The 115343-nt window shown below is 71.6% G+C and carries 94 protein-coding genes (2 of these 94 only partly in view); 44 read left to right on the top strand and 50 right to left on the bottom strand.

Annotated features, from left to right (window positions below):
- Both OG344_RS10560 and OG344_RS10555 read left to right on the top strand, forming a co-directional pair.
- Window positions 1–264 carry the 3' portion of a ribokinase gene (locus OG344_RS10560; protein ID WP_405088056.1) on the top strand. Its footprint begins 675 nt before the window's first position, so 264 of the gene's 939 nt are visible here — the last part of the coding sequence; its start codon lies beyond the left edge, outside the window; it ends in the stop codon at window positions 262–264.
- 168 nt (window positions 265–432) lie between these two features.
- A complete protein-coding gene (locus OG344_RS10555) occupies window positions 433–846 on the top strand; it encodes a VOC family protein (protein ID WP_327049061.1) in 414 nt (137 codons plus the stop codon).
- A 250-nt stretch (window positions 847–1096) separates the two neighbouring features.
- On the opposite strand, the gene OG344_RS10550 is transcribed toward OG344_RS10555, so the two are convergent.
- From OG344_RS10550 to OG344_RS10540, 3 genes are all read right to left on the bottom strand, one after another.
- Window positions 1097–2587, bottom strand: a complete 1491-nt coding sequence (locus OG344_RS10550; protein WP_405088055.1) for a non-reducing end alpha-L-arabinofuranosidase family hydrolase — start codon at window positions 2585–2587, stop codon at window positions 1097–1099.
- 33 nt (window positions 2588–2620) lie between these two features.
- Entirely contained in the window at window positions 2621–4054 is a 1434-nt protein-coding gene (locus OG344_RS10545) for an endo-1,4-beta-xylanase (protein WP_405088054.1), read from the bottom strand.
- Window positions 4055–4620: 566 nt separating this feature from the next.
- Window positions 4621–5772 carry an acyl-CoA dehydrogenase family protein gene (locus OG344_RS10540; RefSeq protein ID WP_405088053.1) on the bottom strand — a complete coding sequence of 384 codons (1152 nt, stop codon included), beginning with the start codon at window positions 5770–5772 and terminating at the stop codon, window positions 4621–4623.
- A 129-nt stretch (window positions 5773–5901) separates the two neighbouring features.
- Between OG344_RS10540 and OG344_RS10535 the strand changes: the two genes are divergently transcribed.
- A complete protein-coding gene (locus OG344_RS10535) occupies window positions 5902–6540 on the top strand; it encodes a winged helix-turn-helix transcriptional regulator (RefSeq protein WP_405088052.1) in 639 nt (212 codons plus the stop codon).
- An 18-nt stretch (window positions 6541–6558) separates the two neighbouring features.
- Here OG344_RS10535 and OG344_RS10530 read toward each other — a convergent pair whose 3' ends face one another.
- Window positions 6559–7995, bottom strand: a complete 1437-nt coding sequence (locus tag OG344_RS10530; protein ID WP_405088051.1) for an MFS transporter — start codon at window positions 7993–7995, stop codon at window positions 6559–6561.
- Window positions 7996–8256: 261 nt separating this feature from the next.
- On the opposite strand from OG344_RS10530, the gene OG344_RS10525 reads away from it, so the two are divergent.
- Window positions 8257–10695: an ExeM/NucH family extracellular endonuclease gene (locus tag OG344_RS10525; protein WP_405088050.1), complete on the top strand. Its 2439-nt coding sequence runs from the start codon at window positions 8257–8259 to the stop codon at window positions 10693–10695.
- A gap of 128 nt (window positions 10696–10823) precedes the next feature.
- Here the strand turns inward: OG344_RS10525 and OG344_RS10520 are convergent, their stop codons facing one another.
- The 7 genes from OG344_RS10520 to OG344_RS10490 form a co-directional block, all read right to left on the bottom strand.
- Window positions 10824–12125 carry a sensor histidine kinase gene (locus OG344_RS10520; protein ID WP_405088049.1) on the bottom strand — a complete coding sequence of 434 codons (1302 nt, stop codon included), beginning with the start codon at window positions 12123–12125 and terminating at the stop codon, window positions 10824–10826.
- Window positions 12122–12811, bottom strand: coding sequence for a response regulator transcription factor (locus OG344_RS10515; protein WP_327049050.1), 690 nt, complete (start codon window positions 12809–12811; stop codon window positions 12122–12124). Before OG344_RS10515 ends, OG344_RS10520 begins: the two co-directional genes overlap by 4 nt.
- Window positions 12812–12951: 140 nt before the next feature.
- On the bottom strand, window positions 12952–14283 hold the full coding sequence (locus OG344_RS10510) for a cation:proton antiporter (protein ID WP_405088048.1): 1332 nt from the start codon (window positions 14281–14283) through the stop codon (window positions 12952–12954).
- Between the two features lie 18 nt (window positions 14284–14301).
- Window positions 14302–15696 (bottom strand): cytochrome P450, encoded by a 1395-nt coding sequence (locus OG344_RS10505; RefSeq protein ID WP_405088047.1) that lies wholly within the window; start codon window positions 15694–15696, stop codon window positions 14302–14304.
- Complete coding sequence (locus tag OG344_RS10500) at window positions 15690–16736, bottom strand: alpha-hydroxy acid oxidase (protein ID WP_327049047.1); 1047 nt, start codon at window positions 16734–16736, stop codon at window positions 15690–15692. The genes OG344_RS10505 and OG344_RS10500 overlap by 7 nt, the downstream gene beginning before the upstream one ends.
- A complete protein-coding gene (locus OG344_RS10495) occupies window positions 16733–18301 on the bottom strand; it encodes an NAD(P)-binding domain-containing protein (RefSeq protein WP_405088046.1) in 1569 nt (522 codons plus the stop codon). Before OG344_RS10495 ends, OG344_RS10500 begins: the two co-directional genes overlap by 4 nt.
- Window positions 18302–18366: 65 nt before the next feature.
- Window positions 18367–19980 (bottom strand): class I adenylate-forming enzyme family protein, encoded by a 1614-nt coding sequence (locus OG344_RS10490; RefSeq protein ID WP_405088045.1) that lies wholly within the window; start codon window positions 19978–19980, stop codon window positions 18367–18369.
- A gap of 266 nt (window positions 19981–20246) precedes the next feature.
- Between OG344_RS10490 and OG344_RS10485 the strand changes: the two genes are divergently transcribed.
- Complete coding sequence (locus OG344_RS10485; protein WP_405088044.1) at window positions 20247–20555, top strand: hypothetical protein; 309 nt, start codon at window positions 20247–20249, stop codon at window positions 20553–20555.
- Here the strand turns inward: OG344_RS10485 and OG344_RS10480 are convergent.
- From OG344_RS10480 to OG344_RS10460, 5 genes are all read right to left on the bottom strand, one after another.
- Window positions 20497–20958, bottom strand: coding sequence for a PPOX class F420-dependent oxidoreductase (locus OG344_RS10480; protein ID WP_405088043.1), 462 nt, complete (start codon window positions 20956–20958; stop codon window positions 20497–20499). The genes OG344_RS10485 and OG344_RS10480 overlap by 59 nt on opposite strands.
- Window positions 20959–21037: 79 nt before the next feature.
- Window positions 21038–22129, bottom strand: coding sequence for a hypothetical protein (locus tag OG344_RS10475; protein ID WP_405088042.1), 1092 nt, complete (start codon window positions 22127–22129; stop codon window positions 21038–21040).
- Window positions 22130–22330: 201 nt separating this feature from the next.
- Window positions 22331–24571, bottom strand: coding sequence for an ATP-binding protein (locus tag OG344_RS10470; protein ID WP_405088041.1), 2241 nt, complete (start codon window positions 24569–24571; stop codon window positions 22331–22333).
- Between the two features lie 90 nt (window positions 24572–24661).
- Window positions 24662–24889: a hypothetical protein gene (locus tag OG344_RS10465; RefSeq protein WP_327049040.1), complete on the bottom strand. Its 228-nt coding sequence runs from the start codon at window positions 24887–24889 to the stop codon at window positions 24662–24664.
- 91 nt (window positions 24890–24980) lie between these two features.
- Window positions 24981–25454, bottom strand: coding sequence for an NUDIX domain-containing protein (locus OG344_RS10460; protein WP_405088040.1), 474 nt, complete (start codon window positions 25452–25454; stop codon window positions 24981–24983).
- Between the two features lie 172 nt (window positions 25455–25626).
- On the opposite strand from OG344_RS10460, the gene OG344_RS10455 reads away from it, so the two are divergent.
- Window positions 25627–27879 (top strand): MMPL family transporter, encoded by a 2253-nt coding sequence (locus OG344_RS10455; protein WP_405088039.1) that lies wholly within the window; start codon window positions 25627–25629, stop codon window positions 27877–27879.
- Window positions 27880–27969: 90 nt separating this feature from the next.
- Here the strand turns inward: OG344_RS10455 and OG344_RS10450 are convergent, their stop codons facing one another.
- The 3 genes from OG344_RS10450 to OG344_RS10440 are packed head-to-tail and all read right to left on the bottom strand — an operon-like array spanning window position 27970 to window position 29634.
- A complete protein-coding gene (locus OG344_RS10450) occupies window positions 27970–28560 on the bottom strand; it encodes an N-acetyltransferase (protein ID WP_405088038.1) in 591 nt (196 codons plus the stop codon).
- Window positions 28557–28862 carry a DUF1778 domain-containing protein gene (locus OG344_RS10445; RefSeq protein WP_405088037.1) on the bottom strand — a complete coding sequence of 102 codons (306 nt, stop codon included), beginning with the start codon at window positions 28860–28862 and terminating at the stop codon, window positions 28557–28559. The genes OG344_RS10450 and OG344_RS10445 overlap by 4 nt, the downstream gene beginning before the upstream one ends.
- A gap of 40 nt (window positions 28863–28902) precedes the next feature.
- Entirely contained in the window at window positions 28903–29634 is a 732-nt protein-coding gene (locus tag OG344_RS10440; RefSeq protein WP_405088036.1) for an MBL fold metallo-hydrolase, read from the bottom strand.
- Window positions 29635–29688: 54 nt separating this feature from the next.
- On the opposite strand from OG344_RS10440, the gene OG344_RS10435 reads away from it, so the two are divergent.
- Window positions 29689–30504, top strand: a complete 816-nt coding sequence (locus OG344_RS10435) for a putative RNA methyltransferase (RefSeq protein ID WP_405089070.1) — start codon at window positions 29689–29691, stop codon at window positions 30502–30504.
- A gap of 111 nt (window positions 30505–30615) precedes the next feature.
- Window positions 30616–32394, top strand: a complete 1779-nt coding sequence (locus OG344_RS10430; protein ID WP_405088035.1) for a prolyl oligopeptidase family serine peptidase — start codon at window positions 30616–30618, stop codon at window positions 32392–32394.
- 18 nt (window positions 32395–32412) lie between these two features.
- On the opposite strand, the gene OG344_RS10425 is transcribed toward OG344_RS10430, so the two are convergent.
- Window positions 32413–33945: a PP2C family protein-serine/threonine phosphatase gene (locus OG344_RS10425; RefSeq protein WP_405088034.1), complete on the bottom strand. Its 1533-nt coding sequence runs from the start codon at window positions 33943–33945 to the stop codon at window positions 32413–32415.
- 159 nt (window positions 33946–34104) lie between these two features.
- Here OG344_RS10425 and OG344_RS10420 point away from each other — a divergent pair, with 159 nt between their 5' ends.
- The 3 genes from OG344_RS10420 to OG344_RS10410 all read left to right on the top strand — a co-directional run bounded on the left by OG344_RS10420 (window position 34105) and on the right by OG344_RS10410 (window position 40082).
- On the top strand, window positions 34105–38319 hold the full coding sequence (locus OG344_RS10420) for a HAMP domain-containing protein (protein WP_327049032.1): 4215 nt from the start codon (window positions 34105–34107) through the stop codon (window positions 38317–38319).
- 3 nt (window positions 38320–38322) lie between these two features.
- Entirely contained in the window at window positions 38323–38955 is a 633-nt protein-coding gene (locus OG344_RS10415) for a response regulator (RefSeq protein WP_327049031.1), read from the top strand.
- 83 nt (window positions 38956–39038) lie between these two features.
- Window positions 39039–40082, top strand: coding sequence for a MerR family transcriptional regulator (locus tag OG344_RS10410; protein ID WP_405088033.1), 1044 nt, complete (start codon window positions 39039–39041; stop codon window positions 40080–40082).
- 42 nt (window positions 40083–40124) lie between these two features.
- Here OG344_RS10410 and OG344_RS10405 read toward each other — a convergent pair whose 3' ends face one another.
- Window positions 40125–42260: an NYN domain-containing protein gene (locus OG344_RS10405; protein ID WP_405088032.1), complete on the bottom strand. Its 2136-nt coding sequence runs from the start codon at window positions 42258–42260 to the stop codon at window positions 40125–40127.
- Between the two features lie 229 nt (window positions 42261–42489).
- The gene (locus tag OG344_RS10400) at window positions 42490–45561 is read right to left on the bottom strand and encodes a hypothetical protein (protein ID WP_405088031.1); all 3072 of its coding nucleotides are present in this window, start codon (window positions 45559–45561) and stop codon (window positions 42490–42492) included.
- A 140-nt stretch (window positions 45562–45701) separates the two neighbouring features.
- Between OG344_RS10400 and OG344_RS10395 the strand changes: the two genes are divergently transcribed.
- Complete coding sequence (locus OG344_RS10395) at window positions 45702–46244, top strand: orotate phosphoribosyltransferase (protein ID WP_204284743.1); 543 nt, start codon at window positions 45702–45704, stop codon at window positions 46242–46244.
- On the opposite strand, the gene OG344_RS10390 is transcribed toward OG344_RS10395, so the two are convergent.
- A complete protein-coding gene (locus OG344_RS10390) occupies window positions 46216–46677 on the bottom strand; it encodes a hypothetical protein (protein ID WP_405088030.1) in 462 nt (153 codons plus the stop codon). The two genes, OG344_RS10395 and OG344_RS10390, sit on opposite strands and share 29 nt — an antisense overlap.
- Before the next feature lie 76 nt (window positions 46678–46753).
- Window positions 46754–47458 carry a DedA family protein gene (locus OG344_RS10385; protein WP_327049025.1) on the bottom strand — a complete coding sequence of 235 codons (705 nt, stop codon included), beginning with the start codon at window positions 47456–47458 and terminating at the stop codon, window positions 46754–46756.
- A 177-nt stretch (window positions 47459–47635) separates the two neighbouring features.
- Between OG344_RS10385 and fbaA the strand changes: the two genes are divergently transcribed.
- The 4 genes from fbaA (at window position 47636) to OG344_RS10365 (ending at window position 51652) form a co-directional block, all read left to right on the top strand.
- Window positions 47636–48658 (top strand): class II fructose-bisphosphate aldolase, encoded by a 1023-nt coding sequence (gene fbaA, locus OG344_RS10380; protein WP_327049024.1) that lies wholly within the window; start codon window positions 47636–47638, stop codon window positions 48656–48658.
- 102 nt (window positions 48659–48760) lie between these two features.
- Complete coding sequence (locus tag OG344_RS10375; protein WP_327049023.1) at window positions 48761–49183, top strand: DUF3151 domain-containing protein; 423 nt, start codon at window positions 48761–48763, stop codon at window positions 49181–49183.
- A 182-nt stretch (window positions 49184–49365) separates the two neighbouring features.
- Entirely contained in the window at window positions 49366–50649 is a 1284-nt protein-coding gene (locus OG344_RS10370; RefSeq protein ID WP_327049022.1) for an adenylosuccinate synthase, read from the top strand.
- A 73-nt stretch (window positions 50650–50722) separates the two neighbouring features.
- The gene (locus tag OG344_RS10365; RefSeq protein WP_405088029.1) at window positions 50723–51652 is read left to right on the top strand and encodes a glycerophosphodiester phosphodiesterase family protein; all 930 of its coding nucleotides are present in this window, start codon (window positions 50723–50725) and stop codon (window positions 51650–51652) included.
- Here OG344_RS10365 and OG344_RS10360 read toward each other — a convergent pair.
- From OG344_RS10360 to OG344_RS10350, 3 genes are all read right to left on the bottom strand, one after another.
- Entirely contained in the window at window positions 51621–51851 is a 231-nt protein-coding gene (locus tag OG344_RS10360) for a ferredoxin (RefSeq protein WP_405088028.1), read from the bottom strand. The two genes, OG344_RS10365 and OG344_RS10360, sit on opposite strands and share 32 nt — an antisense overlap.
- A 21-nt stretch (window positions 51852–51872) precedes the next feature.
- Complete coding sequence (locus OG344_RS10355) at window positions 51873–53069, bottom strand: cytochrome P450 (protein ID WP_405088027.1); 1197 nt, start codon at window positions 53067–53069, stop codon at window positions 51873–51875.
- 146 nt (window positions 53070–53215) lie between these two features.
- Window positions 53216–54334 carry a magnesium and cobalt transport protein CorA gene (locus tag OG344_RS10350; protein WP_405088026.1) on the bottom strand — a complete coding sequence of 373 codons (1119 nt, stop codon included), beginning with the start codon at window positions 54332–54334 and terminating at the stop codon, window positions 53216–53218.
- Between the two features lie 363 nt (window positions 54335–54697).
- Here OG344_RS10350 and purD point away from each other — a divergent pair, with 363 nt between their 5' ends.
- Window positions 54698–55939: a phosphoribosylamine--glycine ligase gene (purD, locus tag OG344_RS10345; protein WP_405088025.1), complete on the top strand. Its 1242-nt coding sequence runs from the start codon at window positions 54698–54700 to the stop codon at window positions 55937–55939.
- 49 nt (window positions 55940–55988) lie between these two features.
- Here purD and OG344_RS10340 read toward each other — a convergent pair whose 3' ends face one another.
- Window positions 55989–56720 carry a maleylpyruvate isomerase family mycothiol-dependent enzyme gene (locus OG344_RS10340; RefSeq protein ID WP_405088024.1) on the bottom strand — a complete coding sequence of 244 codons (732 nt, stop codon included), beginning with the start codon at window positions 56718–56720 and terminating at the stop codon, window positions 55989–55991.
- A 14-nt stretch (window positions 56721–56734) separates the two neighbouring features.
- Complete coding sequence (locus OG344_RS10335; RefSeq protein ID WP_327049015.1) at window positions 56735–57340, bottom strand: TetR/AcrR family transcriptional regulator; 606 nt, start codon at window positions 57338–57340, stop codon at window positions 56735–56737.
- Window positions 57341–57436: 96 nt separating this feature from the next.
- On the opposite strand from OG344_RS10335, the gene OG344_RS10330 reads away from it, so the two are divergent.
- The 3 genes from OG344_RS10330 (at window position 57437) to OG344_RS10320 (ending at window position 61257) form a co-directional block, all read left to right on the top strand.
- Window positions 57437–58288, top strand: a complete 852-nt coding sequence (locus OG344_RS10330) for a phosphoribosylaminoimidazolesuccinocarboxamide synthase (RefSeq protein WP_405088023.1) — start codon at window positions 57437–57439, stop codon at window positions 58286–58288.
- Between the two features lie 184 nt (window positions 58289–58472).
- On the top strand, window positions 58473–59750 hold the full coding sequence (murA, locus tag OG344_RS10325) for a UDP-N-acetylglucosamine 1-carboxyvinyltransferase (protein ID WP_405088022.1): 1278 nt from the start codon (window positions 58473–58475) through the stop codon (window positions 59748–59750).
- Between the two features lie 262 nt (window positions 59751–60012).
- On the top strand, window positions 60013–61257 hold the full coding sequence (locus OG344_RS10320) for a transcriptional regulator (protein WP_405089069.1): 1245 nt from the start codon (window positions 60013–60015) through the stop codon (window positions 61255–61257).
- A gap of 105 nt (window positions 61258–61362) precedes the next feature.
- Here OG344_RS10320 and hisC read toward each other — a convergent pair whose 3' ends face one another.
- Window positions 61363–62418 carry a histidinol-phosphate transaminase gene (hisC, locus tag OG344_RS10315; RefSeq protein WP_405088021.1) on the bottom strand — a complete coding sequence of 352 codons (1056 nt, stop codon included), beginning with the start codon at window positions 62416–62418 and terminating at the stop codon, window positions 61363–61365.
- A gap of 267 nt (window positions 62419–62685) precedes the next feature.
- On the opposite strand from hisC, the gene OG344_RS10310 reads away from it, so the two are divergent.
- Entirely contained in the window at window positions 62686–63951 is a 1266-nt protein-coding gene (locus OG344_RS10310; RefSeq protein WP_405088020.1) for an RNA-guided endonuclease InsQ/TnpB family protein, read from the top strand.
- Window positions 63952–63997: 46 nt separating this feature from the next.
- On the opposite strand, the gene OG344_RS10305 is transcribed toward OG344_RS10310, so the two are convergent.
- Complete coding sequence (locus OG344_RS10305) at window positions 63998–64504, bottom strand: hypothetical protein (RefSeq protein WP_405088019.1); 507 nt, start codon at window positions 64502–64504, stop codon at window positions 63998–64000.
- A 136-nt stretch (window positions 64505–64640) separates the two neighbouring features.
- On the opposite strand from OG344_RS10305, the gene OG344_RS10300 reads away from it, so the two are divergent.
- Together OG344_RS10300 and OG344_RS10295 are read left to right on the top strand one after the other, a co-directional pair.
- The gene (locus tag OG344_RS10300; protein WP_405088018.1) at window positions 64641–66821 is read left to right on the top strand and encodes a glycoside hydrolase family 6 protein; all 2181 of its coding nucleotides are present in this window, start codon (window positions 64641–64643) and stop codon (window positions 66819–66821) included.
- A gap of 49 nt (window positions 66822–66870) precedes the next feature.
- Complete coding sequence (locus OG344_RS10295; protein WP_405088017.1) at window positions 66871–67605, top strand: polysaccharide deacetylase family protein; 735 nt, start codon at window positions 66871–66873, stop codon at window positions 67603–67605.
- On the opposite strand, the gene OG344_RS10290 is transcribed toward OG344_RS10295, so the two are convergent.
- The 6 genes from OG344_RS10290 to OG344_RS10265 all read right to left on the bottom strand — a co-directional run bounded on the left by OG344_RS10290 (window position 67584) and on the right by OG344_RS10265 (window position 75586).
- Window positions 67584–68780, bottom strand: a complete 1197-nt coding sequence (locus tag OG344_RS10290; protein WP_405088016.1) for an acyltransferase family protein — start codon at window positions 68778–68780, stop codon at window positions 67584–67586. The two genes, OG344_RS10295 and OG344_RS10290, sit on opposite strands and share 22 nt — an antisense overlap.
- 38 nt (window positions 68781–68818) lie before the next feature.
- The gene (locus OG344_RS10285) at window positions 68819–69493 is read right to left on the bottom strand and encodes an NrtR DNA-binding winged helix domain-containing protein (RefSeq protein WP_111700359.1); all 675 of its coding nucleotides are present in this window, start codon (window positions 69491–69493) and stop codon (window positions 68819–68821) included.
- Between the two features lie 64 nt (window positions 69494–69557).
- Window positions 69558–71393 carry a DUF4434 domain-containing protein gene (locus OG344_RS10280; protein ID WP_405088015.1) on the bottom strand — a complete coding sequence of 612 codons (1836 nt, stop codon included), beginning with the start codon at window positions 71391–71393 and terminating at the stop codon, window positions 69558–69560.
- Window positions 71394–71455: 62 nt separating this feature from the next.
- On the bottom strand, window positions 71456–72544 hold the full coding sequence (locus OG344_RS10275; protein ID WP_327049006.1) for a glycosyltransferase: 1089 nt from the start codon (window positions 72542–72544) through the stop codon (window positions 71456–71458).
- 13 nt (window positions 72545–72557) lie between these two features.
- Window positions 72558–73820: a nucleotide sugar dehydrogenase gene (locus OG344_RS10270; protein WP_405089068.1), complete on the bottom strand. Its 1263-nt coding sequence runs from the start codon at window positions 73818–73820 to the stop codon at window positions 72558–72560.
- 98 nt (window positions 73821–73918) lie between these two features.
- Complete coding sequence (locus OG344_RS10265) at window positions 73919–75586, bottom strand: glycosyltransferase family 4 protein (protein ID WP_405088014.1); 1668 nt, start codon at window positions 75584–75586, stop codon at window positions 73919–73921.
- Window positions 75587–75642: 56 nt separating this feature from the next.
- On the opposite strand from OG344_RS10265, the gene wecB reads away from it, so the two are divergent.
- The 5 genes from wecB (at window position 75643) to OG344_RS10240 (ending at window position 83848) form a co-directional block, all read left to right on the top strand.
- The gene (wecB, locus tag OG344_RS10260; RefSeq protein WP_405088013.1) at window positions 75643–76770 is read left to right on the top strand and encodes a non-hydrolyzing UDP-N-acetylglucosamine 2-epimerase; all 1128 of its coding nucleotides are present in this window, start codon (window positions 75643–75645) and stop codon (window positions 76768–76770) included.
- Between the two features lie 89 nt (window positions 76771–76859).
- Window positions 76860–78929: a glycosyltransferase gene (locus OG344_RS10255; RefSeq protein ID WP_405088012.1), complete on the top strand. Its 2070-nt coding sequence runs from the start codon at window positions 76860–76862 to the stop codon at window positions 78927–78929.
- A 445-nt stretch (window positions 78930–79374) separates the two neighbouring features.
- Window positions 79375–81477, top strand: coding sequence for a DUF222 domain-containing protein (locus OG344_RS10250; RefSeq protein WP_405088011.1), 2103 nt, complete (start codon window positions 79375–79377; stop codon window positions 81475–81477).
- Between the two features lie 204 nt (window positions 81478–81681).
- Window positions 81682–82206 (top strand): DUF1697 domain-containing protein, encoded by a 525-nt coding sequence (locus OG344_RS10245; protein ID WP_405088010.1) that lies wholly within the window; start codon window positions 81682–81684, stop codon window positions 82204–82206.
- 13 nt (window positions 82207–82219) lie between these two features.
- On the top strand, window positions 82220–83848 hold the full coding sequence (locus OG344_RS10240) for an ABC-F family ATP-binding cassette domain-containing protein (RefSeq protein ID WP_405088009.1): 1629 nt from the start codon (window positions 82220–82222) through the stop codon (window positions 83846–83848).
- Window positions 83849–83853: 5 nt separating this feature from the next.
- Here the strand turns inward: OG344_RS10240 and OG344_RS10235 are convergent, their stop codons facing one another.
- On the bottom strand, window positions 83854–84366 hold the full coding sequence (locus OG344_RS10235; RefSeq protein ID WP_405088008.1) for an NUDIX domain-containing protein: 513 nt from the start codon (window positions 84364–84366) through the stop codon (window positions 83854–83856).
- Window positions 84367–84529: 163 nt separating this feature from the next.
- On the opposite strand from OG344_RS10235, the gene OG344_RS10230 reads away from it, so the two are divergent.
- Entirely contained in the window at window positions 84530–86059 is a 1530-nt protein-coding gene (locus OG344_RS10230) for an MDR family MFS transporter (protein WP_405088007.1), read from the top strand.
- 59 nt (window positions 86060–86118) lie between these two features.
- Here the strand turns inward: OG344_RS10230 and OG344_RS10225 are convergent, their stop codons facing one another.
- From OG344_RS10225 to OG344_RS10210, 4 genes are all read right to left on the bottom strand, one after another.
- Entirely contained in the window at window positions 86119–87621 is a 1503-nt protein-coding gene (locus tag OG344_RS10225; protein ID WP_405088006.1) for a flotillin family protein, read from the bottom strand.
- Between the two features lie 61 nt (window positions 87622–87682).
- On the bottom strand, window positions 87683–87883 hold the full coding sequence (locus OG344_RS10220; protein WP_327048997.1) for a hypothetical protein: 201 nt from the start codon (window positions 87881–87883) through the stop codon (window positions 87683–87685).
- A gap of 52 nt (window positions 87884–87935) precedes the next feature.
- Complete coding sequence (locus tag OG344_RS10215) at window positions 87936–89066, bottom strand: acyltransferase family protein (protein WP_405088005.1); 1131 nt, start codon at window positions 89064–89066, stop codon at window positions 87936–87938.
- 128 nt (window positions 89067–89194) lie between these two features.
- Window positions 89195–90007: an SDR family NAD(P)-dependent oxidoreductase gene (locus tag OG344_RS10210; protein WP_405088004.1), complete on the bottom strand. Its 813-nt coding sequence runs from the start codon at window positions 90005–90007 to the stop codon at window positions 89195–89197.
- Between the two features lie 187 nt (window positions 90008–90194).
- On the opposite strand from OG344_RS10210, the gene OG344_RS10205 reads away from it, so the two are divergent.
- The 4 genes from OG344_RS10205 to OG344_RS10190 are packed head-to-tail and all read left to right on the top strand — an operon-like array spanning window position 90195 to window position 93993.
- Window positions 90195–92654 (top strand): nitrate- and nitrite sensing domain-containing protein, encoded by a 2460-nt coding sequence (locus OG344_RS10205; RefSeq protein ID WP_405088003.1) that lies wholly within the window; start codon window positions 90195–90197, stop codon window positions 92652–92654.
- Window positions 92651–93058: a roadblock/LC7 domain-containing protein gene (locus OG344_RS10200; protein WP_030507694.1), complete on the top strand. Its 408-nt coding sequence runs from the start codon at window positions 92651–92653 to the stop codon at window positions 93056–93058. The genes OG344_RS10205 and OG344_RS10200 overlap by 4 nt, the downstream gene beginning before the upstream one ends.
- Before the next feature lie 31 nt (window positions 93059–93089).
- Complete coding sequence (locus OG344_RS10195) at window positions 93090–93437, top strand: DUF742 domain-containing protein (protein WP_405088002.1); 348 nt, start codon at window positions 93090–93092, stop codon at window positions 93435–93437.
- On the top strand, window positions 93418–93993 hold the full coding sequence (locus OG344_RS10190; RefSeq protein WP_327048992.1) for an ATP/GTP-binding protein: 576 nt from the start codon (window positions 93418–93420) through the stop codon (window positions 93991–93993). Before OG344_RS10195 ends, OG344_RS10190 begins: the two co-directional genes overlap by 20 nt.
- Here OG344_RS10190 and OG344_RS10185 read toward each other — a convergent pair.
- The 3 genes from OG344_RS10185 to xylA all read right to left on the bottom strand — a co-directional run bounded on the left by OG344_RS10185 (window position 93965) and on the right by xylA (window position 97357).
- Window positions 93965–94621, bottom strand: coding sequence for a DUF998 domain-containing protein (locus OG344_RS10185; protein ID WP_405088001.1), 657 nt, complete (start codon window positions 94619–94621; stop codon window positions 93965–93967). The genes OG344_RS10190 and OG344_RS10185 overlap by 29 nt on opposite strands.
- 141 nt (window positions 94622–94762) lie before the next feature.
- The gene (gene xylB, locus OG344_RS10180; protein WP_405088000.1) at window positions 94763–96157 is read right to left on the bottom strand and encodes a xylulokinase; all 1395 of its coding nucleotides are present in this window, start codon (window positions 96155–96157) and stop codon (window positions 94763–94765) included.
- Window positions 96158–96211: 54 nt separating this feature from the next.
- Window positions 96212–97357: a xylose isomerase gene (xylA, locus tag OG344_RS10175; RefSeq protein WP_327048989.1), complete on the bottom strand. Its 1146-nt coding sequence runs from the start codon at window positions 97355–97357 to the stop codon at window positions 96212–96214.
- 106 nt (window positions 97358–97463) lie between these two features.
- Here xylA and OG344_RS10170 point away from each other — a divergent pair, with 106 nt between their 5' ends.
- The 5 genes from OG344_RS10170 to OG344_RS10150 all read left to right on the top strand — a co-directional run bounded on the left by OG344_RS10170 (window position 97464) and on the right by OG344_RS10150 (window position 105359).
- Entirely contained in the window at window positions 97464–98636 is a 1173-nt protein-coding gene (locus OG344_RS10170; RefSeq protein ID WP_405087999.1) for an ROK family protein, read from the top strand.
- 51 nt (window positions 98637–98687) lie between these two features.
- Window positions 98688–99191, top strand: a complete 504-nt coding sequence (locus tag OG344_RS10165) for a VOC family protein (protein WP_150933968.1) — start codon at window positions 98688–98690, stop codon at window positions 99189–99191.
- Between the two features lie 175 nt (window positions 99192–99366).
- Entirely contained in the window at window positions 99367–100206 is an 840-nt protein-coding gene (locus tag OG344_RS10160; protein WP_405087998.1) for an SAM-dependent methyltransferase, read from the top strand.
- Window positions 100207–100420: 214 nt separating this feature from the next.
- Window positions 100421–100768, top strand: coding sequence for an STAS domain-containing protein (locus OG344_RS10155; protein WP_405087997.1), 348 nt, complete (start codon window positions 100421–100423; stop codon window positions 100766–100768).
- 151 nt (window positions 100769–100919) lie between these two features.
- Window positions 100920–105359, top strand: a complete 4440-nt coding sequence (locus OG344_RS10150) for an HAD-IC family P-type ATPase (RefSeq protein WP_405087996.1) — start codon at window positions 100920–100922, stop codon at window positions 105357–105359.
- Between the two features lie 18 nt (window positions 105360–105377).
- On the opposite strand, the gene OG344_RS10145 is transcribed toward OG344_RS10150, so the two are convergent.
- Complete coding sequence (locus OG344_RS10145; RefSeq protein ID WP_405087995.1) at window positions 105378–107477, bottom strand: MMPL family transporter; 2100 nt, start codon at window positions 107475–107477, stop codon at window positions 105378–105380.
- A 115-nt stretch (window positions 107478–107592) separates the two neighbouring features.
- Here OG344_RS10145 and OG344_RS10140 point away from each other — a divergent pair, with 115 nt between their 5' ends.
- A complete protein-coding gene (locus OG344_RS10140; RefSeq protein ID WP_405087994.1) occupies window positions 107593–108069 on the top strand; it encodes a MarR family winged helix-turn-helix transcriptional regulator in 477 nt (158 codons plus the stop codon).
- Window positions 108070–108117: 48 nt separating this feature from the next.
- Here the strand turns inward: OG344_RS10140 and OG344_RS10135 are convergent, their stop codons facing one another.
- From OG344_RS10135 to OG344_RS10120, 4 genes are all read right to left on the bottom strand, one after another.
- A complete protein-coding gene (locus tag OG344_RS10135) occupies window positions 108118–108735 on the bottom strand; it encodes a hypothetical protein (protein WP_405087993.1) in 618 nt (205 codons plus the stop codon).
- A 159-nt stretch (window positions 108736–108894) separates the two neighbouring features.
- The gene (locus OG344_RS10130) at window positions 108895–109578 is read right to left on the bottom strand and encodes a siderophore-interacting protein (protein ID WP_405087992.1); all 684 of its coding nucleotides are present in this window, start codon (window positions 109576–109578) and stop codon (window positions 108895–108897) included.
- 106 nt (window positions 109579–109684) lie between these two features.
- Window positions 109685–111115, bottom strand: a complete 1431-nt coding sequence (locus tag OG344_RS10125; protein WP_405087991.1) for an aldehyde dehydrogenase family protein — start codon at window positions 111113–111115, stop codon at window positions 109685–109687.
- Window positions 111116–111258: 143 nt separating this feature from the next.
- Window positions 111259–111873 carry a pentapeptide repeat-containing protein gene (locus OG344_RS10120; RefSeq protein WP_327048978.1) on the bottom strand — a complete coding sequence of 205 codons (615 nt, stop codon included), beginning with the start codon at window positions 111871–111873 and terminating at the stop codon, window positions 111259–111261.
- Between the two features lie 147 nt (window positions 111874–112020).
- Between OG344_RS10120 and OG344_RS10115 the strand changes: the two genes are divergently transcribed.
- The 5 genes from OG344_RS10115 to OG344_RS10095 all read left to right on the top strand — a co-directional run.
- Window positions 112021–113088: a L,D-transpeptidase gene (locus OG344_RS10115; RefSeq protein WP_405087990.1), complete on the top strand. Its 1068-nt coding sequence runs from the start codon at window positions 112021–112023 to the stop codon at window positions 113086–113088.
- Between the two features lie 60 nt (window positions 113089–113148).
- Entirely contained in the window at window positions 113149–113781 is a 633-nt protein-coding gene (locus OG344_RS10110; protein ID WP_405087989.1) for a trimeric intracellular cation channel family protein, read from the top strand.
- Between the two features lie 80 nt (window positions 113782–113861).
- Complete coding sequence (locus OG344_RS10105) at window positions 113862–114152, top strand: hypothetical protein (protein ID WP_405087988.1); 291 nt, start codon at window positions 113862–113864, stop codon at window positions 114150–114152.
- Window positions 114153–114214: 62 nt separating this feature from the next.
- Window positions 114215–115093, top strand: coding sequence for a CDP-alcohol phosphatidyltransferase family protein (locus OG344_RS10100; RefSeq protein ID WP_405087987.1), 879 nt, complete (start codon window positions 114215–114217; stop codon window positions 115091–115093).
- Between the two features lie 63 nt (window positions 115094–115156).
- Window positions 115157–115343: the 5' portion of a hypothetical protein gene (locus tag OG344_RS10095; RefSeq protein WP_405087986.1), read on the top strand. It continues 272 nt past the right edge of the window; the window shows 187 of its 459 coding nt (coding positions 1–187); the start codon lies at window positions 115157–115159; the stop codon falls past the right edge of the window.

The raw sequence follows: 115343 nt of genomic DNA, 5'->3' as shown, positions 1-115343 counted from the left end.
GCGGGCGCCCTGTCGGTCACCCCGGAACGCACACGGCACTTCCCCGCCTACCCGGTCACCCCCGTGGACACCACCGCCGCGGGCGACGCCTTCACCGGCTCCCTGGGCGCGGCCCTCGCGGCGGGCCTCGACACCGCCACCGCCATCCGCCGGGGAATGGCCGCAGGAGCCCTGGCGACCACGCTGCCCGGCGCGAGCCCCTCACTGCCCGACCGGAAGGCGGTGGACGAGCTGCTCGCCGTGGCTGAGGGAGCCGCTCGATAAGGCACGCCGACCTCGGCCTCTGGACTCGCTCGCGCGAAGCTGCGTTCCGATACTTCCCAGGGCCGATTTCCCGGCTGACATCGGTCACGAATCGAGAAGCGCCGGACCCGGAGCCGCTCGTAGCGTGGGCTTCACGAGCACGACCTCTGAAGTACAAGGAGCCAAGACATGAAAGCGCACGTCAGCTCGATCCTCCTCGGTGTCCGTGACATGGACCGGGCCAAGCGGTTCTACACCGAGGGGCTCGGCTGGAAGATCAAAAACGACTTCGGCGTCTCGGTGTTCTTCGAGTCGGACGGGGCTTCGCCAGTCGGCTTCTACGGCCGCGACGGCCTGGCCGACATGGTCGGAACGAGCAGGGACGGCAGCGGCTTCGGCGGGCTCGTCCTCACCTACGTCGTCCGCAGTGAGGCGCGGGTCGACGAGATCATGGCAGAGGCCGAGAAGGCCGGCGCCACGATCCTCAAGCCCGCCGGCGCGCTGCCGTGGGGCGGCTACGGCGGCACCTTCGCCGACCCGGACGGCTACATCTGGAGCCTCGGTTACAGCGCCCAGGGACAGGACCAGCCCTACGCCGAGTAGTCCCGGCGCCGCGCAGGTGCCTCGTCCTGCGGCGGCTCGTGGCGGCCGCCGAGGCGGACGGTTTCGAGTTCGACGACTGACTCGCCTGTCGCTGAGCAAGGCAGGCGCGCAGACAGTCCAGATCCGCTCGACCCGAACGGCGACAGACTGAGGCGGGCTCGGCGCGAAGCCGAACCCGCCTCTTTCGGGTCCACCCTCAGACGTCAGGACGTACGGGCGGGACCTGTGTCATGCCTTACCTGTGTCATGCCTAGCGCTGCAGGGTCAGGACGCCCGGGCGGTAGGGCAGGAGACCGTAGTCGCCGCCGGAGCTGGGGCTGCGGCCCTGGTAGAGCAGCTGCAGGTTGCAGGGGTCGACGGTCTTGGTCTGGTCGGGGTTGTTGCGGACCAGGTCACCGTGGCTGATGTCGTTGGTCCAGGTGGCGCCGCTGTTGGCCTTGCCGGCGAACGGGTTGCTCTCGCTGGCGGCGTTCGGCGTCCACGAACCGCTCAGGCTGTCGGCCGTGAACGAGCGGAAGTAGCGGCCCTGCGAGCCGATCGCCTCGACGAGCATGAGGTACTTGTTCTGGTTCTGCAGCTTGTAGACCTCGACGCCCTCGAACAGGTTGTTGGTCGAGTCGCTCATGATCTGGGTGTAGTTCGAGCCGAAGTTGCCCGGGAAGTTCCCGATGGGCATGCTCGACCGGTAGATCTTGCCGTTGTCCCCGGCGAAGAACAGGTACATGTTCTGGCCGTCACCGATCAGCGTCTGGTCGATCGGGCCGGTGCCGGAGCCGGAGATGCTCGCGGTGGACAGGGTCTGCTGCGACGACCAGCCGTTGGGGTTGGTGGGGTCGCTGGAGGTGCGGTAGGAGAAGGCGGTCCCGCCCCACTGGTAGGTGAGCACCCAGATGTTCTTCGGCGCGAAGTAGAACAGCGTCGGCGCGACCGTGGAGGAGTTCATCTTGGTCTGGGTGGCCGAGGCCATGTCGGACCAGTTCGTGAACGGGCTGAAGGCCATCGAGCCCCAGCTCGACCCGTTGTCGTGGGTCGTCGCGTAGACGATGTGCTTGCCGTTGTAGACGACGTTGGTGAAGTCCTTGAGCGCGACCCAGCCCGAAGCCGGATTCGCCAGTGAGCCCGTCGAGGTCCAGCGGTAGGACGACGGCAGGTTGCACGTGCCGGTCGGCGTCACCGTCGGGGTCGGCGACGGGGAGGGAGAACGCGTCGGTGTCGAGCTGGGCGACTGCGTCGGGGTGGAGCTGGGAGTGGCACTGGGCGTGCCCGGGCTGCCGGTGCAGGCCACGCCGTTCAGGGAGAACGAGGTGGGCACCGGGTTGCTGCTGTTCCAGGAGCCGTTGAACCCGAAGTTGGTGCTCCCGCCGGAGGGGATGGAGGCGTTGTAGGAGACGTTGGTGGCGGTCACCGACGAGCCGGACTGGGTGTTGGTCGCGTTCCAGATCTGGGTGATCTGCTGACCGGCGCCGAAGGACCAGGTCAGCTGCCAGCCGTTGACCGCGTCACCGAGGTTGTTGATGGTGACGCTGGCACCGAACCCGCCACCCCACTGCGAGGAGATGGCGTAGTCGACCCGGCAGGCCACGGCGGCCTGGGCGGGCTGTGTGGCCACCAGGCCGGCTCCGCCGCCCAGCAGGGCCGTGATGGCGCCGATCGCGAGGCCGCGGCGCGAGGTACGCCGGGCCGGAGCCGCGGTCGGGCCGGCGGAGAGGCGCGATGAACGCGCTCGCCAGGGCAGATGCATCTGAATTCTCCTAATCGTCATGTTCGGCCGCCGTCAGGGGCTGGTGCAGGTGGCGGTGGGGGTCGCCGCGTTGCCGTTGGCGGTGAAGCCGAAGGTCGTGGAGCCGCCCGCCGCGATCGAGCCGTTGTAGGACTCGTTGCGGACGGTCACCGAGGAACCGGACGTGCTCTGCTGGCCGTTCCACAGGCTGCTGATGCTCTGGCCGCTCGGCCAGGTCCACTTCACGGTCCAGCCGTTGACCGGCGCGCTGCCCGCGCGCACCGTGACCTCGGACTGGAAACCGCCCGGCCAGCTGCTGATGGTCGCGATCGTCGCCGAGCAGGCCCCGGACGGGGGCGGGGTGGGCGAGTTCGTGGGCGTGACGGTCGGGGTCACCGTCGGCGTCACCGTGGGGGTCACCGTCGGAGTGACGGTGGGAGTGTTGGTCGGGCCGGGGCCGGCGTTGTTCAGGGCGTTGAGGACCGCGTCGTAGGCGGGCTTCTTGTTGTTGCCGCTGAACAGCAGCGGGGTGTCGCCCGACCGCCAGGAGTCCTGGTCGCGCACGCCCCACGTGGTGAGGCCGGCGCAGCGCGACACTGCCAGGCAGTCGTTCACCACGGCGGCGTAGGTCGTGGCCGAGGCGCCCTGGATGTCCAGCTCCGTGATCTGCACGTCCACCCCGAGGGCGGCGAAGCTGGAGATCGTGGTGCGGTAGTTGCTGTTGTACGCGCTGCCGCTGTTGAAGTGCGACTGCAGGCCGACGCAGTCGATCGGCACGCCGCGCGACTTGAAGTCCTTGACCATGTTGTAGACGCCCTGCGTCTTGGCCCAGGTCCAGTTGTCGATGTTGTAGTCGTTGTAGCAGAGCTTGGCGGCCGGGTCGGCGGCCCGCGCGGTGCGGAAGGCCACCTCGATCCAGTCGTTGCCGGTCCGCTGCAGGTTGGAGTCACGACGGCCGCCGCTGTTGCCGTCGGCGAAGGCCTCGTTGACGACGTCCCAGGCGTAGATCTTGCCCTTGTAGTGGGCCATGACCCCGTTGATGTGGTCGATCATCGCCTGACGGAGCGAGCTGCCCGACAGCGACTGCATCCAGCCCGGCTGCTGGGAGTGCCAGGCCAGCGTGTGGCCCCGCACCCGCTTGCCGTTCTGCACCGCCCAGTTGTAGACCCGGTCGCCGTTGGTGAAGTTGAACTGACCGCGGTTCGGCTCGGTCGCGTCGGGCTTCATCTCGTTCTCGGGCGTGACCATGTTGAACTCGCGGTTCGCGATGGTCGTGTAGGCCGAGTCGCCGAGCCGGCCGGCGGCGATGGCGGTGCCGAAGTAACGGCCGCTCTGCGCGGCCGCCGCGCCCAGCGTGCTCGCCGCCGCGCCGGCCGGCGTGGTCGACACCGTCACCGCGGCGACCACGCCGAGTACGCCGACGGCGGCGGCGATCAGCGCTCGCGGGCTCCTGGAAGGCCGCGACGGAAGTAAGGCTTTGGTGCCCATGAGAGAGTGCTCCAGACTGAATCACGGAAAAGCGGACACGCGTGGTCTCCCACGCGATCGACGCCGCGTCCCGTGATCAGGGAACGCACACCACTAGGGCGTCGGGAACTGCGGTCCTCACCGCGCACCACCACATGGCAGGAGGAAACCGCCTCGGGACACAGTTTGGAAACCATGCCGAAACGTGTCAAGCCCTCCACGAAAGTTTCAGACCAATCCTCTCGCCGTCACGGGCGGCGCCCGCCGATAACGCCTGATGGAGCCGCACCCCGGTCCACCAAACCCCAGCGGGCGCGAGGTGCCGTCCTTGACGCCTCCTCTTCGTCTCGTATTGGCTCCGATCTGCCCACCACCACCACCGTCTGACAGAGAAGGAACCGCACACAGGTAGGACATGTGAGCGCTAACAGTCGACTCGGGGCCATCGCCCGGCGGCCATGGCGCGGGGCGGTCCGGGGACAGACACCACGTCCCCGCAGCCGCCCTCTCGGACAGTCACCTATGAGGAGGTTCACGACCGCAAAGACGAACATCCCGCACGGTCGCCTCGTGACGAGGTGACGTGATCACGGCACGCGTCTCGCCTCGGCCAGCGCGGCGGCGCCGGCCAGCGCCAGGGTCGCCTCGGGGGTGAGGGGGTGGAACGGGCCGCCGCGGACGTCCCGAAATGCCCGTTCCAACGGGGAGGTGCGGAAGAACGCGGCGCCCCCCACGGCGTCGAGGGCGAGATCCACGACGGCCTTCGCCTCGCACACGGCGTGCCGCTTGGCCGTCATCAACGTGACCAGCGTCGGCTCGTCCGCCGGCGGGTCTTCGCCGACATCCTCGACGGCGGCGAGCAGCGCCCACCGGGCCACCCGCAGGCGGGCGGCCATCTCCCCCAGCAGGCGCACCACCGCCGGAGCCGGGTCTCCGGCGCGCGCGGCGAGGACGCGGAGCGCCTCGTCGTACGCCCCCTGCGCGATGCCCAGGTAGACCGCGCCCGCGACGGGCGCGAAGTGGATCGCGGCGACCAGCAGCGGCCCCGCGAGCCTGCCGTACGGCCGCCGCCCGAGGAGCTTGTCGGCGGGGACGAACACGTCCTCGAACACCAGGTCGTGGCTGGCGGTGCCGCGCATGCCGAGGGTGTCCCAGGTCTCCACCAGGGAGACGCCGGGGCTCGACAGCGGCACGCCCGCGTGCAGCACCTCGGCGCCGGGCCCGGGCTCACCGAGCACCGCCGAGGTGGAGATGACGGTCGCGACCGGCGCCTGCGAGCAGAACGTCTTGCGTCCGGTGAACCGGAACCCCCCGTCGACCTCGACGGCCGTCGCCGTCGGGCACACCCAGTCGGATCCGCCGCTGGTCGCCATGATCAGCCCGTCCGCGGCGATCCGGCGCAGCGCGCCCTCGGCGTCCGGCGCGCCCCGGCGGTGCCGCCAGCACTGGACCAGGGTCAGGTAGAGATGCATGGCGGCGGCGAGCGCGGCCGATCCGGCGTGGCGGGCGAGCTCGCCCTCGGCCAGCACCACCTGACGCAGCCCGGCGCCCAGGCCGCCGAACTCGGCGGGTACGGCCAGCCACAGGTATCCGTGGTCCCGCATCGCCTGGTAGCCCTCGGCGACGAAGGTGGCGTCCAGGTCGTGCCGCGCCTCTGTCAGGGCGCATTTCCGTCCTACTTCGGCGGCCAGCGCGACGACGCCGGCATCGTGCAGGGGCTCGTTCATCGTGAGAGTCATGGCTCGACGCTAGAAAGGCCGGGAGCCCGTCTCTAGTACGAGATGTGTACCACCTGATGATTTCGTCCCGGGGTTACGCTGAGCGGCGTGGGTTCCTCGTACGGACAATTCTGTCCCGTCGCGAAGGCGATGGAGCTGCTTGACGAGCGTTGGACACTGCTCATCATCCGCGAGCTGGTCACCGGAGGCCGTTACTTCAACGAGCTACGCCGCGGGGTGCCGAGGATGTCCCCCTCGCTGCTGTCCAGGCGGCTCAACCGGCTGGAGCGGGCCGGCGTCCTGGAGCGCCGTCCCGACGGCAACCGCGTACGGTACCTGCTCACCCCGGCCGGGCAGGAGCTGCGACCAGTGGTCGAAGCCCTGGGCGCCTGGGGCATCCGGTGGATCCCCGAGCTGGGCGACGAGGACCTCGATCCGCAGCTGCTGCTGTGGGACATGCACCGCAACGTCGACCACGACGTCGTCCCGGGGCAGCGCACGGTGGTGCGGTTCAGCTTCACGGACGTGCCGGCGCACACCCGGGACTGGTGGCTGGTCATCACCCCCGGCGACGTGGACGTGTGCGACGACGACCCCGGCTATCCGCCGACGGTGAGCGTGATCGCCGGCCTGCGGCGGATGACCGAGATCTGGCGTGGCGACCTCACCTGGTCCGGCGCCCTCCGCTCCGGCGCCGTCGAGGTGCACGGCCCGGAGGCGGCCCGCCGCGCCCTGCCCCGGTGGTTCAAGCTGTCCACGTTCGCCCAGGTCCCCCGCCCCACCGGCTGAACTGAAGGGTGGCTCTCGTCACGCGAGGGGCCCGGGCCGACCGCGTTCGCCGCCCGCGACGGTGCCCGGCTGAGACGCACGACTCCTGGGCGGCAGCGCCGCGGTCAGCGCGGCTACCAGGGCCGCGAAGCCCAGGCCGGCCAGCGCGATCCGGGTCCCGGTGGTCGGGGATCGGGCGGTCGTGAACAGCGCGAGCGTGACGGCGGCGATGCCGAGCGCGGTCCCCATGCCGCGCGCCATGTTGATCAGTCCGCCGACGGTCGCCGACATACGGGCCGGGACCACGGCCATGACAGCGGCGTTGTTGGCGGGGACGAACAGGCCGAGACCCGCGCCGAGCAGCCCAAGGCAGGCCGCGAGCGGACCGGGGGTGACGGGAGCGATCGTTGCCGCCCCGGCCGCTGTGGCGGCGATCAGGGCACCGGCCAGGCAGCGCGGCCGATTGCCCCACCGGCGCGGCAGCAGGTGATCAGCCGTGAGAGCGGCCACCGCGAATCCGGCGGGCAGCGCGCTGAGCACCGCACCGGCGTGCGACTCGCTCAGGCCGGCGGCGACCAGCACCTGCGGGACGAGCACCAGCGGGCCGAACAGGACGAGATAGCCGCACAGGGCCCCCGCGAGCCCGGCCGCCACCGCGCCGCCGCCCACCACCGCCGCGTCGATCAGCGGGACGGCGGCCCGCCGCTCCCAGCGCCAGAGCCCGAGCGCGGATGCCGCGCCCGCGGCCAGCAGGACCGCGATCACCCACGATGGCCAGCCCAGGCCGGACACCGCCGAGACGGCCAGCAACAGAACGGTAGCGGCGCCGGCCAGCAGGACCAGCCCGATCACGTCGAACGCGCCGCCACGAACACGTGCGCGGGTGCGCGGCAGAAGGTACCGGCCCGCGACGATGGCCGCCAGCCCGACCGGCACATTGATCCAGAACACCCACCGCCAGCCGGCCAGGCCGACCACCAGCCCGCCTGCCAGCGGGCCGACGGCCAGGCCCAGCGACTGCGCCGCCGCCTGTGCTCCCAGCGCGGCCCGCGCCCGCCGTGGGGGAACGCTGGTGACCACCAGGGCCACGCTGTTGGCCTGCAACATGGCCGCTCCCACCGCCTGCGCCACCCGGCTGCCCACCAGGACGGGCAATGACGATGCGAACCCGCATGCCGCCGACGCCGCGGTGAACACGGCGAACCCCTGCAGGTAGACCAGCTTGCGTCCCGCGACGTCGGCCAGGCGGCCCGCGCCTGCCAGTAGAGCGATCACGGTGAGCAGGTAGGCCAGGGCCACCCACTGCACCGCCGCCAGCGGTGCGTGGAACCCACGCTGCAGCGAGGGAAAGATCAACGTGACGACACTCGCGTCCAGTTGCCCCATGAACGCGCCGACGCACACCGCCGCCACCGCGAACCACGGCGCGTGACGGTGCTTCCGCACGCGGGCGGGACGGGCTCGTTCACTCAGCACGCGCGGCATGTCACCACAGGTCCCTCACGCCGTGCACCGAACGTCATCTCCGCTGGTCAAGACCTCGCGCCCGGCCGGTCCGGCTACCGTCGGCCGCTTCGGCCCATCGCGATTCCGAGCCTACGCTCTCCCTGCCGGCTCAGGCTGACGCGCTCCAGCAGTCCCACGGCGATCCGGCCGTTCTCGCCGCCCGTCAGGCGTTCATTCTTCATACATAGAAAAGATGGTTTGTGCTGATTAAGGTGGCTTTACTCTCAGGCCATGCGCGCAATACCTCGGGCACTCGCGATCCTCGTCACCAGCGGCGTCGCCGCCGGCTCGATCGCCGCCCTCTCGTCCGCTCCCGCCGCCGCGGCGCCGGGAACAGTAGTGATCAGCCAGGTCTACGGGGGAGGCGGAAACTCCGGCGCCCCCCTCACCAACGACTACGTCGAACTCTTCAACCGCAGCGGCGCCTCCATTTCGCTGAACGGCTGGTCGGTGCAGTACACCAGTGCGACCGGAACCGGAAACTTCTCCGCCAACAAGACCGACCTCAGCGGCACCCTCGCCCCGGGGCAGTACCACCTGGTCCAGCTCGCGGCGGGCACCACCCCCAGCGGCTCCCTGCCGACGCCCGACGACGTCGGCGGCATCAACATGAGCGGCACGGCGGGCAAGCTCGCGCTGGTCAACTCCACCACCGGCCTGGCCTGCAACGGCTCCACCGTTCCCTGCGCCGACCAGCAACTCGCGCTGATCGCTGACCTGGTCGGCTACGGCAACGCGAACTTCTTCGAGGGCACCCCCGCGCCCGGGCTCACCAACGGCACCGCCGCGATCCGCAGGGGCGGCGGCTGCACCGACACCGACGACAACGGCGCCGACTTCGAGGCCGCCGCGCCCGCGCCGCGCAACAGCGCCGCCGCGGCGGCCCCCTGCGCCGGGCCGGATCCGTCCCCGTCTCCCTCGGCCACTCCGAGCGAGAGCCCGAGCCCGTCCGCCTCCCCGAGCGAGAGCCCGTCAGCCTCCCCCTCCCCCTCACCGAGCGCGAGCCCGTCGCCCTCCCCGAGCCCGTCGCCCAGCGCCACGTGCGACACGCCGATCACCCACCGCATCGCGCAGGTGCAGGGCAACGGCGACGTCAGCCCCGTCGACGGCCAGGACGTCCGGGTCGAGGGCGTCGTCACCGGCTCCTTCCAGGGCTCCGGCCAGCTCGGCGGCTTCTACGTCCAGGACCCCAAGCCGGACAAGGACGCGGCGACCTCCGAGGGCCTGTTCGTGTTCTCCTCCTCGCCGGTCAAGGCCGGTGACCGCGTCCTCGTCTCCGGGAAGGCGGTCGAGTACAACGGCCTCACGGAGATCTCGCCGACCACGGCGGTGAACGTGTGCGGCACCGGCACGATCAAGCCGACCGAGGTGAAGCTGCCGCTCAAGGAGGGTGTCACCTTCGAGCGGTACGAGAACATGCTCATCACCTTCAAGGACGGCATGGCCGCCTCGGAGATCTACAACCTCGGCCGGTACGGCGAGATCACCCTCGCCGAGGGCGGCCGCCTGTGGCAGCCGACCGACCGCAAGGGCGTCGACACCGGGAAGGACGCGCGGCGTTCGATCCTGCTCGACGACGGCTCCAACGCGCAGAACCCGCCGACCCTGCCCTACCACACCGAGGGATCCAACACGGTCCGGATCGGCGACGAGGTGAAGAACCTGACCGGAGTGCTCACCTACGGCTTCGGCGTCTACCGCGTCGAGCCGACCCAGCCGGTCGTGTTCCGGCCGGAGAACCCGCGGCCCGCGAAGCCGGAGAAGGTCGGCGGCAACGTCCGGGTGGCCAGCCTCAACACGCTCAACTGGTTCACCACCCTGAAGTCCCGGGGCGCGACCACCGCCGCCGAGCGGGACCGCCAGCTCGCGAAGCTGGTCGCCAACATCCTCGCTCTCGACCCCGACGTGGCCGGCCTGATGGAGATCGAGCGCAACAACAACGTCGCGCTGAACGCCCTGGTCGACGCGTTGAACGCCGCGGCGGGCGCGGGCACCTACAAGGCGATCACCCACCCGAACCCGGGTACCGACCTCATCCAGACCGCACTGATCTACAAGCCGGCCAAGGTCACTCCGATCGGCGGGCCGCAGTCCTCCGCCGATCCGATCTTCAACCGTCCGCCGCTGGTGCAGACCTTCGGCCGGGCGAACGGCAAGGGCGAGATCTTCACGATTCTCGTCAACCATTTCAAGTCCAAGGGCTGCACCGACGGACCCGACTCGGCTCCCGCCACCGGCGCCGACGCCGACCAGGGAGACGGCCAGAGCTGCTTCAACGCCAAGCGGGTCAAGCAGGCCCAGGCCGTGCTGGCCCTGATCGACAGCCTCAAGCTGCGGAACACGCTCGTCGTCGGCGACGTCAACGCCTATGGCGAGGAGGACCCCGTCCACACCTTCGAGGACGCCGGGCTGGTCAGCCTGAGCAAGAAGCACGTCACGAAGGAGGACCGCTACAGCTACGTCTTCGACGGCCTGTCGGGCGAGCTCGACCACGCCCTGGCCGACAAGAAGCTGAACAAGCTGGTGACCGGCGCCACCATCTGGCACGTCAACGCCGATGAGGGGAGGTTCATGGACTACAACACCGAGTTCAACCCGCCCTACCTGTACGCGCCGGACGCCTACCGCTCCTCCGACCACGATCCGCTGCTGATCGGGCTCAGCCTCTGACGGAGCACGTCCCCCTGCCGGGGGGCCGGGGCCATGGCGGGAAATATGGTGAGAAATCCCCGTCATGGCCCCACCGCCGTGCCGCACCCGCTGCCCGCCGAAGCCCTCGGCAGCGTCGCGGGCTGGGGTCACCGGCCGGCCGGCCCGTCCCGGGCGGGCAGGGAGGTCCCGCTCCGCGCCTGTTGCGGCAGCAGGAGCCGGGGCTCGCGCGGCACCGGTTCCGCCGCCGTGCGCGGCAGGCTGATGGTGAAGGCGGCCCCGGCCCCCGGCCGTCCGTCGACGTGCACGGTGCCGCCGTGGGCGTCCACCACCTCGCTCACGAGAGCCAGGCCGATGCCGAGGCCTCCGCTGTGGGGCGCGCCGGCGTGCCGGGCGAACAACCGCTCGCTCTCGCGCGGGTCCAGCCCCACCCCGTCGTCCCGCACGCTGAGCCGGACCAGATCGGGGCCCGAGCAGATCGTCACCCAGATGTGGCCGCCCGCGGAGGTGTGCCGGAGCGCGTTGTCCAGGAGCGCGGAGATCACCCGGCGGAGCGCGGACTGCGCTCCGCGCACGACGTGGTCGCCCGGCCCCCGCCGCACGTCGATCGTCACCCCGCGCTGGCCGGCGCGGGCCGCCTCGGCGCCGGCCGACTCCTCGGCGAGGGCGGCCAGGTCGACCGGCCCGGACGGGCGGTGCTGCCTGAGCTGGCTCGACAGCAGCAGGTCCTCGATCACCTCGCCGAGCTGCCCGATGCCCGTGACCAGCCGGTCGAGGTCGCCGGCGACGAGGCCGGGATCCGGTTCCCGGCCCAGCCGCCGGGCGGCGAGCTGGGCGCGGACGTGCAGGCGGGCCAGCGGGCTGCGCAGCTCGTGGCTGACGTCGGCGGTGAACCGGCGCTGCCGGTCGAGGGCCTCGCCCAGCGGCGCGATCGCCCGGCGGGCGAGGACCTGGCCGATCAGCAGCGCCGCCAGGAGAGACGCGATCTCGGCGGCGCCGAGGACCCGCAGCAGCCGCTGCCGCTCGGCGGTCTGGTAGCGCAGATCCTGCACCGCCTGCACCGGCACGTCTCCGCGAAGCTGGGTGTGGACCAGCAGGTCGCGCCCGGCGAGGTGGACGAGGCCGGTCCGCGTCCTCCCGTCGGCGGCGACCGCGTCCAGCGTCGCGCGGATCGGCAGGATCGACGGCGCCCCGGGCGAGCTCCGCATGGTGCCGCCGTGCAGTTCGAACAGCCAGACGCAGGGCGGGGGCTGGGAGATCGGGGCCATCTGCGCCGCGACGGCGAGGTCCCGCCGGGCGCCGACGTCCTGCCCGTGCGCCACCGCCCAGAAGACGACCGCCCCCATAACCCCTGTCACCAGGCAGAAGACGCCCGCGACCTGCAGGGTGATCCGGCGGCGGGCGCGGCTCAGCAGACGGCGCTCCGGGTCGAAGGGCCGTCGGGGCGTCACAGCTCGCCCAGGCGGTATCCGACGCCGCGCACGGTGCGTACGACGCCCGGGCCCAGCTTGTTGCGCAGGTAGTAGACGTAGGTGTCCACGATCGACTCGGTGCTGGCGCCGTCGAAGACCCGCTGCCGCAGCGAGGAGCGCGTGTGGACCTGCCGTGGGCGGGCCGCCAGCGCGTGGAGCAGCCAGTATTCCCGGCCGGACAGCGTCACCTGGTCGCCGGACGGCAGCCGTACGGTGAAGGACGCGGAGTCGAGCCAGCCGGCGCCGAGCGGCAGCAGCGCGGCCTGGTCCAGGTTCCTGCGGTGCAGGGCGCGGACCCTGGCCAGCAGCTCGTCGATCTCGAACGGCTTGACCAGGTAGTCCTCGGCGCCGGCGTCGAGCCCGGTGACCCGGTCGGCGACGGCGCCGAAGCCCGTGAGCATCAGCACCGGCACGGTGACCGCCTGGCGGCGTAGGCGTCTCAGCAGGTCGAGCCCGTCGACCACGGGAAGCCCGCGGTCGATGATCATGACGTCGTAACCGCGGCTCAGTCCCAGATGCAGGCCCCGCTGTCCCTCCAGCGCCAGGTCGACCGTGTATCCCTGGTCGGTGAGCACGTCGGCCAGCATGTCTCCCAGCTCGCGGTCGTCCTCCACGAGCAGCAGGCGACGGGAGCGCGGTTCGGATGTCCCCGATATCCGTGCCACTGCAATACCGTGGCACCAATATCGCGAAATATCCAGACTTTGGGATGGCGCTTCCGGCTCCCGTGCCCTGCGTTCTGCGGTTTCCGCGGGTTTCCCCGGGCCGTCTCGCGACCGAAACGTGAAAGTAGCTGAAACCGGTCTCAGGCGGCCGCCCTCTCGCGGCCGGCCACGCTCTCCGCCTCCACCGCGCGCGCCCGCTCCAGGCGCTCAGGAAGCGCCAGTTTGTAGAGCGGCATGGCGCCCGCGGTGGTGAGCACGGCCACGAGGACGAGCATCGCGAAGACCTCCTGCGTGATCATGCCCTGGGCCAGGCCGATGTTGATGAAGATGAGGATCATCAGTCCGCGGGCGTTCATCATCGCGCCCACCGCCCAGGACTCCCGCCAGCCGAAGCCCATCGCCCTCGTCGCGAGGGCGCAGCCGAAGTACTTCCCGCAGAAGGCCGCGACCAGGATCATCGCGAACGCCAGGAGCGCGGGTCCTCCGGCGATGCCCGCGAGATGGGTGTTCAGTCCCGAGAACGCGAAGAAGACGGGGAGCAGCAGGGTCGAGACGACGTCCATCATCCGGTTGTGCAGGGCGGCGCGGAACGCCGGCTCGCGCGGCATGGCCAGCCCGGCGATGAAGCCGCCGAACACCGAGTAGACGCCGATCGCGTCGGTGATGTACCCGGCGGTGAGCGGCACCAGGACGACCACGTAGACGGCGCCCGCGCCGAGCCGCCCGGTTCGCGCGACCTGACGGCCCAGAGGGCGCAGCAGCCGGGCCACCACCAGGAGCATCACCGCCGCGAACCCTCCCGCCAGGGCGATGGTGCGCAGCGTGTCGGCGGGGCCTCCGCCCAGGTGCACCGCCGACAGCGCCGCGAGCAGGCACCACGCCACGGCGTCGTCGATGGAGGCGGACAGCAGGGTGAGCCGCCCGACCCGGCTGTTCTGCAGCCCGCGCTCGTACAGGATCCGCGCGAGCATGGGGAACGCGGTCAGCGACAGCGCTCCCCCGAGGAACAGGGCGAACTCCAGCCGGCCGACGTCAGGGCGGGAGAGCCGGCTCCACAGGAGGAGCCCGGCGGCGACGCCGAGGACCATCGGGGAGCCGATCCCCGACGCGGCCAGCGCGCTCGCCTTGCGCAGCTCGCCCGGCGCCCGGGCGTCGTGGTCGATCCCGGCTCCGACGAGGAACATGTACAACGTCAGGCCGATGGTGCTGAGCACGTACAGGACCGGTCTGACCTCGGCGGGGAACAACGCCGCCTGGGCGCCGGGGAACAGCGCGCCGAGCAGCGTCGGCCCGAGCAGGACGCCGGCGACCATCTCGCCGACGACGCGCGGCTGCATGACCATGGTGGCCAGCCGGCCGCACACCGCCGCGGCCAGCAGGATGACGGCCAGGGCCGGCAGCACCTTGAGAGTCAGTTGGAGGTTGTGGTCGGTGGCGGGGGCGGCCGCCAGGGAAAGGGCCGGAACGAGCACGACATGCTCCTCAGCAGCTCATGATCGGATGGCGTCGCCGGGAAGATCGGCGAAGTGGCGCTCGCACAGTCGCAGCCTCCGCGCGTCCCAGACCATGTACGTGCCGAGGACGAGCTGCACGAGGCTGCGCCAGAGGTTCTCCCAGTCGTCTTTGAACCGCATGAACAGCAGCCTCAGGCGGTGTCCGGGCCCGCGCGGGACTCCGAGGGGAGTGAGGAGGCAGGGTCCCCGGTTGGGCAGGGACCGGGTGTGGGCGGCGGTGGAGTCGAGCCGGTACGCCCGGAGGGTCTCCCGCACCGCGACCCGCATCATCAGGGGGGCGAGCCGCCAGGCCGGGCAGGGACGGTTCGCCGGCATGCCGAACGGGATGTGGTTGAGCTCCCGGACCGGGGCGTGCCCGGGGGCGAAACGCTCGGGATCGAAGCGCTCCGGATCGGGGAAACCGGCGCGGTGGAAGGAGGGGTAGTCGAAGCACAGCACCGAACCGGCCGGGATCGCCGGCCCCTCCCCGAGGGGGATGTCACCCGTGGTGACGCGGTGCGCGATGCCGAAGAGCGGGTAGAGCCGCAGCGTCTCCGAGATCACCTGGTCGAGGTGACGGTCGTCGCCGCCACGCGCCCTGTCCTGAACGTCCGGGTGCCGCGCGAGGACCATCAGCACGTGCGCCGTGGCCTCCGACATCTGCACCACGGCGGTGTTGAAGAAGGCGCCCTGGAGATAAAGCGCCCGTTCCCGGTCCGTCAGGCCGGGCGGGAGTTCCTGCCTCACCCGTGGCAGCGACTCGACGAGATACGCGGTCAGCCGGTCGCGCCGGTCCATGTGCCGCAGGCCGCAGCACTTCAGGGCGGTCACGACGTCGTCGGCGTTGCCGACGATCAGGTCGCGGGCGTGCGGCGGGCACTCCTCGCCGAAGACGAGCTCGTAGGAGAACTCGGCCCACGCCGGCATCATCAGGTCGCGCAGCCGGACCACGCCGCTCCGCTCCCACCCCTGCCCATCTCTCTCCGGCCCGTCCCGCCCCCACCCGTCCCGCAGCGTACGGGTGACGCAGCGGCGGGTGAGCTCCTCGGCCCGCGTCCGCGGCACGGACAGGATCCGGCGGGTGGCCAGGGCGACGGCGTCGTAGCGCTCTCCCTCCTCCAGATGTTCCTGGTGCATCTCGGGCCCCGGCGACAGCCAGTACCAGAACAGGTCCGACAGGGCGGCGCCCCTGCTGCGGCCGGAGGCCGCCGGATGGGAGTAGACCTCCCTGAACCGATCGACGCCGACGAGGTCTCCGGGCACCGGGATGCTCTCGTCGCCGTTGATCCGGGTGAAGACCCACCCGCGCACCGCGACGACCCGCCCGGGGAGCCACCGGGGCAGGCTGATCACGACGAGGGCCGCCGCCACCGCCCACAGCGCCGTCAGCACGGCCGCACCAGGTCGGGCCCGAGGTCCCGTACGGAGGCGACGCCGCACAGGGCGAGCGCGTGCTCGATCTCGTCGCGGAGCAGCCCGAGCACGCGGGCCGCGCCGCGCTCGCCGTCCGCCGCGAGGCCCCACAACACCGGACGGCCCACCGCGACGGCGGACGCGCCGAGCGCCAGCGCCTTCACCACGTCGGTGCCGCGCCGGATCCCCCCGTCGACCAGCACGGGTACGGCTCCGCCGACGGCGGCGGCGATCGCCGGCAGCAGGTCGACGGCGGCCGGGACGGTGTCGAGCTGCCGTCCGCCGTGGTTCGACACGTACAGCGCCGACACGCCGTGGTCCAGGGCGAGACACGCGTCGGCGGGATGGGTGACGCCCTTGAGCACGATCGGCAGCCGGGTCATCCGCCGCAGCAGATCGACGTGCTCCCAGCCGATCTCCGGCGACATGACGATGGGCCGCACCCGGTCGCCGTCGCGCAGGTTCTCGCAGCACATGCCGTCGGGCAGGTCGTCGAAGCCGTTGCGGGCGTCCCGGTCCCGCCGCCCCCGGGCGGGGGAGTCGACGGTGACGACCAGCGCCGCGCAGCCGGCCGCCTCGGCCCGCCGGACGATCGTCTCGGTGAAGTTCATGTCCGGCTGGAGGTAGAGCTGGAACCACAGGGTGACGCCCGAGGCGGCGGACGCGACGTCCTCGACGGCCATGGTCGAGGCCATGCTCACGATCATGACGGTGCCCGCGGTGGCCGCCGCGCGGGCCGTGGCCCGCTCGCCCTCGGGATCGGCCAGCCGGTGGAACGCGGTCGGCGCCACCAGCACGGGCATGGCCAGGGAGCTGCCGAGCAGGGTGACCCCCGTCCTGGGGCTCCCCGCGCCGCGCAGGACGCGTGGCAGCAGCGCGAGCCGGGCGAACGCCGCCTCGTTGGCCCGCAGGGTGATCTCCTCGCCGGCCCCGCCGGCGAAGTAGTCGTAGTGGGCGGGGGCGAGGCGGTCGCGGGCCGCCGCCTCGTACTCCCCGATGGTCGCGAGCACGGTCGTCACACCGAGACCGGGATGCTGTGGTGCTGGAAGAAGTCCCGCAGCGGGTTGAGATGCACCTGCTCGGACGTCCAGTCGTTCTCCAGGTTCTCGGTGACGTGGTGGACCGCCTCCACCACGCCGTTCCGGAAGCGGCGCACCACGGGGTGGAGGTAGTGGCCCTCGTGTGCGCGCTCCGCGTCGCTCTGGGTGATCCGTCCCACGGCGACGTCGAAGGGGTCGATCTTGTCGTGGTGGGGGCCGTACTCCAGCGTGACGGCGAAGTGGTCCCCGTCGCCGACCGGCGGGCCCTGCAGGTCGAGCGGCACCTCCTCCAGGTAGCGCGCGCCGCCGCGGCCGTCGGGCACGATGACGTCGGCCAGCACCCCGAACTGCTGCCACAGCGCCGAACTGCGGTTGACCCGTTCGAGCACGGCCGCCGCGAGCGCGCCGGGCTCGGCGGGCAGGTCACGGCCCGCCCACGCGACGCCGTGGTGCCTGGCCTCCAGGGCGCGGTGCAGGGCGCGCACGCCGTACCGGAACCCGTGGATGAACCCGCTGGTCCCCCGCTTGAAGTCGCGCGACTGGGTGATCGTCCCGGCGAAGTGGAGATCCGGCACGTTGACCGACTCGAACGCCGGGGTCAGCGCCGGGAACCTGTCGTTGATCGCCAGCTCCGGCCGGCATTCGGGAGCGAAGATCGAGGGGTCGAACCGGAATCCGGTGCAGACGATCACCCGGTCGTACGGGATGTCCTTGGTGACCTCGTCGGCCCGGACGAAGGCCACGGTGACCAGGTAGGAGCCGTCGGCCAGGCGCTCGATGCGCCGGACGTCGCCGTCCAGCACGGCGTTCTGCAGTTTGAGCTGGTAGGTGTCGAGGAAGTTGTTGTTGTACGCGCGCAGGTGTCCGACGAAGTGGGTCCGCCAGGCCAGCTTGACCGAGTGCGGCCCGGCCACGTGGATGACCGCGGCCGTCTCGATGAGGTTGTCGGCGGTCTCGAAGGCCGAGTTGGCCTTGCCGATGATCAGCACCCGCTTGTTCGTGTAGTCGGCGGGATCGACGGAGACGTCGCCGTACTGCTCGGCGGTCTCGACGCCGGGGATCGGCGGGACGTTGGGCCGGGTGACCCCCGTCGCGACGATCACCCGCCGGGCCTGGTACGTCCGGCCGCGCTCGTCGGTCACCGTGAACGGGCCGCCGGCCTCCGGGCGCGCGACCTCGGCGACCCGCGCGTCGTACGTGATGTGCGACTCCTGGGTGGCGGCGAAGTCCTCCAGGTAGCGGACCATGTCGTCGGCGTCGGGGAAGTAGCGGTCGCTGTAGTGGGTGAACAGGAGCCGGGGGTCGTCGGACAGCAGCGAGTTCCAGTCCATCCGGAGGTTGAGCTCCGGGTCGTCCCAGCCGGTGTACTTCTTGTTGATGGAGATCAGCTTCCGGTGGCGGGGGAAGGTCCGGAAGAACGCGCCCGGCGCGGGCGTCGCCTCCAGGATCCGGTAGCTCCGCCCCGCCCGGTGCAGGAAGTGGCCCATCTGCAGGCCCGCCGGTCCGGCGCCGATCACCAGGTAGTCAAGGGTGTTGTCCGGCATTGCCGCCTCCCTCGCTTGGATGGTTGAAGTTTCACCAGTGTTGGCGGGTGATTCTCAGAAAACGCTCAGAGCGCGGCCGGCGGGTGCCGCTCCAGCAGTGCGCGCTTGTCTGGTTTTCCGCTGGCCGCGACCGGCACGCCGGGCACCGTCGTGATCGTCCGGGGCACGCTGTCCACGCCGAGTTCGGCGCGGACCAGGGCGGTCAGGACGGCGGGGTCCGGCGCGCGACCGGGCACGGGGACGACGAAGGCGTGGACGGCCTCCCCGGTCCGCTCGTCCGGCGCGCCGGTCACGTACGCCTCGGCCACGTCCGGGTGCCCGGCCAGCACCCGCTCGACGGGCCCGGCGTAGACGACGATCCCGTTGACGATGACGACGTCCCTGGTCCGGCCCGCCAGATAGAGCAGGCCCTCGTCGTCGAGGCGGCCGAGGTCGCGGGTGCGCAGCCAGCCGTCCCGCAGCACGTCACGGGTCTCCTCCGGCTGCCCCCAGTAGCCCGCCATCAGGAAGGGGCTGCGCACGTGGACCTCACCGGTGCGTCCCGTCTCCACCGGGCGGCCCTCCTCGTCACGCACGCTGATCTCGACGCTGGGGTGGGCACGGCCGACGGAGGCCGGCGCGCGGCCGAGGTCACCGGGGTTGAGGATGGTGATCATCCCGGCCTCGGTCGCGCCGTACCCCTGATAGACGACGGGGCCGAGCCGGTCCGCCGCCTCCCGCATCCGGTGCGGGCTGATGGGCGATCCGGCGACCATCATCATGCGCAGGCTGCCGACGTCGGCCCGCTCCTCGCGGAGCAGGTCGAGCATCCGGCACAGCCGTGGCGGGGTCACGATGGCGCTGGTGATGCGATGGCGCTCGACCGCGTACGGGAACAGCGGCCGGCCGTCGTCCTCCGGGATGACCACGGTGCCCCCGCCGAGCAGGCACGGCGCGAGGAAGTCCAGCACCACCTGGCTGGCCAGGGTGCCGAACAGCAGGTGCCGCCCGAACCTGTCGACGAAGCCGGGCTCGACCGACGACCATACGCGGGGCCAGGACCAGTGCGCGCCGAGCGCGCGGTAGGTGAGCGCGCAGCCCTTCGGCTCGCCGGTGCTGCCGCTGGTGAAGGTCAGCAGGGCCATGTCGTCCGGCCGCGCCGCGACGGCGGGGATCGGGCTGCCGCCTCCTCCGGGTGTGGTGAGGATGTCGACGGCGGCGGGCACACCGGCGACGGGACCGAGCGACAGCACCGTGGCCGCCCCGGCCGCGCCGAGCACCTCCGGGGTCGCGGACGCCGGGTCGACGATCACCGCGTCGACTCCCGTGTCAACTCCCGCGTCGACTCCCGCCCCGAGGACGTGCGCGAGCTGGCGGGGCGTGTATCCGGGCTTCACGGCCACGACGCGGCAGCCCAGCACGTGCGCGGCGATCTGGGCGGCGAACGCCTCCGGCGTCACCCCGGTCCGCACGGCGACGCCCCGGCCGGGGCGCAGACCCGCCTCGCGCATCGCCCCGGCCATGTGCCCGATCAGGTCCAGCAGCTCACCCCGGGAAACGGTCCTGTCCCCCTGTTCGAAGGCCGGGCCGGCGGGCGCGCTCCGCAGCGCCTCCAGGAGAACCCGCGGAAACGCCCCGCCCTCGGTCTCGGCGTACTCGGCGGGTGCGGCGGTCAGGGAGGGTGCGGCGAAATCGTGCACGTCCGGCTCCTTCGTCTCGCGGGCGCCCCGCCGCGGCGACGACGCCGTCGGCCGCGGCGCGGATGCCGGTGCGCCACCGGCCTTACGCCCGCCGACGGTAGGAGGCGCACATCAGAGCCGCATCAGAGCGGCACGAGAGCGGCACGAGAGCGGCACGAGAGCGCCTCGTTCCGGGTCCGCGGCAGTCGCGATCAGACAGAGTCCGAGGAAGGCCGTTCGTGGAAATCGGGGTGCGGCGAGGCGCGCGGTCTTGTCAGGATCGGCACATGCGACACTGGCCGCTCTTCGCGCTCAAGGTGACGACTCCCCGGCTGGAGCTACGGCTGCCGACCCTGAACGACCTCGACGCGCTCGCCGATCGCGCGGCGGAGGGCGTCCACGACCCGGCGGGGATGCCGTTCGGCGTGCCGTGGACGGACGCCCCGCCGGACGAGCGCGCCCGCTCGACCGTCCAGGTTCACTGGTTCGTCCGCCGCTACGGGATCAGCCCCGGGGACTACCGGGCGCCGGGGCCGGTCAGGCCAGGCGCGGCGGGAACCCGCCGGTGGCCACCGGGCCCCAGGAGATCGGGGTGACCCGCAGCAGCGACTTGCCCTGCCGGACCATCGCCGCGCGATACTCCTCCCAGTCGGGGTGCTCGCCCGAGATCGAACGGTAGTAATCCACCAGCGGCTCAAGCGCCTCGGGCAGGTCGAGCACCTCGGCCTCGCCGTCCACCTGCACCCACGGCCCGTCGAAGTCGTCCGACAGCACGACCACGCTGACGCGTGGGTCGCGGCGGGCGTTGCGGGTCTTGGCCCGCTCAGGGTACGTCGACACGACGACGCGCCCCTCGGGGTCGACGCCGCAGGACACCGGGGACGCCTGCGGCCCGCCGCCGCTTCTCGTCGTGATCAGGATGGCCTTGTGGCGGTCACGGACGAAGTCGAGCAGTTGTTCACGGGAGACGGTCTCGGCGGTCGCGATCCTGGGACTCATGGCGCAACTCTAGTAACCGGCCCCCGCCCCGACGGGACCTGCCCGAGCAGGGCTCGCCACGCCGAGGCGGGAACGCGGGCTACCGCCTGCCGGGCCGGAATCGGCGGCGCCGCACGGCGACCAGGAGTCCGGCGGCCAGTGCCAGCAGCCCGGCTCCCACCGCGGCCAGTGCCACCATCGGCGCACCCGTGAACGGCAGACCACCCCCACCCTGAGCGCCACCCTGAACCCCGGCCGGGGCAGCCGGAGCGCCCGCGGCCTCCGGAGCGTCAGGGGCCTCCGGGGTGTCCCCGTCGCCTGTGTCCCCTTCCTCCGAGGCGCAGTCGTCGCCCGAGCACGCGTGATCCTCGTGACCCGGCACGCCGGGTTCACCCACCGGCGCCCCTGCCTGCTCCCCGCCGGCACCTTCGTGCTCTCCGCTGACCGGAGGCGCCTGCCCGCCCCCGTCGTTCGTCGCGGGATTCACGGAGAGTCCTCCCGAGAAATCGGAGGTCTTGTTGGCCGAGTAACCCACGGAGTTGTTCGCGGCGAGATCGCTGAGGTTCCCCGTCTGGAAATCGTCCGCACCGCTGTTGTCCCTGCCGGATCCTGAGATCGCGGCCGACGCGGCGCGCTCGATGAAGCGTGCCAGTTTCGCCGCTCCACTGGCGATTTCGACGGCATCGGCGGCCACTCCGGCCGCCTTGGCAGCCGTTGTCGCCGTAATCGGAGAAACCCCGGTGAACAGGCGGGCGAGATTCCACGCCTCCGCCGCCGCCCTGGAGGCCTTGTCCGTAATCGCGTCCGCCTCGGCGGCGAGCTTGGCCGCCTCGGCCGCGATCTCCTCGCCATCCTCGCCGTTCACCAGCGGAGGCGAGGCCACGCGGGAGGCCTTCCTGGTGCCGGCGACTCGAAGGGGAATGCTGGTGCCGAAGTTCTCCGCGCAGTATTCGACGCCGAAAGCCCGGGCGCAGAGCCGGTCGACCCGGCGCCTGACGTCCCTCGCCGCTGCGTCGAGTTCGATCGCCAATCGGAGGAGCGCTTCGGCCCGTCCGAACTCCGGCGGCAGCGACGGCGGGGTCGGCGGATAGTCCTGGGTGGTCGAGGCGGTTACCGCTGCCGGAACGCACAGCGCCGGCCCGCATATCATCGCCACTGCCGCGACAGCGAGCAGCACGCCGTTCTTGAGCATTTCCCATCCCCGATGACGTTAACTAAGGGCAGTTCGGCCGCGAATTCCGCGAAAGACGGTGTTGTCCGGAACGGTATGCCGCGGAGTGGGGGAACACCCGCGCGGCAGGCGAGCCTTGCTGATTCCTAGTCGGCACATCTCCGGGTGTTGGCGGTCGCGACGAACCGGCCGCACGCCATTCGCGCTCCTTTGAATCCGCCCTCAGACGGTCGTCCTCCCGTTGATCCAGGCAGCGACCTGGACCCGTGAACTGAACCCCAGCTTGTCGAGGATGTGCTCGATGTGGCCCTCGGCGGTGCGCTGTGAGATGACCAGCCTGCCCGCGATGTCCTTGTTGCTCAGGCCTTCCGCCACCAGTCGCGCGATCTCGGTCTCCCTGCGGGTCAGCGGCCCGATCCTCCCGGGTGCCTGGGCGCCGGATGGCCTGTCCGTCAGGGCGTACGCGACCGCCTCGCCCGCCGGCATGGCCGCGCCCCGGGCGAGCGCGGCCCGGAAGGCGGCCTCGCCGAGCCCCGTACGGGTCGCCGCCACGCACGCGTCGCGGAAGCGGCTGAGATAGCCGAACTCCCCCATCCGCGACCCGGCGGCCGCCCAGACGGCATCGGCCGCGCCCAGCAGCCGGGCCGCCCGCTCGTGGTCGCGCGCTCCCGCCGCGAACCAGGCATGGACCTCCAGATTCACACCGAGGCCGAGCCGGTCGTCCAGCAGGGCGCTGTGCCGCAGGCTCTCGTCGCCGTGCTCCACGGCCGCCCGCGTGTCGTCCCGGCGCCAGGCGGAGATCGACAGCGCGAGCAGCGCGTACGCCCGGTGCCGGCCCTCGCCGTACAGGTCGCACAGGGCCACGCACTCCTCGGCGAGGCCGCGGGCCGCCGCGCGGCCGAGGGACGCGTTCGCCAGGGCGAGCCGGCTGAGGGCGAGGGCGAGGCCGACGGGGTCGCCGACGGCGCGGTGGGCCCGTACGGCCTCCTCGTACCCCCGCATGCCGGCGCGCAGGTCGCCGCCGATGACGGCGGCCATGCCGGTGAGGAACGCGACGTGGCCGCGGACCCCCCGCAGACCGAGCCGTCCGGCGATCGCCCCGGCCTCCTCCAGCCGTGCGGCCGCGGCGGCGCGATCCCCGGTGAGCAGGGAGATCCAGGCTCCCGCCCACAGGCCGTGGGCGCGCGCCTCACCCGGATCCGTCTGCGCGGCCAGGCCCCGGTCGAACCAGCCCGCCCCCTCCGCCAGGTGGTGGCCGCTCCAGTGGTACAGCAACTCCGCGATCATCGTCAGGGCCGTCCCGGCCTCTTCCGGCCCGCGCAGCGACCAGTCCAGCGCCGTACGCAGGTCGGCGTGCTCGCGCCGGAGGCGCTCGGTCCAGGACCGCTGCGCGGCGCCGGACGGCTCCGCCCACGCCCGCGAGGTGATCCTGCGGTAGTAGTCGCGGTGCCGCCGGCGCAGCGCCGCCTCCTCGCCGGACGCCGCCAGCAGCGCACGGCCGAACGCCCGCACCGTGTCCTGGAGGTGGTAACGGACCACCCCGTCATGCGCACGCCCGTCATGCGCACAAGGGTGCAGGACCGACGCGCCGGCCAGACCGGCGACCAGCGCGGGCACGTCCTCCCGGGCGACGCCGTCCCCGGCGCACACGTGCTCGGCCGCCTCCAGGTCCACGCCGCCGCTGAAGACGGAGACCCGCCGCCACAGCAGCCGTTCCCCGGGGGTGCACAGATCGTGGATCCACTCGAACAGCGCCCGCGGCACGCCCCGATGCCGGAGCCGGTCGTCCAGCCCCCGCAGCGCCTGCCGCGCCGGCAGGTCGCGCAGCCGTACGGCGGTCAGCTCGATCGCCAGCGGCAGCCCGCCCAGGCGGCGGCAGATCTCGGCCGTCTCGAAGCCGGCCCCCTCGAACCCGGCCGTCTCGGACCCCGGCGCGACGGCGGCGGCGCGATCCGCGAACAGCCGCACCGCGTCCGGCTCCGGGAGCGGGGCGAGTTCGACGACCCGCTCGCCCGGAAGGCCGAGCGGCCGTCTGCCGGTGACCAGGACCCGCAGCTCGGGAAGCGCGCGGACCAGCGTGTCCACGAACGACGCGCATCCGGGCAGGAGGTGCTCGCAGTTGTCGAGTACGACCAGGGCGGGCCCGCCGCGCAGCCCGTCGATCACCGCCTCCAGCGCCGGCCTGGCCGAGTGGCCCGCGACCGGCAGGGCGTCGCCCACGGCGTGCGCCAGCAGCGCGGGATCCTCCAAGGGGGCGAGCTCGGCCACCCGGACGCCGCCGGGGAAGCTCCCGACGACCTCCTCGGCCGCCCGCAGGGCGAGGCGGGTCTTGCCGACGCCGCCCATGCCCACCACGGTGACCACGCGGGCGGTCCCCAGCAGGCGGCCGATCCCGGCCAGTTCGGGCCCGCGCCCGACGAAGCTCGTGCCCCCCGCTCCTCCCGCCGGTCCCCCAGCGGTCATGACGCCCATGCCGCCCCCGTCGTCCGTACGCCAGTGGCCTCTACCAGCGTACTTTCCCCGCTCGGCCGGGGAGGTGGGCGCGGCCGGCGCTCAGGCGGAGCCCATCCGCCGCAGGATCTGCTCGCGCCTGACCTGCAGGTCGTCGACCAGCGCCTCCTGCTGTTCGACGTTGGTCAGCAGGGTGGCCCGCTCCGCCATGTCGGTCGGCGCGTCCCAGCTCTGCCCGATCTCCTGGCGCATCTGCACACTTTCCTGGCGCATGCGCTCGATCTGCGCGTCCAGCTCCTCAAGCTCCTTCTTGAGCTCCGGATCACCCATGCCGCACCGTCCCGCTTCCGTCACTCACACTCGTCGTTCCGTTCGCCCACCCCCCATTTCCACGGGGAGGAGACCTACACGCGGAGGAGAACTATTCGAGGACGGAGCCGCCGAGGTATTCGGTCGTGCCGCTCTCCCGCGCCCGCTCCGCGGCGGTCAGCCGGGCCAGCAGGTACGCCGGGAGGAGCGGGGCGGCCTGCTCGGCGGTGAAGAAGCCGTAGTCCTCCAGCTCCTCCTCCTGGAGCACCATGCCGGCGCCGTCCTCCACGACCCCGCAGTCGAACAGGAAGTGGACGAGCGGAACCGGCCGGTCGTCGATCGGCGGCACCCAGTGGACGACGAGCAGGCGGCCCACCGGCCGGACCAGGCTCAGCTCCTCGGCCAGCTCCCGGTGGCAGGCCTCCTCGGGCGACTCGCCCTCGTCGACGTGCCCGCCCGGCCAGCCCCAGTGGTCGCGGTAGCCCGGCTTGACGAGCAGGACCCGGCCCGAGGGATCGGTGACGAACCCGGCCGCCGCGGCGGCCACCTTGAACAGGCCTGCGTAGAAGGCCTCCGCCGGTATCACCGCAGTTCCGATCGCATGTCCCTGAGCCTAGTCGGGGACGTCCCCTAGACCGCGGGGATGAGGAACGTACGCCCCGGGCAGTACGCGCGATCTGGTCTGCGCGCCCGATGTATCGCCCTTGATCGACTTCTACCGTCGGGAGAGTCGTGGAAAGTCGTGAAAAGGGGAGGTCATGAGAGGCCGCAGGAACATCGCCGCCGCCATCGGTGGCTGGAGCGCGCGCCACCGCTGGGCGGCGCTGCTCATCTGGATCGCGTTCGTCGCCCTCGCGACGGTCGCGGGCAACGCCGCCGGCACGGTGGAGATGCGCGGCTACGAATCCGCGAACGGCGACTCCCGCCAGGCGGAGCGGGTCCTCGACGGCGCGGGGTTCGAGAACGTGGCCGGCGAGATCGTGCTGGTCCAGTCGCGCACGGGGACGCTGACCATCGCCGACCCGGCCTTCCGCCGGGCGGTCGAGGACGTCAGGAAGGCCGTCGAGGCCACCGGCCAGGTCGAGCACGTGCGCACGCCGTACGACAAGGAGCCCTCGCCGGTGACGCAGGACCGGCGGACGACGCTGGTGCAGTTCGACATGAAGGGCGACGGCGGCACGGCCGAGGAGCGGATCCAGCCGGTGCTCGACGCGGTGGCCCGGGTGCAGGGGGCGCATCCGGACCTGCGCGTGGAGGAGGCCGGATCGGCCAGCGCGGACAAGCTGATCGGTGAGGCGATCGACAAGGACTTCGTCCGCGCCGAGCAGCTCTCGCTGCCCATCACGATCGGGATCCTGCTCGCCGCGTTCGGCGCGCTGCTGGCGGCGATCGTGCCGGTCGCGCTCGCGATGACCGCGATCTTCGCCGCGACGGGCCTGCTGGCCTTCACCAGCCACCTCCTGCACGTCGACTCCGCCACGAGCAACGTCATGCTGCTCATCGGCCTCGCCGTCGGGGTGGATTACAGCCTCTTCTACATCATGCGCGAACGGGAGGAGCGGGCCAGGGGCCGGAGCAAGAAGCGGGCCATCGAGATCGCGGCGGCCACCTCGGGACGCGCCGTGCTGATCTCCGGCATCACCGTCATCGTCGCCATGGCGGGCATGTTCCTCACCGGCAACGGCGTCTTCATGGGCTTCGCCGAGGGCACGATCCTCGTCGTGCTCACGGCCGTCGTCGGCTCGCTGACGGTTCTGCCCGCCCTGCTCTCGCTGATCGGCGACAGGATCGACGCCCGGCTGGTCCACGGCGTCGTACGGGTCGTCACCGGCGGCCGCGTGACCTGGCGCCGGATTCTCGGCGTGCGCGGCGGCGAGAGCCGGGTCTGGGGGGCGGTCATGCGGCCGGTGCTGCGCCACCCGCTCGTCTCGGTGCTCCTCGCCGGCGGCCTGCTCGTGGGCCTCGCGATCCCCGCCTTCCAGCTCAAGACCGGCGCGCAGACCATCGACGACCTGCAGGGCGACTACCAGATCGCCGAGACGTTCAAGCGGATCGACAAGGCGTTCCCCGGCGGCAACGAGCCCGCGGTCGTCGTGGCCGAGGCCGCCGACGTGACGACGCCCGCGTTCACCGCCAAGATCGAGGACTTCAAACGGCGGGCCCTCGCCACCGGCGAGGCCAACGAGCCCTTCGCCGTCGCCGTCAACCCCGCGAAGACCGTGGCGAAGATCAGTATCGGCATCAAGGGCACCGGCGCCGACGAGGTGTCCGAGCACGCGATCCGCACGCTGCGCGACGAGGTCGTGCCGGCCGCCCTCCCCGGAGCGCACGTCACCGGCAACACCGCGGGCTCGATGGACTTCAACGCGCAACTCGGCCGCAGGATCCCGATGGTGTTCGCGTTCGTGCTGCTGCTGGCCTTCGTACTGCTGCTGGTGTCGTTCCGCTCGCTGGTCGTGGCGGTCAAGGCCATCGCGCTGAACCTGCTGTCCGTCGCCGCGGCGTACGGCGTGCTCGTGCTGATCTTCCAGAAGGGGTACGGCGAGAGCCTGCTGGGCTTCCACTCGACCGGGACGATCACCAACTGGCTGCCCCTGTTCCTGTTCGTGATCCTCTTCGGGCTGTCGATGGACTACCACGTGTTCATCCTCAGCCGGATCAGGGAGGCGTACGACCAGGGCATGAGCACCGAGGACGCCGTGGCGTTCGGGATCAGGAGCACGGCGGCCGTCGTGACGAGCGCCGCGCTCATCATGGTTGCGGTGTTCTCGACGTTCGCCACGCTGTCGCTGCTGACGTTCATGCAGATGGGCATCGGCCTCGCCGTGGCGGTCCTGATCGACGCGACGATCGTGCGGGCGGTGCTGCTGCCGGCCACGATGAAGCTGCTCGGCGACTGGAACTGGTATCTGCCGCGCTGGCTCGGCTGGCTCCCCCGGCTCTCGCACGGGGACGACACGGCCGAGGAGGCCCCGGAGACTCCCGAGGAGCGGGTCCCCGCTCTCGTCTGACCCACGCGAATCCTGCGCCGGGACGGCCTCGACCGTCCCGGCGCCGGCGTGTCCGGGGTCACACCAGGCCACACAAGGGCCCCGGCTCGATCATCGCAAGGTGTCGCGGCTGCTTTCCACGTCCACCGCTTCCGTGAAACCCGGGACCGTGCCGATCACGCCGTCCAACGCCCCGCCCGGAAGTGCCCGCCGCAGGTCCTTCATCAGCAGCAGGAGATGAAGCGGGTCGCTCGGGCTCTGCTCAAACGCGGCGAGCCGCAGGTAGAAGGCCCGGGCCGTCTCGCTCTCACAGTGGATGAGCATGGCTCGGACACCGATCTGGTCGGCCACCCGCGCCACCCTGCGGAAGGCGTCCACCACCAGCGCTCGTCCCAGTCCGATCCCCTGCGCGGCCAAGTCCACACCCAGCCGCGCCAGGATCACGACGGGCTGATCGTGACGACCCGCCCCCTTGAGCAGCCGTGCGGGAGCCCCTGCCGGACCGACGCTCCCGGCCGCGAGCGCGTAGTAACCCATCACTCTGCCGGACCCGGCGTCGCGGACGACGTACACGCGACACCCTCCACCCGCGTGCGCCTGCAGCGCATGACGCGTCAGCCACTCGCTCTGCGCGGGAGAGCCGCAATCGAAGCCGTCGAGGTCGTCATCGCGTGCGATGGACGACACCTGCGACAGCTTCACGGGTTCTCGTCCAGCAGCGTCGGGGTTCGCATGAGTTCGGCCAGCCCCGGCACGTCACGGGGCTCCCGGGACAGAGCCATGTCGAAGGCCCGCCACTGCTCCTCGCCGAGGCGGAAACCCGTGCGGTCCGCCAGCAGTTCGCGGGCGGCCGTGGTCGCGGCGCCGAGCACGAACGAGGAAACGGTGTCCCCCGCGACCTCGCTCGCGCTCTCCAGCAGCCGCTTGGTCTCCCCGTCCACGCGCAGGTTGATGCGCTCCTCCTTGACACCCACAACCAGAGCGTACGTACGTTGTGCAGCCATGGCCAAGAGCTTAGCAAGCAGATTGGCGATGGGTAATCGATTAATTACGCAGGGCGATGAAGGGCTGGGGGAAGTGGGCGGGGGCGAGGACGGCGGTGCGGGCGAGGAGGTCCCGGCGCGTCCGTACGGCGAGATCGGGATCCTCGTCGTACGCGTAGCGGATCGAGGGGTCGGCGAGTTGCGCCGGATGGTGCAGCATGTCGCCGCTGATCAGCACGTCTCCGACCGCCACGCACTGGTGGCCGGGCGTGTGCCCGGGAGCGTGCAGCACCCGGACGCCGGGAACGGGCTCGGCATCGCCGTCGACGACGTCCAGGTTCTCCCCCAGCGGCAGGATGATCCGCTCGCGCACCGGGCCGGACGCCCACTCGACCTCCGCCCGCTGCAGCACGTAGCGGGCGTTCGGGTAGGCGGGGGCCCCGTCCACGACGCACCCGCCGGCGTGGTCGCTGTGCAGGTGGGTCACCACCACGACGTCGACGTCGGCCGGGGCGACCCCGACGGCGGTGAGTTCCGCGCCGAGCCGTCCGGGCAGGGGCGCCCAGGTCGCGGGCGAGTCCGCGCCGCCGATGCCCGTGTCCACCAGGACCGTACGGCCCCCGGTCCGCAGCAGGAAGCAGTGGAAGTGGAGCACCCACTCCTCGTCTGGGCCGAACGACGAGCCGGGGAACAGCTCCGGCAGCGGTCTGCGGATGGGGGGTCCCATCGGGCCCACGGCGTCGCACAGGGGAGTGATCTCGGCACCGGCCACGGTTCTCGGCTCGTACGGCATCGGACCACGATACGGCGGGTGCGGCGACGCCCGGGCGGCCGGGATGATGGAGGGGTGCTCGCCGACGTCATCGACCTGCTCGTCTGCCCCCTCTGCACGGCGAAGATCCACCTGGACGGAGGATCGGTGCGGTGCGGGAGCGGCCATTCCTTCGACGTCGCGCGCCAGGGATACGTGAACATGCTCACCCGGCCCGCCGGCACGGCCGACACGCCCGCCATGGTCGCGGCGCGGACGCGCTTCCTCGACGCGGGCCACTACGCTCCGCTGGCCCGCCGCCTCACCCGGCTGTGCGCGGGCGCGGAGGTGGTCGCCGACGCCGGCGCGGGCACCGGCCACTACCTGGCGGCGGCGCTCGGCGGCGGCGCGGTGGGGATCGCGCTCGACGTGTCCAAGCACGCGCTGCGGCGGGCCGCCCGGGCCCATCCCCGCGTCGGCGCGGTCGTGGCGGACGTGTGGCGGCCCCTTCCGGTCGGCGACGACCGTGTCGACGTGCTGCTGAACGTCTTCGCGCCGCGCAACGCGCCGGAGTTCGCCCGGGTCCTGCGGCCGGGCGGGACACTGGTCGTCGTCACGCCGGGTCCCGGCCACCTGCGCCCGCTCGTGGAACGGCTCGGCCTGCTGTCGGTGGACGAGGACAAGGAACGCCGCCTGGAGGAGAGCCTCGGTGGCACGTTCACCCGGGAGGGCGAGGAGACCGAGGAGTTCACGCTCTCCCTCGGCCACGAGGAGGCCGGAGCGGTGGTCGGCATGGGCCCGAGCGCCTGGCACACGCGCCCGGAGGAACTGGCCGCGAGAATCGGCGACCTGCCCGACCCGGTCGAGGTGACCGCCTCGTTCCGCGTCTCCCGCTGGACGGCCCGCACCTGACCTTTCCTCTGTGGGCGGAATCCTCGCCCGACATCACCCATTTAGCGGTCATTGTCGCGCCTCACGGGACATACTGAACGCAGACCCCGCAGGTGCACAGGGGAGGGCGGCATGAAGGCCGAGGAACGCTGGCAGGCCAGGTTCCGGGCACCGCGCGTGACCCTGCCCACGTGGGCGCGGCAGGCACCGCATCGTGCCGTCTACCGCGGCAACGCCTCCGGCGCCTGGGAGATCTACGCGTGGGACCGGTCGAACGGGCGCACCCGCCAGGTCACCGACCGCCCCAACGGCACCCGGCACGGCGCGATCGACCCGACCGGCCGCTGGGTCTGGTGGTTCGGCGACGCCGGCGGCGACGGGCAGGGCGTCTGGTCGCGGCAGCCGTTCGACGGCGGTCCCGATGTGCCCCTGCCCATGCCTCCCGGTCATCCGGGCGGGCTCGCGCTCGCCTCCGACGGCACCGCGGCGGTCGGCCGCTCCTCCCGGGACGGTTTCGAGATCCTGCTGGCCCGCCAGGGGGACGAGCCGGTGCGGCTCTACCACCACGACGAGTACGCCGTGGTCGCGGACATGTCCCTCGACGGGGCGGTCGTCGCCGTCACCCACAGCGAGCACGGCGACCTGCTGCACCCGGCCGTGCGGGTGCTGAAGGCGAACGGATCGGTGGCCGCCGAGCTGGACGACGGGCCCGGCAAGGGGGTGATCGGGATCCGCTTCGCGCCCGTGCCCGGCGACCGGCGGCTGCTGGTCCTGCACGAGCGCCGGGGCCGCCGCGAGCCGCTCGTGTGGGACACGGTGACCGGCGAGCAACGGGAGATCTGGCTGCGGGGGCGCGGGGAGATCTCCGCCGACTGGTACGACGACGGCCGCGCCCTGCTGATCGTCCACAACCACCGGGGCCGCACCGAACTGCTGCGCTACGACCTGGCCGGTGGGGGCCTCACCCCCATCGACAGCCCGCACGGGGTGATCGAGGCGGCGGCGCCGCGGCCCGACGGGACCGTCGAGTACGCCTGGTCGAGCGCGGCCCACCCTCCGGTGATCAGGTCGAGCAACGGCCACGTGGTCTTCAGCCCCGGTCGTACGCCACCGCCGTCCGTGCCGCTGGAGGACATCGACGTGGAGGGCCCGGGCGGCCGCATCCACGCCCTCGTCTCCCGGCCGGAGCGGGCCGCCGCGCCATACCCGGCGGTGTTCCTGCTGCACAGCCAGCCGGCCGCGTTCGACGGCATGCCGGGCGGGCAGGACGACGACTCCTTCCAGCCGCAGGTGGCGGCGTGGGTGGACGGCGGCTTCGCGGTGATCCGGGTGAACCACCGCGGCTCGGCCGGGTACGGCTCGGCCTGGCGCGAGGCGCTGCGCGGAGACGTCGGCCACATCGAGCTCGCCGACGTGGCGGCGGTGCGCGACTGGGCCGTGGAACACGGCATCGCCGACCCCGACCGTCTCGTGCTCGCCGGGGCCGCGTGGGGCGGCTACCTGACCCTGCTCGCGCTCGGCACCCAGCCGAAGGCCTGGGCGGCGGGGATCGCGACCATGCCCATCCCCGACCACGCGGCGATGTACGAGCAGGAGGCCGAGTACCTGCGCGCGGCGCACCGGGCGCTGCTCGGCGGCTCTCCGTCCGAGGTGCCCGACCGGTACGCCGCGTCCTCCCCGATCACGTACGCCGACATGGTGGAGGCACCGCTGCTGATCATCGCGGGAGACGACGATCCACACTGCCCGATGGAGCAGGTGGAGCGCTACGCGCGGGCCCTCGCCGACCACGGCCGCGAGGCGTCCCTCTACCGGTACGCGGCCGGGCCGGGCACGCCCGCGGTCGAGGAGAGGGTCCGGCAGATGGCGGCGTCCATCGACTTCGCCTCACGCGCCCTGGGCCGGGCCTGACCTGCGCGAGGCAGCCGGTCAGGGGGCGCGCAGGACGAGGATGGCGAGGTCGTCGGCGCTCGGTTCGGGCGCGAAGTCCTGCACGGCGCGGCGGATACGCTCGGCGACGGCGCGGGCGGACAGGTCGGCGCACTCCGCCAGCAGCCTGGCGAGGCCGCCGTCGTCGTCCAGCAGCCGGGTGCCCGACCTCCGCTCGGTCACCCCGTCGGTCACCCCGAGCAGCACGTCACCGGGGGTGAGCCGCAGCTCGTCCTCCTGGAACCTCGTCTCCGGGAAGACCCCGAGCAGCGACTGCGGTGAGGCGACGACCTCGACGTCGCCGTTCGGCCGCAGCCGCATCGCCTCCGGGTGTCCGGCGGAGACGAGCCGGATGTCCAGCCCTTCGGGCACGACGTTGATCTGGCCGTGCAGCAGCGTCAGGAAGCGGGCGCGCTCCCCCTCCTCCAGGATCGCCTGGTTGAGGCGGCCCACCACGGCGGCCACGCCGTACCCCTCGCGGGCGAGCAGCCGGAGCGTGTGCCGGGCCAGCCCGGTCACGGCGGCGGCCTCGGGGCCGGTGCCGCACACGTCGCCGATCGCGAACCGCCAGACGCCCTGGGCGACCGGGAACAGGTCGTAGAAGTCGCCGCCGACCTCGTTGGTCTCCCCGGCCGGCTCGTAGATCACGTGGAAGTCGAGGCCGGGCGTGTCCGGCTCGTCGGGCGGCAGCAGGCTGCGCTGGAGCGCCCGGTTGGCCGCGGCCTGCTGCGCGTACAGGCGGGCGTTGTCGAGCGCCAGCGCCGCGCGCCGGCCGAGGTCCTCGGCGATCTGCATCGCCTCGTCGGGGAAGTGGTCGCGCCGGCCCAGGCACATCACGCCGAGCCGCCGCCCGCGCGCGGTCAGCGGGTACGCCAGCGCCTGCCACTCGCCCAGCGGCAGCACGGCGGGCCCGTCGTCCGCCGGCAGCGCGACGTCCACGAGTTCGTCGCGCATGACGTCGATCTGCGTCTCGTCCGCGTGCCACAGGTACGCGGGGCGCAGGTCGCCCGAGCCGCCCTGCGCGGTGTAGACGGCGCACCAGCTGGCCAGGCGCGGCACCACGATCTGCGCGATGATCGCCGGCACCATCTCGGGGTTGAGCGTGCCCGCCAGCAGGTCGCTCGCGTCGGCCAGGAAGCCGAGCCAGCCCGGGCCGTGCGCGGCCTCCAGCAGCCACTCGTCGCTCTGCACCGGCTCACCGCCGGGCAGGTCGAGCCGGGCCCACCGGGTGCGCAGGGACGAGGTGAACGTCACGCCCCAGGTCGCGGCGTCGGCCTGCGGCCCGAAGTCGGAGCCGTCCGCCTTCTCCCGCACCTCCACCTGGACGGTCTCCCCGTGGTGCAGCCAGGCGACCTCGAAGGGCCCTCCGGACGCCCCGGCGACGAGTTCGCCCACCAGGCGCTCGGCTTCCGGGCACACGGAAAGTGCCGCCCACGCCGTCATCACTTCGCGCGTGAACCGCTTCGCGTCGGGTACGGCCGTCTCGCCCGGCGTGAAGGACGCGGCGAGGACGGCACGAGGGGAAACAACCACCGCCTTCTTGCTTACCACACTTCGGGCTGACGCCGGGTCAGGCAAGGGGGCCCCGCACCCCACGGAACGTGACAGACTGGCATGGAGTCCACAGCTGGACGAGGCCGTACTGGCCGCTGCCCTGGTCGCGTCAGCCCCGATCGGGGTAAAGGAGGCTAGATGTCGCCCGCCAACGTCGAACTGGCCGGGACCGAACGGACCTACACCGAATCCGATCTCGTTCCCTTTCTGGAAACCCTCATCACCTGGCGGGACGGCGACTTCCGCCGGCGCGTCTCCCACGCCCCCGCGGGGATCCTCAGCGAGATCAGGCTGCTGCTCAACGAGGTGGCCGACCGGCGTGAGCACCTCGCCAACGAGCTGGCCCGGGTGCGCCGCGAGGTCGTCAAGGAGGGCCGGTTCACCGAGCGGCTGAGCCCGGGACCGGGCGTGGGCGCGTGGGCGGAGAGCGTGGGCTCGGTCAACGACCTGATCGACGCGATCGTCACCCCGGTCAGCGGCGCCGCCGACGTCATCGACGCGGTGGCCAAGGGCGACCTGTCCCGCCGGATCGACGTGGACCGCGCGGCCCGGGGCGAGGTGCGGCGGCTCGGCAAGGCCATCAACGGCATGGTCGACCAGCTCTCGCTGTTCACCTCGGAGGTGACCCGGGTCACCCGCGACCTCGGCACCGAGGGCCGGCTGGGCGGCCGGGCAAACCTGCGCGGCATGTCGGGAAGCTGGCGCGACCTCACCGAGGCCGTCAACACGATGTCCGACCGCGTCTCCGCGCAGGTGCGCGACATCGCCGAGGTGACGACCGCGGTGGCCAAGGGCGACCTGAGCCGCAAGGTCACCGTCGACGCCGTCGGCGAGATGCTGGAGCTCAAGCACACCGTCAACACGATGGTCGACCAGCTCTCGGCCTTCGCCGAGGAGGTCACCCGGGTCGCCCGCGAGGTCGGCACCGAGGGCAAGCTGGGCGGCCAGGCGCAGGTGCGCGGCGTCTCGGGGACGTGGAAGGACCTCACCGACAACGTCAACTTCATGGCGAACAACCTGACCTCGCAGGTCCGGCAGATCGCCGTGGTGTCCACCGCCGTCGCGAAGGGCGACCTGTCCAGGAAGATCACCGTGGACGCCCAGGGCGAGATCCTGGAGCTCAAGGAGACCCTCAACACGATGGTCGACCAGCTCTCGGCGTTCGCCGACGAGGTGACCCGGGTCGCCCGCGAGGTCGGCACCGAGGGCAAGCTGGGCGGCCGCGCCGAGGTGAAGGGCGTGTCGGGCGTCTGGAAGGACCTCACCGACAACGTCAACTCGATGGCCAGGAACCTCACCTACCAGGTGCGCAACATCGCCCAGGTGACCACGGCCGTCGCCAACGGCGACTTCACCCGCAAGATCGACGTCGACGCCCAGGGCGAGATGCTCGAACTCAAGAGCACCATGAACACCATGGTCGACCAGCTGTCGTCCTTCGCCTCCGAGGTGACCCGCGTCGCCCGCGAGGTCGGCACCGAGGGACGCCTCGGCGGCCAGGCGCAGGTGCGCGGCGTGTCGGGCAACTGGAAGGACCTCACCGACAACGTCAACTTCATGGCGAACAACCTGACGTCCCAGATCCGGCAGATCGCCGTCGTGTCCACCGCCGTCGCCCAGGGCAACCTGTCGAAGAAGATCACCGTGGACGCCCAGGGCGAGATCCTGGAGCTCAAGGACACGATGAACACGATGGTCGACCAGCTCTCGGCCTTCGCCGCGGAGGTGACCCGCGTCGCCCGCGAGGTCGGCACCGAGGGACGCCTCGGCGGCCAGGCCCGGGTGCCGGGCGTGTCGGGCGTCTGGAAGGACCTCACCGACAACGTCAACTCGATGGCCAACAACTTCACCTACCAGGTGCGCAACATCGCCCAGGTGACCACGGCCGTCGCCAACGGCGACCTGACCCGCAAGATCGACGTCGACGCCCAGGGCGAGATCCTCCAGCTCAAGAGCACCATGAACACCATGGTCGATCAGCTCTCGTCCTTCGCCTCCGAGGTGACCCGCGTCGCCCGCGAGGTGGGCTCGGAGGGCCAGCTCGGCGGCCAGGCCCGCGTCGAGGGCGTCGAGGGCACCTGGAAGCGGCTCACCGAGAGCGTGAACGAGCTGGCCGGCAACCTCACCACGCAGGTGCGCGCGATCGCCGAGGTGACCAGCGCCGTCGCCAGGGGCGACCTCACCCGGTCGATCACCGTGGAGGCCCCGGGCGAGCTGGCCCAGCTCAAGGACAACATCAACACGATGGTGTCCACCCTGCGCCAGACCACGAAGACGAACCAGGAGCAGGACTGGCTCAAGTCCAACCTGGCCCGGATCTCCCGCCTCATGCAGGGCCACCGCGACCTCATGGAGGTCGCGCGACTGATCATGAGCGAGCTCACCCCGCTCGTGTCGGCCGGTCACGGCGCCTGCTACCTCTACGACGGCGGCCGGCTCAACCTCATCGCCGGGTACGGCATCCAGCCGGGGTCGTCCCCCAAGCCGCGCTTCGAGCTGGGCGAGGGGATCATCGGCCAGGCCGCCCTGGAGGCCAAGCAGATCATCCTGGAGAACGTGCCGGCCGACTCGATCACGATCGAGACCGGGCTCAGCCGGTCGCACCCGGCGCAGATCGTCGTGCTGCCGATCCTGTTCGAGAACAAGGTGCTCGGCGTCCTGGAGATGGCCTCGTTCACCCAGTTCAGCCAGGTGCACGTGGCGTTCCTCACGCAGCTCGTCGAGACCATCGGCGTCACCATCAACACGATCATGGCGAACTCCCGGACCGAGGCGCTGCTGACCGAGTCGCAGCGGCTCGCCATCGAGCTGCAGGAGCGCTCCGACGAGCTGCAGCGCCAGCAGGAGGAGCTGCGCCGGTCCAACGCCGAGCTGGAGGACAAGGCGGCGCTGCTCGCCAAGCAGAACCGGGCCATCGAGATCCAGAACTTCCAGATCGAGCAGGCCCGGCGGACGCTGGAGGAGCGCGCCGAGCAGCTCGCGGTGTCGTCCCGCTACAAGTCCGAGTTCCTGGCGAACATGTCCCACGAGCTGCGCACCCCGCTGAACAGCCTGCTCGTGCTCGCCAAGCTGCTCACGGAGAACGCCGAGGGCAACCTGACGGCGCAGCAGGTCGAGTTCGCCCGCACCATCCACGACGCGGGCTCGGCGCTGCTCCAGCTCATCAACGACATCCTCGACCTGTCCAAGGTCGAGGCGGGCCGCATGGACATCCACCCGCAGGCCATGTCGGTGGCCGCGCTGGTCGAATACATGGAGGCGACGTTCGCCCCGCTCGCGCGGGACAAGGGGCTCTCCTTCACCGTCGACGTCGACCCCTCGGTGCCCGGCGACGTCAGCAGCGACGAGCAGCGCCTGCAGCAGGTGCTGCGCAACCTGCTGTCCAACGCGGTGAAGTTCACCCACAAGGGCGAGGTCAGACTGGAGGTGACCCGCGCGGCCTCCGACGTGCCGTACGTGGACGAGAAGCTGCAGGGCGCGCAGGACATGCTCGCCTTCAAGGTCGTCGACACCGGCATCGGCATCGCGCCGGACAAGCTCGAAGTGATCTTCGAGCAGTTCCGGCAGGCCGACGGCACGACCAGCCGCAAGTACGGCGGCACCGGCCTCGGCCTGTCGATCTGCCGGGAGATCGCCCGCCTCCTCGGCGGCGAGATCCACGTCCAGAGCACGCCCGGGGCGGGCAGCACCTTCACGCTCTATCTGCCGCCGAGCTACTCCGGGCCGCTCGCCGCGTCCGACGGCGGTGCGATCACCTCGCTGGCGTCCTCGGACGGGCCCGAGGTGGACGTGCCCGAGCTGCACATCAAGGAGATCCTCCCGGAGATCCCGCTGCCGATCGACCCGCCCATGGCGCAGCTCGCGCCGATCCCCGACGGCCATGTCCACGACTGGCAGGGCGACGACCCGCTGTCCGGAGCCAAGATCCTCATCGTGGACGACGACATCCGCAACGTCTTCGCGCTGACCAGCGTGCTGGAACGGCACGGCTCGACCGTCGTCTACGGCGAGAACGGCCGCGAGGGCATCGAACAGCTCGAACGCAACGAGGACGTCGCGCTCGTCCTGATGGACATCATGATGCCCGAGATGGACGGCTGGGCGACGACCTCGGCGATCAGGAAGATGCCGCAGTTCGCCGATCTCCCGATCATCGCGCTGACGGCGAAGGTCATGCATGGCGACCGGGAGAAGAGCATCGCGTCGGGCGCGTCCGACTACGTGCCGAAGCCGGTCGACGTGGACCGGCTGCTCGAACGGCTGCGCGGATGGCTCATGCGCGGGCGGAACGTGGGCACAGAACGGACGAGGGGCGTGCCGGCCCCCGAGTCCCGCGACTCCCAGGAGGCATGATCGATGCCTGACCGCGCCAGGGTCCTGCTGGTCGACGACCGCGAGGAGAACCTGATCGCCCTTGAGGCGATCCTGAGTTCGCTGGACGTCGTGCCCGTACGGGCACGCTCCGGCGAGGAGGCGCTGAAGGCTCTCCTGTCGAGCGACTTCGCCCTCATCCTGCTCGACGTGCGCATGCCGGGCATGGACGGCTTCGAGACGGCCGCGCATATCAAGCGCAGAGAGCGCACCAGGAACATCCCGATCATCTTCCTGACCGTGGTCGACAGCGCGCCCGACTACGCCTTCCGCGGGTACGCCGCCGGAGCGGTCGACTATCTCACCAAGCCGTTCGACCCCTGGGTGCTGCGCGCGAAGGTGTCCGTGTTCGTGGAGCTCTACGCCATGAACCGGCGGCTCACCGAGCAGGCGGCGTTGCTCCGCGAGCGGCTGGCCGGTGAACTGCCCGGAGGCGGCGGCACCGACCTGACGTCCGTCCTGGCCGAGCTGGCCAAGCGGCTGGCCGCCGTCGAGGACGACCTGCGCCGGGTGCGGGAACTGGCCGGCGAGCCGGACGACCCGCCACTGAACGGCGCGATCTCCGACCTGGGCGAGCGGGTCGCCCACCTGCGGTCCGGCTTCGACGCCCTCGGCTGAGGCGCGGCACCCTTTCACCCCCGCCGGACGGCCGCCCTCCGCCGGGTTGCGTCTCCCGTAGGGGGAGACGCAAGGGTGGAGGCATGGACGGCGACACGTTGTGTTCGATCGGCGAACTGGCGGCGCGAACCGGGCTGACGATCAAGGCGATCCGGTTCTACTCCGACCGCGGCATCGTGCCGCCCACCGACCGAAGCCCGGCCGGCCACCGCCGCTACGGCCCTGACGCCGTGGCCCGCCTGGACCTCGTACGCACACTGCGCGACCTGGGGATCGACCTGCCCACGATCAGGAAGGTCCTGGACCGGGACGCGACGCTGGCCGAGGTCGCGGCGGCGCACGCCGAGGCGCTGGCGGTGCAGATCCGGGTGCTGCGGTCGCGGCACGCGGTGGCCCTGGCAGTGGCGAGGCGCGGCTCCACCCCTGAGGAGTTGGATCTGATGCACGGACTCGCCCGGCTCACCGAAGACGAACGACGGCGGCTGATCGACGACTTCCTCGACGCCGCCTTCGGCGACCTCGACGCCGACCTGACCGGGATCAGGCGCACGATGACCCCCGAACTCCCCGACGACCCCGAACCCGAGCAGGTCGAGGCATGGGTCGAACTCGCCGAACTGTCCGGCGACCCGGCCTTCCGGGCCGCGCTCAGGCGCGTCGCCGAGCAGCACGTGGCCGACCGCGCGGACGCCGCCGCCCCACGTCCGGACACCGTCCCACGTCCGGACACCGTCCCACGTCCGGACACCGTCCCACGTCCGGGCACCGCCGCCCCACGTCCGGGCACCGCCGCCCCACGTCCGGGCACCGCCGTCCCACGTCCGGACGCCGTCGCGATCGTCCGCGACCAGGTCGCCCCCGCACTGGCGGCGGGCGTCGACCCCGCCTCGTCCGGCGCCGGACCGTACCTCGCCGCGGTCACCGCACGGTATGCCGCGACCCTGCGCCGCCCGGACGACGCGGCCCTGCGACGCCGGTTGCTCACCCTGCTGGAAACCGCGAACGACCCGCGCCGCCAGACCTACTCCCGCCTGCTCGCGGTGGTCAACGGCTGGCCGCCCCCGGACGACCCGGCACCCGCCCTCACCTGGTGCGTCCGGGCCCTGCGCACCCGGACCCCGAAGTAGTGGAGTGTCCGCGAACCTTGGCCGGGCCGGTCACGGTGCCGGCTAGCGGCGGGCCCGCTCCAGGGCGTCCCAGAAGCCGCGCCGCAGCGCGTGCCGGACCTCGTCGTGGAGGAGGAAGTCGATCGGGAGCGACGACCCCTGCAGAAGCCTGGCCTCCAGGTCGGACGGCATGCGGGGCTTCCGGGCCAGCACCGCCTCCAACCAGAGCGCGGGAGCGTCCCTGGCCACGGACTCGCCGAAGTCGTGGCCCTCCTTGTGCGCGGCCTGCACCGCCTCGGCCAGCGTCGTGGTGCCTCCGGGCTGCATCGGCACCGGCGCGGGCTGCGGACCGGTGTACGGCCCGAGCTGGGAGGGCGAGTAACCGCCGGAGCCGGAGGCGTACTGGGTGTGCAGCGGTGTCGTCGGTGGCGCCTGACCTGCGGGTGGCGACGGCGGAAGGGGCGCCGGTGGAGCCGGCAGCGGCATGGACGGGGGCGGCATCGATGGGGGCGGCTGAGCCGGGCGCTGCTGCGACTGGCCGGGCGGCTGATGGGCTTCCGGCGGATATCCGTTGTAGACCGGTGGGGACGGCTGCGCCGGAAGCGCCGGGCGGGCGTGCCCGGAAGATCGGCCGCCGCTGTGAACCCCGGAATGGGCCCCAGAATGGGTCCCGGAGTGAGCCCCGGAGCCATGCCCGCTCGAACCCTGGGTTCCCAAATTGTGGGTCTCCGAGCTGTGGGGACCCGAACCGTAGGTCTCAGAACTGTGAGTCTCAGAACCCCGCGCGCCCGAACCGTGAGCACCGGAACCATGAGCACCGGAGCCGTGAGCGCTGGAGTCATGAGCGCTGGAGTCATGAGCGCTGGAACTGAACGCACTCGCGTCATGCACACCGGATCCGAGACTGCCCGACGCGTGACCGCCGGATGAGTGACCGCCGGATGAGTGACCGCCCGGCGCGTGACCGCCGGATGAGTGACCGCCCGACCCCGTGGTGCCGGACGCGTGAGCGCCGGACACATGACTGCCGGACGCATGGCTGCCGGACGAGTGGGCCCCCGTGCTGTGTGCCCCGCCGCCGAGCGACCCGCCTGGTGACGATCCCCCATGCGACGCCGAACCGAGCGATCCCAGATCATGCGAACCGGCACCATGAGAACCGGCGCCATGAGAACCGGCACCATGAGAACCGGCACCATGAGAACCGGCGCCATGAGAACCGGCACCATGAGAACCGGCACCATGCGAGCCAGAGGCGTGCGACCCACCGCTCTGTGCCAGCCCACCGCTCTGTGCCAGCCCATCGGGTGCCGGCGTAGCTGATGCAGGAAGACCCGGCGTCGAAACGTCTGATGACGACGTGCCGGGCGTCGAGGCGTCGTGCGCGCCCGGATCACGTGAGCTGGAGCCGTGTGAATCCGGACCGCTCAGGCCCGAGCCGTACGAGGCGCTGTCATGCCCGCCGGAGACGGGAAGGCCTGCGGTCTGCGAGCCGAGGATGTAGCCGGCCTGCGGCTGCGACCCCTGCGACCGGGGTCCGTTCGGCGGCGAACCGTGCGGGTGGGAGCCGTTGACGTGGGCGACGACGCCGTTGCCGTGGTGCTGGCCGTTGCCCGCCGTCAGCTGGTGCTGCCCGGTGCCGACGTTCTGGCCCGCGTCCGCCGTGGTCGAGAGCGTGACGTACGGCCGCAGGTGCGCGCCCGCCATCTCCACGAGGTCGTCGCACTCCTGGCGCAGGGTGCGCGCGGCGGACCAGGTGCCGTCCGCGGCCAGTTGCATGACCGTCACGCGGATGCCGAGGTCCTGCGCGTCGCTCACCACCTGGGTGAGATCCTCGTCGCCGCTGACCACGACCGCGTCGCAGACGGCGTTGTTGCGGGCCAGGGTCATCAGGTCCCGGTGGACCTGGGCGTCCACGCCCTCGCGGCGGCCCGGACGGATGCGTCCGAGGCGGAGCTTGAGACCGGGAATGTCGGCCAGCACGTCGTGCTCGGGCGTCCGGCGGCCCTCGACGGTCGCCTCGTACCAGTAACAGCGCAGCAACGGCAGGCCGGTGCGCTCGCGCGACAGGTTCGTCAGGAACCGCAACAGCCCGGGATAGTCCCAGGAGACGGCCTCGCGATGGCGGGTCCCATGGACGGCCATCGCGCCGTCTGCCAGCAAGTAGCCGGCGTCAACGAACAGCGCGCAGCGATCCACGCGACACCGCCCTTCCTACGTGGCTCTCTCAGGGTAGTCAAGCGTGTGTTCCCGCGAGGGTGATTCCCGGCGATTCAGCCCTCGCCCCCCACTGGGAGATCGGGACGTCCGCGGCCCCTGGAATCGGAAGCGTTCATGCCGACCGTACCAGTTTGTCCAGGTATTACCTGCCACTCATTCGTTATCGGTCACCTTTGGAAAAACATCCCCTCGGGGGGGGCGGAATATGTCAGGACCACGTCCTCGCGCTCACCACCGCGACCCCGAAGAAGGCCGGTTCCCGCCTGGTGGCGAGACGCAGCGTGGGGCGGCGCCCCAGCAGCGTGTGGAGTGAGTCCACCGCGACGCCGCCGGTGGCGCCCGCGGCGAGGACACCCGCGTCCCGCCCGTCCTCGCCGCGACCCCGGCCGCCGCCGGTGCCCAGCCCAGCCCTCACCCCCTCGGCGTTCCACACCATCAGGTCGATCCGCGCCGGGGCGCCACCCGGAGCCAGGCCGTCGAGAGGGATCCGCAGCGCCTCCTCCTCGGCCCCGACGACGGCCGCGGCGTCCAGGACCACCACCCTCGTGTACGGCTGCCGCTCGTCCACGGCCAGCACCACCAGGCCCCAGGCGGCATGCCGGACCGTCCCCGTACGCGCCGGGGCCGCCCCGGCGACCCACCAGCGGCCCCCGCCCGCGGCGCGGACCAGGGACGTGACGTCGGCGAACGCCTGGTAGCCGGGACCCGCCGGCAGATTCCGCCGCGCGATCTCGGCCGCGCGCACGGTGACGTACGCCGGGCTGCCCGGCGCCCGCACCCGGACGTCGCCGGTGGGACTCGCCCGCCTGCCGTCCGCCGACCAGTAGAGCCCGGCCCACAGCACCCGGCCGGCCCCGGGCAGAGCGAGATCGGCGCAACTCGACGTCGGCGTCGAGTCGTCCGCGTCGAGGTCGACGGGCACGCTGACGCCCGGGCCACGACCGGGAGCGGCGGATGCGGCGGCGCCGCAGGGCACGGGCGGCGCGGCGGTGCTCACGAGCGCGTTGCCGACGACCCGCGTCACGAGATGGCCGTCGGCGGCGAACCGGGCCGCCACACCCGACCCGCGTACTCCCGCCGTCGATCGCGCGGTGGCCTCCGTCCGCCCCGAGCGGACCCGGACCGTGAACGCCCTCCCCGTGGGCGCGTCCGCGGCCACGGCCACCTTCAGGAAGATCGCGGTCACCTCCCCGGCCGCCAGCGGCCCTCGGGCGCACCGCACGACCCGGCCCTCCGCCGTGCAGGTCCATCCGTCCCCCGTACCGCCGTCCTTCGCATCCCCGCCTTTCGCATCCCCGCCTTTCACGCGCCCGTCCTTCGCATGCCCGTCCTTCGCGTGCCCGTCCTGGTGCGCGCCGGAAGGTGCGCCGCCCTGCCCGTAACGGCTCCGCGCCACGAATCTGACTCCCGGCGGGAGCGTCACGGTCGCGACGACCTCGCCCTCCCCTTGCGCCTCCTCCCGTCCCGCGTTCTCCTCGTCCGCGTTCTCCCCCTCCGGTTTCTCCCCCTCTGATTTCTCCCCGTCCGCGTTCTGCCCCTCCGTGGCTGCGCCGCCCGCGTTGCGCAGCCGTACGGCGACGAGCCCCGGCTGCCCGCGCAGCAGGGCGCCGAGCGGGTCGATGGCGACGACCGGCCCGGCCGCGCCGGGGTGCGGTATCCGCGCGACGTGCCGCTTCCCCGTCTTCTCGCCGCCCGTCTCGTCGCCGCCCGGCCGGATGCGCCGTCCGGCGCGATCCCGCATGTCGTGGTTCCGCACGTCGTGCTCCCGCACGGCGGCGCGGGCCTGCCCGGGAACCCGCTGCCGCACCTCCTGGCGGGTGGGGAACTGCTCGTGCGCCTCCCAGTGGCCCTGTTCACGGTTCGTCTCGTACGGCGCACGAGGAACCTGCCGGCGCACCCGCTGCCGTTCCGGGACCGAGGAGCGGCCCTCCTGTGCGGGAGCGTGCCCCGCGTTCACCCGGGCATCGGAGGAGTGGCGGGAAGGCGGAGGCCACCCGGCGTGCCCTCGGCCGTCTCGCGGCGGCAGGACCGGGCCGTCCGGCCGGGCCGGCTCCGGCATCGCCACCGTCCCGGCCGGTGTCGCGCGACTGACCGGCTCGTCCGGCGCCGCTCCCTGTGCGAGAGCCGTGCCGGGAGTGTCATGTGTGCCGGGAATGCCCGCAGTGCCAGATGTGCCGGTGGCGGGTCCCTGCCGGTCCGGGGCTCCGCCCGGCTCGCCCGTCCGGCCCGGCGACGCTGAGATGTTCACCGGAAGCACGCCCGCCGGTTCGGCGACGAGCAGGAAGGCCACCGTCGCCAGGCCGGCCACGGCGATGCCGCCCAGCACCGCGCGGTACGGCGCCGGCACGCTTCGCACGAGGGCCGGCATTCGTGCGAGGTGCGTCCGCACCCGGTCGCCGGTGGCCCCGAGCGCCGCGACCGCGCCCGTCCAGGCGCTCTGCACGGAGACCCCGGCTCTGTCGTAGGCGGCCCGCAGGCCGGCCAGGGCGCCCGCCCTGCCCTCCCCGCCGGGCGCCTGGTCGTGCCGCGTGTGCGCGGCGAGGTCCGCGAGGTAGTCGTCCACCGCCGGCCCCGCGACAAGCTGGCCGACGACGTCCCGCAGCCCCTGCGTGAGGTCCACCATCTCCAGGAAGACCGACCGGCAGTCGATGCACTCGGCGACGTGCCCGTCGACGTCGGCGGCCTCCTGCTTCGGCAGGCCGTTCTCCATGTAACGCAGGATCGTGATGAGGATCGGCCGGCACTCCTCGCGCGGGCCGCCGTCCAGGCGCAGCCGCACGTACGCCTCCCGCAGCGCCCGGCGGGCCCTCCCGGTGAGCTCGACGGCCGCCCGTCCCGAGAGCCCGAGCAGCGGGCCCGCCTCCCCGGGGTCGGCGCCCTCGACCTCCACGTGCCACAGCACCATGCGCCAGCGCTCCGGCAGCGAGAGATAGGCGCGGGCGAGCGGCGCGCGTTCGAGCCCCTTCAGCTCGAGGTCCACGTACAGGGAGTCGCCGTCGGCGAGGTCGACCACCCCGGTGGCGGCGTAGCGGCGCAGCGACGCCAGCAGGTAGGGCCGGAAGGCGGAGGCGGGGCCGCCGCCACACCGCACCAGTTCCAGCAGCCTCGCGAAGATCTCGACGAGGAGGTTCTCGGCCGCCTCCTCACTCTGCGTGAGCTGCCGGGCCAGGGACCGGGCGGCGGCGGAGTGACGCCGGTAGAGCGTTCCGTACGCCGCCGTGTCGCCTCCCCGGACGGCTTCGAGCAGCTCCACGTCGGTAAGCCGGACTTGTCTACGCATTGCGACCTCGCGATTACGATGAGTTGCATCGCCAATCATTCCGCAGTCCACGTCCTGGCTAAACCGCAGCCCGGCCTTTACTCTCCGTAGCCGTCGGCCCCTGCGAACCGTCCCACCGGGCCGGCCGTACGCTGAGGCCCATGAGTGACCGCGAGAAGCTGCTGGACGAGATCAAGAACAAGGGCATCGTGCACGGGCGGGTCGTGCTGTCCTCGGGCAAGGAGGCCGACTGGTACGTCGACCTGCGCCGCATCACCCTCGACGGCGTGGCGGCGCCCCTGGTGGGGCGGGTCATGCTCGACCTCACCGAGGATCTCGGCTACGAGGCGGTCGGCGGCCTGACGCTGGGCGCGGACCCCGTGGCGACGGCGATGCTGCACGCGGCGGCGGCCCGGGGCCGCGCGCTCGACGCCTTCGTCGTCCGCAAGGCGGGCAAGGCCCACGGCCTGCAGCGCAGGATCGAGGGCCCCGACGTCGCCGGACGCCGGGTGCTCGCGGTGGAGGACACCACCACGACCGGCGGGTCGGTGCTCACCGCCGTGGAGGCGCTGCGCGAGGCGGGCGCGGAGGTCGTGGGCATCGCGACGATCGTGCACCGGGGCGGCGACGAGGCGCTGGCGGCGACCGGGGTGCCCTACCGCTCCGCCTACACGCTCACGGACCTGGGGATCGCGTCACACTGAACGCCCGCCGCTCGCCGGGCGGCCCGGGGGACCTGGCGGTCCCGTTCGCGAAGACCTCGACCGTGCTCGCATCGTCCAGGACGACGTCGAGCTCGGGATCGAAGTAGGACGCCTGCTCGCCCCGGGCCAGGTCCCGGTCGACCAGCACGTCGCCGCCCGGCACCCGGACGAACACCGGACACCGGTCGGCCTGGCACACCACCCGTACTGTGGGCACGCGGGGCGGGGACGTCGCCGCGGAGGGCCGGGCCGCCGGGGACGAGGACGCCACGGCCGCGGGCTCCCCGGAGGCTCCTGATCCGAACTCTCCTGATCCGAACGTGGAGAACAGCGCCCTGCCGCCGATGACGATCACGGCGAGCAGCAGCACGACCGCCAGGCCGACGAGTGCCAGCCTCGCGATTCCGAGGGGATCAGACCTGTGGCGTCCCACATCCCGGAGAGTAGCGGTTGTGCGGGAAATTCAGTGCTGTGTCATTTATCGTCGGGCGCACATCGTCGGGCGCGCGTCAGACGCCGGGGTGGTTCCGCTGCTCCGCGCCGGCGTGGTGGCGGCCCTTCGGCACGACGACGGCGGCCCGGCGGCTCTTGATCACTTCACGCACGATGGGGATGATCGACAGGAGGATGACGACGAAGACGCCGGGAAGGATGTACCTGTCGATGCCGTCGACCCTCTTGCCGAGGAAGTAGCCGAGCAGCAGCAGCGCCTCGACCCAGGCGACGCCGCCGACGACGTTCCAGACGAAGAACCGGCGCGCGTCCATCTCCAGGACGCCGGCCACGGGATTCATGAAGGTGCGGACGATCGGCATGAACCGCGCGACGACCACGGCCTTCGCCGGGCCGAACTTCTCGAAGTAGTGCTCCGCCTTCTCGACGTGCTCTCTCTTGAACAGCCGGGAATCGGGCTTGTCGAACATCCTCCGGCCGACCTTCACGCCCAGGAAGTGACCCAGCTGCGCTCCCGCGATCGCGGCCAGCGGCGCGCCGATCAGCAGGGTCGGCAGCGACAGCGGCGCGATCCCGAAGCCCTGGGCCGCCGCGGCCGTACTGAAAATTCCAGCGGTCACGAGCAGCGAGTCGCCGGGCAGGAAGAACCCGACGAGCAGCCCCGTCTCCGCGAACACGATGGCGATGACGCCGATCGTGGCGAAGGCGCCGAGCATCCCCAGCCACCACTTCGGGTCAAGAAGGTCCAAGAGCACGTCCACGGGGCGAGCCTACCTGTCCGTGATGAGATGAGACTGAGAAGCGACAACGGCTGTGGAAAACCCGAGTCGCGGAATGACCGCGGCTTTCGGCGGCCTCGACCCGGCCCGGCTTTCCGGATCGGCGCGGCCTTCGGGATACTGGCCACGCCGCATACCGTCAGAAGGAGATGACTTCGCATGCCTATCGCGACTCCAGAGGTCTACGCCGAGATGTTCGACCGCGCCAAAGCGGGCGGCTTCGCGTACCCGGCGATCAACGTGACCTCGTCGCAGACCCTGCACGCCGCGCTGCGTGGCTTCGCGGAGGCGGAGAGCGACGGGATCATCCAGGTGTCGACCGGAGGGGCTGAGTTCCTGTCCGGCACCACCGTGAAGGACATGGTCACCGGGTCGGTGGCGTTCGCCGAGTTCGCCCGTGTGGTCGCCGAGAAGTACCCGGTGACGGTCGGCCTGCACACCGACCACTGCCCCAAGGACAAGCTGGGCTCTTTCGTCCGCCCGCTGCTGGACATCTCCGCCGAGCGCGTCGCGCGCGGCCAGGACCCGCTGTTCCAGTCGCACATGTGGGACGGCTCCGCCGTGCCGCTGGACGAGAACCTCCAGATCGCCAGCGAGCTGCTGGACAAGACCGCCGCCGCCAAGGTGATCCTCGAGATCGAGATCGGCGTCGTCGGCGGCGAGGAGGACGGCGTCGTCGGCGAGATCAACGAGAAGCTCTACACGACGCCCGAGGACGCACTGGCCGTCGCCGAGACCCTCGGCCTGGGCGAGCGGGGCCGCTACATCGTGGCCGCCACCTTCGGCAACGTGCACGGCGTCTACAAGCCGGGCCACGTCAAGCTCCGCCCGAGCGTGCTCAAGGAGATCCAGGAGGCCGTCGGCGCGAAGTACGGCAAGGAGAAGCCGTTCGCCCTCGTCTTCCACGGCGGCTCCGGCTCGGCCATGGAGGAGATCCACGAGTCGATCTCGTACGGCGTGGTGAAGATGAACATCGACACCGACACGCAGTACGCCTTCACCCGCCCGATCGTGGACCACATGTTCCGCAACTACGACGGCGTGCTGAAGATCGACGGCGAGGTCGGCAACAAGAAGGCCTACGACCCGCGCGCGTACGGCAAGGCCGCCGAGGGCGGCATGGCGCAGCGCATCGTCGAGGCCTGCCAGCACCTCAAGTCCGCGGGCACCAAGCTCAAGTAGCGGGCGGACCCGGTGGGATCGGAAGATCATTCTCGTATCGATCTTCCGTTCCCACCGGCGGGACCATACCCCTCGGGGTGTTCGGCAGGTAGAACTGTCCCCATGGAAACGCACGAGAACCTCCTCGCCGGCCCGCCGCCCGCCCTGCTGCCCGACAACGCCGAGGCGCGGCAGATGCTCGAGTCGGGCGCCAAGGCGGCCGACGTGGCCGCGCGCTTCCCCGCCTACCCGGCGGCCTGGGGCGCGCTCGCCGACGACTACTTCGCCTCCGGCCACGCCGTCACCTCGTACGCGTTCGCCCGCACCGGCTACCACCGTGGTCTCGACCAGCTTCGCCGCGCGGGCTGGAAGGGCCACGGCCCGATCCCGTGGGAGCACGAGCCGAACCAGGGGTTCCTGCGCTGCCTGAACGCCCTGGCCAGGGCCGCCCAGGCGATCGGCGAGAAGGACGAGGCCGAGCGCTGCGCCCAGTTCCTGCGCGACAGCAGCACGGCCGCCGCGGAGGCGCTCGCGACCGCCTCCTGACGAGTTCCCGCACGACTCGGGCGCGACTCGGGAACGCAGCGGCATCCGAGGGCCGACGAGGCTCCGTCTCGCGAGTTAAGACGCCGTTCACCGCTGGTGCGGCCCTCGGGTAGTCTCTGTGTGCAAGAGGCCCCTGCCGCGCTTGCGTCAGGGGCTTTCGTCGTGGTTCGGGAGATTTGACCATGCCGGCTGTCGTTCTCGTTGGTGCCCAGTGGGGCGATGAGGGCAAGGGGAAGGCCACCGACCTGCTCGGTGGTGACGTCGATTACGTCGTCCGTTACCAGGGCGGCAACAACGCGGGTCACACCGTGGTCATCGGCGACCAGAAGTACGCCCTGCACCTGCTGCCGACCGGGGTGCTCTCGCCGGACGTCGTACCGGTGATCGGCAACGGGGTGGTCGTCGACCCGGGCGTCCTGCTCTCCGAGATCGACGGGCTGGCCGAGCGCGGCATCTCCTGCGAGCGGCTGCTGATCTCCGCGAGCGCGCACCTGATCATGCCCCAGCACAAGGCGATCGACAAGGTCAGCGAGCGGTTCCTCGGCAAGTCCAAGATCGGCACGACCGGCCGCGGCATCGGCCCGGCGTACGGCGACAAGATCTACCGCATGGGCATCCGGGTGCAGGACCTGCTCGACCCGGGCATCCTCGGCAAGAAGATCGAGGCCGCGGTGGGCGAGAAGAACCAGATCCTCACCAAGATCTACAACCGCAGGGGCCTCGACCCGGCGAAGGTGCTGGAGGAGTACCTCGGCTACGCCGAGCGGCTTCGCCCGCACATCGCCGACACCTCGCTGGTGCTCTCGCGAGCGCTCGACGAGGGCAAGGTAGTGCTGCTCGAAGGCGGGCAGGGCACGCTGCTCGACATCGACCACGGCACCTATCCCTTCGTGACCTCCAGCTCCCCCACCTCCGGTGGCGCCTGCGCCGGCTCCGGCATCCCGCCGACCCGGCTGACCAGGATCATCGGCATCCTCAAGGCGTACACCACACGGGTGGGCTCCGGGCCGTTCCCGACCGAGCTGCTGGACGAGCAGGGCGAGTGGCTGCGCCAGACGGGCGGCGAGTACGGCGTGACCACCGGCCGCGACCGCCGCTGCGGCTGGTTCGACGCGGTCATCGCGCGGTACGCCACCCGGATCAACGGCGTGACCGACTTCTTCCTGACCAAGCTCGACGTGCTGTCCGGGCTGGAGCGCATCCCGGTGTGCGTCGGGTACGACGTCGACGGCACGCGCCACGACGAGATCCCCATGACGCAGACCGAGTTCCACCACGCCACGCCGGTCTACGAGGAACTGCCCGGCTGGCAGGAGGACATCACCGGCGCCAAGACGTTCGAGGACCTGCCGCCGAACGCGCAGGCGTACGTCGGAGCGCTGGAGGAGATGAGCGGCGCCCCGATCTCGGCCATCGGCGTGGGCCCCGGCCGCACCCAGACCATCCAGATTCGCCCGCTTATCTGATTGTTCGTGGCGTACGCGCCCGAAACCGGGGGATCACCCGCGTCACCCCGGCGGGCCGGTAGGGTACGCCGCTGTGCACGGATACGTTGAGCTGCACGGGCACCGTGGAGCGCGGGGGCTGCGGCCCGAGAACACGCTGCCCGGCCTGGCCTTCGCGCTGGAGCTCGGGGTCGACGCCCTCGAGTTCGACGTCGCCATGTCGGCCGACGGGCAGCTCGTGCTCACCCACGATCTGCACGTCTCCCCGGTGACCAGCGCGGACACCGGCATGGCCACGCCGGGGGACGAGATGTTCCCGTACGTGGGCAGGCCGGTCGTCGCGCTCACGCTGCCGCAGCTGCGGACCCTCGACGTCGGCGTACGGCTGCCGCAGCGGCCGGACGACCGCTTCGCGCTCACGCAGGTGCCGCTGCCGGACACCCGGATGCCCACGCTCGGCGCGGTGCTCGGCCTGATCGGCGCTCTCGGCGCGGACGACGTGCGGCTGAACGTGGAGCTCAAGTCCGATCCCACCCGTCCCGATCTGTGCCCGGACCCGCGGCGGTTCGTGACGCGGGTCGTCGACGAGCTCGACCGGCACGACCGGCTCTCCAGGTCGGCCCTGCTCAGCTTCGACTGGCGGCTCCTGGAGATCGCCCGGCCGCTGGTCGAGCGGCGGTACGCCCTCGTGGAGCGCGACACGATGACGCCGGAGTGGATGAACGGCATCCGACTCGGCGAGGTGGGCGGCGACCTCGCGGCGGCCGCCGCCGCGGTGGGCGCGACGACCCTGTCCCCCGACCGGGTGCTCGTCGACGAGACGCTGATGGCCGGGGCGGCGCGGCACGGCCTGCCCGTCGTGGTGTGGACGGTGAACGAGCCAGACGAGGCTGCCCGGCTCATGGACCTGGGCGTGGCCGGCGTCGTCACCGACTACCCCGACCGCATGCGCCGGTTGTGGAAGGCACGCGGGCTGCCGCTGCCCCGGCCGGTCAGCCCGTTGCGCCCGGTCGGAGCCCCCTGACCTCTGTCGTGTCGAGTGAGAGGGCGCCGGACGGGCAGAGCTGGACGGCCCTGCGCACCCCCGCCGCCAGTTCGGCCGGCGGCTCGGGGTCGAGGACCTCGACCGTTCCGTCGTCCTCGCTCTGGTCGAAGACCTCGGGCAGCGTGAGCGCGCACATCCCCGCCCCGACGCACCGTCCGACGTCAGCCTTGATCTTCATCGTTTCCTCCCGCGCATCGCCTCACCAGAGCACCGGCAGGCGGCGTACCCCGTAGACCGCCGAGGTGGCCCGCATCGGCACCTCCTCCGGCGGCACGGCCAGGCGCAGGCCGGGGAACCGGCGCAGCAGGGCCGGATAGGCGATCCGCATCTCGGCGCGGGCGAGCTGCTGGCCCAGGCACTGATGGATGCCGTGGCCGAAGCTCAGGTGGCCCTGGGCCGACCGGGTGACGTCGAGCGTGTCGCCGCCCTCGAACCGCCCGGGGTCCCGGTTGGCCGCGCCCAGGGACAGGGTCACCGTCTCCCCTGCCCTGACCAGGGTGCCGCCGATCTCCACGTCCTCCAGAGCCGTCCGGGTGGGCCCGAGGTGCAGGATGCTGAGGTAGCGCAGCAGCTCCTCCACCGCGTTCTCCACCGCACCCGGGTCGTCCCGTACGACGGCGAGCTGCCGGGGGTTCGTCAGCAGCGCGAAGGTGCCGAGGCCGAGCATGTTCGCCGTCGTCTCGTGGCCCGCGATGAGCAGCAGCAGGCCCATGCCGGCGATCTCGGCGTCCGTCAGCTCCCCGGAGGCGGCCAGGCCGCTCAGCATTTCGTCGCCGGGGTCCTTCCTCTTGGCGGCGACGAGGGCGCCCAGGTAGGCGAGCAGGTCGTACATCGCCGTGCGGATCTGGTCGCTCGATGCCTCGAGATCGAGGATCACCGACGAGTCGTGCTGGAACTTCTCCCTGTCCTCGTACGGCACGCCGAGCATCTCGCAGATGACCAGCGACGGGATGGGCAGCGCGAAGGACCGGACGAGGTCGGCGGGAGCGCCCTCGCGCTCCATGGCGTCGAGGCGGCTCTCGGTGATGTCGTGGATGCGGGGTTCCAGCTGCTTCATCCGCCGTACGGTGAACTGGCCCGTCAGCAGCCTCCGGTAACGGGTGTGATCGGGAGGATCCATCTGCAGGAAGAACCCCGGCGGCAGGGGATCCCGCCGGATCTCGGCCCGCTGGGGAAGCACCGAGTGCATCAGTTCGGGCCGGGTGCTGAAGCGGGCGTCGGCGAGGATGGCGCGGGACTCGGCATGACCGGTCGCCAGCCAGCCCTCGTGCCCGTCCCCGTACGTCATCCGCTGGAGCGGCGCCTCCGTGCGGCGGCGCGTCAGCTCGTCCGGCGGGTCGAAAGTACGCTCACGCGCGAGGGGAAAGGTGGACAACCGGGGTGTCGCCTCTGTCATGACACGCTCCTGCGGAAGTGGAAACGGTCGATGTGCGCGAGCGGCCCGCTCTCCCCCCACTCAACAACATCATCTGACATATCGCAATGACTCAGGCTCACGGTTAGAGTCACCCAGCCCAACCGTGACAAAACACGGAATGACCGTCAGAGCCAGCCGTTACGGCGGAAGGCGCGGTGCAGGAGTGTGCAGGCGACGACCATGACTCCCAGCACGACCGGGTAGCCGTACACCGCCCTCACCTCGGGCATGTGCTGGAAGTTCATGCCGTAGATGCCCGCGATCATCGTGGGCACCGAGATGATCGCGACCCAGGACGAGATCTTGCGCATGTCCTCGTTGGCGAGCGCGTTCGAGCGCGCCAGCGCGGCCTGCAAAATCGAGTCCGACAGCTCGTTGGACGCCTGCACCTGCTCGCACACCCGGGAGAGGTGGTCGCCGACGTCGCGGAAGTACTCGCGCATCTCCGACGGGATGCTGCGCCGCTGGGGAAGGGCGTTGAAGGGGGTCTGAAGCGGTCCCACGGCCCGCTTGAGCTCCAGCATCTCCCGCTTGAGCTGGTAGATCCGGTTGATGTCCCGGGAGCTGACCTCGGCGAAGACCGCCGCCTCGACCTCTTCGAGCTCCGCCTGCATCAGGTCGGCGACCTGGAGATACTTGTCCACCACGTGGTCGGCGATGGCGTGCAGCACGCCCGCCGGGCCACGGCTGATCAGCTTCGCCTTCGACTCCAGCTTCTCGCGGACGTCGCCGAGCGGGCAGTAGCGGCCGTGCCGTACGGTCACCACGAAGTCGGGGCCGACGAAGACCATGATCTCGCCGGTGCCGATGATCTCGCCGCTCGCCGTCGGCACCACGCCGTCGAGGAACGCGACGGTCTTGAGCACCATGAAAAGCGAGTCGCCGTACCGCTCGACCTTGGGCCGCTGGTGGGCTTTGATGGCGTCCTCGACGGCGAGGGGGTGCAGGCCGAACACCTCGGCGAGCCACTCCACCTCGGGCGCGGCGGGCTCGTGCAGGCCGACCCAGACGTACGCGCCGGGCACCTCGTTGGCCTCGTTGTGCTCGCGGACCATCCGGACGGCCTCGGGGATGCCGTTGGCGTCGACCTTCTCGCCGCCGATGTACGCGCCGAACTCGACGAGGGAGCTGGCCGGCGGCACACAGCGGACGACGGGGTCCGCGTTCACCGGCGCGGTGCCGAGGTGCGTGGGCAGGACCCGGGTGTGCCTGTTGATGCGGGGAAAGAGCAGAGTGGAGCGCATGGCGGTCCCTTCCCGCCCGAGCCGGCACGCTCTACGCGCGACGTGACGTCACCCCTTCATGCAGGCGTGAGCTGCCTCTCGGGACTCAGTGTCGAAGTGGTCGGGAGTGCGCACGACGTACGTGCGCGAGCACGTACTGACGGGATCACCAGAATTCATCCCAGACCACCTCCAATCACTACGAGACAGCGCGAAGCCTGTCCAACCTAGCACATCACTGCCTGACGCCTGTTCCAGGGTACCGGCGTCAAGAGCCTCCGATCATGCACTTCTTGCCAAAAAGGGGTCGGACAACCTGGTCACCCCTGTGTATCCGGGAGGCCGGGCGGCGGAGGACGCGGAGAAGACTGCGAGAATGAGCGGGTGCGCGTTCTTGTCATCGGTTCCGGGGGTCGCGAGCACGCTCTGTGCCGGGCCCTGGGGCTGGACCCCTCCGTCGTCGAAGTCCACTGCGCCCCCGGCAACGCCGGCATCGCCGATGTGGCCACCCTGCACCAGGTCACGCCCACGGACGGCGCGGCGGTCACCGCCCTCGCCGAGCGCCTGGGCGCCGACCTCGTGGTGATCGGCCCGGAGGCGCCGCTGGTCGCCGGCGTGGCCGACGCGGTCAGGGCCGCGGGCATCCCCTGCTTCGGGCCGTCGGCGCGGGCCGCGGCGGTCGAGGGTTCCAAGGCGTTCGCCAAGGACGTCATGACGGCCGCGGGCGTGCCGACCGCGCGGGCGTACACGTGCGTGACCGAGGAGGAGGCCGCGGCGGCGCTGGACGCCTTCGGCCCTCCGTACGTCGTGAAGGACGACGGCCTGGCCGCGGGCAAGGGCGTGGTCGTGACCGACAGCCGCGAGGAGGCCCTGGAGCACGCGCGGTCGTGCGAGCGGGTGGTGATCGAGGAGTTCCTCGACGGCCCGGAGGTGTCGCTGTTCGCCCTGTGCGACGGGACGAGCGCGGTGGCGCTGCAGCCGGCCCAGGACTTCAAGCGGGCCTACGACGGCGACAAGGGTCCCAACACCGGTGGCATGGGGGCGTACACCCCGCTCCCCTGGGCCCCGGAGGGCCTGTCGGAGCGGGTCATGGCCGAGATCGTCCGGCCGACGGTCGCCGAGATGGCCCGGCGCGGCACGCCGTACACGGGCGTGCTGTACGCGGGGCTGGCCCTGACCACCGAAGGTCCCCGCGTGATCGAGTTCAACGCGCGGTTCGGCGACCCGGAGACCCAGGTCGTGCTCGACCGGCTGGAGACCCCGCTCGGAGGGCTGCTGCTCGCGTGCGCGACCGGCACCCTCGCGGACCATCCGCCGCTGCGGTGGCGCGACGGCGCCGCCGTGACCGTGGTGCTCGCCGCCGAGAACTACCCGGCCGACCCGGTGAAGGGCGACCCCGTCGCGGGACTCCCCCCGACGACCGAGGGGGCGTACGCGCTGCACGCCGGGACGACCCTGGACCCGGAGAACCGGCTGGTGTCGAACGGCGGGCGGGTGCTCAACGTGGTCGGCACCGGCGCCGACCTGGCCGAGGCGAGGACGCGGGCCTACGAGGCGCTGGAGCGGATCACCCTGCGCGGTTCCCACCACCGCTCCGACATCGCCCTGACCGCCGCCTCGTCCTGACCTCATGCCCGCCGGCGAGTGGCGGCGCCGGTCCGGCGTTGCGACCGTGTCAGAACGGCACGGGCTGGGCGAGCAGCCCGGTTCCGCTGCCCCGTCCGGAGAGGATCCGGCAGAACTCGACGGCGTCCAGGGTGATCTCCTCGCCGTCGCCGGCGACATAGGTGCCTCCCGCGGGCCCCGTGAGGCGGAGCCGGAACGGCCGGCCGTGCCGCCGCGCCCATTCGGCGGCCACATCCGCCACGACCCGGCCGTCATGGTCCGCCGTGAGCACGAGGGGGCGCCCCGTCGCCCGGGCGATGTCGGTGCGGTGCATCCACGTGTCGCGCGTGTAGATGACGTCGTACAGGTAGCCCATCGTCCAGGTTTCCATCACGCCCCCGACGTCCTGCTTGAGCGGTATCCGGCGCAGCGGCGCCGGAAGCCTGCGCCGGGCACGGGCGGCGCGAGGCGCCGTCGCGGTGAGCCGTTCGACGAGCCGGGACGTGCTGAGATGGGCGCGCTCGGCGACCTGCACCTCGGTGATGCCGTCGATGAGCGGACGGTCGCCCGCCGCCCGGCCGCCCGCACGGAGCTGGTGGACCAGCTCACGCGGGGAGACGTGAGACTCCATCGCACCCAGGACGTGCGCGACCATCGCACGCACGTCCCAGGCCGGGCAGTCGGTCCGTCTGGTCCAGTCGTCGTCCAGTGACCGGACCAGGTCGGCGAATCGCTCGTACTCGGCCTCCGCCAGCACGGCGGCCCGTGCTCGATCGAGTAACGGCACGGACTCGATCGCCATAGCGGTGTCAGGCATCATCGGACCTGCTTTCGCATGCGGTCGCCCATGTGGGCGAGGAACATCTCCATGGCCTCGTCGATCAACCTGAGCCAGCGATCACCGCCGGGGTCGTTGGAGATCTGCTGGTCGGCCAGCCCGGTGTTGAGCGCGGTGAGCATGTCGAGCGCTTCGGGGGAGGTTACGCCGATCCTCATCAGTGCTACCCGCGTCGACTCCAGCGCCTGGAGAGCCAGGGCATAGGACTCGGCGGACGGCTCGAACCCCGGAACCGTCCGCTGGAACATCAGTTGGTAGCGAGCCGGGTCCTCGACGCAGAACTCGATGAAGACCCGGGCGCCGGTGGTCAGATCGCGCAAGGGATCGCCGGTGACGTCCAGCCGCGACATCCGCCGGAGGAACTCCCGGCAGCCCTGGGCGTACATGGCGTCATAGATGGCGTTCTTGGACGCGAAATAGGAGTACACCGACGGCGGGCGCATCCCGACCTTGCGAGCCACGTCCCGCAGCGTCAGCCCGGCCAGACCGTTGGCACGGGCGATCTCCCACGCCGCGTCGAGGATCTCCGCCTTCGTTCCCTCATGACGTTCGGTTCTTCTATCTCTGGTCGGCTCTCCTAACATGATTAGGACTATCACATGGCGTTAGGAAAGCGTCAAGACACGCGGCCGCGACACTTTCCCGCTGGTCGACGCGCGATGAAGAGCTGGGAAGATGGAATGGTGAAGCACCTGCACTCCGGCAAGGTACGCGACCTCTACGAGACCCCCGAGGGGTTGCTGCTGATGGTCGCGTCCGACCGCATCTCGGCCTTCGACCACGTGCTCGAACCCGGCATCCCCGATAAGGGAGAGATTCTCACCCGGCTGTCGCTGTGGTGGTTCGAGCAGCTCAAGGACGTCGTGCCCAACCACGTCGTCTCGGCCGACGTGCCAGCGGAGTTCGCCGGGCGCGGGGTGCTGTGCCGGAAGCTGCGGATGGTGCCGGTGGAGTGCGTGGCCCGCGGCTACCTCACGGGCTCGGGGCTGACCGACTATCGCAGGGAGGGCGTCGTCTCCGGCGTGCGGCTGCCGGACGGGCTCACCGACGGGTCGCGGCTGCCCGAGCCGATCTTCACGCCGTCGACGAAGGCGCCGATGGGCGAGCACGACGAGCCGATGACGTTCGAGCAGGTCGTGGCCGAGGTGGGCGCGGACGTGGCCGGGCGGCTGCGTGACATCACCCTCGGCGTCTACCGCCGGGGGGCGGAGATCGCCCTGGAGCGCGGCATCATCCTGGCCGACACCAAGATCGAGCTGGGCTGGGACTCCGACGGCGCGCTGACCCTGGGCGACGAGGTGCTGACGCCCGACTCGTCGCGCTTCTGGCCGCTGGACCAGTGGGAGCCGGGCCGCTCCCAGACGTCGTTCGACAAGCAGTTCGTCCGCGACTGGCTGCTGTCGCCCGCGTCGGGCTGGGACAGGGCCTCCGGCGAGGCCCCTCCGCCGTTGCCGGACGAGATCGTCGAGCGCACGCGCGGCCGCTACGTCGAGGCGTACGAGCGCCTCACCGGAGAGCGCTTCCGCGCCTGAGTCACAAGCGTCACACATGTCCTCTCGCGTGATCCGTTCCCCCATGCGTTCTTGGGGTAGTTCCTCCCTGAAACGCCCGGGACAGCGGCTACACAGCGGCTACTCTAAGCCGACGTCTTCGCCGACGACGTGGCTGCCGGCCGACGCGAGTCCCCATCTTTCCCCCAACATAGGAGTCGAATTAATGGTCAGTTACCGCGTGCGCGGTGGCAACGTACTGCGTGGAACCGCCTTCATCCAGGGCGCGAAGAACGCCGTACTGCCCATGATCGGGGCGGCGCTGCTCGCGGCCGAAGGCCGTACGGTGCTCCGCAACGTGCCCGTCATCGAGGACGTGCGCCGGGCGGTGGAGCTCGCCGAGGCAATCGGGGCGAAGGTGGAGTTCCACGAGAGCGAGCGGACGCTCGTCATCGACGCCTCCCGGCTGACCAGCCCGGTCCTTCCCGCCGAGATCGCCCGCCGGTTCCGGGGATCGGTACTGTTCGTCCCGGCCCTGCTCCACCGCCTCGGTGAGGCGATCATCGAGGGCATCGGCGGCTGCAACCTCGGCAGCCGCAACCTCGACTTCCACTACCTCGGCTACAAGCGCCTCGGCGCGATGGTGGACGAGGGCGAGTCCGTCATCCACATCAAGGCCGGCGGCCTGCTCGGCGCTCCGCTCTATCTCGACACCCCCTCCCACACCGGCACCGAGAACCTGATCATGGCCGCCTCGCTCGCCCGGGGCACCACCGTGATCGAGAACGCGGCGCTCGAACCCGAGGTGCTCGACGTCATCACGATGCTGAGCCGGATGGGGGCGCGCATCCGCGGCGGCGGGACCGGCTTCATCACGGTCGAGGGCGTCGACGAGCTGACCGCGGTCGAGCACACGGTGATGCCGGACCGGCTCGACGCGGGCGTGTTCGCGATGGCCGCGGCGATCACCGGGGGCGAGGTGAGCCTGGTCGGCGCCTCGCTGGAGCACCTCGGCGTGGTCCGGTGGAAGCTGGAGCAGATGGGCGTCGAGTTCGAGGAGCACGGCGCGGTCCTGCAGGTGCGCCGCGACCGGCCGCTGCGCCCGATCAACGTGATCACCGACACCTACCCCGGCTTCGCGACCGACCTGCAGTCGCCCCTGATGACGGTGGCCTGCCTCGCCGAGGGCTCCAGCTACATCCACGAGCGAATCTTCGACGGCCGTTTCGCGCTCGCGGGCGAGCTCAACAAGATGGGCGCGAACGTCGAGGTGGAGGGGAGCCGGGCGGTGGTGCACGGTCCGACGCCGCTGCGCGGCGCCGGCGTGACGGCCCACGACCTCAGGTCCGGAATCGCACTCGTGCTCGCCGGTCTCGCCGCCGAGGGAGAGACGTCGATCGGGACGGGTTATCTCATCGACCGCGGCCACGGCGCGCTCGCGCAGCGCATGCAGGCGCTTGGCGCTGATGTGGTGCGTGAAATTTCCACTTCGGACGGCGACTGAGTCCGAAAACCTTTACTAACGCCCTGACCAGGGGGTATCCGGGATATTACGGATGCGGCTCGACCACCCAGAATGGTATTCCGGAAAATCTGGGCGTGACATTACGGCCTTAACCAGCGATCGTTCCAAAGAGAAGCCACAACAACAGGGGCGACGTGGGATGGGACGAACATTGGTCGAGCGCACGGAAGACACTCCGCGCGGGTCACGTCTGGGGACGGTGACACCCGACCTCACCATCGGCGTGGTGGGGTCACATGATTTGGTCGAACGCGTGATGCTCATGGGGCACTCGGCGGCCCCGGTGCCCTGTCGGCTGGTCGCCGCCGCGTACAGGGACGAGCAGGAGGCCGCGGACAAGGTGACCCGGCTCGGGCCGGGTGTGGACGCCTGCCTGTTCGCGAGCCCGGTGCCCTTCGAGCTCGCCCGGCGGGCCGGAGTGCTGACGATGCCCGCGACACACGTGCAGCTCGGCGGAGCGGCACTGGTGGCGGCGGTCGCACGGGCCTCGCTGGACGAGCGGACCGATCCGCGCCGGGTGAGCGTGGACGTGCTCGCGCGGCCGGACATCGACGAGGCGTACGCGGACCTCAACCTCCCCTCCGGGGAGGTGCACAGCCGCGACGAACCGGGCCCGATCGGCACGGTCACGGCCTTCCACGAGCGGTTGTTCCGCCAGGGGGCCACCACGGGCGCGCTCACGTGCGTCCAGGGGGTGGCCGACCGGCTGACCTCAGCCGGAGTGCCGGTCGTGCCGATCCGGCCGACGTCCGCCGCCGTAAGGACGGCACTGCACACGGCGGCGCTGCTCGGCGCCAGGCACCGGCTGGAGGAGTCGCAGCTCACGGTCGTGCTGGTGGAGGTGCCGACGCTGCGCGAGCCGGTGCGCCGGGCCGCCCCGCGCTACTGGCGGGACGAGCTGCGGCTGTCGCTGCACCGCCTGCTCGTGCAGGAGGCCAACCGGATCAACGCGAGCGTGTGGCCGATCGACGACCACAGCTACCTGGTCGTGGCGACCAAGGGCTCGATCGCGGCCGCCACCGACGGGTTCCGGGTGCTGCCCTTCGCCGCCAGGATCCGCGAGGAGCTGGGGCTCGCCGTCGAGGTGGGCGTGGGGATGGGCCGCACGACGCACGAGGCCGAGACGCACGCCAGGGGCGCGCTCGCCCGCACCCAGGGCGGCAAACAGCCCCAGGGCTTCGCGGTGGACCGGGAGGGCCGGGCCCTGGTGCCGCCGCCCCGGATGCCTCCCCAGCCGGGCGGGCCGATCAAGCCCAAGGGCGTCGAGGTGCTGGCGCGCCTGGCGGCCAAGCTGGAAGGCGGAGACACGGTCGTGGACGCGGAGGGGGCCGGGCGCATGCTCGGGGTCACCCCGCGTACGGCTCGCCGGTTGCTGCGCACGCTGGTTGACGAGGGACTCGCGTGGCCGCTTCCGCCGAACCGCACTCCGCAGCCGGGCCGGCCGCGCCAGCTCTACCGGCTGATCGTGGAGAAGCTCAGCCGGTGACCGGGCGATCGTGAACGAAAGGTGTGGACGGCGCTCGGCGCCGGGCCGACGGCGTGGGGCCGGCGTGCCCCGGCAGCGCGGTCGCCGTCCGCACCCTCCCAAAGCTCAGATGAAGTCCTGGGCGACGGCCAGGAAGACGTCGTTGGCCTCGATGTCGCCGATGGACACCCTGGCCCCCTCGCCGTCGAACGGGCGCACGGCGACGCCCACGGCCGCGCACTTCGCGGCGAACTCCGTCGTGCGCTCGCCGAGACGCAGCCACACGAAGTTGGCCTCGGTGGGCGGGACCGTCCAGCCCTGCGACAGCAGGGCCTCCCGCACGCGCGTGCGCTCCTTGATGACGGTCTCGACCCGCTCCAGCAACTCGTCCTCCGCGTGGAGGGACGCGATGGCGGCGGCCTGCGCGAGGTGGTTGACCGCGAAGGGCAGCAGCGTCTTGCGGACGGCCGCGGCCACCGGCTCGTGCCCGATCAGGTAGCCGACCCGCAGGCCCGCCAGGCCGTACGCCTTGGAGAACGTGCGCAGGACGGCGACGTTCGGGTGCTCGCGGTAGAGCGCGAGGCCGTCCGGCACGTCGGCGTCCCGCACGTACTCCCGGTACGCCTCGTCGAGGACGACCGTGACGTCGCCGGGCACCCGGCCGAGGAACCGCCTGAGCTCCTCGGTCCGGTTCACGGTGCCGGTCGGGTTGTTGGGGTTGCACACGAAGACCAGGCGGGTCTCCGGCGTGAGGGCGCCGGCCATCGCGTCGAGGTCGTGCGTCTCGTCGCGCAGCGGCACCTGAATGGATCGGGCACCCGAGAGGTCCGCGAGCAGCGGGTAGGCCTCGAAGGAGCGCCAGGCGTACATGACGTCCGCGCCGGGCTCGCCCACCGCCGCCAGGATCTGCTGAGCCACCGACACCGACCCGGCGCCGAGTGCGACGTGCCCGGCGGGCACGTCGTACCGCTCGGCGAGCGCCTCGGTGAGCCGGACGGCGCCCGGGTCGGGGTAGCGGTGGACCTCGGCGGCCGCCCGCGCGACCGCCTCGACCACCGACGGCAGCGGCCCGTACGGGCTCTCGTTGGAGGACAGCTTGTACGACCGGCCCTCCGGGGAGACCACGGCCTTACCGGGCTTGTACGGCGGCATGCTGTCGAGGATCGAGCGGAATCGCGGCATACCGTCACCTTAGAAGATGGCCCCCGGAGGCTCTACTGGCAGCTCTACCGATCTGTGGGCCAGTGCTCCGGCGTTCTACGCCGGGGGCGAAGGCCCACGCGGGAGGGCCCGCTCCACGGGTACCAGCGGACGGGAGCGCTGTATATCTCGCTGGGGATCCGCCCGAGACGCCCCTTCATGCGGTTGGCCGCCCGCGCCGCAGATCGAGGGGTGACTCACGGTGTGGATTCCGTCACGGTGGCGTAAACCCGGGGGTACGATCAGGGCGTGGAGGTGGCCGGGCAGGCGCGGGCGCATGTGGCGCGGCTCGACCTCAGTGCCGCCCAGGTGGCGGTGCTGGACGGTCAGGCGCACACCGCCCGCGCGTTGTGGAACGTGCTGCATGAGTTCTGCACCTTCCGGCAGGGCCGGTTGGCGACGGTGAAGGACTGCGACGCGGCGATCCGGGCGGCCCGCCGGGAGATCGACTGGATGGGGCGGTTGCCCGCCCAGGCGGCGCAAGCGGTGCTGAAAACCTACCGGCAGGCGTGGTCGAACTTCTTCAACCCCGCCCATCCCGCCGGACGGCCCACGTTCAAGAGCCGGTTGCGAACCCGGCCGGCCGTGGATGTGCCGCAGGCCCGCGACCTGAACATCACGCGGCTGAATCGGCGGTGGGGCGCGGTCAGTCTCCCCAAGGTCGGGCGGGTGCGGTTCCGGTGGACCAGGGATCTGCCCGGCGTCACCAGGGGCGGCCCGGCCGGGCGGATCACCGGAGCTCGGCTGGTCAAGGACGCCTTCGGGTGGCAGATCGTGTTCCGGGCCGAACGCCAGGTGCCTGCCCCGGTCGCCCACCGGGGCGAGCGGGTCGGGATCGACCGGGGAATCACCGTCGCCCTGGCCCTGTCGGACGGCACCACGCGCGAGCACGGGCCCTGGCTGCGCGACGGCGAGAAACAACGCCTGCGCCGGCTTGAGAAGAAGTCGGCCCGCCAGCGCCGCACCCGTACTCCCGGCCGGCCTGCGTCCAGACGGCTGGCCCGCACCTATGACCGGATCGCCCGGCTCCGCGCGACAGCCAAGCGCCGAGCCTTGAACTGGCAGCACCAGACCACCACCGAACTCGCGCGCGCCTTCGGCGTGGTCGTGGTGGAAGACCTGACGATCACGAACATGGTCCGCTCCGCCAAGGGCACGGTCGACCAACCTGGCCGGAACGTGCGGCAGAAGGCGGGGCTGAACCGCGCCATCGTCGGGCAGGCGTGGGGCCGGACGGTCACCTTGCTGGAGTACAAAACCCGTGATCGCGGCGGTCTGGTGGTGAAGGTTCCCGCCGCGGGAACGTCGCAGACCTGCCACCGGTGCGGTCACCGCGATCCGGCGGCCCGGGACGGCACCCGGTTCTCATGCGTGAATCCCGCGTGCGGGTGGGCCGGGCATGCCGACACCAACGCCGCGATCAACATACGCAACGCCGCAGGAACTGCGGTGTCAGGACGTGGAGACCTCGGGGCTGCCCGGTCCGCGAAGCGTCAACCCCCGCGCGCCGCCTGACCGCGACGTGACGGGAGAATCTCCGGCCTTCAGGCCGGGGAGGAGTTCACTTGTAGTAGGCGTACAGCGTCTTCCAGGTGCCGGCGTACTGGCAGTTGAGCGACGGCTTGGCGGCCTTGCCCTCGGAGCAGACCTTGAGCTCGACCTCCCCGACGTTCTTCATCGTGAAGGCGAAGTTCTTCTTCACGTTGTAGGAGCAGGTGCGGTAGTTGCGGTGGGCCAGGTGCGGCGTGTTGGAGGAGTCGAACCAGCTGACGCGGAAGAGCGCCCAGCCGCAGGCGGACGAGGAGCGGGTCCGGTCGACGACGCTGCCGGAGACCTTGACCCACGGCGCGGCCGCGCTGGGGTCGTCCTTGGCCGCGGCCGTCAGGGAACCGCTCACCTTGGCCTTCGAGCCCGCCGCGAAGTACGGCCCGAAGGGCTTGAACGCGGCCTGGGTGGCGGCGGCCTCGGTGGCCTCAGTGGCGGAGGCGGCGGTGACGGTGGCCAGCGGGGCGAGCGCGAAGATGCCGGCCGCCAGCGTGATGCCGGCCAGAGAGCGGGTGAGCGCCATTGCGGGGTTCCTTTCCTCTGTTTGTTGGGCTCACTTTGTCGCAGGCCGCTTTCAATGTGCTTGACGCCCGCTGTACGCCGCTTTCGGACGCCGATTTTGGTTAGGATCGCGCCTGAACCGGCGATCGGGGAAAAACATGACAAGCGGCGCTGAGGGTGACGGACCGCGATACGGCGAGCCCCGGCGCATCGGGCCTTTCCACATTCTCGGGCGGCTCGGCCAGGGCGGCATGGGCACGGTGTATCTCGGCCGGGACGACGACGGCCGGGAGGCCGCCGTCAAGGTGATCCACCCGCAGTGGGCGGCCGACCCCGCCTTCCGGCGCCGGTTCCAGCGGGAGGTGGCCGCCGCACAGCGGGTCGCCCGCTTCTGCACCGCCGCCGTCCTCGGCGCCGGGCTGGACGGCGAGGTCGCCTACCTCGCGACCGAGTACGTCCCCGGCCCCACCCTCCAGGAGGTCGTACGGGACCGCGGGCCGTTGTCGGGATCGAGCCTTGAGGCGGTCGCGGTCAACGTGGCCGTGGCCCTGCAGGCGATCCACAGCGCGGGGGTGATCCACCGCGACCTCAAACCGTCGAACGTGCTGCTGTCGCCGGTCGGCCCCAAGGTCATCGACTTCGGCATCGCCCAGGTCACCGACAACACCGCGGACATGAGCGGCATCGTCGCCGGGACGCCGTCGTTCATGTCGCCCGAACAGGCGAAGGGCGACCGCCTGACCCCGGCGTCCGACATCTTCGGCTGGGGCGCCCTGGTGGCGTACACCGCCTCCGGGCACGCGCCGTTCAGCGGCGGGTCGATCCCGAGCATCCTCTACCGGGTGCTCCACGATCCTCCGCGGATCTCGGGGCTCGATCCCCGGCTGCGGTCGATCGTCGACCTGGCGCTGGCGAAGGAACCGGCCCAGCGCCCCACGGCGCAGCGCCTCGTCGAGATGCTGACCGGCCACGAGCCGATCGCACCGATCGCACCGGCCGCCCCCGCTGCCCCGGCGGCGACGGTCAACGGGCTGCCGACGGTCGCGGGGAGCACAGGGAACACGGGGAACACGGGGAACACGGTGGACCGCCGGTCCCGGCCCGGGCCCGGCGTCCTGCTCGGGATCGCGGGCGTCGTCGCGGCCCTCCTGGTGACGGCGGGAGTCGTCATCGCCGTCCGGACGGCATCGTCGGAGAGTCCGTCGTCCGGGAACCCCGCCGAGCGCGCCACCCCGGCCGCGACCGGCACGACCCCGACCACCCCTGCCCCGACCGGCACGACCCCGACCGGTACGACAGGGGGCGGCGCGGGCTCGGGCAACCCGCTGCGCGGGCGGGACGTACGGCTCTACGCCGACCCGGCGGGCGACGAGGCACGCCAGGCGGAGGCCTGGGCGGCGGCGGGGCGGGGTGACGACGCCGAGACGATGCGGAAGCTCGCCGCGGTGCCGAGGGCCGTGTGGCTGAGCGGAGCGAACGCCGCCCAGGCGGGCCGTACGGTGAGCGCCACGCTGGAGGCCGCCGCGCGGCAGGACGCCGTGCCGGTCTTCGTCACCGACGACATCCCGCTGCACCAGTGCAACGAGGGCGGCGCGGCCGGCTCGGCGCAGTACCTCGCCTGGATCGACGCCGTCGCCGCGGCCGTCGGCGACCGCAGGGCGGTGTTCGTGCTGGAGCCCAACAGCCTCACGCAACTGCCGGGCTCCCCGGAGTGCTCGCTCGGGGACGCCGCCGACCAGCGGGCCAGGCTGCGGATGCTCACCTCGGCCGTGAAACGCCTCGGCGCGCTGCCGAACACCGCCGTCTATCTCGACGGCAGCCTGGAGGGCTGGCCGTCGCCGGAGGTCATGGCGACGCGACTGGTCGAGGCGGGCGTCGCCCAGGCCGACGGCTTCTATCTCAACGCCACCGGATTCCAGGAGACCGGCTCGCTCGTCGCGTACGGCACCCGCCTCGCCGCCTGCGTCAAAACCAGGGCGTCGGGGAGCGGGACGTGCGCGGATACGGGTACGGACGCGGCCGGGCTGCCGCACTTCGTCGTCGACACGGGCCGGAACGGCCGGGGCGCGTGGACTCCGCCGGAGGGCAAGTACAAGGACCCCCAGGAATGGTGCAACCCGCCGGGACGCGGCGCCGGGGCGCGGCCGACCACCGACACCGGTGACGCGCTCGTGGACGCGTATCTGTGGCTGCGCCCGGCCGGGATCTCCGACGCCCGGTGCACCCGCGGCGAGAGCGGCTCCACCGACCCGGTGTACGGCGTGGTCACGCCGTACGGCGGCCAGTGGTGGGCCGAGCTCGCCCTCCAGCGGGCCAAGGACGCCGTTCCGCCACTCTGACGAGCGCTCTGATTACCCTCTCCGCCGATATTCACTAAGATCGCGCGACATGTGGCGGAAAGTCAGGATCGCGATGGCCGGCGTCTGCGTGGCCGGTGTGTGCACCATTCCCACCCCGGTCGCATCGGCGCCGGTTCCGGCGGTGAAAACGGTGAAGGCGGCGAAGCCGTACTGCGCCCTGTACAAGTGCATCGCGCTCACCTTCGACGACGGCCCGTGGCCCTACACGCCGGCGCTGCTCGACACGCTGAAGAAGCACAAGGCGAAAGCCACGTTCTTCCTGCTCGGCCGGAAGGTGGCCAACCGCCCCGAGCTCACGCAGCGGATCGAGCGCGAGGGCCACGAGATCGGCAACCACACCTGGAACCATCCCGACCTGACCAAGCTGCCCGACGAGGAGGTGCTCAGCGAGCTCACCAGCACCTCCGACGTCATCTACGAGACGATCGGCAGGAAGCCGGAGATCATGCGTCCGCCGAACGGCGCGACGAACGCCCGCATCTCCGGCCTCACGGCGCAGCTCGGCCTGCCCCAGATCCTCTGGACGGGATCCACGCTCGACTGGCAGGCCAGGAACACGAAGGTCATCGCCGCGCGGACGTTGAAGCTCGCCAAGCGCGACGGCGTCATCCTGCTGCACGACATCGTCCCCGAGACGGTCAAGGCGATGCCGGGCGTGCTGACCAAGCTGGAGAAACAGCACTACAAGTTCGTCACCCTGACGACCCTGCTGCAGGGCCGCACGCTGCGCGGCGGCGAGATCTACCCGCCCCGGGGCAAGTAGGCGGCCGGCGCCTCCGCGAGCGGCGCCGGCGTCGGCGGGACGGGAACCGCTGCCGTGACATCCACCGTGACATCCACCCTGGCGTCCACCGTGACATCCATCGTGAGCGACCGCTCCAGGGCCGCCCGCAGGCGGGGCTGCAGGGGCCGTTCCACCACGCGGTGCACGGCGTACGCGACGGCGAGCGCGGCGGCCGTCGCGACGGGCAGGGCGAGCCGGTTGCCGAGCGGCTCGTGCAACACCTGGATGAGCAGGAACCCCACGTGGTGGTGGAAGAGGTACAGGGGGTAGGTCAGCGCGCCGAGCGCGGTCAGCCACCGCCAGTCGAGCCGGTCGAGCGCGCCGACGGCGACCGCGACCATCACCAGGAAGATCAGTGAGATCACGCCGACGACGAGCGCGGACCCCAGCGCCGGGCCGAACCGGCCGACCGCCGGGAGCTTCTCCCCCAGCACCGACACGATCGCGAGCGCCCACCCCGCCCCGACGAACAGCCAGGGGAACGTCGATCCGCCGAAGCGGTGGATCAGGAACAACGCCATGCCCGCGATGAAGTACGGTGCGCTGAACGGCAGCAGCACGGCCTGGAGGAGGTCGGCGTCCACCCGCTCGGCGACGACGAGCAGGAAGACCCAGCCGCCGAGGAACGCCAGGCAGCGGCGGTAGGTGATGCCGATCGCGGCGAAGCACGCGACGAGCACGTAGAAGACGAGCTCCTGCCAGAGCGTCCAGTAGACGATCTCCAGGTCCCGCACGCGCAGGCCGTGCTGGAGCATGGTCAGGTTGGCCAGCAGCTCGGCGAACGTCGGCCGGTGGTCCGTGATGAGCCCGCCGACGGCCAGCGCGCCGAGGACGAGCACGCTCGCCCAGTACGCCGGGTAGAGCCGGGCGATCCGCGACGCCGCGAAGTGCCCGGCCGTACGGCCCCACGCGCTCATCAGGATCACGAACCCGCTGATGAGGAAGAACAACCGCACGCCGTAGACCCCGAACATGGTCACCGCGCTCAGGGCCGGGAAGGCGTTCGGGGTGCCCCACGCGCGGGTCTCGCCGAAGTGGAACAGGACGACGCCGAGAGCCGCGCAGAACCGGAGGAGGTCGAGAACGCGCAGCCGCGACGGTCCGCGGAGGATGGCCGGCGCGTCGGGGCCGACGCGTGGGGCCGCAGCGAGCATAGGCCGGAATATATCCTGAAAGATCCCTGTGAGGCGGATTACTGTGGGGCGGCTGCGCCGGCGCGGAGCATCGGGGGATGCAGCAGCACGGCCGGGCCTCGGCGGTGCAGCATCGCGGGCCGGCCACCGTCCCGGGTCGTCGTGCGTCCGGTGGGCACCAGGAAGCCCTCGGTCTTGGTGACCTTCCGGTGGAAGTTGCGGGGGTCGAGCGGGCGGCCCCAGACGATCTCGTACACGCGGCGGAGCTCCGCGACGGTGAACTCCGGCGGGCAGAACGCGGCGCCGAGCGAGGTGTACTCCAGCTTGCTCCGCGCCCGCTCCACGCCGTCGAGCATGATCCTGCGGTGGTCGAAGGCCATCTCGGTCAGCTCCGCCACCGGCTGCCAGCTCATGTGCGCCTCGGTGGACGCGGGCAGGTCGGGGGCGAGGCCGAGGTAGGCGACGCTGACGACCCGCTGGCGGGGGTCGCGGTCCGGGTAGCCGTAGGTCTGCAACTGCTCCAGATGCACCGGGGCGCCGGGCAGGCCCGCCCGCTCGGCGAGCACCCGGGCGGCGGCGGCCGGCAGGTCCTCCTCCAGCTTGATGAAGCCGCCGGAAAGCGCCCACCTGCCCTCGTAGGGCGGCCGGTCGCGCCGCCAGACGAGCGCGCTCAGCTGCTGGGACCTGACGGTGAGCACGACGAGATCCACGCTGACCGGGATGCGCGGGATCATGAGCGAACGCTATCAGTACGCGGCCGGTCGCCCGGTGTCCCAACCGGTGTCCTCAGCCGGTGTCTCAACCGGTGTTGTGGTAGTAGACGGGCTCCGCCGACTTACGGCCGTCGGCGGAGGTGACCTCCACCCGCACCCACACGTCGCCGGGCACCGTCGCCCAGTCCACCGGGATCCAGATCGTCTCGATGCCCGCGGGAAGCCCCGGGATCGGCGTGCCGTCGTGCCAGCCGACCGTCGCCGAGTCGACGACGCGGGGGGTGTCCAGCCCGGGCCAGCTCAGCGTGACCTTCGCGTCGCCGAGGTGGTAGCCGCGGATCTCCAGGCCGTCCTGGATCTGGCGTTCGCGCCGCTGCGCCTCCACCGGGATCGGCCGGTCCCAGTCCTCGGCGATCTGCTCCGACAGCGACGGCGAGCCGCAGGTGAAGAAGTCACTCCACATGTACGAGATGACCTTCGAGACGTACGGCCCGGCCAGCGTGACCTGGGTGTCGAGCCGGGGCTTGTCGGTCCTGCCCCGGGTGCCCTGACGGCCGCAGTTCTCGGTCGAGGACGGCTCGAAGGCCTCCACGTTGGCCCACAGCTCCACCTCCACGCCCTCCTCGGCAAGCTGCGCCCGCGCCTTGGACATCTCGCGGTAGTAGTCCCGGGTGCCGCCGTAGTAGGCCGTGGCGTAGGTGCTCTCGCCGACGACCGGCTTGAGCCGGTCGTCCACCGGCTTGTTCTTCCAGTTGGGCCAGAACAGGCCGACCTTGCCCGTGCCCCGGCCGTCCTGCGGGGCGATGATCTCCACCCCGGTCCGGGCGAGGGCCTTGAAGCCCGCGGCGACCTGCGCCGGCGTGGAGGTGTACTTCAGCCGCCTGCGGCTGTCGATGTACGGGCTGACCAGGATGGGCTTGCCGGGCAGTTCCTGCTCGACGATCCGGTGCTGCTCGGCGTACACCTGGAGCGTCTGGACCTTGGCGGGGTCGGGCCAGTCCCTGAGCTGCAGCTCGAACGGCTGGTAGACGCCGCCCAGCGACTGGCGGTCGCCGAAGCGGTTGCCGTAGTCCTGCAGGATCCGCCGGGTCAGGGTGGTGAGCGTGCCGATGTGCCGCGGGTCGGCGCGGGTGGACTCGGCCGGGTCGCGCGGCGCGAGGGGCAGCGCGGGGAAGACCCGGATGCCGAACCGGTCGCCGAGGTCGAGCAGCTCGCTGAGGCTGTCCTGCTCGCCCGCCGAGACGAGGATCAGGTGGTAGGCCCGCCCCTTGGTGGTGAAGTCGCAGGTGGGGTCGTCGGAGCCGTCCTCCGGCGCGATGAGCCGGTAGAAGACGGCGCCGTTCACGACGATCTTCCGTTCCACCTGCGGGCAGCGGAAGATGCCGGGCCCGAACTGCTCGTCGGTGCGGTAGACGTACGTCCAGCTGATGCGGTTGCCGGGGTTGGCGGCCCGGAGCTCCTGCTCCGCCGCCTTCATGCAGCTGCGCCCGCTCTCCACGCAGACGGCGTACCGCTTGTCGGCCGGCGGGGTCTTCTCCGTCTCCTTGCCGTCCGCCGGCTGGAGCACCTGCCCGTCCTCGTCCGTCTGGCGCGGCGACAGGCCGAAGCCGAGGCGTACGACGGTGTCCCCGCCGAGGCGGTGGATGGCCTGGAGCTGGCGCCGCCAGGTGCACGGGTCCGAGGTCGGGATGAGCCAGTACCCCATCACGGCGTACGGCGTGGCCGCGGCGGTGTCGAAGGTGCCGCAGGGATCGGTGAACTCGCTGTGCGCGGGGGACGGGCTGGGGCTCTCGGTCGCCCCGGAGAGGGCCTGCCCGGCCCCGGCGGCGCCCGGATCGGAGCTCCCGTCCCGCAGGACGATCACGACGGACGCGACACCCGCGAGGATCGCCACACCCAGGATGAAGGTGAGCCAGCGCACTTTCAGGACACTACCCGCCCGTCGTTCGTCGAACTTGTCACGCCGAAGTGTTCACCGGGGCTTCAGCTCTTGACGCCGGCCCACGCTTCCAGCTGGTCGACGAAACGACGTGCCGAGTTGGGCCAGTGGTGGTGCGCCCGCGCGGCGGCGTAACCGCGCCCGCCGGTGCCGCGCCGTTCGAACGGGTTGTCCCTGAGCTGGAGCACCGCGCGCGCCACGGCCTGCGGGTCCCGCCACGGGACGACCATGCCGCACTCGTAACGCTCCACGAGCTCGACGGCCCGCGGCGAGGGGGTGGTGATGACCGGGATGCCGTGGGCCATGTACTCCACGATCTTCGTGGGCATGGAGTGGCGGTAGTTGGGCTCGTCGTGCAGCAGCGACAGCCCCGCGAGCGCGCCGTCGAGCCGCTTGAGCGCCTCGTCGTTCGGCATGAAGTCGCGCCACTCCAGCACGCCCTGCGCGACGGCCTCGTTCAGCAGCGGCCTGCTCTGCGGGTCGGCGTACCCGATCAGCTCCACGGCCACCCGGTGCGGCTGGAGCACGCGGGCCACCTCGACGGCCTCCCGCACGCCCCGGGCCTCCGACAGCCAGCCCAGGTAGACCACCCGGTCGTCGCCGGGCGGGCTGACACTGTCGGGCACCCAGGTCTCGTTCGGCACCACCAGGTGCCGCTGCCGGAACCGGCCCGCGTACGCCGCCTCGGCCAGCAGCAGGTGCATCCGGCGCTCGGCGGTGCCCTCCAGGAGCCGGGCGAGGTACCGCGTCGGCGGGCGCAGGAACGCCGGCAGCCACGGCTTGAGCGACAGCGTCGCGGGGGTGTCCTCGTGCACGTCCCAGACCACCGGCGGGCTCTTGCGCACCCCGGCGACGGCGAACAGCAGCTCGGGGTCGTGGATGAGCGCCAGGTCGACCTTCCCGCGCATGCTCTTGAAGAGCTTGCGGGCCGCCCGCACCGCCGACAGGCGCCGCCGCTCGGCGGCCCTCGGCAGGTCGACTCCGGTCACCCACGAGCGCGGCACGACTCCCCGCGCGGTGTACGGCGCGGCGTACGTGACCTCATGACCGGCATCGACGAGCGCCCGGATCTGCCGGTGCAGGATCCGGGCGTCCTCGGGGTGATGCACCACCGTCATGACGAGCACGTGCACGGCGCGACCCTTCCTACAGCCGCTCGACGCGTTCGCTCGTGGCCAGCACGCCACGAGTGTCCAGGACGAGAAGGGCGTGGTCCTCCACCACGTCCAGGTCGAACGCCGCGTGCTGCTGCAACAGGACCACCACGTCCGCGGCGGCCACGGCCGGCCGCAGGTCCTCCTCGCGGGGGATCGCCCTGCCCTCGACCGACCATTCCTTCACGTACGGGTCGCAGAACGACAGCTCCGCGCCCAGCTCCAGCAGCGCCTCGGCCACCGGGATCGCGGGCGTCTCCCGCTCGTCGGCGATGTCCGGTTTGTACGTCACGCCGAGGAGCAGCACGCGCGACCCGTTCACCGGCTTGCGGGCCCGGTTGAGCAGCCGCTGCACCCGGGCCACCACGTACGACGGCATCCGCTCGTTGATCTCCTGGGCGAGCTCGACGAAGCGGAAGGGATAGCCGAGCTTGCGCACGGTGTACGACAGGTACGAGGGGTCGACGGGGATGCAGTGCCCGCCGACGCCGGGGCCGGGCAGGAACTTCTGGTACCCGAACGGCTTGGTGGAGGCCGCCTCGATGGCCTCCCAGAGGTTCACCCCGAGCTCGTCGCAGAAGATCGCCATCTCGTTGACGAGGGCGATGTTGACGTGCCGGTAGGTGTTCTCCAGCAGCTTTGCCATCTCCGCCTCGCGGGTGCCGCTGACCGGCACGACCCGCTCGACGAACTGGGCGTAGAAGGCGACCGCCCGCTCCTTGCAGGCCGCGGTGTAGCCGCCGACGACCTTGGGAGTGTTGCGCAGGCCGAACTTCGGGTTGCCCGGGTCGATCCGCTCCGGCGAGAACGCCAGGTGGAAGTCGCCGCCCGCGGTGAGCCCGGACTCCTCCAGGATCGGCCGTACGAGCTCGTCGGTGGTGCCGGGCCACGTGGTGGACTCCAGCACGACGAGCGTGCCCGCCTGAAGGCGCTCGGCAACGGCCCGGCTGGCGCCCTCGACGGCCGACAGGTCGGGACGGTGGTCCTCGTCCAGCGGCGTCGGGACGCAGATGACGATCACGTTCGACCGCGACAGCACCGACGCGTCCAGCGTGGCGGTGAAACCCGCCGCGAGCATCGCGTCGAGGTCGGCGTCCGTCAGGTCGTCGATGTAGGAGCGGCCGGCGTTGAGCGCGTCCACCTTGCGGGGGTCGACGTCCAGACCGGCCACCCGCAGACCGGCCGCCGTGGCCTCCTTGGCCAGCGGCATGCCGACGTATCCCAGCCCGATGATCGTGAGATCGAAGGCGGTCACGATGCGGCCTGAGGGCGGGAACAACACTTCATGGTGGCAAAGGTTATCTCAACTCGGCACCATGCACGCCTGATGCAACACATCGGACTTCGTGCGTTCTATCGGTTTTCGGTCAGTGACTGGTAGATCGCCCGGTAGGTCCGGGCCAGGCTGCTCCAGGTCCGGTGCGCGGCGACCTCGGCCCGGCCGGCCTCACCCATGACCCGGCGGCGCTCCGGATCGTCGCGCAGCGCGGCCAGCCCCTTGGCGAGCGCGGCCGGATCGCCGGGCGGCACCAGCAGACCGGCGCCCTCGCCACCGACGAGCTCCGACAGCGCGGGCAGGTCGCTGAGCACGACCGGCTTGCCCAGCGCCATCGCCTCGACCGGCTTCAGCGGCGTGACCAGGCGGCACACGCGCAGATCCGCGCGCGGGCAGACGAAGACGTCGATGGCCGCCTGGGCCTGCAGCGCCTCGTCCGGGCCGACCCGGCCGGGCAGGATCGCGTCCCTCAGGCCGAGCCGCTCGACCTGTTCGAGCAGGGCGGGCCGCTCCGCGCCGTCGCCGACGAGGAGCACCCGCACCGGCGTCCCGGCGTCGCGCAGCAGCGCGGCGGCGTCCAGCAGGGTGGCGAAGCCCTCGTAGCCCACGATGCTCGACACCGAGCCCACGACGATCTCGCCGCGGCCGACGCCGTAGCGCTCGCGGAACGTCTCGCCGTCGTAGTCGGCGGTCAGCAGGGAGTCGTCCACCGCGTTGGGCGCGAGGAAGATGCGCTCCCGGGGGACGCCGCGCTCCATGATCTCGACGGCCATGGTCTCGGCGAGCGTGACGACCGCGTCGGCCTCGCGCATGATGCGCGCCTCACGCTCGCGCTGCAGGACGTGCCGCTCGCTGCCGACCCGGGCCGGGTCCCGGGAGACCCAGGTCTCCTCCAGGAAGCCGCGCACCTCGTACACGAAGGGCGTGTTCGTCCGCTCGCGAACGGCGAGCGCGACCGAGCCGTTGCGGTGGTCGGTGGCCGCGTGCAGGACCTGCGGGCGGAGCGTGCGGACCAGCTCCGACACGTCCGCGGCGCCGCGGATCATCCGGCCCTGCGTCTCGAACGGCACGTCGTCCTTGGGCAGCAGCCGGTAGTAGGGGACCCCGTCGATCTCCTCGTACGGCTCGGCGTCGGTGTGCCCCTGGAGCATCGGCCAGCCCCAGCTCGTCACGACGTGCGGGTCGAGCCCGGCCGCCCGCTGCGCGGTGACGATGCGGTGGGTGCGCACCGTGTATCCCGCCTGCGTGTACGGCAGCGCGTTGGTGACCATGTGCAGCACCCGGCCGGGCACGCGCTCGCCCATGATGACTTTGGGCTTCGGCGGGATCGGGTCCGGGCCCAGCGCGGCGAGCTCGCCCTCGTAGTAGGCGATCCTGCGGCGGACGAACGGCCACCGCGACTGCGCCTGGAGCACCCTGACCGACTCGGACATCCGCCCGGCGTCGAAGTGCGCCTTCGCCTCCTGCAGCGGGCCCTTGGCGGCACGCTGCAGGATCCTGCGCGTACGGACCTTGACGAAGCGGGCGGCGGGCCAGGCGACGCGGCCGACGAACGGGCGCACACCGGCCGGCATCGCGTCGGCGGCCGCCTGGGCGACCCGCATCGGGTCGGATTTGACCTTGCCGGCGATGATCCGGGAGACGATGACGGGGTTCTTCGCGAACCCCCGGAGGAAGCCGCCGAGGCCGGCCTTCGCGGAAGCGGCGGACACGACCTTTACCGGCTTGTTGGCCTCGGTTTCCACGGCGCGACCGTACCATAGGCAACGTTTGTCCAAAGGTTAAGTGAAAGGCGAGGTAGATGAGAGACCACCCCCTCGTCCTGCACGTTTTGGGCGCCCGGCCCAACTTCGTCAAGGCGGCCCCCGTCGTCAAAGGACTGGCCGCGCTCGGCGTGCGGCAGGGCATCATCCACACAGGCCAGCACTACGACGCGCTGATGTCGGATGTGTTCTTCGCCGACCTCGGGCTGCCCGAGCCGATCGCGAACCTCGGCGTCGGCAGCGGCACCCACGCGCGGCAGACGGCGGCCCTCCTCACGGGGCTGGAGGACGTCGTCCTGGAGCACCGCCCGGCGCTCGTGGTCGTCTACGGCGACGTGAACTCCACGCTCGCGGCGATCCTGGTCTGCGCCAAGCTGGGCGTGCCGACCGCGCACGTCGAGGCGGGCCTGCGCTCCTTCGACCGGGGGATGCCGGAGGAGGTCAACCGGATCGTCACCGACGCGCTGTCGGACCTGCTGTTCGCCACCTCGCCGGACGCGCTGGCGCACCTCGCCAACGAGGGCGTGGACCCGGCGAAGGTGCACCTCGTCGGCAACCCGATGATCGACAGCCTGTTCGCCGCACTGCCCTCGCTCGACCCGGCGCCGGTGCGGGAGCGCCTCGGGATCACCGGGCGGTACGCCGTGGCGACGCTGCACCGCCCGGCGAACGTGGACGACCCCGAGACCGCCCGCGAACTGGTCGACGCGGTGCTCGGGGTGGCCGAGCAGGTGCCGGTGATCGTGCCGCTGCATCCCCGCGGCCGGCAGCGCCTCGCGGAGGCCGGCCTGGTCGACCGCGACGGGCTGCGGATCGTGGACCCGCTGGGTTACGTGGACTTCCTGTCGCTGGTCCGGGGCGCCGCCCTGGTGGTGACCGACTCCGGCGGCGTGCAGGAGGAGACGACCATGCTGGGCGTCCCGTGCCTGACCGTACGGCCGAACACCGAGCGGCCGATCACCGTGACCCACGGGACGAACCGGCTCGTGACCCCGGCGGCGCTGCCCGCCGCCGCGTCGAAGGCGCTCGCGGACGGCGCGGCCACCCCGAGCGGTGAACTGCCGCCGCTCTGGGACGGCGCCGCCGGGCCGAGAATCGCCCGCGTCATCGACGCCTGGCTGCGCGGCGACAACCTCTCCCCCGCCGCCAAGGGCCAGGCGCGCTAGCGCCCGGCGAATGACCCGCTAAATCCCCTATTTCGGCATAAAGGCGGCGGCGACAGCCGTACGATGACTCTTCCTTCGAGGGGGGAAGCATGGCTGAGACCGACGAGACTCCTGAAGAGCTGCGTTTCCAGCGGCTGGGGCCGGTGAACTGGCTGCCCGAGGAGCGCAAGCACGTCGAGCAGTACGAGGCGCGCATCCGCGACCTGGAGAACCGGCTCGCCTACCAGGAGGCCCGCGCCGACTACGCGCTCTGGCGGCTCCAGGCCACCCAGACCCAGAAGCCGTACCGGGTCGCGCAGGTGCTGACGAACGCGGCCAGGCCCAAGAAGATCGTCCGGCTGCCGCGCGACCTCAGCAAGGCGATGAAGGACGGCAGGAAGGCGCCGAAGGCGCCGCCGTCCGCGATCGAGGTCGCCGCCGCGGCCGAGGCGCGGGGTCCCGAGGTCAAGATCCCGACCCTCCAGTGGCCCGACGGCCCGGTCGTACGCCCCGGCATGCGCGTCGCGGTGATCCTCGACGACTTCTCCCGCATGGCGTTCACGTACGAATGGGACCAGATCGAGTTCGGGCTGCAGGACTGGCGCGAGATCTTCGCGGAGCGGCGTCCCGAGATGCTGTTCTGCGAGTCGGCCTGGCACGGCAACCAGGGCCGCTGGCGTTACCAGATGACCGGGACCAACGCGCCCAAGCAGGAGTTGCGCGACCTGATCGCCTGGTGCCGGGAGGAGGGCATCCCCACGGTCTTCTGGAACAAGGAGGACCCGCCCAACTTCGACTTCTTCATCGAGACGGCCAAGCTGTTCGACCACGTGTACACGTGCGACGGCGACATGATCCCGAAATATCGCGAGACGCTGGGTCATGACCGTGTCGGCGCGCTGCAGTTCGCCGCCCAGCCGCGGATCCACAACCCGATCCAGACCAAGCAGGGCCGGCCGTACGACGTCGTCTTCGCCGGCATGTACTTCCGCGACAAGCACCCCGAGCGGCGCGAGCAGATGGAGACGATCCTCGCGCCCGTACGCCCCCTCGGCCTGCACATCTTCGCCAGGAACGGCACGGTCGCCGACAAGTACGCCTGGCCGGAGGAGTACCGCCCCCACATCGCCGGCGAACTGCCGTACGAGCAGATGCTGGCGGCGTACAAGATGTACAAGGTCTTCCTGAACGTGAACTCGGTGATCGACTCGCCGACCATGTGCGCCCGGCGCGTCTTCGAGCTGTCGGCCTGCTCGACCACCGTGCTGTCGGGGTGGTCGCGGGCCATCGAGGAGACGTTCGGCCCGCTGATCCCGGTCGCGCACTCGCAGGAGGAGGCGTACAACCGGGCGATCTACTTCATCAACAGCCCGGAGCTGCGGGCCCGGCAGGGACACCTGGCGATGCGCGAGGTGTTCGACAAGCACCTGTTCTCCCACCGGGTCGACCAGATCCTCACCGACCTCGGCCTGCCGGTCGTGTCGCGCTCGCGGTCGATCTCCGTCGTGCTGCCGACCAACCGGGCCGGCCAGCTCGAACACGCGATCACCCAGGTGGCCCGGCAGCGGCACCGCGACCTTGAGCTCGTGCTGGTCATGCACGGCCTGTCGGAGGACCCTGCGGTCGTGCGCGACAAGGCGCTCGCGGCGGGCATCCCGGCCGTGAAGGTGCTCACCGCCGACCCGTCCTGGACGCTCGGCGAGGTGCTCAACCACGGCATCGCCCACGCCGACGGCGAGCTGATCTCGAAGATGGACGACGACAACATCTACGGCGAGCACTACCTGTCCGACCTGGTGCGGTCCTTCGACTACGCCGACGCCGAGATGGTCGGCAAGGGCGCCCACTACACCTACTTCCCCGACCAGGACGTCACGATCTTCCGCCTGCCCGGGCTGGAGCACCGTTACGCCCATCTCATCCAGGGGGCGACGATCCTGGCCAGGACCGACCTGCTGCGGGCGTTCCCGTTCGAGGCGGTCAACGCCGGCGAGGACACCCGGCTCGTACGGCGGTGCAAGGAAGAGGGCGTCCGGATCTACTCGGCCGACCGCTACAACTTCATCTACATGCGCGGCTCCGACGCCACCGCCCACACCTGGCAGGCCGCGGACTACAAGCTGACCCGCAACGCCCAGTTCTGCTTCGCCGGCAACCCCGAGCCCCACGTGCTCATCTGAACCGGCTCGTCGCCCCGGCTCGTCCGCCCCGGCTCGTCCGACCCAGATCTACACCGGCGCGGGATCTGTCGGCGCGGGCGGTTCCGGGCGCGCCGCCGCCCCGTCCGTACGCGCCGCGACCGTGCCGGACGGGACCGGCCACCACTGGACGGCGGACTCGGCGGCACGTTCGTCACGTCGGCGCACGTCCGCCACTGGCACGCCTCCGTCACAGGCACGCATGAGTCACAGGCACGCATGAGTCACAGGCACGCATGCGTCCATCACACCGGCACGTCCCGCGGCCCTCGCACTGCGCGCGCCGTGCCCAGCCCCGATCGGCCCTCGGCTCTGACCCCGGTAGGCAGCTCACCTGTGACGCCAACAAATCACCAGCTCAGAGGTGTCTACCGCAGGCAGGCATGGGAGAATTCATACATGCTTTCGAATCGACGGAGGAGGTGGGATGGACTTGTTCGATGGCGGTTCTGACCGCCCTCGTCGTTCGATTGGCAAGGACGCCGACTGGTGGGATCGGCTCACGGCCGGCTCGCCGCTGTGGTCTTCCGAGGGTTCGGCCGCCCATGAATATGTCCCGATCGTCGTTCGCGAGCCGCGCGAGTACGCGAGCCGTAGCGAGGGCCAGGTGAAGGCGAATGCTCTCGCCGACGCTCCGGGTAGCGCTTGCGGCGGTGCTCCTGCCGGCGCTTCCGCCGGTGCGCCTGACGGCGCCACCGGCGCCGGCCCGGGTGAGGCGAGCCGGGATCGGGACGCAGGGTGTGATCGGGATGGCGGCAGCGCGCCTGGTGGTGCGCCAGGTGGCGCGTCTGATGGTGCCTTCGGTGGTGCTTCTGGTGGTGCTTTGGGCGATGTTTCTGGTGCGGGGTCGTCGTCGTGGGTGGCGGTGGCGGCTCTTGTCGAGGCGGCGCGGGCGGTGGCGTTGGTGCCGGTGCCTGAGGACGCGGGTGTGTGTCTGGCTGAGGCCGAGGAGTTGCTTGCGGCCCGTGACCGGATCACTTCGGCGTTGGCGGCCCGGGTCGGGCGTGTTCACCGGGCCGGGGAGGCGAAGCACCACGGGCATGCGTCCACCAAGTTGTGGTTGCGCTCTGCTGGCGGGATGACCCCTGCGGGGGCAGGGCGCCTGCTGACGATGAGCATGGAGCTGCCCCGTCTTTCTGAGGTGCGCCGCCTGTTCGCGGATGGCGGTCTGGCGGAGGGGGTGGTGGAGGCGATCTGCACGGCCACCGCCGGGTTGACCGATGAGCAGGCGGCGACGGCTGAGCGGATTTTGCTGGAGTTGGCCGCTGCGGCGGGTGCGGCGGAGGTGGCGAAGGCGGGGCGGTATCTGCGGGCGGTGCTGGACCCCGACGGGCATGAGAGGGACGAGCAGGCGGATTTCGATCGCCGGTTCTTCCGGGTGCGCCGGCGCCGGGGTGGTGGGCTGGAGGGGGAGTTCTATCTGCCGGTGGAGGTGGCGGCGAGGTTGCAGCACATGCTGGACGTCTACGCGAAACCGAAGGCCGAGGGTGATGACCGCACGCTGAGCGTGCGGAACGCCGATGCGTTGATCGCGTTCCTGGAGAACCGGATCGTGACTGAGCTTCTGGTGCTGGTCAACGCCGAGTCCCTCCCCGACGACCCCCCAAGCGGCACTCCCTGCGACGACGGAGAGCCCACCATCGAGGAGCCCACCATTGACGACGGCGAGCCCACCAATGAGGAGCCCGCCGGAGAAGAGTCAGAGGATGCGGAGCCTGGTAGTCGGTCATCGACCGTCAGCCCTGAACACGACCCCGCCGACGACCCCGGCGCTCAACAAGAGGGGATCGATCGAGGACACCACAGAAACCGAGCGCGGCGGTCGCAGCAGGCACGCCCGCAGCAGGCGCATGCCCCTGATCCCCCACCGGAGCACGACGTTCCGCCGAATGCGGAACACGGCAGCGACACCTGGCCGGGAGGTGAGCCCTGGCTGGGGGGCGGCTCCTGGGCGGGGGCGGGCCCAGATGCTCCGCCGTGGCCGGGAGGCGAGGCGCGGGCGGAGAGTGATGCCCGGGCGGGGGCGGAAGCCGATGTGCCGCCGGGAGTGGGAGGGGATGCTCCGCCGGGGGTGGGGGTGAACTGTCCGCCGGGGGTGTGGTTGCGGGGGTTGCCGGGGCTGATCCTGGCGACCGGGCACCTGCTGCCCGCCTCCAGCGTGCACCGGCTGGCCCGCACCAGCACCCTGGTGAGGATCGTGATGAACGCCGCCGGGCAGGTCCTGGACATGGGCCGCAAGGTCAGGTTGGCCACCCCGGCCCAGCGCCGGGCCATCTACGCCCGCTACGCCACCTGCTGGGTCGACGGCTGCCCCCTGCCCGCCACCATGTGCCAGATCGACCATTCCGACGACTGGTGCAGCGGCGGGCTGACCGACCTCAAGCTGCTCGGGCCGGCCTGCCAGTTCCACAACCGCGACCGCTACCGCCACCCCACCCGCTACACCCGCCGCAAGATCGGCGACGACCGCTGGGCCTTCACCTACCGCAACCCCCGCACCACCCGAACCCCCGCACCACCCGGCGGGTGAGGACATGACGCGCGCACGGTCCGGGCCCTATGCCGATCCGATGGGTGCATGCGCCGTCCGGTGCCCACCGAGCTGCCACGGTCCGGCAGGGATTCGAGACGGTCGCGAGGTCAGAGCCCGAGCCGTCGGCCGACATCGCAGCCCGATACCTGAAGCTTTCTGACATGGTCGGGCGATAGTCTCCCGCCGGAAGGAGGCGATGCGATGCGTTACGTGGCGCTGTTGCGCGGCATCAACGTCAACCCCGCCACCGCGGTGGCGATGGCCGATCTCAAGGCGCTGCTCGAAGGCCTCGGGCACGGGAATGTGCGCACGCACCTGCGCAGCGGAAACGCCCTGTTCACGGCGGATGGTGACAGCGAGCCTATCGCCGACGCGATCGAGCGCGGGCTCCAGGAGGAGCTCGGCCTGTCCACAACGGTGATCCTCCGTACGGCTGAGCAGCTTCGCGGTGTGGTGGAGCGCAATCCCCTGGAGGTCAGGGACCCGGCCCGGTTCGCCGTGGTCTTCCTGGCCCGGCCGCCGGACCGTGAGGGGCTGACGAGCATCGACCCGGCGGCGTACGCACCGGAGGAGATGCTGGTCGGCGAGCGGGAGCTCTACGTCTACTTCCCCGACGGGCTGCGGCGCCCCAAGCTGCCACCGCTGCTGGAGAAGCACTCGGCCGGCCCGGCGACCATGCGCAACTGGAACACCGTCACCCGCCTGCTCACGCTCGCCACCCAGTAGGGTCGATGTCCTGATGAGCACCACTCTTGTCGCGAAGGAACTCGCCGCCGGGCACGGCGACCGCGTCCTGTTCACGGATCTCGATCTGGTCGTCGCGTCCGGGGACGTCGTCGGGCTGGTGGGAGTGAACGGCGCGGGCAAGTCGACGCTGCTTCGCCTGCTGGCCGGCCTCGACGCCCCCGAGCACGGCAGCGTACGGCTCAGCCCGCCCGCCGCCAATGTCGGCCACCTGCCGCAGGAGCCCGAACGGCGGCCGGGTGAGACCGTCGCGGCCTTCCTCGCCCGCCGAACCGGGGTCGCGGCCGCACAGCGGGCCCTCGACGCGGCCACCGAGGCGCTCGTCGGCGGCGATACCGGCGACGCGTACTCCGAGGCGCTCGATCGGTGGCTCGCCCTGGGCGGCGCCGACCTGGAGGAGCGGGCCGCGGAGGTGGCCGCCGACCTCGGGCTCACGATCGGCCTTGAGCAGGAGATGGCGTCCCTGTCCGGTGGGCAGGCGGCCCGGGTGGGGCTGGCCTCGCTGCTGCTCAGCCGTTATGACGTGTTCCTGCTCGACGAGCCCACGAACGACCTCGACCTCGACGGCCTGGACCGGCTCGAACGCTTCGTGACAGGGCTGCGCGCCGGAACGGTGGTCGTCAGTCACGATCGCGAGTTCCTCGCCCGTACGGTGAACAGGGTGGTCGAGCTCGATCTCGCCCAACAGCAGATCCGCGCGTACGGTGGCGGGTACGACGCCTACCTGGAGGAGCGCGAGGTCGCCCGCAGGCACGCGCGCGAGCAGTACGAGGAGTACGCCGACACCAGGTCCTCTTTGGAGGCCCGGGCCAGGGGCCAGCGCGCCTGGATGGAGAAGGGCGTCAAGAACGCGCGCCGCAAGGCCCCCGACGGCGACAAGCTCGGACGGAAGTTCCGCACCGAGGCGACGGAGAAGCAGGCGGCCAAGGCCCGGCAGACCGAGCGGATGATCGAGCGACTGGATGTCGTCGAGGAGCCGCGCAAGGAGTGGGAACTGCGGATGGAGATCGCCGCCGCGCCCCGCTCCGGGGCCGTGGTCGCGACGCTGCGCGGCACGGTAGTGCGACGTGGCGGCTTCACGCTCGGGCCCGTCGACCTGCAGATCGACTGGGCGGACCGGGTCGCGATCACCGGCGCGAACGGCTCGGGCAAGACCACGCTGCTCGGCGCGTTGCTCGGCCGGGTGGCCCTCGACGAGGGGACGGCGACGCTCGGCCCCGGTGTGGTCGTCGGCGAGGTCGACCAGGCTCGCGCCCTCTTCGAGGGCGACGAGCCGCTGCTCGGCGCGTTCGGCGCACTTGTCGACCTGCCGCCCGCCGACGCCCGCACGGTGCTGGCCAAGTTCGGCCTGCGCGCCGACCACGTGCTGCGTCCCGCGGCCATGCTGTCACCGGGCGAGCGCACGCGGGCGGCCCTCGCCCTCCTCCAGGCCCGTGGGGTCAACCTGCTCGTCCTGGACGAGCCCACCAACCATCTCGACCTCCCGGCGATCGAACAGCTGGAGTCGGCGCTCGACTCGTACACGGGAACCCTGCTGCTCGTCACGCACGACCGGCGCATGCTGAAGGCCGTCCACACGACACGCCGTGTCGTCGTCGAGGCCGGCCGGATCCGCGAGGGCTGAACCCGCTACGGCTGACGAGCCGCACGGCCGAAGTAGCGGGCCACGACCCGCGTGTGGAGCGGGAACGCCAGCTCCTGAGGGGCGTCGATCACCAGCCACTCGCTGGTCTCCGCGGTGGGCGCGACCGGCGGGAGGGCGTCCGGGGTCGTGCGCGGTCCGAGGCCGAAGATCAGCACGGTGCCGTCGGGCGCGCTGAGCACGTCGAACAGCCGCACACCCGCCACGTCGACGACGACGCCCGTCTCCTCGCGGACCTCCCGTACGGCGGCCTGCTGCCAGGACTCGCCGATGTCGACGAAGCCTCCGGGGAGGGCGAGCAGGCCGCGGTGCGGCTCGACCGCCCGGCGGACCACGAGAAGGCCGGACGTACGCGCACTGTCCACCGGAAGCACCATGACCGCCACCGGCAGGGGATTGAGATAGCTCGTGTTCCCGCACTCCTGGCAGGTCCTCGGCCAGGGCCGGCCGGGTGCGTAGGCCGCTCCGCAGAAGGAGCAGTGGGAGTTCCTGATCGCCACGCTCGCGAGAGTAACAACATTCGCCGTCAGGCCAGCTTGAAAGTCTCGACGACGTCCCGGCACTCAGCAAGCCCCGCCAACGGCTCTGGAATGTTCTGACATACGGTGACGGTTGCGCATAACGAAACTGCTGTGCCGAGAGCGTTTCAGAGGAGTCTCATCCGTGACCACCACGACATCGAAGGGCATCGGGCTACGGTCGGAGCGCGGTCCCGTCCTCGCCGCCATCATGCTGTGTACCGGTCTCGTGGCGCTGGACAGCACGATCATCGCGACCGCGGTGCCCTCGGTCGTCAGCGACCTCGGCGGGTTCTCCCAGTTCCCGTGGCTGTTCTCGATCTACCTGCTGACCCAGGCCGTCACCGTGCCCATCTACGGCAAGCTGGCCGACGTCTTCGGGCGCAAGCCGGTGATGTTCTTCGGCATCGCCGCGTTCCTGCTCGGGTCGGTGCTGTGCGGGGTGGCCTGGAGCATGCCCGCGCTGATCGCGTTCCGGGCGATCCAGGGCATCGGCGCCGGGGCGGTGCAGCCGATCAGCATCACGATGGCCGGCGACCTCTACTCGGTCGAGGAGCGCGCCCGGGTCCAGGGCTACCTCGCCAGCGTGTGGGGCGTCTCGGCGGTCGTCGGCCCGACGCTCGGCGGCGTGTTCTCCGAGTACGTCTCCTGGCGCTGGATCTTCTTCATCAACCTGCCGCTCGGCGCGGTGGCCACCTGGGTGCTGGCCCGCCGCTTCAAGGAGCAGGTGAGGCGCGGCTCCCACCGTGTCGACTATCTGGGCGCCGTGCTGCTGACCGGCGGCTCCTCGCTGCTCATCCTCGGCCTGCTGGAGGGTGGGGTCGCCTGGGAGTGGAACTCGGCGCCCAGCCTGCTGATCTTCGTGGCGGGGGCGCTGCTGATCGCCGCCTTCGTCCTCGCCGAGCGCCGCGCGGCCGAGCCGGTGCTGCCTTTGTGGGTGTTCCGCCGCCGCACGCTGAACGGGGGCAACCTGGTCTCCGTCGGCGTCGGCGCCCTCACCATCGGGCTCACGTCGTACGTCCCGACGTACGCGCAGGGGGTGCTGGGCACCGGCGCGCTGGTGGCGGGCTTCGCCCTGGCCGCGCTGACCATCGGCTGGCCGCTCGCGGCGACGTTCTCCGGCCGCCTCTACATGCGCATCGGGTTCCGCGACACCGCGTTGATCGGCGTCGTCGTGGTGGTGGCGGGCACCGTGCTGTGCGCGCTGCTCGGCCGGAACGCGATGATCTGGCAGGTCGCCGCCGCCTGCTTCGTGGTCGGCGTCGGTCTCGGGCTGTCGGCCAGCCCCACGATGGTCGCCGTGCAGTCGGTCGTCGGCTGGGAGCGCCGCGGCGTCGTCACCGCGACGAACATGTTCTCCCGGTCGATCGGCAGCACGGTCGGCGCCGCGATGCTGGGCGCCATCTCCAACGCGACGCTGTCGGACCGCTTCGCCCACCCGCCCGCCTCCCTCGCCGGCTCGGTGGCGGGGCGGCTGCCGGACAGCCTCGACGCCACGAGCCTGGTGCTGAACGCCCAGGGCGCGGCGGCCCACTCGGCCGCCGCGTCCTTCGTCCGGGGCGCGTTGTACGACGCCGTCCACCACATCTTCATCGCGCTCGTCGTCGTGGCCGTGCTCAGCGTCGGCGCGCTGCTGCTCATGCCCCGCCGTACGACTGAGCTGTCGTTCGACTGAGCTGTCGTTCGACTGAGCTGTCGTTCGGCTGGGCTGTTGCCAGGCTGACCCGCCCTCGATCAGGCGATCGGCTTCACGGGGTGCTCGGTGCCGTTCACGCTTGCGCTTTCCTGCTGGGAGGCCGTCGCGGGCGAGCCACCGGCCAGGAGGGTGCGCGCCAGGCCCAGCCCGGTGCCGCCCAGCGTGAGCGCCTTGGCCAGCATCTCCTCGATGCCCTGGGCGCCGTTGAGCACCACCATGTGATCGACGTTGCCGAACGCCTTCGCCCCGGCCTCCACGATCTGCGGCCAGTTCTCGGCGAGCTGCTGGGCGATGACGGCCTCCTGGTTCTCCCGCAGCGCCTCGGAGCGGGCCCTGATCGCCTCGGCCTCGGCCAGACCCCGCGCCTTGGCCGACTCGGCCTCCGCGAGACCACGTGCCTTGGCGGCCTCGGCCTCCGCGAGACCCCGCGCCTTGGCGGCCTCAGCCTCGCCCAGACCGGTCGCCCTGGTCGCGGCCGCGGCGGCCTCACCGCGCAGCCGCACCGACTCGGCCTCGGCCGCGGCCGCCTGCTTGACCTGCGACGCCTGCGCGACGGCCCGCAGCTCGGTCTCCTTCGCCTCCGCCTCGGCCTGCGCGATGCGCGCGTCGCGCTCGGCCTGCGACAGCGTCACGGTCTCGTACGCCTTGGCGTCGGCGGGCTTGCGCACCTGCGACTGGAGCCGCTGCTCGGAGAGCTGGGCCTCCAGCTCGGCCGTACGGGTCTCCTGGACGACGACCTCCTGACGGGCCGTGGCCTCCGACAACGGCCCGGACTGCCGCGACCGCGCCTGCGCCTCGTCGATCTCCGCCTGGTAGGAGGCCTGCTTGATCTGCGCGTCGCGCCACGCGCCGGCCTTGTTCGCCGCCGCGATCTGCTCGGCCTCGGTGGCCTCCTGGTCGCGCTGCGCCTCCGCGATGCGCGCGGACGCGGCGATCTTCGCGGCGTGCGGCTTGCCCAGGTTCGTGATGTAGCCGGTCTCGTCCTCGATCTCCTGGATCTGCAGCGAGTCGACGACCAGGCCGAGCTTGCTCATCTCGTCGGCCGCGGAGCTGCGGGTCTCGCTGGTGAGCCGCTCCCGGTTGAGAATGAGATCCTCGACGGTCAGGTTGCCGATGATCGAGCGCAGATGACCGGTGAACAGCTCGTGGATGGCGCCGTTCATCGAGTCCTGCTGGTCGAGGAAGCGCCGGGCGGCGTTCGCGATGCTGCTGAAGTCGTCGCCCACCTTGTAGATGATCACGCCGCGCACCTGGACCGGGATGCCCTGCTGGGTCACGCAGTTGACCTGCAGGTTCGTGGCCCGGCTGTCGAGCCGCAGCCGCCGGGAGGTCTGGAAGCCGGGCAGCACGGCGGTGCCCTTGCCGGTCACGATCTTGAAGCCCAGGCTGTCGGCGAGCTCGTTCCTCGTGTGGGCCCCGAGGCCCGAGATGATGAGCGCCTCGTTGGGCTCGGCCACCCGCCAGATGGCCTTGAACAGCATGGTGAGGACGATGAGGGCGACGATGGCGACGCCGCCCACGACCACGATCTCCGAGGGCATGGGAGCCTCCGTCCAGAGTGGGGGGAGAAGAGCGGGGAGGGGGAGAGGAGGATGGTGCGGGTCAGACGATCGCGCGGGCGACGTAAACGGTGCGCGGGGGCGAATACTCCACGACGACGACGATGGACCCCATCGGGATCTCCTCGTCCGGGACGCTCGGATAGGCGTAGAACGCCTCGACACCCCCGCGGATGGGCACCATCACCTCGCCGACGAGGCCAGGCCCGATCCTGCCCGTGACCCTGCCCTGTCTGCCGACCACCCGCGTCACCCCGTCGTCTTCACCACATCTGGCCGCACCGCGAATGCGTACGCTACCCCGGATTGCGCGCTTCGCCATGTTCTGCACCATCACCCGGAAAACGTGCGTACGCACGCGAGAGTTCCGCACGGCGTCTGCCGGGCCGCTGCCCGCGCCGCTGACCGGGCCGGCGCAGCGTCGTGAACGCCCAGGAGACGTCCGGCTCGACCGCCCACCGGAAGGCCCGCCGTACCGGGGAGGTGCACAGCAGGGCCGCCAGTACGGCGCCGAGAGCCACCATCGCCGCCACGCCGAGCGGATTGACGAGCGCGTCGTGGAAGCGCTCGCTGACCTTCACCGCGAAGCCGTGCAAAAGATAGGCGTACATGGTGGCGGCGCCGAGGCCGGAGAACCAGGTGCGGCGGTCCGGGGTGAGCGCGAGGAACGCCAGGACCAGCAGGAAGCCCGCCGCCAGCATGGCGAGCCTGATCAGGGTGCCGGTCAAGTCGTCCACGCCGATCTGGTGGTTGGAGTGGCGCCAGCGGATCCACTCCGTCGGCACGAGCCGGTGCACGGCGAAGGCCCCGGCGAGCGCCGCGGCCAGCACGGCGCCCCCCGTGATCGCGGCCACCCGCCCGCGCAGCAGTTCCAGGTGACCGGGGGTGAACATGAGCCCGAGCACGTAGAACGGCAGCAGGCCGAACGTGCGGTTCATCGACAGCTCGTCCGGCAACGCGCTCGTCCCCGACAGCAGCGAGAGCCCGACCGCGACGACCAGAGGATGCCGCAACTGCTGCCAGACCGGGGTGGACAGCCGCCAGAGGAACAGCGACATCAGAAACCAGGTCAGATAGTACGGATCGAGCAGGCTGATCTCCAGCTTGCCGTACAGGAAGTAGCGGGGCAGCGAGTAGGCCACCTCGAAGATGACGTACGGCACGGCCAGGCCGCTGATGAGCCTGCGCGCCTTGCCCGCGGAGAACGTGAAGTTTCGCGACAGGTAGCCGCTGATCACGATGAACAGCGGCATGTGGAAGAGGTAGACGTAGAAGTAGAGCGCGTGCGCCGCGGGGACGTCCCGCAGGTCCTCCACGAGGTGCCCGGAGACGACGAGCACGATGGCCAGGAACTTGGCGTTGTCCAGCAGCGGGTCGCGGGCGGGGGCCGCCGGGCCGGACGTGCGCGCGGGAGCGGTCACGGTCATGCGGCCGGACCCTAGCCACCCGTCAGTCACCCGTCCGTGAGCACCGGCGCAACCCCCGGCGAACACTCCCCGAACTCTTCGGGGCCCCTCAGCCTCTCAGCTGGTCAGCCTCTCAGCCGGTCAGCCCCTCAGCCGGTCAGTCCGGTGGCGGCGGCGCTGGCGTCCCAGAGGGCGGCGGCGGAGGCGGGGTCGGACATCCTCCGCGGCACCCGCGCGGGGGCGTTCTTGACGAAGTAACGGCCCGGGTGGTCCACGCCGTCGGCGTGGGTGACGAGGTGGACGATCCTGGCGGCGCCGGCCTCGGGCGACTCGCCGACCCCGGGAACGCGCCACACCATCTTCATGAAGAGCGTGCCGTCCGCGAAGGTCGTCTTCAGCACTCCCGGGTGCAGGCACGTGGCGGCCAGCCCGCGCTCGGCGAGCGACACGGTGAACAACGCGTTGGCCTGCTTGGAGTCGCCGTACTGCTGCCAGCCGTTCCAGCGCCGCCGTTCCCTGGTCAGGTCGGCGGGGTCGAGGCGGCCGAACTTCGCGGCCCGCGACGAGGTGGTGACGACCCGGGCGGACGACGCCGCGAGCCGGTCGGCGAGCAGGTTCGTGAGCAGGAACGGCGCCAGATGGTTGACCTGCATCATCAGCTCGTTGCCGTCCGCCGTCGTCCGCCGGTCGGGCGTCATGACGCCCGCGTTGTTCACCAGCACGTCGATGCGTTCGTACCGGGCCAGCAGGTCCGCGGCCAGCCGGCGCACCTGGTCGAGTGAGGAGAAGTCGGCCACGAGGGTGTCCGGGCGGGTGCCGCCGGCCGCGGCGGCCCGATCCGCGACCGCGTGCAGCCTCTCGGGTGTACGCCCGATGAGCACGATTTGATGACCTAGCCGGGCGAGATCAAGGGCGGAAGCTGCACCGATTCCGGCACCAGCCCCAGTGATCACAGTAATCATCGTTTCCTCCTCCTGCGCCGGGAGTGTATCGGTGCTAGCCTTCTGTGCGATCTTCCGGAGGTGCATTCCCCCATAAATGCGGCACAGCCTCCAGCACTGCAGGAGTGGCCACATGGGTTCAAAAAACCGCTCGATTCGGTTCAAGGTCTTCTCACTGCTGCTCCTACCATTGCTCATGTTGAGTGCTATGTGGGGGTTTGCCCTAAAACTGACGGTCGGCGACGGCGTCACCCTCCTGCGTGCCAAGACGCTGTACGACACCATCGGCATCGCCTCCACCGACCTCGGGCTGCAGATCCAGGCGGAACGCGCGCTGACCGCGGGGGTGCTGAGCAGCGGCCAGACGAACTCCGCCGCGCTCACCACCCAGCAGGCCAAGACCACCGCCTCGGCGGACAGGTTCCGGAGGACCTCCAACGAGGAGTCCACCCGTGACGTCATGAGCGACGACCTCGTGGCGCCCCTGGACACCCTGCTGTCCTCCCTCGAACGCCTGCCCTCGATCCGGGAGTCCATCTCGCTCGGCCAGGCGGACCGGCTCTACGCCATCAACTCCTACAACGCGATCATGGATGACATGTTCGCGCTGTACGAGAGGCTGGTCTCGGTCCCCGACCTGACCGTCTTCCAGCAGGCCAGCGCGATGCAGGGGATGGGCAACGCGCACGAGATGATCAGCCGCGAGGACGCCCTCCTCCGCGGCGCGCTCGCCAGCGGCATGATGACCGGCCAGGAGCAGACCGCCTTCGGCGAGTGGGTCTCCACCCGCCGGTTCCTCTACCGGAAGAACCGCGCGGTCCTGACCGGCGACATGCGCGCGCCGTACGAGCAGGAGCTCACCTCGCCGCTCTTCGACCGCTTCACGGCGCTGGAGAACCTGCTCGTCAACCGCGTGCGCACCGGCGGGCCGGTCCCGCCGGAGGCCCAGAAGTGGTCGGCGACCGTCGACCAGTTGATCCTCAGGCTCGACTCGGCCCGGGTGAAGGCGTCGGACGCGCTCAACACGAACGCCACCTCGGTCGCGACCGGGATCCTGCTCCGCATCCTGGTCGCCGGAGGGCTCGGCCTCGTCGTCATCGTTACGACGATCATCTTCTCCGTACGGTTCGGCCGCCGTCTCGCCCGTGACCTCGCCGGGCTGCGCGACGCCGCGCTCGACCTCGCCGACGTACGGCTGCCGCGCGTCGTCGAGAAGCTGCGGCGCGGCGAGGAGGTGGACGTCGAGGCCGAGGCGCCCCCGATCAACGCGACGGGGTCCAGCGAGGTCGAGGACGTCGCCCACGCGTTCGGCTCCGTGCAGCGCACCGCCGTGGAGGCCGCCGTCGGCCAGGCCGCCCTGCGCCGCGGCATCGGCCAGGTCTTCCTCAACCTGGCCCGGCGCAAGCAGACCCTGCTGCACCGCCAGCTCACGCTGCTCGACACGATGCAGCGCCGGGCCGAGGACCCGGAGGCGCTGGAGGACCTGTTCCGGCTCGACCACCTCACCACCCGCATGCGGCGGCACGCGGAAGGCCTGATCATCCTGTCCGGGGCCACGCCGGGACGCGCCTGGCGCAAGCCGGTGCCGCTCATCGACGTGGTCCGCGCGGCGATCTCCGAGGTGGAGGACTACACCCGGGTCACGATGGCTCCGATGCCGGCCGCCACCCTCGCGGGCGCGGCCGTGGCCGACCTCGTCCACCTGATCGCCGAGCTGATGGAGAACGCCACCGTCTTCTCGCCGCCGCACACCAGGGTGGAGGTCCGCGGGGAGCTCGTCGCCAACGGGCTCGCGATCGAGGTCGAGGACCGCGGCCTGGGTCTCACGCCCGAGGAGTACGACGAGATCAACGCGCGGCTGACCGACCCGCCGGAGTTCGACCTGGCCGACAGCGACAGGCTCGGGCTCTTCGTCGTCAGTCAGCTCGCCGTCCGGCACGGGGTGAGGGTGGTGCTGCGCGGCTCGCCGTACGGCGGGACGACCGCGATCGTGCTCATGCCCCGCACCCTGGTCGTGGAGGACGGCGCGCCCACAGCGATCGAGGGACCACCGCCGTCCCGCGGCGCCCACGCCAAGCCCGCACCGGAGATGACGCCGGAGACGCTGCGGGAGGCCGTCGCGGGACGGGTGTGGGATCCCGCCGGAGCCCCGGAAAGCCCCGAGTCGTCCCCGTTCTTCACCCCGGCCGCCCTGCGGACCGAGGCCGTGCCCTCCTCCGTGCGCGAGGCCCCGCCCGCCCCCACACCCATTCCCACCCCGGTCCCCACCCCCGTTCCGATGCCCGTCTCCAGGCCGAAGCCGGTCGCCGCGAACAGCGCACCGAACAGCGCACCGAACGGCACATCGAACGGCACGGGGAACGGCACGGGGAACGGCGCACCCAACGGCACGGCGTCCCGGGCCAGGGGATCGGCTTCCGACGGGACCCACGCCGGTCTGCCGCGCCGGGTCCGGCAGGCCAACATCGCTCCGCAGCTACGCACCCCGTCGACGCAGCCGCCGCTGTCCGCCCCTCCCATGGAGGAGCGGTCGCCCGAGGAGGCCAGGGCCGTGTTCGCCTCCTTCCAGAGCGGCGCGCGCCGGGGCCGGGAGGACTCCGACCAGCCGGGTGGGGTAGCACCCGGTGACCACGCACACAACACGCACGGCGAGAAGGGTGACGCATGACCGGCAAAGCGACGTCGACCGGCGAACTGAACTGGCTGCTCGACGATCTCATCAGCAGGGTCGCCGCCGTCCGCCAGGCGGTGATCCTCTCCACCGACGGCCTCGTCGTGGGAGCCTCCCAGGGGCTGAGCCGGGAGGACGCGGAGCACCTGTCGGCGGTCGCCGCCGGGTTCCAGAGCCTGGCCAGGGGCGCCGGCCGGCACTTCGGCGGTGGTGAGGTGCGGCAGACCATCGTCGAGATGGAGGCGGCGTTCCTCTTCGTCACCGCCGCCGGGCAGGGCACCTGCCTGGCCGTCCTGGCCGCCTCCGACGCCGACGTCGGCCACATCGCGTACGAGATGGCGATGCTGGTCAAGCGAGTGGGCCAGCACATCTCCACCAACCCGCGCCGGATCTCCCCATGAGACGGGCGGGCATATGACGGGACCCCAATGGATGGACGAGGAGGCCGGATCCTTGGTCCGGCCGTACACGCTGACAGGGGGCCGGGCGCGGCACTCCGGCGTGAAACTCGATCTCATCACGATGGTGACCACCACGGGTTCACGCAGGGACCTGTCCGGGATAGGTCCCGAGCAGCGACGGATCCTTGACCTCGCGCGCGGCAGCGCGTCGGTGGCGGACATCGCGTCCGACATCGACCTGCCACTGGGCGTGGTACGCGTCCTGATCGGGGATCTACTCGACCTGGGACTCGTCGAGGCGCGGGCTCCGGGCAAAGTGGCGCCGCTGCCAAGCGAGCGCATTCTCAAGGAAGTGATCAATGGCCTTCGCGCCCTCTGAGGAGCCGGTCGCCCTCAAGATATTGGTGGCCGGCGGCTTCGGCGTCGGCAAGACCACGCTGGTCGGCGCGATCAGCGAGATTCGCCCCCTCCGTACGGAGGAGGTGCTGTCCGACCGCGGCGTCGGCGTCGACGACATCGACGGTGTGGAGGCCAAGACGACCACCACGGTCGCGATGGACTTCGGGCGCATCACCATCAGGGAAGGCCTGGTGGTCTACCTGTTCGGCACCCCCGGGCAGGAGCGCTTCTGGTTCATGTGGGACGAGCTCAGCTACGGCGCGCTCGGCGCGGTCGTGCTGGCCGACACCCGGAGACTGACCGACTGCTTCCCGTCCATCGACTACTTCGAACAGCGCGGCACGCCGTTCATCGTGGCGGTGAACTGCTTCGACGGCGCGGACCAGCACGAGGCCGACGACGTGCGGATCGCCCTCGACCTCGATCCGGAGGTGCCCGTCCTGCTCTGCGACGTACGGCGGCGCGCCTCGGCGAAGGTCGTGCTCGTCACCCTCGTGGAGCACGCGCTCAAGACGCTGACGGCCGCCCAGCGCTGAGCGGCATGACGGCCGCCGGTCCGCTCGCGGAGCGGCGGCCCCAGGTGAGCTGGACGAGCCGCAGGGCGAGCAGCCCGAGGAAGGACACCTCGGCGGCCAGCAGCAGCCGCTCCACCAGGCCGATCATGACGCCGTGGCCGGGCAGCGCGACGTAGGTGATGGCGGCGAGACCGAGGCCGGAGGCGAGCGCGAGCCATTCGAGCGGCCGGGCGACGGCCTGCCACCGCTCGTCCTGGCCGAGCCGGCCCACGAGCTGGATCGCGGCGGCGGGCACGCTCACGAAGGCGGCCGCCGACAGGAGTCCGTGCAGGGCGCCCTGCCAGCTCGTGTCCGACGGGATGACCGCCGCGCCGATGAGGGAGGCGCTCCACAGGCCGATCAGGCGGGTGGGCCAGCCGTCCACGGGCGCGTGCACGGCGCGCATTCCGGCGAGCAGGGCGAGCGAGGCCAGGCCGAGGACGGCCATGGCCGTCTCGATCACGCCGCCGTCGTCCCGCGCCGCGTACTGGCTGATCGTCATGGAGACGGGATCCAGCGAGGGTTCCCCGCCAACCTGCGCCGCCACGACGGTGGCGACCGCGAGCACCATGCCGCAGCCGGCGAGCAGGGGATAGATCCTCTTGACCATGACTTGAGGATCCCGCGTACGGCCCGTTTCTAACATCCGGGACAACGCGTACATCACCCCGATAGGGGCTCAGGGTCGTCTCAGGGTGGGGTCCCCGGGGTCACGTGGACCCCACCCCGGACGTCTGTTCCCGCGCGTGCTCTACTCTTGCGCCGCCTCGTGGTAGCGCTCGCGCAGGCCGGGAGTGGGGTCGCCCTCGTACCGCTCAGTGCCACCCGACGCGCCACCCGACGTGCCACCCGACTCCCAGTGGGGCGGCTCCGGCTCGCCGGACAGCAGCCAGGCGGCCTGCTTGGCGGCGCCGTCCGCGACGTACTCCCCGGGGGTGGGGACGAGCACCGGACGCCCGAACACGGTGGGCGCGATCCGGCGCACCGCCTCCGAGCGCGCGCCGCCGCCGATGAGCAGCACCCTGGCCGGCTCGACGCCGAGCGCGTCCAGCGCGTCGGCGAGCCCGCACAGCATGCCCTCGACCGCGGCCCGGGCCAGGTGCTCCGGGCTTGAGTTGGACAGGCGCAGCCCGTGCAGGGACCCGGTCGCGTCGGGCCGGTTCGGGGTGCGCTCTCCCTCCAGGTACGGCACGAGCACCAGCCCGCCGGCGCCCGCGGGCGCCCGCAGGGCCAGATCGCTCAGCCCCTGGGGGGTGACCCCGAGCATCCGGGCCGCGGCGTCCAGCACCCGCGCCGCGTTCAGCGTGCAGACCAGCGGGAGGTACCGCCCGGTGGCGTCGGCGAACCCCGCGACCAGCCCCGCCGCGTCGGCGGACGGCGTCTCGGAGACGGCGAACGCCGTACCCGACGTGCCGATCGACACCACCACGTCGCCGGGCCGCATGCCGGCGCCGAGCGACGCCGCCATGTTGTCGCCGGTGCCGGGCGCGAGCAGCGCACCGCCCTGCTCGGCCGTGCCCGCCTGTTCGGCCGGGCCGAGCACGCGGGGCAGTTCGGGCACCCGGCCCATGGCGAGTTCCAGCAGGTCGGTGCGGTACTCGCCGGTGGCCGGCGACCAGTAGCCGGTGCCGGAGGCGTCGCCCCGGTCGGTCGTGATCGTGTCCGGCCGCCCGGCGAGCCGCCAGGTGAGCCAGTCGTGCGGGAGACAGACCGACCGCGTACGGCGGGCGTTGTCCGGCTCCTCGCGGGCGAGCCAGCGGAGCTTGGTCACCGTGAACGACGCCACCGGCACGCTGCCGACGGCCTCGGCCCACGCCTTCGGGCCGCCCAGCTCGGCGACCAGGTCGGCCGCCGCTCCGGCCGACCGGGTGTCGTTCCACAGCAGCGCGGGCCGGACCACCTCGCCGTCCTCGTCGAGGCAGACCATGCCGTGCTGCTGTGCCCCCACGCTGACGGCGGCGACGTCCGCCAGGCCGCCCGCCTGCTCGATCGCGCCCTGCAGGGCGGTCCACCAATGGTCGGGGTGGACCTCCGTGCCCTCCGGGTGGGGGGCGCGGCCCTCGCGCACGAGGGCCCCGCTCTCCGCGTCCCGGATCACGACTTTGCAGCTCTGGGTCGACGAGTCGACCCCTGCCACGAGCGTCACAGTCGTCCCCTCACTCTGTCTCTCGCTCTGTCTCTCGCTCCGTCTGCCGGCCGGTCAGCCGCGGACGCCGAGGAGGTGCTCGATCGCGAGCTGGTTCAGCCGGGTGAAGTGGAAGCCGCGCTCCGCGACCGCGTCCACGTCGATCGACTCGGCGAGGACGTCCTCGTACGTCTCACCGGCGGCGAGGGTCGGCAGGGCCAGCTGGTCGCACCTGCTGGCCTCCAGCGCCGCCTGCACCTCGGGGTCGGCGCGGTAGGCCTTCGACTTCTCCTTGAAGATGAGGTAGGTCCGCATGTTGGCCGCGGCCGACTCCCAGACGTCCTCCTTGTCCTCGGTGCGCAGCGGCTTGTAGTCGAAGTGGCGCGGGCCGTCGTAGCCGCCGTTCTCCAGCAGGTCGACGAGGAAGAACGCGTTCTTCACGTCGCCGTGGCCGAAGATGAGGTCCTGGTCGAACCTCGGGCCGTGCTGGCCGTTGAGGTCGATGTGGAACAGCTTGCCGTGCCACAGCGCCTGGGCGATGCCGTGCACGAAGTTCATGCCGGCCATCTGCTCATGGCCGGTCTCGGGGTTGAGGCCCACCATCTCGGAGTGCTCCAGCGAGTTGATGAACGCCAGGGCGTGCCCGATCGTCGGGAGCAGGATGTCGCCGCGCGGCTCGTTCGGCTTGGGCTCGACCGCGAAGCGGATGTCGTAGCCCTTGTCGATGACGTACTGGCAGAGGAGGTCGAAGCCCTCCTTGTAGCGGTCGAGCGCAACCCGCACGTCCTTGGCGGCCTCGGACTCGGCGCCCTCACGGCCGCCCCAGCAGACGTACGTCTTCGCGCCCAGCTCGGCGGCGAGGTCGATGTTGCGGATCACCTTGCGCAGCGCGTAACGCCGGACCTCGCGGTCGTTGCTGGTGAACCCGCCGTCCTTGAAGATCGGGTGGGTGAACAGGTTGGTGGTGGCCATCGGCACCTTCATGCCGGTGTCGGCCAGCGCCTTCTTGAGGTTCTCGACCGCCTTGGCCCGGTCCGGCTCCACCGCGAGGAGGTCGTCGTCGTGGAAGGTCACACCGTACGCGCCGAGCTCGGACAGGCGGTGGACGCTCTCGACCGGGTCCAGCGGGGCCCGGGACGCGTCGCCGAACTGGTCGCGCGCCTGCCAGCCGACGGTCCACAGCCCGAACGTGAAACGGTCCTCGGGAGTGGGGGTGTACATGAGTCGCCTCCGAATTAGTCTATGTTGTGGACTAAATATCCGACGTGGCGGGCTCCGGGTCAAGAGGGCGTGTCCAGGTCTTCAACGCCCGATAGTGGAGGGTGTGATGTCGCAGGCCGTACGACACGACGCGATGCGCGCCCGGAACCTGGCGCTCGTGCTGGGCGAGGTGGGCGCGCGCGGCGCGGTGACCCGGGCCGCTCTCGCCGAGATAACGGGCCTGACCAAGACGACCGTCTCCAAGCTGGTCGGCGACCTCATCGAGGGCGGCCTGGTGGTGGAGACCGGCGCCGTCCGGGACGGCGAGCGCGGCAGGCCCGGGGTCGAGCTCCGGATCAGCGGGCGCCGCGTGGCCGCCCTCGGCCTGGAGGTGAACGTCGACTACCTGGCCGTGTGCGTGGTCGACCTCGCCCGGACCGTGCGGCTACGCCGTACACAGGCTGTGGACAACCGCGCCGCACCCCCTGTGGACAGCATCGCGCGACTTGGGGATCTGGCCGCATCCGTTGTGGACGAAGCTGTGGAGAAGGGCCTCCGGGTGGTCGGCGGAGTGCTGGCCGTGCCCGGCCCCGTGGACAGGACCACGGGCGACGTCAGGAACGCTCCCAACCTGGGCTGGCGCGACGTTCCGCTGGCGTCGCTCATCCGGCACTTCCCCTTCCCCGTACGCGTCGAGAACGAGGCGAACCTGGCCGCGCTCGGGGAGCTGTGGTTCGGCTCGGGATTATCCGATTTCCTGCACGTTTCAGGGGAGATCGGCATCGGAGCCGGGCTCGTCGTCCGCGGCCGGCTCTTCCGGGGGGCGCACGGGTTCGCCGGCGAGCTCGGGCACGTCGTGGTCGCTCCCGACGGGCCCCGGTGCCGCTGCGGCGGCCGGGGATGCCTCGAACAGTACGCCGGGCAGGACGCGCTGCTGGCCGCCGCCGGGGTCGTCCGTGGCCAGCTGGGCGTCGCGCGGGTGGCCCAGCGTCTGCGGGAGGGCGACGAGAGGGCGCGGGCGGCCTGCGAGCGGGCGGCGTGGGCGCTCGGGGTGGCCCTGTCGTCGGCGATCCACCTGGTGGACCCCGGCGCCATCGTCCTCGGCGGGATCTACGCGCCGCTGTTCCGCTGGATCGGCGACGTGGTCGGAGACACGCTGCGGGGCCGCCTCGGCCAGATGCGCGGCACCGTGCCGCCGGTGATCGTGTCACGGCTCGGCGCGGAGGCGGCCGCCCTCGGCGCGGCCGGTCAGGTGATCGAGCAGGTCATGGCCGACCCTGCCGCCCTTTTGCACGCCTGAGCTAGACTTACTTGAAAGCTCAAGTGATGGGCTCAAGCAACGGGAGGGATCATGCCGGTTCAGCGGCTCAACCACGCGGTGCTCTACGTGCGGGACGTCGACCGCAGTGTGGCCTTCTACCGGGAGGCGCTCGGCTTCCGCGTCGTCAACGCGCTCCCCGGGGCGGCGTTCCTGCAGGCCGAAGGGTCGTCGAACGACCACGACCTCGGGCTCTTCCAGATCGGCGCGCAGGCGGGGCCGTCGTCGGCGGGCCGGGCGACGGTGGGGCTCTACCACCTCGCGTGGGAGGTCGACACGCTCGCCGAGCTCGACCGTGTCGCGACCCGGCTGGCCGCGATGAACGCCCTGGTCGGCGCGTCCGACCACGCGACCACCAAGGCCCTCTACGCGAAGGACCCCGACGGGCTGGAGTTCGAGGTCTCCTGGCTCGTGCCCGCCGACCTGATCACCGACGAGCTCCTGGCCGGCCGCACCACGATCAGGCCGCTCGACCTGGCCCGGGAGCTGGAACGGTACGGCGCACACACCCGCGGCGGGGTCGGCGTCAGCGTCTGACCCGAAACATGACCGAAACGCCCACAGTCGACAGGACAAAGGTCTGAATGTAACAGCCTTGTATTCATTGACCGACCTATCCATACCACTTATCGCAAATCACCCCCCTCGCCCCTCGCGCGGCTCTAGCATGATCGCGATCTGAACCGGTACGGCGAGGGGAACAGGACGGATCGTGGACGACGACGCCCAGCGCGAGGCCGCCGCGAGAGCGGCCCGAATCGACACGAGCAAGCCGAGCATCGCCCGTGTCTACGACTTCTTCCTCGGCGGCAAGGACAACTTCGCCATCGACCGCCAGATAGGCGAGGCGACCCTGAAGATCGCGCCGGACGCCCCGTCGGCCGGCCGGTCGAACCGCGCCTTCCTCCGGCGCGTCGTCCGCCACCTGGCGGCCGAGGCGGGCATCCGGCAGTTCCTCGACATCGGCTCCGGCCTGCCCACCCAGGGCAACGTGCACCAGGTCGCCCAGGAGGCCGCCCCCGACTCGCGGGTCGTCTACGTCGACAACGACCCCATCGTGCTCGTCCACGGCCGGGCGCTGCTCGCCACGAACGGGAGCACCACGGTCATCGAGGCCGACATCCGCGACCCGGAGTCGATCCTGAACCACCCCGCGATGCGCGACCTCATCGACTTCACGCAGCCGGTGGCCCTGCTGCTCTTCGCGATCCTGCACCACGTCAACGATCACGAGGACCCGCACGCGATCGCCGCCCGCTTCCGGGAGGCCCTGCCGTCCGGCAGCTACCTGGCGCTGTCCCACTTCCACAACCCCGGCCCGTCCATGCCCGAGGTCTCGGCGCAGGCGACCACCGCCGAGAAGCTGTTCAACGAGAACCTCGGCACCGGCCGGTGGCGCACGCGCGACGAGATCCTCGCGTACTTCGGCGACATGGAGCTCCTGGAGCCCGGCGTGGTCCCGCTCGCGGAGTGGCGGCCGGACCCCGGCGAGCCGGTGGACCGCGGGATCACCTATCACACGTGGTTGGGTGGCCTGGCCCGTAAGCCCTGAGATCGATAGTCCTGCGATTATCGCCTCGGCACAAACGTGAGTTAGGTCACTGTCCCCACGCGGGACCGTACGGGTATCAGTGCAGGCGGCGTCACGTCCGGCGACGGAGTGACGGCCGCCCTGCTCCGCGTACGGCCGTCGGCCCGGTTGACACCGGTCGGTGCGGACGGTGATGCTCGGAGGTGGTTGCCCCTCTACAGGAAGGCGGCACCGCATGATGACCGTCAATGGGTCGTTCGAACCCACTCGCACGAAGAACCTGCTCTACACGGACCCGCAACTCAGCGTCCGCACCTCCGCGGACGGGTCCGTCCGCCTGATCGGCCAGATCGATCTCACCAACGGCGACGCCATCGCCGGCGCCCTGAACAAGGCCTGGACGAAGGCCGACGCACAGGCCGTGGACGTGGCCGAACTGAAGTTCATCGACCTCTACGGCCTGCGCGCCCTGGCCGTGCTGTCCGACTCACCGGTCGGCCACCCCATCCGGCTCGACAACGTGCGGCCCGCGCTGCGCAAGCTGCTGCTCCTGCTCGACTGGCCTGCCTTCACGATGGCCTGAGCCGGGTCAGCCCTTCCCGCGAGTCCTTTCCGCCAGCCCTTCCGGCCGACGCGTTTCCGTCGGCGCGGATGGAGGAAAAGTATCGGAGGACGGTCGTCCGGCCGTTCTACCGTAATTCGTGAGTTCCCCCCGACTCTCGCGAGGAGGGGTGATGATCCTCACTCAGGGGCTCACGACGTCGGTGGCCCTGCTGCGGAGCGTGCTGCCCGAGCCACTCCGCGACCTTCTGCCGTGCACCCGTGAGGTGCGTCTCTGCCCGGGAGGGCTGCGCATCGGCCTGCACGGCATCGGCCGGCCCGGCTCCGAGGAAGCCGTCACACGGCTGGAGACGCGGCTGGGCGAGGTCGCCGGCGTGGAACGGGCGGAGGTCAACGGCCGCCTCTCCTGCGTCTTCGTCGCCTGTGACCCCGAGCTGACCGACCGGGACGAGCTCCTGAGGATCGCCACCGAACTCGACTCGCTGGAGGAACACGCCCACGAGACCCCCGTCCACCTCGCGCACGAGCACCTGAGGGCGACCGTACGGCTGGGCGCGGGTCTGGCCGGGATCGGGTGGGTCTTCCTCGCCAGGGCGGTGCGCGTGCCCCGGCTCCCCGCCGCGGTGCCCTCGCTGGTGCAGCTCGTCAACGCGACGCCCGCGCTCCGCGAGGAGCTCGACCGGCGCCTCGGCCGGCGTCCCGCCGAGGTCCTCTTCACCACGGCCAACCTGGTCACCCAGACGCTCACCCTCCGCCCGGCGGGACTGCTGGTGCAGGCGGTGGCGTCGTTCGGCCGCTACGTGGAGACCAGGGCGGGCCGGTACGCCTGGGAGGACCTGGAGGAACGGCTGGCCGAGCGGCCGGGCGCCTACCACCACGTCAGGGCCGGGTCGCGACCCCGGCCCTGCCCTCTCCCGCACGGCCCGATCGAACGGTACGCCGACGTGGTCGGCCCGATCAGCGCCGCGGGCTACGCGGCGGCCCGGTTTCTCACCCGCGGCGAGCGGGCGGTGTCCGTGCTCGTCTCGGCCACCCCCCGGGCGGCCCATCTCGGCCGGGAGGCGTTCTCCGGCGCCGTCCTCCGCGCGCTCGGCGAACACGACACCGTCGTCTTCGACGCCGACACCCTGCGCACGATGGACCGCGTCGACACCGTGATCCTCGACGCCGCCGCCCTCACGACCGGCTCGTGGACGATCGACCGGGTCGAGCCGCTGCTGGACGGCCTCGACACCGACGAGCTGTACTCCCGGCTCTACTCCCTCATCGACTTCGCCGATCCCGGGCGCGTCCGGAACGGTGACGGGTGGTCGGCCCGGCCGCTGCCGGACCCCTCGCGGCTCGTTCCCGGCGGCGACGACTGGCGGAGCCGTGGGCTGCGGGCCGTGGAGGTGACCAGGGACGGCGCCCGGGTCGCCGTCGCCGGTCTCGCCCCGGAGATCGACGCCCTGGCCGTACCCGTCGTCAGCGCGGCCAAGGGGGCGGCCAGGGATTCGGGCACCGTCTTCCTTGCGGGCGGCGACGAGGGCCTGGCGCGACGCCTCGCGATCTCCCGCATGCTGCCCGGTGGCGACGAGCTCGCCCGGCGCGTCTACGAGCTTCAGGCGGAGGGCCACTGCGTGGTCGTCGTGTCCGCGTGCGCCCGGCACGCGCTGGCGCAGGCCGACGTCGGCGTGGGGGTCGTCGATCCGCAGGGGAGCGTTCCGTGGGACGCCGACGTCGCCGGAGAGCTGCAGGGCGTCCACCTGTTCCTGCGCTGCCTGCCCCGCGCGCGGGGCACCAGCGCGAACGCCGTACGGCTCGGGGCCGCGGGCGCGGTCGTCGGCACCCTGCTGGGCCTCGCAGGCCCGGCCGCCACGGCCCTGCGGCGGGCGCAGATCGCGGGCGCCGCCGTCTCCGGGGCCGCCATCGTGCTCGGCGAGTGGGCCGGGCGCGGTGCGGGACGCATCCCCGCCCCGCCCCGCGCCGACACCACCCCGTGGCACGCCATGTCGGCCCGGGAGGTGCTCTCCCGGCTCGACTCCTCGCCGTCCGGCATCGCCGGGCAGGAGGCGGACAGGCGGCGCGCGCAGGCAGTGCCCGAGGAGGAGGAACCGCCGCACTCGCTGGCCCGGGCCACCGTGGAGGAGCTCGCCAACCCGCTCACGCCCGCCCTCGCCACCGGCGCGGGCATCTCCGCCATGGTCGGCTCGATGCTGGACGCCGTGCTGATCGGCGGCGTCATGGTCGTCAACGCGTTCCTCGGCGGCGTGCAGCGGTTCAAGGCCGACCAGGCGCTGCACCGCCTGACCGAGTCGACCGAGGTCCTCGTACGGCTGCGCCGCCCCGAGGGAGTGGTCGAGGCCACCAAGGACGACCTCGCCCCCGGCGACGTCATCGAACTGCGCGCGGGCGACGCCGTGCCCGCCGACGCCCGCGTCATCAAGGCGGTCGGGCTGGAGCTCGACGAGTCCAGCCTCACCGGGGAGTCCCAGCTGGTCGCCAAGACGGCCGCGCCGACCATGGCGGCGGCCGTCGCCGACCGCGTCTCGATGGTCTACCAGGGGACGACGGTCGCGGCCGGCAGCGGCCGGGCGGTGATCGTCGCGACCGGCGACCTGACGGAGGCCGGGCGCAGCGCCCGGCTCGCGAGTGAACCCGGCCCGCCGACCGGAGTCGAGCTGCGCCTGCGGGAGCTGAGCCGGCGGATCCTCCCACTCTCGATCGCCTCGGGGGTGGTGCTGCTCGTGACCGACCTCCTGCGCGGGCGGTCCCTCGCCCAGGCGCTCACCCCCGCGGTCAGCCTGACGGTCGCCGCCGTGCCCGAGGGGCTGCCGTTCGTGGCGACCGCGGCGGAGCTCGCCGCCGCCCGGCGGCTGTCCAGGCGGGCCGCCCTGGTGCGCAACCCGTCCACGATCGAGGCCCTCGGCCGGGTCGGCGTGCTGTGCTTCGACAAGACGGGCACGCTGACCGAGGGCCGGATCAGCCTGCGTCACCTCTCCGACGGACGCGCGGGCCGCCCGGTCGAGACGGTCGGCGCGGTCGGCGCGGACGGCGCGGACGCCACGCTGCGGCGCGTCCTCGCCGCCGCCGTGCGGGCGAGCCCCCGGTCCGGCGCCGGACGGGTGATCGCCCACCCGACCGACCGCGCCGTGCTGGAGGGCGCCAACCGGCTGGAGGTCACCCCCGGGGAGGGGTTCGACCACTGGGAACGCGTGGACGAGATGCCGTTCGAGCCCGGCCGGGGATACCACGCCGTGCTCGGCCGCACCGAGCACGGCCACCTGCTCAGCGTGAAGGGCGCCCCCGAGGTCGTGCTCACCCACTGCGCCACGGTCCACCGGGAGACCGGTGAGGTGCCCTGCGACGAGTCCGTACGGCTGGAGCTGGAGCAGGAGGTGGACCGGCTGGCCCGGCAGGGATACCGGGTGCTCGCCGTCGCGCAGCGGACCGCGTCCGACCGGCGCGACCTGGACGAGTCGCGCATCGATGAGCTGTGCTTCCTCGGCTTCCTGGGCCTGGCCGACCCGGTCAGGCCCACGGCCGCGCAGAGCGTCGGCCGCCTCATGCGGGCCGGGGTCCGGGTCGTCATGGTCACCGGCGACCACCCCAGCACCGCCGAGGCGATCGCGGTCGAACTGAACGCGCTGAACGGCGGGCGGGTGATGACCGGCCCCGCGCTGGACGAGCTCGACGACGAGACGCTGACCAAGATGCTGCCCGAGGTGTCGGTCTTCGCCCGGGCCACCCCCGCCCACAAGGCCAGGATCGTCACCTGCCTGCGCCGGGCCGGAGAGGTCGTGGCCGTCACCGGCGACGGCGCGAACGACGCGCCCGCCATCCGCACCGCCGACGTCGGCATCGCCCTCGGCTCGCGGGCCACCCCCGCCGCCCGGGCCGCCGCCGACCTCGTCGTGACCGACGACCGCATCGAGACGATCGTGGACGCCATCGTCGAGGGCCGGGCGATGTGGAGCTCGGTGCGCGACTCGCTGAGCATCCTCCTCGGCGGCAACATCGGCGAGATCGCCTTCACCGTGGGGTCCAGCCTGCTCGCGGGCGGCAGCGCGCTCAACGCCCGGCAGCTCCTGCTGGTCAACCTCCTCACGGACATGGTGCCGGCCATGGTGGTCGCCGTACGGCCGCCGGCCTCGACCGACCCGGAGAGGCTGCTCTCCGAGGGCCCCGAGGCGTCGCTGGGCGCGTCGCTGACCCGCGACATCTACCTGCGGGCCGTGGTGACGGCGGGCGCGGCGACGGTCGCGTGGCTCGCCGGCCGCCTCAGCGGCACCCGTACGCGGGCCAACACGATCGGTCTCGTCGCGCTCGTGTCGGCCCAGCTCATGCAGACGCTGGTGGAGGGCGGGCGGGACCGGGTGATCGCGCTGGCCGCCCTGTCGTCGCTCGCCGTCCTGGGGTTCATCGTCACGGTGCCGGGAGTCAGCACCGTCTTCGGGTGCCGTCCGCTCGGACCGGTGGGCTGGGTCATCGGCCTCACCAGCGCCGCGGCCGCCACGCTCGTGGGCGTGCTCGTACGGCGCCCGGCCGGGCAGTCGAGCACGCAGCCGAGCAGGGAGGCGAGCGTGCGGGCCGAGCGCGGCGGGACCCCGGCCCCCGTACCCGTCCCGGCCTGACCGGTCTGTACGGGGTGATCAGGGGCGGGCCGCCTCCGCCTCCCGTACGGACGTGTGCGTGGACGACGCCCCGGCGGCGGGGTTTCCGGGCCACCAGAAGCGGTCGCCCAGCAGCGTGACCAGCGCGGGGACGAGCACGCTGCGCACGAGGACCGTGTCGAGCAGCACGCCGAACCCGACGATCACCCCGATCTGGGTGAGCGTGATCAGCGGCAGCACGCCGAGCACCGAGAACACCGCGGCGAGCAGGACCCCGGCGCTGGTGATGACCCCGCCGGTCACCGCGAGGGCGGTGACCACGCCCTCGCGGGTGCCCTGTTCCGCCGCCTCCTCCCTGGCCCGGGTGGCGAGGAAGATGTTGTAGTCGATCCCCAGCGCCACGAGGAACAGGAAGCTCAGCAGCGGGACGTCGAGGTCGAGCGCGGGGAAGCCGAGCAGATGCCTGAAGGCGAACCAGCCCGCGCCGAAGCTCGCCCCGAAGCTCGCGATCACGGTCAGCACCAGCGTCACCGCCGCGACCACCGAGCGGAGCAGGGCGAGCAGGACGAGCAGCACCACTCCCAGCACGAGCGGCATGATCAGCTTCTGGTCGCGCGTGGCCGCGTCGCGTTCGTCCAGATCGGCGGCCGCCTGCCCGCCGACGACGGCCCGCGCTTCCGGCACGGCGTGCACGGCCGCGCGCAGCGCGCGGACCGCCGAGAACGCCGCCTCCGTCCCCGGTTCCGCCCCCAGCACCACGTCGGCCCGGGCGTACTCGGCGGTCCGGTCGCCCGGCGTGACCCGCACGACCCCGGGCACCCGCGAGGCGGTGGCCTCGACCTCTTCCGCCGCCGAGGCGCGGGAGATCAGGACGAGCGGCTGCGCGCTCCCGGCCGGGAAGGCGCGGCTGAGCGTCTCCTGCCCCGCGATCGCCTCCACCTTCTCCCGGAACTGCTCCGTCTGCGACAGGCCGACCTTCAGCCCGGCGGCGCCCAGGGCCAGCACGGCCAGCACCGCCACGCTCACCGCGGTCATCAGTGCGGGCCGCCGCGACACCGCGCCGCCCACGCGGGCCCACACGCCGCCCCGCGCCGGGTCGGGCTGCCCCGTCTTCGGGGCGAACGGCCAGAACAGCCCCTGGCCGAACAGCACGAGCACGGCGGGCAGGACCAGCAGGGCGTAGCCGACGGCGGTCACGATGCCGATCGCCCCGGCCAGGCCGATGCCGCGCACCGCCGGCGAGTCCGCGAGGACCAGCGTCACCAGGGCGAGCGTGACCGTCGCCGAGCTGGCCAGGATGGCCGAAGCCGCCGAGCGGACGGCCCGCGCCATGGCCCGGTGCCGGTCGTCGTGGACGCGAAGCTGCTCCCGATAACGGGCGATGAGCAGCAACGCGTAGTTGGTGCCCGCGCCGAATACCAGCACGGAGGTGATGCCGAGGGTCGAGTCGTCCACGGTGAGCCCGGCCGTGCGGGTGAGCACGGCGACGATCTTGGCGGCGACCTGGTCGGCGACGCCGATGACGCCGAGGGGGACCAGCCACAGCCAGGGGCTGCGATAGGTGATCAGCAACAGGAGCGCGACGACCGACGCGGTGACCGCCAGCAGGGTGAAGTTCGCGCCGTCGAACACCGCCGCGAGGTCGACCTTGAACCCGGCCGGGCCGGTGACCTGCGCCCTAGCCCCGGCGGGCAGACCGGCCGCGGCCTCCGCGCGGATCTTCCGTACGGTGCCGGTGAGATCGGCGAGCGGCAGCGCGCCGCGCAGCGGCACGCTCAGCAGCGCCACGTCGCCTTTCTCCGAGTAGACGGGCGGCGGCACCCGCCCGCCTGCCGCCAGGGAGGTGAACCGCCGCGCGTCGGCGTCGATCGACGCCCGGTCCCCTGCGGACAGCCCGCCGTCACGGCTGTAGACGACCAGGGCCGGCGCGAGCTGACCGCTCGGGAGACGCTGCTGCAGCCGGGCCACCGTGCCCGACTCCGCGCCCCTGGGCAGCGCGGCGGCCGGGTCGGTGTTGACCTTCGACGCGCCCCCGAGTGCCAGGGCCAGACCGGAGAAGACGATCGCCAGGACGACCGCGAGCCACTTGCCCCGGGGACCCCAGAGCGCCGCCCATCCACTAGTATCTGCTGGCCTCATCCGCCATCTCTTTCCATGGTGAAATATTTCAGCAGTGGAATATTTCTACCGTGGAAAGATTAGGTGGAGCCGGGGGCGGTTGGCAACGTCGGAGGCAACGCGGGAGGTGGTGCGGGTGGCCGAGGACACCATCGATCCCTTCGAGCTGATGAACCTGATGCGGCGTCTCAACGTCGAGGTGGACCGGTTCGCCGAGCAGTTCGCCGTGGACCACGGACTGCACCGCACCGATCTCGACGCCCTCACCGTGATCATGGACGCCTCGCGCGAGGGGAGGCCGCTGACCCCCGGGGCACTGGGCGCGGCGCTCAACCTGAGCGCGCCCGCCACCAGCGCCCTGATCAACCGGCTTGAGCAGGCCGGCCATCTCACGCGGCACCGGAGCACCGGCGACCGGCGCAAGGTGGAGCTCGCCATGCACGAGCAGGCGGCGGCCCTCGCGGGCCGGTTCTTCGCACCGCTCGGACGGCGGATGTCGGCGGCGCTCGACGAGTTCACTCCCGAGGAGCGCCGGGTCATCGGGCGCTTCCTCACCCGGAGCATCGAGGCCACCGTCGCGGCCAGGCAGGAGACGGCTCACGAGGGCTCGTGAGGGCTCGTAAGGGCTCGTGAGAAGGCGCCTCTCGCGACGGAGCGTACGTCAGCGGTGCGGGTGCATCTTGCCGCCGCGATGGTGGTGCTTGTGGGCACGCGGCCGGTGGGTGCGCGGCTTGTCCGTCACCTTGAACTTCTGGAAGCCGAAGTCGGGCAGCGTGATCGGCTTGGAGGGGTCGTCCGAGATCGGGACGACCACCACGTCGTGCCGTACGCCGTCCTTGCCCTTCAGGTGGTAGACGGCCTGCTTCGGCTGGGCGGCCTGCGGGGCTGCCTGGGCGGCCTGTCCGGTGAGAGGGGCGGGCGCGACTGCCGGCATGACGGCGGGCATGACGGCCGGCTTCGCGACCGGCGCGTACACCGGGCTGTAGCCGGTGGTGTCGCCAGGACTGTCCTCGGTGCTGTCGTCCGGGCCGGATGGACCGTAGCCGGGGTCGCTCACCACCGTGTCGAGCCCACTGTCGAGCCCCGTGTCGAGTCGCGGCGTCGGCGCCTCCCCGCCCGTGTTGTCAGCGCCCGTGTTGTCAGCGCCCGTTTTGTCAGCGCGAGCGGTGGTGCCGCCGCGGTCGCCGGAGAGGGCCGCGGTTGGTCTGGGATCGGCGGACGCGGCCGGTCCGGCGATCAGCGTCGCGGCGAGAGCGGCGGTGGCCGAGAACATGATCATGGGTCTCCCCCGAGGTCACGGATCCTACGAGGAAGACGGTAGGCAGCGCGTCTCCGCCGATCACGCCGCCGACGCCCAATGTCGGGTCAAGCCTGGCGAGCCCGCCGGCCCGTGCGCGCCAGCCCGCGCCCTCAGTCCAGCCCCGCCAGCCCGCGCCTTTCAGTCCATGCCGCGCCGTCCGGGGGCCCAGAAGGGCTTCATCACGATGTCTCCGCGCGACCAGCCGCGTTCCCGGACGAGATGGTCGCGCACCGCCTGGCAGTCACGGACCTGACCGGCCAGGTAGGCGACACCCGGCGTCGCGGGGAGGTCCAGCGAGCGGACCGCGCCGACGAGATCGGCCGGCCGGTAGGACCAGCTGAGGCGGTCGGCTCGCGCCAGGGGAAGACGGTCGCCTGGGCTCTCCGCCGAGATCGCGCCGTACACGGTCGCGTTCGGCAGGGCGCGCAGCATCGCCCCGAACGCGCCGGCCGCGGTCTCGTCCCCGGCGAAGAGGTGATACGGCGCGTCCGCGCGCACGACGAACCTGCCCTGGGGAGCGATGAAGGCGACCGGATCGGCGACGCGTGCCTCCCTCGACCACAGCGCTCCCGGTCCGGGCGTGGGGTGGTCGAGGACGCACAGGTCGAGATGTCCGTCGGGCGAGTACTGCCAGATCGAGTAGGTGCGCAGCAACCCGCGCAGCCACGAGCGTGGCGAGCGCGGGTCGCCCACCCGTACGCGGATGTGGTTGCCCGGCTTCCAGGCGAGGCCGCGCAGATCGGGCCCGGCGATGCGAACGCGGCGCATGCGCTCGGCGACCTGCTCGATCTCCGTGACGGTGCCGTGCAGGAAAAGGCTCATCGCGCGGCCTCCCTGCGACTGCTCAAGTTCATGGGGTCAACAGTGGCGGGTGATGTGCGCCCGAAGTCAAGCGGGGGGCCGCCACCGGCCGCTCAGGGCAGTGGGGTCAGGGCAGCGGGGTCAGGTGGACGACCTTGGTGTGGGTCATCTCGTCGAGCAGCTCGGGTCCGTAGCCGAAGCCGTGCCCGCTGCCGCGCAGCGGCTGCGCGGCGCCGCCCGGCGCGCCGCCGAAGACGGCGTTGATCTTCACTGTGCCCACCGGAAGCTCCCGCCAGGCCCGCTGGGCGTTGGCCATCGACGGCGTGAGAACCGTGGCGGCGAGGCCGTACCGCGACTCGCGGGCCAGCTCCAGCGCCTCGTCGAACGACCCGGCCACCCGCACCGCCGCGACCGGGCCGAACGTCTCCTCCCGCATGACGTCCATGTTCTCGGTGCAGTCGGCCAGGACGGTCGGCGGATAGAAGGCCCCCGGCCCCTCGGGGACGTATCCACCGGCCAGCAGCCGCGCGCCGGCCTCGATCGCGGCGCGCACGTGCCGGTCCACGACGTCGCGCTGCGCCCGGTCGACCAGCGGCCCGAGGGTGGTCTCCTCGTTCAGGCCCGGGCCCATGCGCAGCTCCTCGGCCCGCTGCACGAGCGCCGCGAGGAACCCCTCGGCGACGTCCCGGTGGACGTAGACGCGCTCGACGGAGGTGCAGATCTGCCCGGCATTGGCGAAGCAGCCGGTCGCGGCCTGCCCCGCCGCCCACTTCACGTCCACTCCCGCGTCCACGATCAGCGGGTCCTTGCCGCCGTTCTCCAGCAGGGTCTTCGCGCCGGTGCGCGCGGCGACGGCGGCGATGGCGCGGCCCGCGGCGGTCGAGCCGACGTGCGCGACGAGGTCGATCCCCGGATGCGCGGCCAGCGCCTCCCCCGCGTGCCGGTCGCCCGGCACCATGGTCAGCGCGCCCGGCGGCAGCTCCTCCGCCATCAGCCCGGCGAGCAGCGCCCCCGTGTGCGGCGTGCGCTCGGACGGCTTGTGGACGACCGTGTTGCCGGTCACGAGGGCCGCCCCGACGAGCCCGCAGGCGATGGCCACCGGGTCGTTCCACGGGGTGATCACCGCGACGACGCCGCGCGGTTCGGACACCATGAGGTCGGTGGCGTCCCAGCCGCCCTGCAGGCTGCGCCCCCGGTGCAGCGGCCCCAGCTCGGCGTACTGCCTGAGCGTGCCGGCGCCGGCCGCCACGCCGCCGCGGCTGTCGCCGATCGGCTTGCCCATCTCCCTGGTCACCAGTTCGGCGAGCTCGTCCGCGCGGGCCTCGATCCGGCCGGCGATCCGGTGCAGGCACGCCGCCCGCTCGGCGGGCGCCGTACGGGCCCAGCCCGCCTGGGCGCGGCGGGCCGAGTCGACGGCGCGCTCCACGTCCTCGGCGCAGCCGGCGGGGAAGTCGCCCAGCGGCTCCCCGGTCGCGGGGTCGGCGACCGTGCGGTCTCGTTCGCTCGCGCTCGCCGTCCACTCCCCGTCGGTCAGCACCCAGCGATCCCTGTCCCGCACCCCGGTCTCCTCCCGTGACCCGCACGCACGTGTCAGCCTTCGTGTGAGGCCTCGTGTGTGAGCGCTCGTGCGACGTGGTCGCTCTACCCCTGCTCGCTACCCCCCGGTGCGTACGGTTATCACCACGGTTCGCGGACGTCCCGTCAGCGCACCTCCAGGCCGAGCGACGTGGCGATGACGATCGCCTGATGCGGGTCGACGACGGCGCCCGCGATCTCGGCCGTACGCGGGTCGAGCGCGGACAGATCGCTGCCGCGCAGGTCGCACCGGGAGAAGTCGGCCCGGTGCAGCCACGCGCCGGACAGGTCCACCCCGCGGATCGTCGCCCCCGCGCACCGCGCTCCGGTCAGGTCGGCCTCACGCATCCGTACGCCGGTCAGGGACGCGCGGCGCAGGTCGGCGCCGGGCAGGGCGGTCAGCGACCAGTCGCCGCCCTCCACCTTCATCAGGTCGTGGGTGCAGCGCTCGAAGACGCTGCCGACGAGCTTGCACCCGGTGAAGGTGGCGTCGAAGAACGAGCACCGGACGAACGTGCAGCTCACGAAGGCTGAATCGGTGTGCGCGGACACGTTGAACCGCACGTCGCGGAAGACGCACTCGAAGAACTCCGCGCCCCGGCTCGACGCCTCGGTCATGTCGACGTCGGTGAACTCCACCCTGCGGTGGCTCTCCCCGGACAGGTCCCGGCTGTCCCAGTCCTCGGACTCGACCGTGCTCTCCGTGGGCGGAGCCTTTCTGCCGTACGCGCGCTCAGCCACGGCCATCCCTTCGGCGACACATGCGCCGACCGTATCGCCCGCCACCGACAGTTACTTGATCGTTATCGCCTCGGACGCACAAAAACGGCTTTTCGTACGTTCCAAGGGAGTGCAATTCGCAGTGAAACCCCCTATGAGGAGTAGACCGTGAACATCCTCCGGCGGGCGGCCCACGTCACACTCACCGTCGCCGCCATCGCCGTCTCTGCGGCCTGCTCGGCGGAAGGCACAGCCCCACAGACCGAAGCAGCACAGACCGCGGCGGCACAGTCCCCGGCCGCACAGTCCCCGGCAGCGCAGGCCTCCGGGCTCGCGCCGCACGCGGCGTCCAGGACGGCGCGCAAGGCGGGCACGCCGAACCTAGCCATCGCCGACATCACGCCGATGGGCGAGAAGGTCGAGCGGGTCGGCGTCGGTTTCCCGATCATCGTCACGTTCGACCGGGCCGTACGCGACCGGGCGTCCGCGGAGTCGGTGCTGCTGGTCCATGCCGAGAAGCCGGTCGAGGGCGCGTGGCGCTGGGTCTCCGACCGCAAGGTCGTCTATCGGACCAAGACCTACTGGAAGCCGCACCAGAAGGTGCTCTTCAAGGCCCTGCTGAGCCGGATCCCCGGCAACGAGGCCGCCGAGGACGTCTCGCGCCGCTTCGCGGTCGGCACCGCCAACATCGCGGTCGTCGACACGAAGAAGCACGTGATGAAGGTGCGCCGCGACGGCAGGATCGCCAAGACCATCCCGATCAGCGCGGGCCGCGGCGGCCTGGTCAAGAACGGCGTGGACGTCTACCTGACGACCAGCGGCGTCCACCTCGCCATGGGCAAGAAGCCGGTCGAGACGATGACGTCGTCCTGGCTCGGCGTCACCGACCCGAAGGACCCGCTCTACTACAAGCTGGAGATCCCCTGGGCGGTCCGGATCTCCGACAGCGGCGAGTACGTCCACCAGAGCGCGGGCGCCTACCAGTTCCTCGGCAGGTCGAACCAGAGCCACGGCTGCGTGCGGGCCACCCCCGCCGGGGCCAAGTGGTTCTACGGCATCAGCCAGCGCGGCGACGTCGTCCAGGTCACCGGCACCAAGCGCAAGCTCGACTGGCGCAACGGCTGGAGCTACTGGCAGCTGAACTGGACCCAGTGGAAGCGCGGCAGCGCCCTGCCGGCCGGTTCCCCCACCCCCTCCGCGTCCCCGTCCCCCACCTCCGACGGCCTGGAGGGGTGACGCGCCCCAGGTAGGCCCGTCGGCCGTGCCGGAGCCGTCTCACAGCTGTGGGGAAGCCGTGTGGAAGACTCCACAGCTGTGACTCCCGCGCTCGACCTCGCTGGAATCTTCGTCTTCGCCCTTTCCGGCGCGTTGCAGGGCGTACGCAAACGGCTCGACGTGGTCGGCATGGCGGTGCTCGCGTTCTTCACCGCCGTCGGCGGCGGGATCACGCGCGACCTGTTCATCGGCGTGCAGCCCGCCGCCTTCCGGGACACCTGGTATCTCCTCGTGCCGATCGCGGCCACCGCCCTCGCCTTCTTCTGGCATCCGCAGGTCGAGCGGGCGATGCCCGGTGTGCTCGTCTTCGACGCGGCCGGCCTCGGCCTGTTCTGCGCGGTCGGCACCGCCAAGGCGCTGGCGTACGGCCTCTCGCCGTTGCACGCCGTGCTGCTCGGGGTCTGCACGGCCGTCGGCGGCGGCGTCCTCCGCGACGTCCTGTCCGGCGAGATGCCGACCCTGCTCTACGACCGCCAGCTCTACGCGGTGCCGGCGATGCTCGGCTCGACGGCTATGGCCACCCTGTACGCGATGGACATCCGGGGATTCGCCGCCACCCTGTCCTCGGCCGTGCTCGCCTTCGCGCTCCGCATCCTCGCCATGCGGTACGGCTGGCGCGCTCCCCTCGCCCGGGGCGTCGGCGGGCCGGCCTGACGGGCCAGCCTGACGGGCCGGCGCGCGCCCGATAGGCGCGTCCGCTTAAATCCGCATTTATCGCTGTTTGGCGATTTCGCATGCCCGGGCACCCCGGGAAAAAGCCGCGAGAGGCGGCCGGCGAGTGCTTTGATGAGTCACAGGAAAAGAAGCACAGAAGAAGCACAGAAGAAGCCCAGAAGAAGCACCGAAGAAACTTCGCAGAAACGCCGAAGGAATGCCGACCCAAAGGCACAGGCATGCTCAGAACTCTTCTCCTGCTGATGGTCGCCCTGTTCGACGCCGACGAGCCGCATCCGGGCGACGACTCGCACGCACTCGACCAGGACGACGAAGCGGACGAAACGGAAGATCTGGACGACGATTTCTGACGTTTCCCCCGTGACTCGCCGAACACGTGACTCGCCGAACAACCAGAAAGCCCCCCTAAAAGATGAAGTTCACATTTCACGACGTACGCTCACAGACGTACAAGGCGCGCGACGCCTGGTGGACCGTGTTCCTGGTAGATCCCCTGGCCGGCCGGTTGGTCGTCGGAACCGCCAACCGCACGTCCGTCACCCCCAACCAGATCACCTGGGGCGCCTTCGCGCTCGGCCTGGGGTCGGCCTGGTGCTTCCTGCGGGCGGAGTGGTCGTGGCTGGTCGCGGGGGCCGTGCTCTATCACCTGAGCTTCGTCCTCGACTGCATGGACGGGAAGATCGCCCGGCTGAAGGGGACGGGCACCGTCCTCGGCGGCTGGCTCGACTACGTCTTCGACCGGATCAGGGTGCTGGCCTGCACCATCGCGCTGGTGTGGGGGCAGTACCGCGCGACCGGCGACGACGTCTACCCGCTGCTGGGCATCACGGTGGTGTTCCTCGACATGCTCCGTTACATCGACGCCCTGCAGATCGCGAAGGTCCGCCGGGAGATGCGGCGCAGGGTGCGGAGGGCCTACTGCGAGTCGTCCGGCGATCCCGTGCCCCTTCCGCGGGCGCTGCTGCGCGAGGACCCCGACGACGACCCGGACGAGATCAGGGTGCGCCTGGTCACGACCGTCGATCTGCAGGAGGAGTTCCGCAGCCGCTTCTCCTGGTATCCGCGGCTGCGGGAGTGGCTGCGCGCGCACCGGATCCGTACCCATCTGATGAGCGGCATCGAGTTCCAGATGGCGGTGTTCATCGTCGGGCCGCTGACCGGCGCGATCGTGCCGGTGACGATCGGCGCGGCGGCCCTGCTGCTGCTGTTCGAGGCCGCGATCATGTACAAGCTCCTGCTGTCGTCACGCGACCTGTCCCGCGTGCTCGCCGGGATCCGCGCCTCCGGCTGACGCCGCCTCCTGCCTGCTGAAGACGCTGGTAGAGACGCGGGTGCGGTGGGTAGCGGTGGGGGCATGACCGAACGCGACGAATCCGGCGAGGGCCTCCCGGCCCGGCCCGATCCCGATCACCGCCGCCCGCCCGGCCTCGACGACGTCACCGTCGACGCGCTGGGCAGGCTCAGCAAGGCGCTGGAGACGATCCACCGCGTCAGAGGCCACCTGTACGCCTTCCACCAGCTCACCGGCACGGCGGACTTCG

The sequence above is a fragment of the Microbispora sp. NBC_01389 genome, assembly GCF_045040095.1.
In the GTDB taxonomy this organism is placed as follows: domain Bacteria; phylum Actinomycetota; class Actinomycetes; order Streptosporangiales; family Streptosporangiaceae; genus Microbispora.
The sequence above is the reverse complement of the archived record's forward strand: the minus strand, read 5'-3'. Positions and strand labels throughout refer to the sequence as shown.

Excerpts from the sequence above, each read along its gene's own strand:
- OG344_RS10335 (WP_327049015.1), bottom strand. The coding sequence starts at position 57,340 with ATGTTAGGAGAGCCGACCAGAGATAGAAGAACCGAACGTCATGAGGGA.
- OG344_RS10370 (WP_327049022.1), top strand. The coding sequence starts at position 49,366 with ATGCCGGCTGTCGTTCTCGTTGGTGCCCAGTGGGGCGATGAGGGCAAG.
- OG344_RS10395 (WP_204284743.1), top strand. The coding sequence starts at position 45,702 with ATGAGTGACCGCGAGAAGCTGCTGGACGAGATCAAGAACAAGGGCATC.
- OG344_RS10545 (WP_405088054.1), bottom strand. The coding sequence starts at position 4,054 with ATGGGCACCAAAGCCTTACTTCCGTCGCGGCCTTCCAGGAGCCCGCGA.
- OG344_RS10105 (WP_405087988.1), top strand. The coding sequence starts at position 113,862 with ATGCCCGGGCACCCCGGGAAAAAGCCGCGAGAGGCGGCCGGCGAGTGC.
- OG344_RS10210 (WP_405088004.1), bottom strand. The coding sequence starts at position 90,007 with ATGATTACTGTGATCACTGGGGCTGGTGCCGGAATCGGTGCAGCTTCC.
- OG344_RS10255 (WP_405088012.1), top strand. The coding sequence starts at position 76,860 with ATGGCTGAGACCGACGAGACTCCTGAAGAGCTGCGTTTCCAGCGGCTG.
- OG344_RS10245 (WP_405088010.1), top strand. The coding sequence starts at position 81,682 with ATGCGTTACGTGGCGCTGTTGCGCGGCATCAACGTCAACCCCGCCACC.
- OG344_RS10495 (WP_405088046.1), bottom strand. The coding sequence starts at position 18,301 with ATGCCGGACAACACCCTTGACTACCTGGTGATCGGCGCCGGACCGGCG.
- OG344_RS10225 (WP_405088006.1), bottom strand. The coding sequence starts at position 87,621 with ATGCCCTCGGAGATCGTGGTCGTGGGCGGCGTCGCCATCGTCGCCCTC.
- OG344_RS10240 (WP_405088009.1), top strand. The coding sequence starts at position 82,220 with ATGAGCACCACTCTTGTCGCGAAGGAACTCGCCGCCGGGCACGGCGAC.
- OG344_RS10400 (WP_405088031.1), bottom strand. The coding sequence starts at position 45,561 with ATGCGTAGACAAGTCCGGCTTACCGACGTGGAGCTGCTCGAAGCCGTC.
- OG344_RS10205 (WP_405088003.1), top strand. The coding sequence starts at position 90,195 with ATGTGGGGGTTTGCCCTAAAACTGACGGTCGGCGACGGCGTCACCCTC.
- OG344_RS10165 (WP_150933968.1), top strand. The coding sequence starts at position 98,688 with ATGCCGGTTCAGCGGCTCAACCACGCGGTGCTCTACGTGCGGGACGTC.
- OG344_RS10475 (WP_405088042.1), bottom strand. The coding sequence starts at position 22,129 with ATGCTCAAGAACGGCGTGCTGCTCGCTGTCGCGGCAGTGGCGATGATA.
- OG344_RS10550 (WP_405088055.1), bottom strand. The coding sequence starts at position 2,587 with ATGCATCTGCCCTGGCGAGCGCGTTCATCGCGCCTCTCCGCCGGCCCG.
- OG344_RS10455 (WP_405088039.1), top strand. The coding sequence starts at position 25,627 with ATGAGAGGCCGCAGGAACATCGCCGCCGCCATCGGTGGCTGGAGCGCG.
- fbaA (WP_327049024.1), top strand. The coding sequence starts at position 47,636 with ATGCCTATCGCGACTCCAGAGGTCTACGCCGAGATGTTCGACCGCGCC.
- OG344_RS10535 (WP_405088052.1), top strand. The coding sequence starts at position 5,902 with ATGGAGCTGCTTGACGAGCGTTGGACACTGCTCATCATCCGCGAGCTG.
- OG344_RS10200 (WP_030507694.1), top strand. The coding sequence starts at position 92,651 with ATGACCGGCAAAGCGACGTCGACCGGCGAACTGAACTGGCTGCTCGAC.
- OG344_RS10130 (WP_405087992.1), bottom strand. The coding sequence starts at position 109,578 with ATGAGCCTTTTCCTGCACGGCACCGTCACGGAGATCGAGCAGGTCGCC.
- OG344_RS10350 (WP_405088026.1), bottom strand. The coding sequence starts at position 54,334 with ATGCGCTCCACTCTGCTCTTTCCCCGCATCAACAGGCACACCCGGGTC.
- OG344_RS10250 (WP_405088011.1), top strand. The coding sequence starts at position 79,375 with ATGGACTTGTTCGATGGCGGTTCTGACCGCCCTCGTCGTTCGATTGGC.
- OG344_RS10155 (WP_405087997.1), top strand. The coding sequence starts at position 100,421 with ATGATGACCGTCAATGGGTCGTTCGAACCCACTCGCACGAAGAACCTG.
- hisC (WP_405088021.1), bottom strand. The coding sequence starts at position 62,418 with ATGCCGCGATTCCGCTCGATCCTCGACAGCATGCCGCCGTACAAGCCC.
- OG344_RS10555 (WP_327049061.1), top strand. The coding sequence starts at position 433 with ATGAAAGCGCACGTCAGCTCGATCCTCCTCGGTGTCCGTGACATGGAC.
- OG344_RS10485 (WP_405088044.1), top strand. The coding sequence starts at position 20,247 with ATGCGACACTGGCCGCTCTTCGCGCTCAAGGTGACGACTCCCCGGCTG.
- OG344_RS10145 (WP_405087995.1), bottom strand. The coding sequence starts at position 107,477 with ATGAGGCCAGCAGATACTAGTGGATGGGCGGCGCTCTGGGGTCCCCGG.
- OG344_RS10445 (WP_405088037.1), bottom strand. The coding sequence starts at position 28,862 with ATGGCTGCACAACGTACGTACGCTCTGGTTGTGGGTGTCAAGGAGGAG.
- OG344_RS10430 (WP_405088035.1), top strand. The coding sequence starts at position 30,616 with ATGAAGGCCGAGGAACGCTGGCAGGCCAGGTTCCGGGCACCGCGCGTG.
- OG344_RS10420 (WP_327049032.1), top strand. The coding sequence starts at position 34,105 with ATGTCGCCCGCCAACGTCGAACTGGCCGGGACCGAACGGACCTACACC.
- OG344_RS10295 (WP_405088017.1), top strand. The coding sequence starts at position 66,871 with ATGTGGCGGAAAGTCAGGATCGCGATGGCCGGCGTCTGCGTGGCCGGT.
- OG344_RS10170 (WP_405087999.1), top strand. The coding sequence starts at position 97,464 with ATGTCGCAGGCCGTACGACACGACGCGATGCGCGCCCGGAACCTGGCG.
- OG344_RS10540 (WP_405088053.1), bottom strand. The coding sequence starts at position 5,772 with ATGACTCTCACGATGAACGAGCCCCTGCACGATGCCGGCGTCGTCGCG.
- OG344_RS10470 (WP_405088041.1), bottom strand. The coding sequence starts at position 24,571 with ATGACCGCTGGGGGACCGGCGGGAGGAGCGGGGGGCACGAGCTTCGTC.
- OG344_RS10330 (WP_405088023.1), top strand. The coding sequence starts at position 57,437 with ATGGTGAAGCACCTGCACTCCGGCAAGGTACGCGACCTCTACGAGACC.
- OG344_RS10290 (WP_405088016.1), bottom strand. The coding sequence starts at position 68,780 with ATGCTCGCTGCGGCCCCACGCGTCGGCCCCGACGCGCCGGCCATCCTC.
- OG344_RS10480 (WP_405088043.1), bottom strand. The coding sequence starts at position 20,958 with ATGAGTCCCAGGATCGCGACCGCCGAGACCGTCTCCCGTGAACAACTG.
- xylA (WP_327048989.1), bottom strand. The coding sequence starts at position 97,357 with ATGTACACCCCCACTCCCGAGGACCGTTTCACGTTCGGGCTGTGGACC.
- OG344_RS10185 (WP_405088001.1), bottom strand. The coding sequence starts at position 94,621 with ATGGTCAAGAGGATCTATCCCCTGCTCGCCGGCTGCGGCATGGTGCTC.
- OG344_RS10215 (WP_405088005.1), bottom strand. The coding sequence starts at position 89,066 with ATGACCGTGACCGCTCCCGCGCGCACGTCCGGCCCGGCGGCCCCCGCC.
- OG344_RS10440 (WP_405088036.1), bottom strand. The coding sequence starts at position 29,634 with ATGCCGTACGAGCCGAGAACCGTGGCCGGTGCCGAGATCACTCCCCTG.
- OG344_RS10355 (WP_405088027.1), bottom strand. The coding sequence starts at position 53,069 with ATGACAGAGGCGACACCCCGGTTGTCCACCTTTCCCCTCGCGCGTGAG.
- OG344_RS10465 (WP_327049040.1), bottom strand. The coding sequence starts at position 24,889 with ATGGGTGATCCGGAGCTCAAGAAGGAGCTTGAGGAGCTGGACGCGCAG.
- wecB (WP_405088013.1), top strand. The coding sequence starts at position 75,643 with ATGAGAGACCACCCCCTCGTCCTGCACGTTTTGGGCGCCCGGCCCAAC.
- OG344_RS10285 (WP_111700359.1), bottom strand. The coding sequence starts at position 69,493 with ATGATCCCGCGCATCCCGGTCAGCGTGGATCTCGTCGTGCTCACCGTC.
- OG344_RS10305 (WP_405088019.1), bottom strand. The coding sequence starts at position 64,504 with ATGGCGCTCACCCGCTCTCTGGCCGGCATCACGCTGGCGGCCGGCATC.
- OG344_RS10150 (WP_405087996.1), top strand. The coding sequence starts at position 100,920 with ATGATCCTCACTCAGGGGCTCACGACGTCGGTGGCCCTGCTGCGGAGC.
- OG344_RS10100 (WP_405087987.1), top strand. The coding sequence starts at position 114,215 with ATGAAGTTCACATTTCACGACGTACGCTCACAGACGTACAAGGCGCGC.
- OG344_RS10525 (WP_405088050.1), top strand. The coding sequence starts at position 8,257 with ATGCGCGCAATACCTCGGGCACTCGCGATCCTCGTCACCAGCGGCGTC.
- OG344_RS10410 (WP_405088033.1), top strand. The coding sequence starts at position 39,039 with ATGGACGGCGACACGTTGTGTTCGATCGGCGAACTGGCGGCGCGAACC.
- murA (WP_405088022.1), top strand. The coding sequence starts at position 58,473 with ATGGTCAGTTACCGCGTGCGCGGTGGCAACGTACTGCGTGGAACCGCC.
- OG344_RS10375 (WP_327049023.1), top strand. The coding sequence starts at position 48,761 with ATGGAAACGCACGAGAACCTCCTCGCCGGCCCGCCGCCCGCCCTGCTG.
- OG344_RS10135 (WP_405087993.1), bottom strand. The coding sequence starts at position 108,735 with ATGATCATGTTCTCGGCCACCGCCGCTCTCGCCGCGACGCTGATCGCC.
- OG344_RS10415 (WP_327049031.1), top strand. The coding sequence starts at position 38,323 with ATGCCTGACCGCGCCAGGGTCCTGCTGGTCGACGACCGCGAGGAGAAC.
- OG344_RS10360 (WP_405088028.1), bottom strand. The coding sequence starts at position 51,851 with ATGAAGATCAAGGCTGACGTCGGACGGTGCGTCGGGGCGGGGATGTGC.
- OG344_RS10190 (WP_327048992.1), top strand. The coding sequence starts at position 93,418 with ATGGCCTTCGCGCCCTCTGAGGAGCCGGTCGCCCTCAAGATATTGGTG.
- OG344_RS10195 (WP_405088002.1), top strand. The coding sequence starts at position 93,090 with ATGGACGAGGAGGCCGGATCCTTGGTCCGGCCGTACACGCTGACAGGG.
- OG344_RS10300 (WP_405088018.1), top strand. The coding sequence starts at position 64,641 with ATGACAAGCGGCGCTGAGGGTGACGGACCGCGATACGGCGAGCCCCGG.
- OG344_RS10340 (WP_405088024.1), bottom strand. The coding sequence starts at position 56,720 with ATGGCGATCGAGTCCGTGCCGTTACTCGATCGAGCACGGGCCGCCGTG.